This is a genomic window from Duganella sacchari, from assembly GCF_900143065.1.
GTDB lineage: Bacteria > Pseudomonadota > Gammaproteobacteria > Burkholderiales > Burkholderiaceae_D > Rugamonas > Rugamonas sacchari.
Window position 1 is genome coordinate 55077 of sequence record NZ_FRCX01000014.1, and the last position, 115343, is coordinate 170419.

Here is a 115343-nt window from a genome sequence, read left to right on the forward strand (position 1 = left end):
GACACACGGGCGGCGTTCGATCATTTACGGCGTCATGGCCGGCTGCGCAAAGCCGCCCTCGGCATCGATATGGCCAGGGCTCGCCTGACACGCATCGCGGACGGTTGCGAGAGGTGATGACGCCTATTTCAGCAGGCCGGCCAGTTCGACGGCGGTTTTGACCTGCATCTTGTCGAAGATGTGGGCGCGGTGGACTTCCACCGTCCGCATGCTGATGCCAAGCTGGTCGGCGACGACCTTGTTCATTTTGCCGGCCAGGATCAGGTCCAGTACTTCACGCTCGCGCACCGACAGCGTTGCCAGGCGCGCGTGGACGGCGGCGCTCTCGCTGGCGCGGCGCGAGTTGGCCAGCGCTTCCTGCACGCGGTCCATGAGCTGGTTGTCGTTGAAGGGTTTCTCGAAGAAGTCGAAAGCGCCGCGTTTCAGCGTGTCCACCGCCATTGGCACATCGCCATGGCCGGTCAGGAAGATGACAGGCATGCGCTGCACCAGGCCGCGCGTGAGTAGCTGGTCGAACACGGCAACGCCGTTCATGTCGGGCATGCGCACGTCAAGCAGCACGCAGTCGCCGTTGACGTCGAACTCACTGCCGATCTGCGCCAGAAATTGTAAGCCCGATTCATAAGCGCGTGCCGGGATTGCCCGCGACGTGGCCAGCCAGCTCAGCGCGTCGCGTACGACCGCTTCATCATCGACGATATGCAGCATTCTTTTATGTCTCCTGTTCCGTTACCGCCAGCACGGCTGGCAGCACGAACGTAAATATGGTCCCGCCCTGCGGGTTGGCGCGGAAGGACAGTGCGCCGCCGTGGAATTCTATCGCAGTCCGGCAGATATTGAGTCCCATGCCCATGCCTTCGGCCTTGGTGGAGAAGAACGGCGAGAACAGGCGCTGCGCGACTTCCTCCGGAATCCCGTGGCCCTGGTCGATCACGGCCACGCTGACTTGGCCGCTGTCCTTGTCATATTCCGCCACTACGCGCAGTACGCGCTGCGCTGGCGGCACGTGCTGCATGGCTTCGATGGCGTTGCGGGTCAGGTTGAGCAGCACCTGCTCGATCATCACGCGGTCCGCGCGCACGGACGGCAGATCGTCCGGCAGCTCCGTACGGAAGGCAACGTAGCTCTGGCGCGCCTGCAGCTCGATCAGTGCGCGTATGCCGTCCAGCAGCGAGGGGATGGCGACTTCCTGCCGCAGCGGCTCGCGCTTCTTCACAAATTCGTGCACGCTGCGGATGATCTGGCCCGCGCGCTGCGCCTGGGCGCTAGCCTGTTCCAGCGCCGGTTTCAGGATCGTGCAATCCACCTCGCCGCCACGGTCCAGTACATTCAGCGCACCGGTGGTGTAGCTGGAAATTGCCGCCAGTGGCTGATTCAGCTCGTGCGCCAGCATCGAGGCGATTTCGCCCATGGTGGCCAGGCGCGCCGACGCCTGCAGCTTTTCCTGTTGCTGGCGGTTCAGTTCTTCAATGCGCTTGCGGTCGGAAATGTCGAGGATGGAACCCATCCATCCGGTCTGCTTGCCGTGGTTGTCCACCAGCGGCGCTTCAAACACCAGTACCGGCACGCGCTCGCCGTTAGGTCGCTGGAAGATGGTTTCAAACTGCGGCGTCACCTTGCCGGCCAGGACGGACGCAAAGCGCGCTTCATATTCCGTCATCGCTTCCGGCGCCCAGTAGGGCATGGGCGGCAGCTTGCCAACGATTTCCTCGGCCGGATAGCCGACGATCTGGCAGAACGCCGGATTCACATAGGTGATGCGGCCTTCCAGGTCGCGCGCGCGCAGGCCGGTGACCAGCGAGTTTTCCATCGCCGTACGGAACGACATCTGCTGGCGCAGCGCGCCTTCTGCGGCCAGGCGCCGCGAGATGTGGCCCCACAGGGCCAGCAGGCTCCATAACAATCCCAGCGACAGCACGATCACCGAACCGACCAGCAGATTGGGCAGCAACTGCGGCTCGCTCTTGACGCTGTCCGTCACCAGCGTGACCGAGGCGCCCGGCAGATCCAGCGCGCGCTTGTGGGTGTAGACACCATGGCCCGGGCCGGCCGCCGCGCGGCGCGCCAGCACCTTGTCGTCGCGGTCCACCAGCGATACCTGGTTGTCCTGCGCGAACCACCACGGCACCATTTCATCGAGCAGCGCCGAGGTCTGATAGGTGGCCACCAGCGAGCCCAGATACTCGTCGCCCCGGAACAGCGGCACGTGATAGTCCATCAGCACGGCCGCTGGCGCGGCCGACTGGTTCGGCGTCTGCGCTTCCGGCTGGGTGTACATGGGCCGGCGGGTCTTGCGCGTGATGTCGGCGGTGGCTTTGGAGGACGGCGACAGTTCGACCGGCGTCGCCAGCGGATCGCTGCTGCCGGCCAGCTGGCCATCCGGCTTGAGCCACACCACGCGCAGCAGTTCATGGCCGTTTTTGAGCAGGCGCGCCATGCGCTCATGCAGCAGGGCGGGCGACAAATGGCCGGTGCTGATTTCCACGCCCATGCTGCGCAGGCTCTCCTCATCGCGGCCCAGCTGGAAGCGGATGGTCTGCTCGACCCACAGGGTATCGGCAATCAGCTGCTCCTGGCGCTCGTTGCTTTCCATCTGGCGCGCCTGCCAGGGCAGCCAGATCAGGATGGCCAGGAAAAACAACACCAGCACGATGGGCAGCAGCCAGCGCAGCGAGGTGCTGGGGTAGGGACGGCGACGTGAAACAGGCGCGGTAGAATGGGCAGAGGTCATGGGCGGTCAGCGTAGCGCGTCAGGATGATGCAGCCATTGTGGTTATCCACACTTGTCAGTGTTGCGGCAATTCATAAGAATCGTTCACAATAGAACAATAGTGTAACTTTAAACCCGTCAGGAGACTTCATGAAACTGAAATCCGTTCTGCTCGTCCTGAGCGCCGCCTTGAGCTTCAATGCGTACGCTCAAGCGCCTATCGTCATCAAATTCAGCCACGTGGTGGCAACCGACACGCCAAAAGGCCAGGCCGCAGAGCGTTTCAAACAGCTGGCCGAAAAGGCAACCAATGGCCGCGTAAAGGTCGAGGTGTATCCGAACAGCCAGCTGTACAAGGACAAGGAAGAACTGGAAGCGCTGCAGCTGGGCGCGGTACAGATGCTGGCGCCATCGCTGGCCAAATTCGGCCCGCTGGGCGTGAAAGAGTTCGAGGCGTTCGACCTGCCTTACATCTTCCCGTCGAAGACCGCGCTGTACAACGTGACCGAAGGAGAAATCGGCAAGTCGCTGATGAAAAAGCTGGAACCAAAAGGCATTACCGGCCTGGCGTTCTGGGATAACGGCTTCAAGGTGATGTCGGCCAACAAGCCGCTGCGCGCACCAGCCGATTTCAAAGGCCTGAAAATGCGTATCCAGTCGTCCAAAGTGCTGGACGCGCAGATGCGTGCACTGGGCGCCAACCCGCAGGTGCTGGCCTTCTCCGAGGTGTACCAGGCGCTGCAGACCGGCGTGGTGGACGGCACCGAGAATCCGCCATCGAATATGTACACCCAGAAGATGCATGAAGTGCAGAAGTATGTGACGGTGTCCAACCACGGCTATCTGGGCTATGCGGTGATCGTCAACAAGAAGTTCTGGGACGGCCTGCCGGCCGATATCCGCGTGGCGCTGGACAAGGCCATGAAAGAGGCGACCACCTTCGAGAAAGCCATCGCCCAGCGTGACAACGATATGGCGCTGGATGCGATCAAAAAAGCCGGCAAGACCGAAATCTACACGCTCAGCGTGAAAGAGCAGGCGGACTGGCGCAAGGCCCTGCTGCCGGTGCAGCAGCAGATGGAAAGCCGTATCGGCAAGGACCTGATCTCGGCGATCAACAAGGAAGCCGCCAAGTAAGCCAGGCTGCGGTACGCCAGGTTCTGCCTGGCGTATTATTTATTTTATAAGTGCTAATATTGCAACTCCATCTCAACCCGAAGGAGTTGCAGTATGCGGAAAATTTCCTCCGTCCTGGCCGTCGCGCTGGGACTGGTCTTCTCTCAGGCTGCCAGTGCGCAGTCCACTTCCTGCAGTGTCAATTGTTTCAGCAAACGCTGGGTGTATGTGCCCGTCAATTTGAGCGGCAAGGCGCTGACCGACAATCCAGACTACGTCAAAGTGCTCAAGGTGATCGAGGCTGCCAAGCTGAATGGCTATAACGGCATTGCGCTCGATTCCGGCGGCAGCGGCATCTTTGCCACCATGCTTACCAGCGCCGGGCCGTATCCCAACTTCTACACCAACTACCAGTCGGTGGTGCAAAAGGCGCAGGAAGCCGGCATTGAGCTGATCCCCGTAGGCGGCGGCCCGGAAGTGCCGGCCTTCCTCGATCCGTCGCAGATTGAGGCTTTGCCGGTACAGGATCTGCCGTTTGTGGTGAATGAGGGCGTGGCCAAAGCGGTGGGTACGTCGATTGTGACCGATAGCAGTTTCGAAAACCGGGATGTCCAGTGGGGCAGGGATACCGCCTCTGTCGATTACGACAACACGGTGGCACACAGCGGCTTGAACTCGATGAAGTTCGTTGAGAATGCAACCTCCAGCGGTAACAATCTGGCGCGGCTGATGCGCCGATTTGACGGCTTGCGGCCGCATACCTCGTATCGCATGTCGTTCTGGGTTAAAACGGATAACTATAGTTCGCCGCTGCGCATCCAGATTTATGATCCGCTGGTGAAATCGCCCATTTACGTCAACCGTACTGCCGGCGCGGGTTTCGGCTGGGGCACGGCCGCCAATGGCAACTGGAATGACAACCCCAACCTGATCGCCAAAACGCAGGACTGGACGCGCTACGATCTTGATTTCAACACGGCGAATTACTCGACAGTGCGGTTGTACATGGGAACGTGGGCCAATGGCTCCGCAGGCGGTAAAGCGTGGATTGATGATCTGGACATCCGCGAAATCGGCCTGGCCCACACCATCCGCCGCGCTTCACTGCCGGTGAAGGTGACGTCGGCGGATGGCAATACGGTCTACACCGAAAACGCCGACTATGTGATCAAGCCCGAAGCGCTGGGTATTCCTGGTGGCAGCCGCATCCAGCCGAACCAGCAGCTCAAGGTATCGTACTACCAGTCCGCCATGAACCTGACGGCGCGCTATGGCACGGCTGCGACGTCGTGCGGCAGCTACTTCTTCGATCAGCAGAAAGCCTTGTTTGACAAGATCAGCGCCTTATTCAAGCGGCCGACCAAGTACTTCCTGTATTACGATGAGATGCGGGTGCTGAACTGGGATCCCGCGTGCGCGCAGCAGACGGCTGGCGCCTACTTGTCCAACCAGATCTACACGCTGCAAAACACCTTGACCAGCGCCTATCCGAATCTGGAGCTGTACATCTGGCACGATATGTTTGACCCCAACGGCAACGCCACCAACCCGTACTACGCAGTCAATGGGGATCTCGCCGGTTCGTGGGAAGGCTTGAAGCCATCGACCGTCATCATGAACTGGACCGACACCACGGTAGCCGGGCGCACGACGTCGTTGAAGTTCTTTAGCGATAAGGCCTTCAGGCAGATGATCGCGGTCTACTACGACGATCCTTCGCTGAACAAAGTACATGAGTGGCTAAAAGCGCTGGACGATGCGCAGACGCAGAACGTGACCGGTGTGGACGGTTTCATGTACACCACGTGGACCGGCAACGATGACGACCTGGCCAAGGTGGCCAATCAAATCAGGGCGCACGCACCGGGGCGCTGGCCCCAATAAACCAACCCCGCCAGGCGGCGGGGTTGGTCCGGATTACATCAGGCCCATCGCTTTGGGCAGCCACAGCGACAGCCCTGGCCAGTAGGTCACGATCACCAGGAACACCAGCATCGTCAGCAGCCATGGCATCACCGCCACGGTCAGCTCGGAGATGCTCATTTTCGAGATGCCGCTGGCGACATACAGGTTCAGGCCCACCGGCGGGTGGCACAGGCCCACTTCCATGTTCGCATCGATCATGATGCCGAAGTGGACGGCGTCGATGCCCAGGCGGATTGCCGCCGGGTGCAGGATCGGCGCCATCACCAGGATGATGGACGACGGCTCCATCACGTTACCGGCCAACAGCAGCAGGATGTTGGTGAAGAACAGGAAGCCGGCCTGGCCCAGATCCTTGTTCAGGATCCAGTCCGCCATCGCCTGCGGGATGTTTTCGTGCGCCATCAGGAACGAGAACAGCACAGCGTTGGTGATAATGTACAGCAGCATGGCCGACAGCGCCGCCGATTTCTTCAGCACCTCGGGCGTTTTCGACAGCGGCATGTCACGGTAGACGAACACCGAAATCACGAACGCGTACACGGCGCTCATGGCTGCCGCTTCGGTCGGGGTGAAGATGCCTTTGGTGATGCCGCCAATGATAATCACCACCAGCATCAGGCCCCACACGCTCTTGCGGAACGCGGTCCAGCGCTGCGTCCAGCTGGCCTTGTGCATGCGCGGGTAGCCGTTTTTCTTGGCCAGCACCCAGGTGGTGCCGCACAACATCACGGTCAGCAGAATGCCCGGGAACAGGCCGGCCAGGAACAGCGCGCCGATCGAGGTGTTGGTGGAAATCGCGTAAATCACTTTCGGGATCGATGGCAGCATCAGGATGCCCAGCGAGCCGGCGGTAATGATCACGCCCGCGCCAAAGTGCTTGGGATAGCCCTGCTTGATCATGGCGGGCAGGATGATGGAGCCAATCGCCACCACGGTGGCCACCGACGAGCCGCACACCAGCGCAAACATGGCGCAGGCGATGATGCCGGCCAGCGCCAGGCCGCCGTGCCAGTGGCCGATCAGGCTGGTGGCAAAGGCGATCATGCGTTTGGCGACGCCGCCGTGGGTCAGGAAGTTACCGGCCAGGATGAACAGCGGAATGGCCATGATCTCGAACTTCTCGATGCCAGTGAACAGCTTGAGCGCCACCGCCTCGATCGGCACCTCGGTCAGCAGGTACATGAACATCAGCACCGTCAGGCCGAGCGCGATGGAGACGGGAATACCGGTCAGCATCAGCAGGATCAGCAGCGCAAACACGATGCCGACCTTGCCGCCCATGATGCACACGCCGAGCAGGATGCCGGCCAGGATGGCCAGGATGGTGCCGGCTTTCTTTTTGGTCCAGGGCTGGACGCCCTGCATGGCTGCAGCGCCGCTCATCGCGCACCTCCGTGGGCTGGCTGGGACGGGGCGGCGGCGAACAGTTCGTCATGGTCGTCGTCGCTCAGGCCATCGACGTGGGATTCGTCATGGCGCGGCAGTTCGCCGTGGCGCAGGAAGGTCCAGCTGACCTGCATGAAGCGGAAGCACATCAGGTAGGAGGCCCAGGGCACGGCGGAGTACACCAGCCAGGTTGGCCATTCGAGGTCGGGCGTGGTCGGGCCTTCCGGCACGTCGCTGGTGTCGCGGCCGAGCAGGGTGTAGACCGCGTGGTGCATGCCGTTTTCCCACACGAAGGTCAGGCCCAGCGTGCCGATGATGCCGGTGAACAGCATGCCGCAGACCAGGGCCAGCAGCACGGTGAAGCGGCGCCATTCGGGCGGCATGCGGTTGACCAGCACGTCGACGCCGACGTGGACGCCTTTGCGCACGCCGTAGGCCGCGCCGAACTTGGCCATCCAGACGAACATGATGATGGCCAGTTCCTGCGCCCATTCAAAGTGCAGCGACAGCAGGAAGTCCTGCACGCCAGGTATCGGCATGCCGGTGCCGTAGCGGTGGACGACGGAAAGGAAAATGATGAGAGTGGCTCCTCCCATCAGGAAGGTGATGATCCACTCTTCCAGATGATCGAGTATTTTGATGAACATATCGTGTCTCTAGGTTTTTATTGGCGCTGGGAAAATCCAGCATGGTAATAAATTATCTGCGGGTTGGAAATGTGGCAATGAGGGGTACTACTAAGTTGCGGGCACGGGGCATACCACAACTTTTTTCATTTGCGTCGATTTGTTTATATCTAAAATACTCAGCTGTGGCCGACTTAAAAAAGTTGAGAAAAAGCTTAAGGGATACGTTATGATGGCGTCGCTCTCAGGGATACGTGCATAACGATATGCGGCCCGGTAGCAAAGAATTGTAAGTGGGGAGTGTGTAGAGAAACGGTAATTAATACCGACAAGATATCGAGGAGACACACGTTTTACAGAATGTCGCTGTTATGAGCCCTGAAGGCCGCCACAAGTGTGCTACGGGGACAGGCAAGCGACCGGGAACGTGAAGCAGGATTTGAAAACGCACCGAAGGGTGCGTTTTTTTTTGCCCCGGCGATTTACAATGCCAGGCGATGTGGTTTTTTGGCTGTAGCGGGTATGCAACATAATGGTGCATGTGAGCAACTAGGTTATCAGTGAAGTACTTTTTCGGTGCATGCAACTGTGATGAAAATACAACAGGGTAGTGAGCTGTTTTCCGCTGTGGTGGCCTTGCCCTTCGGGAAACTGGGCATCCGCACGGCGCATGGGGTGATTGTCGAGATGAGTTATCTGCCGCCCCATTTTGATGCAAAAGCGCCGCAGGACGCGGTGGCCGAACTGGCCGCCTATCAGGTCGAGCAGTATTGCGCGGATGCGGATTACCAGTTCACGCTCCCGCTCAAGCGCGCCGGCACGGAATTCCAGCAGAAGGTGTGGGATGCGCTGTGTTCGATCCCACGCGGCAGCACGCGCACCTATGGCGAGCTGGCCCGGCACCTGGGCTCGGCGCCGCGCGCGGTAGGGCAGGCGTGTGGCGCCAACTGGTTCCCGGTCGTGGTGCCTTGCCACCGGGTGACGGCGTCCACGGGCCTGGGCGGCTTTTCCAATAGCGATGACCCGAATGGCTACCTGCTGGGCATCAAGCGCTGGTTGCTGGCGCATGAAGGATCGAGCGAATACGCATGGCAGCAGACAACCTTGCTCTGATCGACGAGTTCTGCGACGGCCTGTGGCTGGAGGACGGGCTGTCCAAGAACACGCTGGAAGCCTACCGGCGCGACATGCGCCTGTTTGCCACCTGGCTGGAGAAGAAGCGGCCGGATGTGGCCGGCCTGCTGGCCGTGGCGGCGCACGATATCGAAAGCTATATCGCCGCGCGCCATGCGCAGGGCAAGGCGACCTCGTCCAACCGGCGGCTGTCGGTGATCAAGCGCTTTTACCAGATGCTGCTGCGGCAGCGGCGCATCCATGACGATCCCAGCCTGAAACTGGTGTCGGCCAAGCAGCCGCAGCGCTTTGTGCATACGCTGAGCGAGGCGCAGGTGGAGGCGCTGCTGGCGGCGCCCGACGTCGCCACGCCGCTGGGCCTGCGTGACCGCACCATGCTGGAACTGATGTATGCGAGCGGCTTGCGCGTGTCCGAGCTGGTGGACCTCAAGCTGCTGGAGCTGAGCATGAATGACGGCGTGCTGCGCGTGACGGGCAAGGGCGCCAAGACGCGGCTGGTGCCGTTCGGCCAGCAGGCGCGGGTGTGGATTGCGCGCTATCTGAAGGAGGCGCGCGGCATCATCCTCAACGGCCAGCAGGACGATGCGCTGTTCGTCACGGGCCGTGGCTCGGCCATGACGCGGCAGATGTTCTGGGTCTTGATTAAAAAACATGCTTTAAAGGCTGGCATCACGGCGCCGCTGTCGCCGCACACCCTGCGCCACGCGTTTGCCACGCACTTGCTGAACCACGGCGCCGATTTGCGTGTTGTGCAATTGCTATTAGGTCATTCCGATATTTCAACGACGCAGATTTATACCCACGTGGCGCGCGAGCGCCTGAAGCATTTGCATGCGCAACATCATCCTCGCGGCTAGAAAACTTGGTTCATAATGATGACTACGCAGTGCAACCCTTTTAAAGAGGTGGCAAATGGCCAAGACGAATTTCGCGTACGAGAAGCGGCAGCGTGAACTGGAAAAGAAACGTAAGCAGGAAGAAAAAGCCCGACGCAAGGCCGACCTGAAAAACAATCCCGACCTCGCCGAGGAAGGCGAGGCCGATGTCGCGGAGGGCGAACCCTCCGGGCTGGAAGCCGCCGACGATTAAGCTACTTCGGCGGCGGGTTTTTTGACTTCGTGCAGGGCGGCTTCGTGCTCGTCTTCGTGGTTGCCCTTGAAGAAGCGCGCGCAGCGTTTACCCAGGTTATCCAGATAGGTATAGGCCACCGGCACCACGACCAGCGTCAGCAGGGTCGAGGTCAGCACACCACCGATCACCGCGCGGCCCATTGGCGCTTGCGTTTCGCCGCCGTCGCCCAGACCAATCGCCATCGGCAGCATGCCGAACACCATCGCCAGCGTGGTCATCAGGATAGGCCGCAGACGCACCTGGCCGGCGCGCATGATGGCGTCGTGCTGGTTCAGGCCTTCCTTCTGCGCGTGATTGGTGAAGTCCACCAGCAGGATCGCGTTCTTGGTCACCAGGCCCATCAGCATGATGAAGCCGATCACCGAGAAGATGTTGAGCGTGCTGCCCGTGACCAGCAGCGCCACCAGCACGCCGATCAGCGACAGCGGCAGCGACATCATGATGGCCACCGGCTGCAGGAAGCTGCCGAACTGCGAGGCCAGCACCAGGTAGATGAAGATGACCGCGATGCCCAGCGCGACCATCGCCGAGCCCATGCTTTCTTCCATGTCCTGCGCATTGCCGCCGACGTCGAAACGCACGCCGGGCGGCAGCTCGATTTCCTTCATGGCTTTCTTCACATCGCTATCGACGTCGCCGCCTGGACGGCCTTCGACACCGGCATACACCGCCACCCGGCGTTGCAGCGCCTGGCGTTTCAGCACTTGCGGGCTGAAGGCTGGAACGAATTCCACCACCTGGCGCAGCGGCACCATGAGCGGACGGCCATCCGGCCCCAGCTTGCTGGAGGCCAGCGACAGGTCGGCCAGGTCGGCCACTTTCTGGCGGCCGGATTTCGGCAGCTGCACGTTGACGTCATAGTTCTGACCATCCGACGCCAGGAAGTGCGAGGTGGTATCGCCGGCCACGAACGGCCGCAGGGCGGCGCCGATCTGCTGCGTGGTCAGCCCCAGGTCGCTGGCCAGCTCGTTGTTGATCTTGATGTTGGTCGACGGGTTGGCGCCTTCCTGGCTGTATTCCAGATCGGCGATGCCTTTAATCTTGCGCATCTTGTCCATGAGGCGGTGGGCGACGTCGTCCAGCTTGCCCTCGTCGGTGCCCAGGATGGCAATGAAGATCGGTTTGAAGCCCACCGTCAGCGTGATGCCGGCGATCTTGCCCAGGCGCGCGCGGATCGCGGTTTCCATGTCTTTCTGCGAGCGGCGCGCGTGCACTTTGCGGTCCTGCAGTTTCATGATGAGCTGCGAGGTGTTGCGGCCATCGTAGGTGCCGACCACTGCCACCACCGTATCGATTTCCGGGAACTCCTTGAGCGCCGCTTCCACCTGGCGTACCTTGTTGTCGCTGTATTCCAGGCTGGAGCCGACCGGGGTTTTCATGAGCAGGTTGATCTGGCCGATGTCCTGGTCTGGCATCATCTCGCCGCCGATCATCGGCACCAGCAGGATGCTGCCGCCGAACAGGGCGAAGGCGGAGATCAGCGTCAGTTTTTTCCAGCGCAGCGCGAAGTCCAGTACACGGCCATAGACCTTGTGCAGCCAGTCGACGCCGCCTTCCAGCCAGTGCATGAAGTTGCCCAGCCACGGCACGTACTTGAAGCGGTTCTTGACCGGGTCCGGCCACACCGAGGACAACATCGGGTCCAGCGTAAAGCTGACGAACAGCGAGACCAGCACCGCCACCGCCACCGTCACGCCGAACTGCAGGAAGAAGCGGCCGATGATGCCCTGCATGAAGGCCACCGGCACGAACACGGCGACAATCGCAAAGGTGGTAGCCATCACGGCCAGGCCGATTTCGTTGGTGCCGTCTTCGGCCGCCTTGAAGTGGTTCTTGCCCATGCCGAGGTGGCGCACGATGTTTTCGCGTACCACGATGGCATCGTCAATCAGCAGGCCGATACACAGCGACAGCGCCATCAGCGTCATGAAGTTGAGCGTGTAGCCAAAGGCTTTCATGGCAATGAAGCTGGCCATCACGGCGATCGGCAGCGTCAGGCCGGTGATGATGGTCGAGCGCCACGAGTGCAGGAAGAAGAACACGATGACCATGGTCAGCACCGCGCCTTCGATGATGGTTTCCTTGACGTTATCGAGCTGGCTTTGCACGCGCAGCGATTCGTCGTTGAGCACCTTGACGTGGATGTCGGCCGGCAGGGTCTTGCCCAGATCGGCCGCAGCCTTCTGGATGCGTTTGCCCACTTCCACCACATTGGCGTCCTGCATCTTGATGATGTCCAGCGTCACGGCGCGCTGGCCGTTGATGCGCGAGATCGACAGCTCTTCCTGCGCGCCATCCACCACCGTCGCTACCTGTTCCAGATAGACCGGGCCATTGGCGCGGCGCGCGACGATGATCTTGTTGAAGTCGCGCGGGTCTTTCATCTTGCCTTCCACGCGCACCAGACGCTCGCTGGCGCCCAGGGCGATGAAGCCGGCCGGCAGGTTGGTGTTGGTGTTCTGGATGGCGTTCATGACTTCATCGACGCCGACCGCCTGCGCGTTCAGATCGTTGGGCCGCAGCTGGATCAGGATCTGGCGCGAGGTCATGCCGTTGATGCGTACCTGGCCCACCCCGGCTACGCCCTGGAAGCGCTTGGCGATGAGCTGGTCGGCCATGGTGGACAGGTCGCGGATCGAGGTGTTGTCGGCGGTGATGCCGATTTGCGCCATCGGCCGCGCGTTCTCGCCCTCGAAGCGGATGATGAACGGGTCCTTGGCTTCACGCGGGAAGCGAGGCCGCACCTGGGCTACCTTGTCGCGCAGGTCCTGCATGGCGCGGTCCATATTGGTGGTCAGCTCGAATTCGATGTAGACGCCGGAACGGCCTTCCCACGAATTGGAGCGCAGCGTCTTGATGCCGCTGACGGAGTTGACCGCTTCCTCGATCGGCCGCGTGATGTCGTTCTCCACCGCCTCCGGCGAAGCGCCCGGATACTGCACCTCGATACCGGCGCCGGGGATGTCGATATTGGGCATGGCTTCCAGGCCCAGTCCCTTGTACGAGAACAGGCCCAGCACCATCAGCGCCACCATCACCATGGTGGCAAACACAGGATTGCGCAGGCTGACTTTAGTGATCCACATAATCAGCCTTTCGCCGGCTCTGCCGATTGGGCCTGCTTGGCGGCGGGCGCTTCACTCACGCCGGCCGGCAGTTTGACGGCGGTGCCGGGTTTCAGGCTGTCCAGGCGCGAGACGATGACGTTGGCGCCGGCGTCCAGGCCTTCCACCACTTCGGCATAGCCCTCGTCGTCATTGCGCAGGCCCAGTTTGACGGGCTGTGCGAGCAGCTTGCCCTGTTCGACTTTGTAGACCATCGGCTTGTCCTTGTCGCCACGCACGGCGGCCAGCGGCACGATAGGCGCGACGCTGGAACGGTCGGTGACGATGCTGCCCTTGGCGAACATGCCGGCGCGCAGCGCGCTGTCGTCGTTCTTGACGGCGATGTAGACCAGCATGTGGCGCGAGCCGGCTTCCGTCGCCGGATTGATGCGTGCCACGCTGCCATGGAAGTCGCGCTGGGCAAAGCCGTCCACGTGGAACTTGACGTCCTGGCCGACCTTGATGCGCGGGATTTCCGAGGCGGGGATCTGGGCTTCCAGGATCAGTTCGGACAGGTTGACGATGCTGTACACCGGCATGTCCAGCGCCAGCTTTTCGCCGGCCTGCACATGGCGTTTGCTGATGACGCCACTGATGGGCGCCTTGATGACGCCATCGTTGAGCGCAATGCGGGCGATGTCCACCATCGCGGCGGCCGACTTGACGGCGGCGCGCGCCAGATCGACCGTGTTCTGGGTCGAGTCGAAGGCGTTTTGCGAAATGTATTTTTGCTTGAGCAGGGCCTGGCTGTTGGTTTCGTTCTTGGTGGCCAGGGCCAGCTTGGCTTGCGCCTCGTCCAGCATGGCCTGCTGCTGTTGCAGGCGCGCGCGCAGGTCGGCCTGGTCGATGCGGGCCAGTACCTGGCCGGCCGTGACAGCCATGCCTTCCTGCAGCGTGGTGGCTTCCACCACGCCCGACACCTTGGACTTGATGGTGGCCGAACTCAGGGGCGTCAGCGAGCCGGATAAGGGCAAGCTGACCGCCAATGACCGTGAGGCGACTGCGGCGATATCGCCGGTCGACAATTCAAATATGTCTTTCTTTGCCTTGGCCGCAGCGGCAGGCGCGGCGGCGGGCGCCGCAGCTTGCTGGTTGTGCAACACGGTCCAGCCGCCGCCAGCGATGGCCACCACGACCAACGCCGCCAGTGGCAGGCGCCAGCGTTTGCTGCGCACAGTGGGTTGTGAGATTGGGGGCAAGGTTTCTAGTTTCATATCGTTCTTCTGGCCTGAGGTGGTTTGCGCATGGTGTCACTTTAGGAGTTTCCAAGTGCGACAGCCAGAAGAATGCGATGAGCGGTGCAAAAGCACGCCTGAAATGCAGAAAACGCGGATGGCAGCGATTCAGTGCTTGTCGTACAGACGCAACCGGACCAGCACCTGGCCATGGTCGGAGGCTTCTGGTTTTTCTTGCATCAAATGTTGGTTGAGGTAGCTCACTTCCAGCACTTCGCCCATGGCGTGGCGCGAGGCCGGATGGAATTCTTCCGACACCAGTACATGGTCGATGGTGGCGTAGCGGCCTTCGTGGGCGATGGTGTAGCCGCCGTCGCGGTGGCTTTCGCGGCCCGCCTGCAGCTGGCGGCTGTCGAACAATTGGCCGTGCAGCGCGTCGCCCGGCTCGCAGGTGGTGCCCGCGCCCATGACGATGGTGGTGGTGACCGCATCGACCGTGTCGTTGAAGTCGCCCAGCACCACACGCGGGCGGCGCTGCTGCTGGTCCATGGCGCTGATCAGGGCGCGCAGCGCCACCGCTTCGGTGCCGCGCCGTATCAGCGAGCGCAGGTTGGCCTGGGCATGCACCATGGGATCGTTGCCCAGGTCGCCGTTGCGGTAGTCGGGCCGTTTGGATTTGAGGTGGACCACGATGACGTCCACCATCCGTTCGTCCGGCAGCACCACTTGCGCATGCAGCGGCGCGCGCGCGAAGCGGTCGGCATCGCGGCTGCCGTCGGGCAGGGCGACACCCTCGGGGAACATGATGTAGGCCTGGGCCGGCCCCGCCAGCGGCAGGCGCGAGATCAGCGCCACCTCCGGCGTCAGGCGCGGTGCGCCGGTCAGCGGATCGGGGGGCGGTTCGAAGCCGGCCAGCGTGGCGTCGCGGTAGCGCGTGCTGTGCGCCATGACGTCGCGCAGCGCCGCCAGCGAGAAAATTTCCTGCAAGCCGATCACATCGGCATCAAGCTGGTCCAGCTGTTGCGCGGTCCACGCGACTTTCGCTTTGTATTCGGCCTCGGTCAGCGGCGTCAGATTGTCGTACAATTTCGCCCCAGGCTGGGAAAGATTGCAAACATTGAAAGTGGCAAAGCGAATTTCCTGCTGCATAATGGACAACTCCTCCCCGATCTCACCATGGCGAAAAAAGAGCATATTTCCGAAACCCCGGCCACCCAGATGCTGCGCAAGCACAAGGTGGCATTCTCCGAGCACCCGTATGACTACGAGGAGCACGGCGGCACCGGTGTGTCATCGCGCGAACTGGGCGTCGACGAGCATCATGTGGTCAAGACCCTGGTGATGCAGGACGACGCGGCCAAGCCTTTAATTGTGCTGATGCATGGCGATTGCAAGGTCTCGACCAAGAATCTCGCCCGCAACATCGGCTGCAAGTCCGTCGAACCATGCAAGCCGGAGGTCGCATCGCGCCACAGCGGCTACCTGATCGGCGGGACGTCGCCGTTCGGCACCAAAAAGACCATGCCGGTTTATGTAGAGGATAGCATCCTTGCGCTGGAAACGATTTATATCAATGGCGGAAGGCGCGGCTATCTGGTGGGCATCAAGCCGCAGGTGCTGACCGAGCTGCTCAACGCCAGGCCGGTGCACTGCGCTCTGGCCGAGTAAGGCGCGGCAGTGTATATTCGTTGGCTGCCTTTGACTTTGATGGCGATAACAAGATTTTGAGGAAAAGATGAATACAGTTTGGATGACCGTGGCCGCTTACCTGATCGGTTCGATCTCGTTTGCCGTTGTCAGCAGCAAGTTGTTCGGCCTGGCCGATCCCCGTACCTACGGCTCGAAAAACCCGGGCGCCACCAACGTGTTGCGCAGTGGTAACAAGGGCGCGGCGATTGCCACCTTGCTCGGCGACGCCGTCAAAGGCTGGTTTGCAGTCTGGCTGGCCATCCATTTCCAGTCGCAGCTGAATATTGGCGATGCGACCATTGCCCTGGTGGCCATTGCCGTGTTCCTGGGCCACCTGTGGCCGGTGTTTTTCCGCTTTGTCGGCGGCAAGGGCGTGGCGACGGCGGCTGGTGTACTGCTGGGGCTTGATATCTGGCTCGGCGTAGCCACCTTGGTGACCTGGCTGGCGGTGGCGTTTGCGTTCCGTTATTCGTCGCTGGCAGCCCTCGTGGCGGCGATCTTTGCGCCGTTCTATTATGGATTATTGTTTGGCGTGGATGCCCAGCTGTTTGCCGTGTTTGCCATGAGCGCGCTGTTGGTATTCCGTCATAGCAAAAACATCTCCAACCTGATCGCAGGTAAGGAGAGCCGCATCGGCAGCAAATCGAAAGGAAAATAATGGCCACTCCTGTCAAGATTGACTTTGTCTCGGACGTCTCGTGCCCGTGGTGCGCGATTGGCTTGAACTCGCTGGACAAGGCGCTGGCCGCCATTGGCGATGAAGCCGAGGTCCAGATCCACTTCCAGCCGTTCGAACTGAACGCCAAGATGCCGCCCGAAGGGCAGGACATCGGCGAACACCTGACCGAGAAATACGGCTCGACGGCGGAGCAGCAGGAACAGGCGCGCGAGATGATACGCGCGCGCGGCGCCGAAGTCGGCTTCGATTTCGCCATGGGCAAACGTAGCCGGATTTACAATACCTTTGACGCCCACCGCCTGCTGCACTGGGCTGGCCTGCAAGGCAAGCAGAAGGAACTCAAGCAGGCGCTGTTCAAGGCCTACTTCACGCAGGGCCTGGACCCGAGCGCGCACGAAGTGCTGATCTACGTGGCCGGCGAAGTGGGGCTGGACAAGGAAGCCGCGCGCCAGGTGCTGCATTCCGGCGAATATGGCGCGGACGTGCGCGAGGCCGAGGAGTTCTTCCACCGCCACGGCATCAACTCGGTGCCGGCCGTAATCATCAACGAACGCCACCTGATTTCCGGCGGCCAGCCGGCTGCCGTGTTTGAAAAAGCGCTGCGCGAAATCATGGCCAAGTCGACATAAAAAAGTGACTTCCGGGCGACAGGGTTTGCTCCTGTCGCTCTTGTTTTGCTATAAACTCACTGGGTAAAAAGATAAGAACGTCGTCACTACTCAGGGAGGCCCATGCTGGCTGCAGAAAACGTACATACGCTGGTCCCCACGCGTCCCCAGGCTGACCTGTTCCGGCTGGCTGCACTGCACCGCTACCACATCCTCGATACCCCCGCCTGCGAAGATTTCAGCTTCCTCACTGAGCTGGCCACCAAGGTCTGCGAAGTGCCGTATGCCTTCATCTCGCTGGTGGATGCGGACCGGGTGTGGATCAAATCCTGTTCCGGCATGCAGATGGGCGAACTGCCGCGCGGCGAAAGCTACTGCTCGCTGGCCGTGCTGGGCGACGCCGCCACGGAAATCCCCGACCTGACGCAGGACTACCGTACCGCCGGCATGGCGTTGACGGTCAACGCCCCGCATATGCGGATGTACAGCAGCGTGGCGCTGAAATCGTCGGACGGCCACGCCATCGGCACGCTGTGCGTGCTGGACACGCAGCCGGGCCGCCTCAGCGACGACAAGCGCGCCATGCTGGTCAAGCTGGCACGCCAGGTGATGGCGCTGATCGAACTGCGCGCCAACGAACGCACGCTGGAAGCCACCGTGCGCGAGCTGGAAATGCTGGCCACCACCGACGAGCTGACTGGCCTGCACAACCGCCGCTCGCTGCTGCAGCGCGTGAAATTTGAAGTGGCGCGCGCGCGCCGTTTCCGCTCGCCGCTGTCGGCGGTCATGATCGATCTCGATCATTTTAAAAAGATCAATGACGAATATGGTCACGCGGTGGGCGACCAGGTGCTGGCCGCTGTCGGCCGCCTGGTGCGCGAGAACGTGCGCGTGATCGACGTCCCCAGCCGCTACGGCGGCGAAGAGCTGTGCGTGCTGCTGCCGAATACGCCCGTGGAGGGCGCGTGCAAGTTCGCCGAATCGCTGCGTCTGAAGATCGAGGCGCTGGTGCATCCGCTGGGCGTGCGTCAATTGCACGTCACGGCCAGCCTGGGTGTGGGATCATTCAATCACATGGAAATTGATGACGTGGAAAGCCTGTTCAAGCAGGCCGACGCCGCGTTGTACCGCGCCAAACACGGTGGCCGCAACCGCGTCGCGTGCGGATCGGACTAAGGAGACAGGTATGCCTACCGCCAGCTGGAATGGCGTCGTCATCGCCCAGGCGAACGACGACCAAGTTGAAATCGTTGAAAACAATGTCTACTTCCCGCCGTCCAGCGTCAAGCGGGAATACCTGCAGCCGAGCAGCCATACCTCGCGCTGTCCATGGAAAGGCCTGGCCAGTTACTACACGCTTAACGTCAACGGCAAGGTCAACGAGAACGCGGCGTGGTACTACCCGGAGCCGTCCGAAAAGGCCGCGCAGATCAAGGACCATATCGCCTTCTGGCGCGGCGTTGAGGTGCAGCGCTAGTGGGATTGTTGGCCAAGCCGTATCTGCAAAGGATTACGGCGCTGTTTGGTGATGAGGTGGACTGGGAGCGCCATCCGTACCGCGTGCCGGCGGTGCGCGAACTGTCATCGCTGGATTTTCACGCGGACGTGACCTTCTTCATCGGCGAAAACGGCGCCGGCAAATCGACGCTGCTGGAAGCGATCGCGCTGGCATTGGGCTTCAGCATTGACGGCGGCAGCCGCAATATCAGCAACCTGAATACGGCGCGTGAGCGGGCGCCGTTGTTCGAATCGCTACGCCTGTCCAAAAGCTTCAAGACGCCGCGCGACCGCTACTTTTTCCGCGCCGAGAGCTTCCACAACGTTGCCACGCGTATGGACGAACTCTATGAACGCGATGCGTCGCGCTCCGAATCGCTGCATGCGCGCTCGCATGGCGAAGCGTTCATGTCGGTGCTGCTGAATACCTTCCGTGGACATGGCCTGTACCTGCTGGACGAGCCGGAGGCGGCGCTGTCGCCGAACCGCCAGATGGCGGCGCTGCGCGTGATCCATCAGCTGGTGCAGCAGGATTCGCAATTCATCATCGCCACCCACTCGCCGATTCTGCTGGCGTATCCCAACGCGAAGATCCTGCTGTTCGACGGCACCGGCATCAGCGAAATGGCGTACGAAGACACCGAGCACTACGCCATCACGCGCGACTTTCTCAATCATTACCCAAAGCGGCTGGAGCAGCTGCTGGACCCGGATGGATAACCTTACACATAGCATCATTGGATTTGGCGTTGGCGAACTGGTTCACCGTAGCCTGCCGGCGGAAGCAGACTCCCTTTCACAACGCGTGCGGCATCGCCTGCTGCTGGTGTCCTGCGCGCTGGCCAGCAACTTCCCTGATCTTGATTTATTCCTGACCAAGCTGCTGCCTGCGCCGCTGGGCTATCTGCTGAACCATCGCGGCCATACGCACACGGTGGCGTGGGCGCTGCCGCAGGCCTTGCTGCTGGCGTTCCTCCTGTGGCTATGCTGGCCGGGCGCGCGCGCCTTGCTGCGCACCAGCCGCAGCGCGCGGCTGGGATTCGCGCTCAGCGTCGGCATCGGCTTCGTGCTGCATCTGGCGATGGACTACACCAACTCCTACGGCGTGCACCCGTGGTATCCGATGAGTGGGCGCTGGTTCTATGGCGACATGGTATTCATCGTCGAGCCCCTGTTCTGGATGGCGATCGGCGTGCCGATGGCGCTCATCATGCGCTGGCGTACCTTGCGCGTCGCAGGACTGGCGGGCCTGCTGGCGGCGCTGCTGTTCTTTGTCATGCGCGGCTATCTTGGATGGATGTCGCTGGCGGCATTGCTGCTGATCGCGCTGTTGTGCGGGTACGCGCAATGGCGTGCCGGTCCGCAGGGACGGGGAGGTCTGCTGCTGGCGCTGGGCATCAGCCTGGGGTTCATCGCGGTGCAGGGCGTCACATCGCAGCAGGCGCGCGCGCAGCTGACTGCCGCCCTGGAAGCCAGGGACCCGCGTGCACGCGTCATCGACATCGCCATGACAGCGTTCCCGTCGCAGCCCCTGTGCTGGCGCTATGCCAGCATCGCAAGCGACGGCCAGCGCTACAGCGTGCAGGGCGGCGTGACCAGCCTGGCCGGTATGGTTTGTCCGGCAACGCTGGCGGTGCAATCCGACAGCGTCAGCTTCAGTGGCAGCCTACAGGAGCTGCGGACACTGAAAGCCAGCAACTGCCGGGCCGATGCCTGGCTGCGTTTTAGCCGCATCCCGTTGCTGGCCAATGGCGAGCTGTCCGACTATCGCTTCTCCACCACCCCGCGCGGCAACTTCACCACCATGCCGGTCACCCAGGCGTCCTCCTGCCCGCAAGGCGTCCCGGCATGGGACTACCCCCGCGCCGACCTCTTTTAAAACGGGGTCAGGTCCGTCATTTCTACACGAGCTCTGCCGTAATCACGCGACTACGGCAGAGCTCGTGTAGAAATGACGGACCTGACCCTGGATGGCTGTCAATGCGGCGAAATCAAGATACGGTGCGTGTGTGCACGGAAACAGTGCTTCGGGCGTTGTATCGTGTGGCTACTTCGCCACAAAAGCGCCTAGAATCAAGCTGTATAGGCGAGTTTCCGCCTGTTTGGTTGGCACAACAATTGCATTGCCCTCCAGAAAGGAACATGATCGATTACATGGAGGCTGTTATGAATACCGTAACTGAAAAAGATAATAAAACCGTGGTACACGAATCGCCGGCAGATGAACACCGTCTGCGCAGCGAGCGCATTGCTGCCCGTGGCATCAGCCTGGGCAAGGGGAAGGTCAAGTATCTGATCCCGCTGGTTGGCCTGGCTGTGCTGGCCGGCATGGCGTTCGCGCAGGGCTAAATCACCCGCAACTCGTCGAGCGGCCAGCGTGGCCGGACGTTGAACGAGTAGTCTTTCTTGGCCGCATCAGGGTTGATCATCAAGCGCATGGCGCCAGCGAAGGCGATCATGGCGCCGTTGTCGGTGCAAAATTCCAGTTCCGGGTAGTAGACCTTGAACTTTTTCTTGGCTGCCGCCGCGTTCAGTGACGCGCGCAGCTGCGCATTGGCGCCCACGCCCCCCGCAATCACCAGACGTTTCAGGCCCGTGTGTTTGAGGGCGGAAACGCATTTGGCGGTCAGCACGTCCACGATCGCATCAACGAAGCCGCGCGCGATGTTGGCCTTGTCCTGCTCGCAGATGTTGGCGATGATTTTTTCTTCGTGGTTTTTTACCACTGTCAGTACGGCGGTTTTCAGGCCGGAGAAGCTGAAGTTGAAGTCTTTGGTGTGCTTCATCGGGCGCGGCAGCTGGTAGGCGTCCGGGTCGCCAAACTCGGCCAGACGGGAGATCGCCGGCCCGCCTGGATAACCCAGGCCCAGCAGTTTGGCTGATTTGTCGAAGGCTTCGCCCGCCGCGTCGTCCAGCGTTTCGCCCAGCAGCGTGTACTGGCCGACGCCGTCCACGCGCATGAGCTGGGTGTGGCCGCCCGACACCAGCAGGGCGATGAACGGGAATTCCGGCGGCTCCGATGCCAGCAGCGGCGACAACAGGTGGCCTTCCAGGTGGTGCACGCCCAGCACGGGCTTGTCCAGCGACAGTCCCAGGCTGCAGGCGACCGACGAGCCGACCAGCAGCGCCCCGGCCAGACCCGGACCCTGGGTGTAGGCGATGGCGTCGATATCTTCGGGCTGCTTGCCGGCTTGTTCCAGCGTCTGCATCAGCAGCGGGATGGCGCGGCGGATGTGGTCGCGCGAGGCCAGCTCGGGCACGACACCACCATATTCCTCGTGCATGGCCACCTGCGAATGCAGGGCATGGGACAGCAGGCCGTGTTGTGTGTCGTACAACGCCAGGCCGGTTTCGTCGCAGGAGGATTCAACGCCAAGAACGATCATGGAAGCAGCAGCAATCAAAAGGGGAATCCGCCATTGTAATGGAAACCGCGTGCAAGCATGCACCAGCGCAGTCCGGCATCGCACCGGCCGGGTGCAGATTTTTGCCAAATGGCCAGATTTTCATGGCACCGCTTTTGCTTCAACCAAAGCGGGAGGGAGCGCCATGGACAGACACTGGAAGCTGATATGCAAACTAAAGGATGTGCCGCTGGACGGCGTGCGCCGGGTGCCGCGCGGGCTGGCCTGGCAGGAGTTGCCGGGCGTGGCGCTGTACCGCACCGGCGAGGCAAGCGTGCAGGCCGTGCTCGAATGCTGTGGCGTGGAAGCGCGCCTGAGTCATGCGCGGCGTTATTCGGTGAAGGTGGAGGGGACTAAGGTCTATCTGGACCTGGAAGAGCTGAGTGCGCCCGCCAGCATGGCCGAGGCGGCGCTGGCGGGGCAGGCGGGTCTGGCCACGAGTCTCGTGGCCTACTGCTATTAAGGACGGTTCAGCAGCTGCTGGTGGGCGTCGCGCAGCATCTTTTCGGTGGTGTCCCAGTCGATGCAGCCGTCGGTGACGGAACAGCCGTACACCAGCTGGCTCAGGTCCGCAGGAATCTTCTGGTTGCCGCCGACGATGTTGGACTCGATCATCACGCCGACCAGCGACTGGTTGCCCTGGACGATCTGGTGGATGACGTCGGCCATCACCAGCGGTTGCAGCTCCGGCTTCTTGTAGCTGTTGGCGTGCGAGCAGTCGACCACCAGGTTGGCCGGCAGCTTGGCCTTGGCCAGCGACTGTTCGGCAATCGCGATCGACACCGAGTCGTAGTTCGGCCGGCCATCGCCGCCGCGCAGCACGACGTGACCGTAGGCATTGCCGCGGGTCCGCACCACCGACACATTGCCCTGCGCATTGATGCCCAGGAAGGCGTGCGGATGCGCCGATGACAGGATCGCGTTGATCGCAATGCTGATGTCGCCATCGGTGCCGTTCTTGAAGCCAACCGGGGTCGACAGGCCGGACGACATTTCACGGTGGGTCTGCGATTCCGTGGTGCGGGCGCCGATCGCGGTCCAGGCGATCAGGTCACCCAGGTATTGCGGCGAGATCGGGTCCAGCGCTTCGGTCGCGGTTGGCAGGCCCAGTTCGCAGATATCCAGCAGGAACTGGCGGGCTTTTTCCATGCCGGCGTCAACGCGGAAAGAGTCGTCCATGTCCGGATCGTTGATATAGCCCTTCCAGCCGGTGGTGGTGCGCGGCTTTTCGAAATACACGCGCATCACCAGCAGCATGGTGTCGGCGACTTCCGCCTGCAGCGCCTTCAGGCGGCGCGCATAGTCCAGGCCGGCGACCGGGTCGTGGATCGAGCAGGGGCCGACCACCACGAACAGGCGCTTGTCCTTGCGGTCGATGATGTTGCGCAGCGCTTCGCGGCCTTGCATCACGGTCTCGGAAGCCAGATCGGTCAGCGGCAGCTTGCGGTGCAAGGCTTCCGGCGACGGCATCGGAGCAAACGAGGTGACGTTGACGTTTTCAATATCTGGGGAAATCATGCGAACTCTACTGTGTTTTCATTTCGGGAACCAGATAGTGTAGCCGAAATGCGGCGGACTGGTTTAAGCTTGCTGCCATGACTCTATCCCACGAACCCTTCCCAGCTGCGCGTTTCATCAAAGAAATAGGCCGCGGCAAGAATGGCGCGCGCAGCATGACCCGCGCAGACGCCCGTGATTTGTACCAGGCGATGCTTGACGGCCGCGTCTCCGATCTCGAGCTGGGCGGCATTTTGCTGTCCATGCGTATCAAGGGCGAATCGGTGGACGAAATCGCCGGTTTTCTCGAAGCGGCCGAGGCGGCGTTTGAGCCGTTCAACGCGCCGCCGGGCCAGTTTGCGCCGGTGGTCATCCCGACCTATAACGGCGCCCGCAAGATGGCTAACCTGACCGCGCTGCTGGCCACGCTGCTGGCGCGCGAGGGCGTGCCGGTGCTGGTGCATGGCGTGGCGGACGATGTGGGCCGTGTGGCGACGGCGGAAGTGCTGGCCGCGCTGGGCGTCACGGCCGCACGCCACCGGACCGAGGCGGAGGAGGCCATGTCGCAGGGCCGCGTGGCGTTCATCACCATTGATACCATGGCGCCGAAGCTGGCGCATCTGCTGTCGCTGCGCCGCATCCTCGGCGTGCGCAATTCGACGCACACACTGGTCAAGATCATGCAGCCGTTTGCCGGGCCGGCGCTGCGGCTGGTGTCGTACACGCACCCGGAGTATCTGGAGATGCTGGGCGACTACTTCACCACCGCGGCGCCGCATGACCGCGGCGATGCCTTCCTGATGCGCGGCACGGAAGGCGAGACGGTGGCCAACGCCAACAAGGCGCAGCAGATCGACTGGTTCCACGGCGGCCTGCGCACGACGCTGGTACCCAAGCAGACGCTGGTCGGCGAGCTGCCGCTGCTGCCGGAAAACAAGGATGCGGCGACCACGGCGGTGTGGATCCAGTCGGTGCTGGATGGCGCGGTGGCGGTGCCGCCGCCGATCGCCGAACAGGTGGCGCAATGCCTGCTGGTGGCGCGGACCGTGCACTCGCGCCAGCAGGTCAGCGAGCCGATCGAGTAAAATCTCGCCCCTTCACTGATTTGATCGGAACAACATGGCAAAGTTTGATGTAGCGGTAATCGGCGCTGGCGCAGCCGGGATGATGTGCGCAGCCACCGCAGCCCAGCGCGGCCTGCGCGTGGTGCTGATCGACCATGCTGCCAAGCTGGCCGAGAAGATCCGCATTTCCGGCGGCGGCCGCTGCAATTTCACCAACATCAACGCCGGCCCGGCCAACTTCCTGTCGGAGAATCCGCACTTCTGCAAGAGCGCCTTGTCGCGCTACACGCCGCAGGACTTCCTTGCACTCGTGAAGAAGCACCGCATCGGCCACCACGAAAAGCACAAGGGCCAGCTGTTCTGCGACGACTCGGCCGAGCAGATCATCGACATGCTCAAGGACGAATGCGCGGCGGGCGACGTGCACTGGCGCATGCCGTGCAAGGTCGACAGTCTGGAGCAGACCGCAGAAGGTTTCGTGCTGCACACCGATAGCGGCACGATTGAAGCGCCGAGCGTGGTGATTGCCACCGGCGGCCTGTCGATCCCGAAAATCGGCGCCACAGACTTTGGCTACCGCATTGCTGCGCAGTTCGGCCTGCGCATGGTCGAACCGCGTCCGGCGCTGGTGCCGCTGACCTTTGACGCCCAGCAGTGGGCGCCGTTTGTCGAAATGGCCGGCATCGCGCTGGAAGTCGATGTGGAAACCGGTTCGCGCAAGGGCCGCAACCCGAGCGGCGGGCGCTTCCGTGAAGACCTGCTGTTCACCCATCGCGGCCTGTCCGGCCCGGCCATCCTGCAGATTTCCTCGTACTGGCAGCCGGGTACGCCTATCGTCATCAATCTGCTGCCGGAACTGGACCTGGCGCAGACGCTGATCGAAGGCAAAAACACCATCAAGAAACAGCTGGGCAATGTGCTGGCCCAGTGGCTGCCGGCCCGTCTGGCGGACGGCTTGCTGCAGGCGCACGGCTTTGCGCCGGACGCGCGCCTGGCCGACATGCCGGACGCGCAGCTGCGCAAGCTGGGCGCCGCCATCAACCAGTGGACGCTGACGCCGAACGGCTCCGAAGGCTACAAAAAAGCCGAAGTGACGCGCGGCGGCATCGACACGCGCGAGCTGTCGCAGCAGACCATGATGGCCAACCAGGTGCCTGGCCTGTACTTCATCGGTGAAACCGTGGACGTCACCGGGTGGCTGGGCGGCTACAACTTCCAGTGGGCCTGGGCATCAGGTGTAGCGGCAGGGCAGGCGGTCTGATATACTGGCGGTCTGCACGTTGTTGTTTTTCCCATGAAAGCCGCATGACAGGCTGTTCCCGACAGCCCATGGCTTCCATTTTCCGGAAAAAGCTGCTATAGTCTCTGTCTCCCTATAACCTCCAACGGTTTGAATTTTTACATGACCACTATTCGCCTTAAAGAAAACGAGCCGTTCGAAGTCGCAATGCGTCGCTTCAAACGCACCATCGAAAAAACCGGTCTGCTGACCGAACTGCGCGCACGCGAGTTCTACGAAAAGCCAACCGCAGAGCGTAAGCGCAAGCTGGCCGCTGCTGTTAAGCGTCACTACAAGCGTATCCGCAGCCAACAGCTGCCGAAAAAACTCTTCTAAGATCGCTACGCAGAGCAACCTGGCCTTGCCGGTTGTGTTTAGCGGCATCTAAGAGAACACCCGCTCCGGCTTTTTAGCTGCAGCGGGTTTTCGCATTTTTACTCCACTATTTTCCGAGAGAAACGCCATGGGCTTGAAAGCACAGATTACCGAAGACATGAAAACCGCCATGCGCGCCAAAGAAGCTGGCCGTCTGGCCACCATCCGCCTGATCCTGGCGGACATCAAGCGCAAGGAAGTGGACGAGCAGATCGAAGTCAGCGATGAGCAGACTGTGGCCATCGTTGAAAAAATGATCAAGCAGCGCAAGGATTCGATCACCCAGTTTGAAGCCGGCGGCCGCGCCGACCTGGCCGACATCGAAAAAGCCGAACTGGCCGTGCTCAGCGCCTACATGCCAGCCGGCCTGTCGGACGAGGAGATCGCCGCCGAAGTGGCTGCCGCCGTGGCCGCCTCGGGCGCCGCCGGTCCGCAGGACATGGGCAAGGTCATGGGCATCGTCAAGCCCAAGCTGGCCGGCCGTGCCGACATGACCGTGGTGTCCGCCCTGGTGAAAAAAGCGCTGTCTCCAGCAGCCTAAGCAAGACCGCCGTAGCCGTTTGATCCGCGTCAAAGCGGAGCCGGCGGCTGCGGTATAGCCTGATTTACCACAAGACCGCTCAGCCCAGTGATTCCACAAACTTTTATCGCCGATTTGCTGAACCGCGTTGATATCGTCGACGTTGTCGGACGTTATGTGCAGCTGAAAAAAGGCGGCGCGAACTACATGGGCTTATGCCCGTTTCACAACGAAAAATCGCCCAGTTTTACGGTCAGCCCGACCAAGCAGTTCTACCACTGCTTTGGCTGCGGCGCCCACGGCACCTCGATCGGCTTCATGATCGAGTATTCCGGCATGGGCTTTGTCGATGCCGTCAAGGAGCTGGCGCAAAGCGTCGGCATGGTGGTGCCTGAGCAGGATGACAAGATTCCGCCGGCCCAGCGCGCGCAAATGCAGGCGCAGACCATGGCGCTGACCGACGCCATGACGCGCGCCAGCGACTTCTTCAAGCTGCAACTGCGCAGCGCGCCGACGGCGATTGCCTATCTGAAAAACCGCGGCCTGACCGGCGAGATCGCGGCCCGCTTCGGCCTCGGCTATGCGCCGCCCGGCTGGGACAATCTGCGTTCCGTGTTTCCGGACTATGAGGCGGTGGTGCTGGCCGAATCCGGCCTGGTCATCGACCGGGTGGACGAGGATGGCGGCAACAAAAAACGCTACGACCGCTTCCGCGAGCGCGTGATGTTCCCGATCAGAAACACCAAAGGCCAGGTCATCGCGTTTGGCGGCCGCGTGCTCGATCACGGTGAACCGAAGTACTTGAATTCCCCCGAAACGCCTTTATTTTCAAAGGGTCATGAGCTGTATGGCTTGTTTGAGGCGCGCCAGGCGATCCGCGATGCGGGTTATGTGCTGGTGACGGAAGGGTATATGGATGTGGTGGCGCTGGCGCAGATGGGTTTCCCGCAAGCCGTGGCCACCCTGGGCACCGCGTGTACCAGCAACCATGTGCAGAAACTGCTGCGTCAGACCGATACGGTGATCTTCAGTTTCGACGGCGACAAGGCCGGCCGCCGCGCCGCGCGGCGCGCGCTGGAAGCCTGCCTGCCGCACGTCACCGACAACAAGACCATCAAGTTCCTGTTCCTGCCTACCGAGCATGATCCGGACAGCTACGTCCGCGCCTACGGCAAGGAAGGGTTTGAGCAGGAAATACAGGAAGCCATGCCGCTGTCGCAGTTCCTCATCAAGGAGGCGGTGGGCGAGCATGATATGAGCAGCCCGGAAGGCCGCGCGCGCGCGCAGTTCGACGCCAAGCCCATGCTGCAGGCGATGACGCCGACCGCGCTGCGCCTGCAGATCGTCCATGCGCTGGCGCAGGTGACGATGACGTCGACTTACGAGATTGAATCGCTGTATGAACTGTCCAAGCCGGTGGCGCCGGCCAGGATCGCGCCGCCGCGCAGTCAGCGTACCCAGCCGATGGGCCTGGAGTTGCAGATCATGCGCGTGCTGGTGGCGCATCCGGCGCTGGGGCTGGAGATTGACGAGGCGGCGCTGAACGCGTTCCAGTACTTCGGCGCCGAGCCGGCGGAACGCCTGGCGCAGCTGGTGAGTGCGGCGCAGTCGCTGGGCGAGAGCGGCAATTTTGCCGCCTTTGCCCAGCATCTGAAGTCGCAGGGCGACGAGTTTGATGGCCTGATTGGCGACATCGTCAAGGAGCCGGAGTCGGAGCGCGATACCGAGCGCCTGGTGCTGCGGGCGGCGATCCGCCAGGTCAAGCACGATGCGCTCAAGCAGGAGTTGAGCCAGCTGTTTGCGGCCGGACTGTCGGCCGACCAGCTCGGCCTGCGCTACCGCGAGTTGACTGCGCAGCAAGACCAGCTGTTGCGCGAGGCGCAGGCAGAGCTGGCGAATCGCTGAGCTTGTCGTGGGTTTTGTGTTGTAATATTTCTGTCATTATTCCAGCAGGGCAGGCTACCGGTCTTCCCTCTGGAAATTGAAAAGTGACGTGCTATAATAAAACGCTAAGTGTTGTAATTTTTGGCATCGTTTTTCTGTTCAGAGTGTGTTTGTTTTCAGTGAGTTAGGCTCTTGATCGATGCGGATGGACGGGTGTCGGCGGCCAGAGCCAGCTACGGTTCAGCAAATAGTCTGTTTGCTATCTAACCGAGTCAAGGTTTCTTGCCCCCACGCACGTATCTGATGCAGTAGAATTCTTGCGAGTTCTATTTAGATACCGGTCGGCCTGACCCAGGTGTAAGTAAGTCGTAGTATTGTCGGACTTGAGTGGTTCGCAAGTCCGAAGACGTAGGGGTCCCAAAAGGATCGAAACTTTATCCGTAATCGAAAGCGCCTGTGCCAATCAAGAAACCTGAATCCAAAGCGGCTGAAAAGCCGACTAAAGTGAGCGCAAAATCCGCTAAGACGGCGGACAAGCCGGAGACGCGCGTAGCCAGTCAACCGCCTGCGGTCAGCCAGACCACGGACGCGGCAGCCTTGGCCGCGATTGATACCTCGGGTTACGTGCTGCCTTCGGTCAAAGTGCCGGGCCGGCGCGGGCGCAAACCGAAAGAATTCCAGCCTGAAAACGACGAAGTCGCCGCACTGAATGCGGTCGAGCGCGCCGAGCTCAAGGCGGTCGACAAGGCCAAGGCCAAGGACCGCAAGGCCAAGGAAAAGGCCCTGCTCAAGGACGCCTTCTCGTCGGATACGGAAGCGACCGAGGAAGAACTCGAGCGCCGCCGCCAGAAACTCAAGACCCTGATCAAGTTCGGCAAGGAACGCGGTTTCCTGACCTATGCCGAGATCAACGACCATCTGCCCGACAACATCGTCGATCCGGAAGCCATTGAAGGCATTATCGGTACCTTCAACGACATGGGCATTGCCGTGTACGAGCACGCGCCGGATGCCGAGACGCTGCTGCTGTCCGACAATGTCGCCACCGTCACCAGCGACGACGAGGCGGAAGCGGCGGCCGAAGCGGCGCTGTCCACGGTCGATTCCGACTTTGGCCGCACCACCGACCCGGTTCGCATGTATATGCGCGAAATGGGCTCGGTCGAGCTGTTGACCCGCGAAGGCGAAATTGAAATCGCCAAGCGCATCGAAGACGGCCTCAAAGACATGATCCAGGCGATTTCGGCCTGCCCGGTCACGATCGCCGAGATCATTGCCGCGTCCGACCGCATCCGCGCTGACGAAATCAAGATCGATGAAATCGTCGACGGCCTGGTCGACGAAAGCACCGACCAGGCGGCGCCTGCACCTGCACCGGCGGCCGCTTCCGACGAGGACGAGGAAGAAGAGGACGAGGAAGAAGAGGAAGAAGAGGAAGAGGAAGAAGCCAGTGCCTCCGGTGCGGCGGCGGGCTACTCGGCCGAACAGCTGGAAGCGTTGAAAGCCGCTTCGCTGGAAAAATTCGACGTCATCTCCCTGCAATTTGACAAGATGCGCCGCGCCTTCGAGAAGGAAGGCTACAACTCCAAGGCCTACGTGAAAGCGCAGGAAGCGATCTCGGCAGAACTGCTGGGCATCCGCTTTACCGCCAAGGTGGTCGAGAAGCTGTGCGACACGCTGCGCGGCCAGGTCGACGAAGTGCGTCACATCGAGAAACAGATTCTGGATGTGGCGGTGAACAAGTGCGGCATGCCGCGCGCCCACTTCATCAAAGTCTTCCCGGGCAATGAAACCAATCTGGACTGGGTGGATGGCGAAGTGGCTGCCGGTCACGCCTACAGCGCGATCCTGGGGCGCAATATTCCGACCATCAAAGAGCTGCAGCAGCGCCTGATCGACCTGCAAGCGCGCGTGGTGCTGCCGCTGCCGGACCTGCGCAACATCAACCGCCAGATGGCGGCCGGTGAAATGAAGGCGCGCAAGGCCAAGCGCGAAATGACCGAGGCCAACCTGCGTCTGGTGATTTCGATTGCGAAGAAATACACCAACCGCGGCCTGCAGTTCCTCGACCTGATCCAGGAAGGCAATATCGGCCTGATGAAGGCGGTGGACAAGTTTGAATACCGCCGGGGTTACAAGTTCTCGACCTATGCCACGTGGTGGATCCGTCAGGCCATCACGCGTTCGATCGCCGACCAGGCGCGCACCATCCGGATTCCGGTGCACATGATCGAAACCATCAACAAGATGAACCGTATCTCGCGCCAGATCCTGCAAGAGACGGGCGCCGAGCCCGACCCGGCAACGCTGGCCATCAAGATGGAGATGCCCGAGGATAAAATCCGCAAGATCATGAAGATCGCCAAAGAGCCGATTTCGATGGAGACGCCTATTGGCGACGACGACGATTCGCACCTGGGCGACTTCATCGAGGACAACAACACCCTGGCGCCATCGGATGCAGCGCTGCATGCGTCGATGCGTGGCGTGGTCAAGGACGTGCTCGATTCGCTGACCCCACGCGAAGCCAAAGTGCTGCGCATGCGTTTCGGTATCGAAATGTCGACCGACCACACGCTGGAAGAGGTGGGCAAACAGTTTGACGTGACGCGCGAGCGCATCCGCCAGATCGAAGCCAAAGCCTTGCGCAAGCTGCGTCACCCAAGCCGTTCCGACAAGCTCAAGAGCTTCCTGGAAGGTAACTAAGACTTGACTGGGGCCGGTGCTAACCCTTATGCTCGCGTGTTCGTTTTTCTAACGAACGCGCGTCACAGAGGCTAGGCAAGCTCCAGCGCAGCAACATCCCTTAGGGCCCTTAGCTCATGCTTGGTTAGAGCAGCGGACTCATAATCCGTTGGTGCCCAGTTCGACTCTGGGAGGGCCTACCAATACAAAAAAGGACTTAGGTGCAAACTTAAGTCCTTTTTTCTTACCTTGAATTTTCGTGTAGGCACTGTGTAGGTTTTACGGAGATTTTGATGGCAAATGTTATGGCTTTCATAGACGGGGAGAACTTAACGACCCGATATGAGGAAATGCTCAAGACAAGGGAGCCACGCTTGCCGGACGTAAGCGAGTGGCAAATCCGCGAAGCAGTGACTCACATTCCGGGAAAGTTTGCTTGGTCTAGGCACTCAATTCGCGACTTCGCGCTGGGTGATAATCTTACTCGCGCTTACTACTACACTACCTTTGTGGGCGCGCATGATGAGCTCGATGCATTCAGCGCTCAGGTCGGCGCGTGCGCGGCGGAAGCCACCGTGAAAATATCGGCCGGGAACCTTCCCGAGGTTCGACTAATTCCGCGTGTTTTCAAGAAAACGCAAAAAGGCACGAAGACTAAGTCAGTGGATATCAGTCTCTGCGTCGATGTGCTGGAATTGGTAAAAAACAATGCGCTTGATGCGGTCTACTTGATCTCGGGGGACGTTGATTATCGTCCTTTAATTGAGGCTGTAATGCGCGCCGGTAAGCGTGTGTATGTCGCATCCCTATCAAGCGGGCGCAGTCATGTCCTGCCAAACTTACCTGACGTGTTCGTGGATTTGGACCGAATTTACTTTAAATAAGAAAATTATGGCAAAACAGACTATTGCAATCGGGTAAGTGTCAGGCAGCTTTTTCTCTAACTCAATGGGCACTCAAGCCGTACATGCGCTTACCGCAATTCCAGGAGTAATCCATGCGGAAGTCGTGAGCGAGGACGATACCTCAGTTGTGGTCTCGTATGAATGGGTGGGCCATGAACAGTTCTTAGAAACTGCAACTCATCTAGTTAAATACGGACTCTTCCGTATCGACCAGGATATCAATTAAATCGGTTTCACTATTCCAAGAATGTTGGCGCGTGAAATTTCACCCGGGCTAACGCACTAACACTTTAACCGGCGGCGTACTTGGCGATGATTTCCGCGCGCTGTTCGGCCGTGGTCTTCGAAGGGCGGCCCAGCGTCTTGCCTTCGTTCTTTGCACGGGCCAAGCCTGCTTGCGTGCGCTCCACCAGCAAGTCACCCTCCATCTCCGCCACGGCGGCCAGCATGGTCAGCATTTTCTTGCCAACTGGTGAGGTCAGGTCCAGTTTGCCTAGTTGAAGCACGATGACTGCAATCTTGAGGATGGCCAGCAGCTTGACTGTGGCGCCGACGCCCGGCGCGTCGCGGCCCAGGCGGTCTAGCTTCGCACTAGAATGTCTCCATTTCGGATCTGACTGAGCAGCGCGGCGAAAACAGGTGCTGTGGCGAATTTTCCTCATAGAAAAATAGTAATGGTATTTTGATACTTCCATTGCTATTCTTGCCTCCTATCACTTCTATGATTTCAGCGGAAACGATATGCACAGCGTTTCAAAAATCATCGTAGCGGGCGTTATTGGCTCACTGCTGAGCGGATGCGCGCTTACGCCCGCAGAGTTTAGTGCCAAGCGATATGAAATCAGCGACATTCGCGTGTGCAAGACTTGGCGGGGTGCTTCCAACTCAGGGGATGCTGCTTTTTTGGGAGTAGCGTGGGATGAAGTAAGCCGACGTGGCCTTAACAAGGAAAAGTGACAGAAGCTGGAAACCGACCAAGACATTGCCATTGGCGCAGGCATTCTAATCGGCTTAGCCGCGTTGGCTGCCGCAAAAGGTGGGAGTGGTGCGAGTGGCGCCGTCGTCGGTGGAAGCGCTGGCTACGGCAGCAGCACTTATGACTATGACTGGGAATGGGATCAGTTTTACAACCAGTATAGAAACCTGGTATGGGCTTGTCGAGGTGTGCAAACCGGGCAATTTGCCGATCCAGCACATTGCGCTGGCAAACTTCTGACCGACTGGAAGTGGCCCTCGAAATAGGCGCGGTCTGGTAGTGCATGCGCGGTGCCATGGGAATATTCGACTCAGCTCGCCTATCAGGTCCGGCGGGGAATCTAGCACCGGGCTGGCAGATCATGCTGCTTGCCCTAGCCTAGCTTGTATCACCGGCGTATTCCTGAGCTCACAGCAGGCTCAAGAGGCATTCGATATGCAATCAATAGCCTCGGCACGATTGGCACAATAAATTGTGGAGCTTTTCAAGGTTGATATACTCACAAGCCTAATCTTTGTCGCCACGCGCCCCGTCTTCGCGCTTTCCGGTGACTTGAACTTCTCACCCCGCCCCGTGAGCGAATATCTGCTGATAGAGGTGAGAAGTAATGCAACCCCGAATGAACCACAAGCTGGCGGACACGCTAGAGCAGGCCGTCGTGATTGATGCGCTGAGTGGCGCTGCAACCGCCTGGGCTTTTCTGGAGGCGCATCATGTTCCGCGCGAGACGATTTTGCGCGTGCTGTCGACCGCATCGATGCGCCGCAGAAGTGATACGCCATCCGGATTCACCATCGAGCGGTGCCGTTCGACACCGCGCGTCGTGTAATCCGCCATCTGTTACGGTCTCGTGCGCTCGGCCACCAGCGCACGCGTCCGTTTCAGCGTTGAGAGCAGCGCGGTTTTATAGCCGCCGTCGCCACTCATCCAGGCCTGTTCCGCCTGCTCTTCCGGGCCGCCAGCTTGCTTGCCGCGCAGGCCGAGGTAGCAGTAGAAGCGCAACTGCAATGCGCCGCTGGCATCTTCAAACAGCTCGTTGATGATGACGCCTTCACGCGGCCCGCTGGCCTGGAAGAAGGATACTTTTGTGCCTTCCTCAAAGCTGATGATCTCGCGCAGGTCATCGCCTGCAATCGTGGCGACACGGACGATGTGGGTCGCGCTTTGTTCCACAACATCGCAGCGCGTGCACAGGCCAGGCGGCAGGAACTGGCGCGCATCGCGCGCCTTGAGTACCAGACCATCCCATACTTGTGCGCGCGTCAGCGGCGTTTCTCCTTCCGGGTTCACTGGCACCGTGGCAGTCGCATAGATCATGCTGTTGCTCCCTGGACGATTTCGGCGACGTAGTCGCGGTAGGTACGCAGTGGACGGCCCAGCATGGCGGTGAGGCGTTCGACATCGCCCGCTTCCGGCACCATGCCGTCGCTGATGAAACGGTCGGTCATCAGGCGCATGTCGTAAGCCATCCAGCCGGGTATGAAGTTGCGCAGCTTGTGTTCGAAGGCTGCGGTGTCGTCACCGGCGTAGCCAATCGCGCGGCCCAGCACTGCGGACCAGATGGCGGCCGCATCCGTGCCGGTCAGGGTGTCGGGACCGACGAGGTTGATGCGTTTGAGCGGCAGGGCGCCGCTGGCGTTGTGACGCTCAAGCAGCTCGATGGCGGCGATTTCCCCGATGTCGCGCGCATCAATCATGGCCAGGCCTTGGCTGCCAATCGGCATCGGGTAGACGCCGTATCCCTGCACTGCATCCTTGATGGTCAGCTCGTTGTTCATGAAGTAGGCCGGGCGCAGGATGGTGGCGCTAAAGCCCATCTGTTCAATCATGCGCTCGACGCCGAATTTGCCGGCAAAGTGCGGCACGTTGACATAGCGGTCGCTGTGGATGACGGACAGGTAGACGACGTGCTTGACACCCGCTTCTTTGGCAACATTCAGCGCGATCAGGGCCTGGGTGAATTCATCGGGCACCACGGCATTCAGCAGGAATAGCGTAGAGACACCGTGGAAGGCGCTGCGCAGAGAGTCGGGATCAAGCAGGTCACCCTGCACGACGCTCACGCTAGCCGGGAAATCGGCTTTGGCTGGGTCGCGAACCAGGGCGCGGACGTTGGCGCCGCGCTGGATCAGTTGGTTGATTACGTTGCGGCCGATATTGCCGTTTGCGCCGGTAACTAAGATGGTCATGTTGTGCTCCTCAGTGGTTGGTAGATGCTTCCCATATTAGGTATTCCACGCGTGGTCCGAAAGACGGTATATTTAGACAGACTGTCTCAATAGTGGAACATATGGATTTACTTGCACTGGTTGATTTCAACCTGGTTGCCCGGCATGGCGGGTTCGGACGCGCCGCGCGCGCCACCGGTCGTCCCAAGGCGACGTTGTCGCGCCGCGTGGCCGAACTGGAAAGCAGCCTGGGCTTGCGGCTGTTCGAGCGCGGCGCACGCATGCTGAAGCTCACGCAGGAGGGCAAGGCGCTGCATGAGCGAACCAGCGGTTTGCTCAATGAGATAGAGCAAACCGCTACGGCCATCGCCTCCGGCGGCGACAAGCCGCGTGGCCGCTTGCGGATCAGTGCGCCGATGCTGTTCTCGCAGGCGGCGATGGGCAAGCTGGCTGCCGGTTTCGCGCTCAAATATCCGGAGATCCGGCTGGAGGTGACAACCGAGGACCGACCCGTTGATATGGTCGAGGAGGGGTATGACCTGGTGATCCGTGTGAATCCCGATCCTGATGAAAGTCTGATCGGGCGTATTTTTTTACACGACCGCCTGGTGGTCGTGGCAAGTCCGGACCTGGCGCGGCCGGCCGACAACACAGCCGTGCCCGCTGTCGTGCGCGGGGACAGCGGCCAGCCCACCGTCTGGAAGATGACAGACAGCAGCGGAAAAACCAGCATCGCCGTTGAGCCAGTGCTTTACCTGTCGTCGCTGTTCATGGTGCGCGATGCGGTGCGCGCGGGCGTCGGGGCAGCACGCCTGCCGTTGTCGCTGGTCAGCCATGATCTGACCGACGGACGGCTGGTCAGCTGGGGCGATCTGGACGCCCCGCCAACGGCGCTATGGGCGCTCTATCCCTCACGCAGGCTGCTGAGCACGCGCGTATCGGCCTTCCTGGATTTTTTGAAGCAAGCCTTTCCCGATGGCGCGCCGGAGGAACTGGCTTCCTACATCAACAGCTAGGGATTACTTGTCCAGCACCTGCATCACTGCCGCGACAATGGCGGCGGGTTCTGTCTGCGGCACTTCGATGACCTTGATGTCGCCGAACGGTTTGCGCGCGGTGCGGAGCTGATTGGCGCTGGTTTCCAGGCTGTCCAGTTCGGACGCGTGAGCGCGCCAGTAGGTGGGCTTTAATACCTGGTTGGCCTGGGCGGCGGCAAGGGCCGGGCCGATTTCGCCGTTGATGCCGGTTGCTGGATAAGCGCAGACGGGATCTTTCTTGCCTTGTTCGGCGGCGCTCAGGCAGGCCAGGGCGGCGTCGAGTCTGGCGCTGCGGTCGGCGGGCAGGGCGTCTTCGTGCATGGCGTTGACCAGCACCAGGCCGGTGACGTTGTTACCGCGGCCGCGCAACGCAAAGTGCTGGGCGATCATGGCGCCGTAGCCCGTGCCAACCACCACGAACGGTCCGTCCACATGGCCATTCTTGAGCAGGAAGTTGAGGTCCTTGCTGGCGTTGGCTACCGTCGAGGCACGGATGATGGGATCGCTGGAACCCATGCCGCCACGGTCGTACACGCAGGCGCGCGTGCGTTTGCCGACTTCCGGCAATACCGCCGACCAGTCCCATCCCGCGCGTCCCAGGTCCGCTTCAAACACCACGGTCGGGGCGCCTTTGCCGGTGCAGTACAGATTGAGCTTGCGGCCGCCGACATCGACTTTGATTTGGGGGCCGGCCAGGGCGTCCTGTCCTGCCGGTGGTGCTGCGTAAACGCTGGCGCTGGCCAGCAACAAGGCCAAAGCCGAGAGCGTAAACTTGATCATGGTGTATAAGAATTGAATAGCGCTGGCGATATTACATCAATTCGCATTCACGCCGTACTTGCGCAAGATGCGCGCAGCGCTGCCGTCGGCGCGCAAGACTTCCATGGCGGCGCGCCATTTGCGGCCGTCTTCTTCGGTGAAGTCGAGCGAGCCGGCCAGCCACACTTCGTTTTGCTGGAACACGGGACTGAAGTCGAATTCGTTTTCTTTGTTGCCATCGAGATGGGTGGCGCTGCGCTGGGTATCTTCGGCGCCGTAGCTGGCGTCGGCAATGCCTTTCTTGACCATGCGCAGGCATTCGCGGACGGTGGTGCATTCGGAAACATCGGTGAAGCCAGCCTCCAGCAGTAGGCGTTTGTAGGGTGTGCCGCGCAGCACCGTCAGGCGCGCGCGCTTGAGTGCGGCGGTATCGGCGAGGTCATGGCTGCCGTGCAGGCCCACGAACACAAAGCGCTGCCTGACCAGCTTCACCAGCCAGCGATAGCGCGTCTCGCGCTCGTCGTTGCGGGTCACGGGCAGGATCAGGGTGCGCGGCTTGAGTGACGCGGTGGCCAGCGCGCGCGACCAGGGATAGAACTCCACGTCCATCGGTACGCCCATATGTTTGCCCAGCTCTTGCGTGAGCTCCACCAGCGCACCCGGTCCCGGCCCGCCGGCTGACATCGCATACGGCGCCATTTCGCCCACCACCAGTTTGAGCGGCGGCGCCGGATCGGCTGCGATGGCCGCCAGCGGCAGCAACGCGCAGCCTAGCGCCAACACGCGCCGTCTTGTTACGCGCATCCTGTCTCGTCTCCATGTAAGGGCAGGCGCAACAGGATGCACGTACCCTGGCCCGGCGTGCTCTCCAGCGACACCTGGCCTTTCATCAGATTGACCACCATGCCATGCACACTCGCCAGCCCGAGGCCCATGCCCGTCTGGCCAAGCTGGGTGGTGTAGAACGGATCGAACACGCTGGCGACGTGTTCCTCGGCGATGCCGCAGCCGTCGTCCTGCCAGCGTATCAGCACCGCGTCTTCCACCAGCTCGGCGGTGACGCTGATGAGGCCCTGGCTGCGGCCGGCAAATGCGTGCAGCAGGCAGTTGTCCAGCAGGTGCTGGAACACGATCTGGCAGGTGCCCGGATAGCCATACATCCACAGCGCGTCAGGCGCCGTCACGGTCATGGTGACGGCACGTGCGCGCATCGTGTGTTCCCAGTGCGTGCGGAAGAAGTGCAGGCGTTCGCTGAGGTCAAAGCGGCCGCCGCTTTCCTGCGCGGCATTCACGGACAGGCCTTTGAAGCGCTCAACCAGCTCGCCGATTTGCGACATGGCGCGTTCGACCAGCGTGCCGCCCTGGGTGACGCTGTCCAGCAGTCCGTCCAGCTGGCTGCGGCGCAGCGCGCCATCCTTCAGGCTTTGATGCAGTTCAGCGGCGCGTTCAGTGATCGCGCTGGCGGCCACGCGCGCATTGCCAAGTGGCGTGTTGAGTTCATGCGCCATGCCGACCACCAGGCGCGATAAGCCCAGCTGCTTTTCCTGCTGCATCAGCGATTGCAGCGCCCGCGCCAGTTCGGCGCTGCGCTCGCGCACTTTCTGCTCCAGCTCATCGTGGGCTTTTTGCAGCGCGGCTTCTGCGGCCTGGCGGACTTCCACTTCACGACTCAGTTCCTGATTGCGCTGCATGAGCGAGTTTTCCAGCACCGTACCGTGCTGCGCCAGCAGCGCGTTCTGGTACAGCAGCTGCGGGCGCTCCATCACGGCGCTCAGTGTCGCGCCGAGCGAATTGGTCAGCTCGCGTTTGTGCTCGCGCTCATTGGTCACCTGCGTCATGCAGGCTTCCAGCGCCTGCTCCAGATGACCCCAGCGGCGGCCGTAGCGGCGTATCGCCATCAGGCTGATTTCGCGCAGGCGCGAGGTGTTGAGCGGATCGCTTTTGATCCAGCCGTCATAGTCCAGCAAGGCCTGCCACGCGACAGCCGGTGCGCCTTCCACGCATTGGTTCAGCAGCTCGCACAGATGCAGCCAGGGTTCCCAGTAGCCGTCGTAGCCGAATTGCGCATGCAGCTGGCGCAGATAGTGGCGGCAGGCGTCCGGCATTTCGCGTGTGGCGCAGACGATGGAGAGATTGAGCAGCGCCAGGCATTCCTGCGAGCGCAGCTTGTGTTCGCGCGACATCTTGAGGACCTGCTCGCGGCGCGCGGAACAGGCCTGCCAGTGCGGCTCCGCTTCGGGCCGATCGATATTCTCCAGCGCCAGATAGTAGGACGACGAGGCCGAGTAATCGAGCAGCATGGTGTGGATGGCCGGCGTCAGCGTTTCCGGCCGCGACAGCATGTCGTCGCAGAACGCATGCAGCTCCTCGTGCATTTCAGCGCTGAGCATGACGCGACAGCGCGCCGCGCGCGTTTGCACCGCCAGTGCCGGCAGGGCGCAGCGTTCGTAGAGTTCGGCGGCCTTGGCCAGGCTGTCCAGCGCCGCATGATGCAGGCGCAGGCGCATCTGCACCCAATGCAGGGCGCGCAGCGCGGCGGCCTGGGCCAGTGGATATTGCGCCGTCTGCGCCTGCAGTTGTAGTTCTTTGGCAGCGATGAGGATGGCGTCGGCGGAGTGGTGCAGGTCAGCCGCCTTAGCCAGCAATTCGAAGGCTTGCAGCTCCAGCGCCTGCGAGGCGTTCAGCTTGAGGCTGCTTAGCTCCAGCAGCGTGGTGCGGAAATGCGTGAGCTCGTGCGCCATCAGGCATTCGCGCAGTATTTGCAACTGCGCCTCTGCATCGGCGGCAGCGCGCGCGGCGACCTGGGTTTGCTCTTCTGATTCTGTCATGAGACTGCCTCCACAAGCCCAGTATCCCATACGTCCTTGCATTTGAGCAGCTGACATTGCCGTCAATACGACAGTTGTTTCATTTCCGTGAGGTTTACGCCGCAATCAAATCGGCAACATTAACCATCTACTAAAATGCAGCACTGTCTTCGATGGCGCGCACGTCCTGCATGGCAGCCACCAGGTCGGTCAGGGTGAGCGTTTCCTTGAGCGGAAAGCCGTCTTCCAGCGCGACCACGGCGCCATCGGCAATGCTGCTGTCCGCCTTGTTGGGCGTATGCGGCATGTAGGCGAATTGCGGGAAGCGGGTCTGGCCGCGCTCGGCGATGTCATGCAAGGTGCGCGGTGCCGCGCGCAGCAGGCCGTTGCGGACGCGGCGCTGGCGTTCTTCGGCGCGCTGTTTCAGCTGTTCGGACAGTTGGGCGATTTCTTCGGTGAGGCGGTCGGACTCGGCCTGCTGGGCGTGGATTTCATCGTCGCTCAGCGCTTCTTCCCACTGCGTCAGCTTCAGCAGGCCGCGCTTGTGCATGGCCTGGCGCTGCAGGTCGATTTCCAGCGTCGAGTAGCGGGTCTTGTGGGCTTCCAGCGTCTGCTGAACGGCCGCATCGCCATTTGCGCGATGCCATTTGTCGTTGAAGTCGAACACCAGGCCGTCAAAGTAAAAATACATGGGCAGCGTGTGCGGGGTTTCCAGCACCTGTTGTGGCGTCATGTTCCAGCGCTGGGCCAGTTCGTCCAGCGTAAGAGTAAGAGGTTCTATTGTAGGCATGCCGCCATTCTCGCACGCCGATGCACTGCGATAAAGCGGCAGACAGTAAAATGCTGGTGTTGCTGTATCGGAGTATTTGACGATGATGTATTTAAAAGTACCGTTCGCGGAAAAAGAAGAAGCCAAGGCGCTGGGCGCGCGCTGGAACAATGAGCGCAAATCCTGGTATGTGCCGGAAGGGAAAGATGCGGCGGCGTTTGCGCGCTGGCTGCCGCCGGGCGGCGCCGACTTTGTGCCGGCGATTGCCGCGCCATCGCTGAAGTCGCGCCCGGTAATGACCGACTCGTATGCCGGCAAGCCGGTCATCGGCCGCCACTATACCGACCTCCAGCACGACTGCGATCCGTTCGAGGTGTGCCCGGTCTGCGCGCCCAAGCTGGCCAGTTCCGGCTGGCAGGCGGCGTATGACGATGTTGCGAAGATGCTAAAGGTGTTGCGGGCAGCGTAGTGTTCTATTTACAAAACAGGCGGGAAATGCAATCCTCGCCTGATGAACAGCACGACCCTGCAGCCCATTTTCCGCACTGAGAATCGCCCCACGACTGCGGTACAGCGCTTTCGCCAGCCGGCCGATATTTTTGAGGCGCTGTTCCAGAGCATCCAGGGCGGCGAAACGCACGCCCGCCCCACACTGGACTTGACGCCGGACTCTCCCTTCCTGCCCTTCCTTGAGATTGGTTATGCGCTGCGTGCCTGCCTGGAAAAGCCGGCGCGTCACGACTACCTGCTGCAACGCCTGCGTCCGCATCTGAGTGTCATGATCGGCTCGCTGCCGGCCAGCATTCTGCCCATGGGCATGTTGCCCAAGCTGGCGCCACTGCCCGGCTTCCGCAGGCTGGAAGACATCGGCGATGACGAAATCCACGACTGGCTGATCCAGGAGGGAGGGCTCATCTACGGCGAAATGCAGCGTTTTGAGCTGGAAAACTACTTTGATGCCGTCAAACCGTTTCTGCCGCCCGGTGGTGTGATGGTGGATCTCGGTAGCGGTCTGGGCAAGGTGGTGATGACAGCCGCGCTGACGTTGCCGTTTATCCGCTGCGTTGGCGTGGAGTTGCTGAATTATCGCCACCGTTTGGCGCAGGAACGCCTGGTCAGGCTGCTGACGCTGGCGCGCCAGGGACTGGATGCCTTGCCAGAACGCCTGACGCTGGATACGCCGCTGAAACTGCCATCGGGCGTCATGACCACGGGCCAGCACCTGCTGGAGCTGGGCGCGCGCATTGCGTTTATCGAAAACGATATGTTCAAGGTGGATGTGCGTGGCGCCAGCCTGGTGTTCTTGTACAGCACCTGCTTTGGCCCGCTCATGGACGCCATTAGCAACAAACTGGCGCGCGAGTTGCCCGAAGGCGCGCTGGTCAGCACCACCACCTATCCGATCAAGCATCCGGCATTCCGGTTGCTGCAAACGTATGCTCCGGGCACCTTGTCCTGGACTAGCGTCATGATTTATCAGCGCGTGGGGCCGCAAATGGCGCAGCCGGCTTCCGAAGCACGCTATTTGCACCAGCCGGACATCGACGCCTGGGAGGCCCGCGTGCGCGAAGAGCTGGTCGCCATGACGGGGGGCGTGTGATGCCGCTGGCAATTCTGATATCCGCGCTGCTGGCGATACTTGGCTCCACGTTGGGCGGAGATGCGCTGTGGTTACACTATATTTTCAAACCGCTCACAACCTTGCTGGTGTGGGCCATGGTGTGGCGTGCGACCGCAACTGCGGATCCGCTGTACCGCAAGGCGATTCTGGTGGCGCTGCTACTGTCGCTATGTGGCGATGTCTTCCTGATGTTGCCGATGAAGCTGGGCTTTGAGCTGGGACTGGCCAGTTTTCTGGTTGCGCATCTGTTCTTTTTGCGCGCGTTCACGCGCGATGTGCCCCTGTTCGGCAAGCGTTTGCCGCTGATACTGCTCTTATGCCTGAGTCTGGCAAATCTGCTGGTGCTGTGGCCGGGCGTGGGCAAGGGCTTGCAGATTCCGGTCGTGGCTTACATGCTGTGTCTGGTGGCGATGACGGCGCAGGCCGTGTCGCGCGGACTCAGCCTGGGTACCGCCAACGGCCGTCTGGCAGCCTGCGGCGGTGTGGCTTTCCTGATTTCCGACACCACGCTGGCGTACAACAAGTTTTATGCGCCTTTGCCCGCCTCTGCCTTGCTGGTACTGGGCACCTATTATGTAGCCCTGTACCTGATCGCGCTATCGGTCAAATCTGCATCAGCCACTTACGCGCGGTAGCGATCAGGCTATCCGACAAGGCCCGAGTGAACGGGGTCTGGATATCCCACATATGCCAGACCAGCGGCACGTCCAGCCACTTGCCGGGCGCCAGGTCAATCAGCGTGCCTTGCTTGAGCTGCCGTCCGCATTGCTGGATAGGCAACATACCATAGCCGAATCCTGCCTCCACAAAGCGCACAAAACCGTCTGAACTGGACAAGGTATGGTGCGGGTAGCGGCCCGTGTAGCCCGTGTGCTGGGCAATAAAGCGGGTTTGCAGCATGTCCTTACGGTCGAAATTCATGACCGGCGCATGCTGGACCGCTTCCGCCGTCATGCCATGCGGGAACCAGCGGGCGGCGAATGCCGGGTTGGCGACGCAAAAATAACGCATCACGCCCAGCGCGGTGACGGTGGTGCCAGCGACCTGGGCGGTTTCACTGGTCACGCAGCCGAAGACGCGGCCTTCGCGCAGCATGGTCAAAGTGTGGTCCTGATCGTCCAGCCGGATTTGCAGCATGCAGTCGCCATTGGCCATGAGCGGGGTGGCGGCTTCCTGCAGCCAGGTTGCGGCACTGTCGGCGTTGACCGCAATGGCAATTTCCGGCCGGGATTCGGCGTCACCGGGGCGCCTGGCCAGTGCCGATTCCAGCAGCCGCACCTGGCGGTAATGGGCGATCAAACGTTGTCCGGCTTCGGTCGGCGAGGGCGGTTGGCTGCGCACAATCAGCAACTCGCCAGCACTATTTTCCAGCATGCGGATGCGCTGGGAAACCGCCGATTGGGTGATCGACAGCGCGGCAGCGGCCTTGTCAAAGCTACCATAATCGATCACGGCATCCAGCGCGGCCAGTCCGCGGTAGTCTATCCGGCTCATTAGCTCACCTAATATTTGGCAAATAATATTAATTATACTTATCTTCTGAAGAACCGTAATCTGGCGTCTTTTTACAGCCGGGGAAGGCCATGGAAGTCACTGCTTTTTTAAAAGGCATCGGTTTGGGCGGGAGTTTGATCGTTGCCATTGGTTCACAAAACGCTTATTTACTCAGGCAGGCGTTGAAGCGTGAATTTGTATTTACTTGCATCGCCATTTGTATTGTCTGCGACGTGGTGTTAATTGCAGCAGGTGTTGCCGGCATGGGGCAGCTGATAACCGAGGCGCCATCGTTATTATTCTGGATAAAAATAGCCGGCGCCGCGTTTTTATTCTGGTATGGCTTGCGTGCAGCACGTTCTGCTTTAAATCCTTCTGCGATGTCGGCAACGGAAAATAATACAGCGCCAGATCGCCGTACGGTCATTGCCGCCATGCTGGCATTCAGCCTGTTAAATCCCCATGTTTATCTGGATACAGTAGTCTTATTAGGTTCGATAGGCGGGCAGCAGGCAGGCAACGGACGGCTATATTTTGCTCTGGGCGCAATGTTGGCATCGACCATATGGTTTAGCAGTCTGGGACTTGGCGCCCGATATTTGACGCCGATATTTTCCAGGCCCGGTGCCTGGCGGGTTTTGGACGGCATTATCGCGCTGGTGATGTGGGTGCTTGCCGTATCGCTGTTTCTCTAGGCTTCAAGCTCAAAACTGGCAAGTACATGCTAATTTTTAGCATAAAATACCCTGAAAAACGCAGTTGTGCCAATCGGCAACACTTGTGTTGCCAAGATGCCGCTTGCAGCTGAGTTCGGCTTACAATGGCGCTAGTCACCTTGAAACAGCGCCGTGCGGCGCCGCATGCCAATGAGCGCAGACCCTGGCTATCTCACAGCGATGGTGGTGGAATTTTCCGCCGATACCATATTAAGTGCATTACTGATTTTCCTTTGGCTCATGCAGCGCAAGGAAAAACATGCGCTATGCTGGGGTATAGGGCAATTGGCCATCATGGCCGGCGGCGTGTTATGGTTTTCCGGAACGAATATAATATCGCTGCCCTGGCGTATATATTTATGTGGGCTGTTTTTAACGCTGGCCATGGCCGGTTATTGGAGCGGCACCTTATTCTTTATCGGTAAATTACGCGCACCACATGTGCGCTGGATGGCGCCCGGCATATTGGTGCTAAGTGGTGCTTTTTATTTCCTGTGGAGTTCAAATACCGGCTGGCTAGCGCCTGGTAGCGCTGCGGCATTAGGCCTGGTCATGCTGTGGGCCGGTGCACAATTACTCAATATTCATCACCGCTATCGTTTATTGGGCCTGGCCTTGATATTGCGCGGCGGATTTAATCTGCTGAGCGCGGCCAGCCTGAACCCCGATTTGTATGTGGTGTGGTTTGTGGTCACCAGCCTGCTCAAACTGGTCGTCATGCTGGGCCTGATCTATGCCGTGCAAGATGAAATCCAGCAACGTTACGCGCGCACCATCGACAGCCTCAGCCATGGTTTTTTGATACGCGACCGGCGCGGCTACATCCACGTTGCCAATGAACGTTGTGCAAAGTTGCTGGGATTCAATAGCGCGCAGGAACTCATCGGTTTGCACGTTTGCGACCTGCTGCCCAACCTGACGCGCGACATGGCGGATCAGTATTTCCGTCTGTTTGAAACCGACGGCGTGCCGTATCCAGTTACCAATACCGCAACATTGAATTTGCGGAATGGCACCAGGCTGCCCGTCGAATTGCTGGGTTCGCCATACTTCGAGCGCGGCCGGTTGTATTGCCTGGTGCAATTGCTGGATATCAGTGAACGCAAAAAGAAGGACGATTTGCTGTACCAGGCGGCCCGCATCGATCCCGTCACCGGCTATTTCAACCGCCACGCTTTGTCGTCCGAGTTGACGCTTGCCTTGGAGAAAGCCGCCAGCGCGGGCCGCGAATGTGCGGTGCTGTTTATTGACCTGGACAAATTCAAGCGCGTTAATGATTCCTTTGGCCACGCGGCGGGCGACCAATTGTTGCTTACCGCCGCCCACCGGCTGCATCGGCTGCTGCGTCCGGTGGATGTGCTGTCCCGTTTTGGTGGAGATGAATTTATTGTCATCATCCCGGATCTGATGCCGGGCCGCGCCGAACAAATGGCCATCGATTGCGCGACCGAAATTATCGCCGCCATGGGCAAAGGCTTTGAAGTGTCTTACCACGCGATCAGCGTCACGGCCAGCATAGGCATCGCATGCTATCCGACTCACGGTAGCGATAGTGAAACCCTGATACGGAATGCCGACATTGCCATGTACGAGGCAAAAAAAGCGGGCCGTGGCGAGCTGCTGATTTTCAACGATGCCATGACCGCCGTGGCCAAGGACGGCCTGGTGATCGACGGCGCGTTGCGCGGCGCCATCGCCGCCAACGAGTTTTACCTGGTTTATCAGGCCATTACCAATGCCAATACAGGCAAGATGACCAAAGTAGAGGCGCTGCTGCGCTGGAACAGCTCGCTGCTGGGGCCGGTGCCGCCAGACCGCTTCATCCCGGTCGCGGAAGACAGCGGCATGATTATCGAGCTTGGCACCTGGGTGCTGGAGGAAGCGTGCCGCCAGATGGGGAGCTGGAAGCAAAGTGCGCTGCGCGAGGTGACCATCAGCATCAATGTCTCGGCCTGGCAGCTGGCTGACCCGCAATTTGTCACGCTGGTATCGCAGGCGCTGATGCGCAATGGCCTGTCGCCGCACCAGCTGGAACTGGAACTCACCGAGCGCGTGCTGATTGAGGACGCGGCCAATGTGCAGGCCGTGCTGGCCCAGCTGCGGGCGCTGGGCGTGAGCGTGTCGCTGGATGATTTTGGCACCGGCTATTCCTCGCTGAGCTACCTGACCCAGTTCCACCTCAACACGCTAAAGATCGACCGCGCGTTTGTGATGGATATTGAGCATAGCGAACGCAGCAACAGCCTGGTGCATGCCATCATCGCCATGGGCCACAGCCTGGGGCTGCAACTGGTGGCGGAAGGCGTGGAGACAGCGGGCCAGGCGGAGATCCTCGAAAAGATGGGCTGCCACTATCTGCAGGGCTATCACATCTCGCGGCCGGTGCCGCCGGATGAGCTGCTGCGCTTTGCCGGCAACCGCGTCAGCGCCGCGCCGCAGCCTTATTCGAACTTTGCTATTTAGTAGCCGCTGCGGCTTCGGCCGCAGTGAGCACTTTCTGCGCCGCTTCTTCCGGCGTCAGTATCCAGATGCGGTCGATATTGCCCATGCCATCCACCGTGTAGTTGACCACCAGGTCCTTGCCACGCAAGGCTGCAGGCATCTCGATCCTGTTGTCCTGGTTGAAGATGCGCGCGGCGGGCGACAGCTGGCGCGCCTTGCCATCCAGCGTGATGTCGGGGAAGTAGCCCGGCGTGAATTTGCCGCGCAGGATGTTGGAAGGGAAGGGCCGGTCGATGGCCAGCGCTGGCACGGTGACCAGCACGGCCAGCAGCAGTGCTATCAAGCGTCGCATCGGCCCTCCTGTGGAAAATGCCAGCTTACCCCAGTGTGGCAAACATCGCCAGCACCGCCAGCGCCATCACGCCCGTGCACAGCCAGCCCAGCACGCGCAGGCGGCGTGAAATCACGAACGCGCCCATGACCGCAGGCCGCACGGCCAGCAGCATGACCACCACCATCACCGGCACCGCAATCACGCCATTGACCACGGCGCTCCAGTACAGCGCCTGGATCGGATCGATCGAGGTGAAGCACATGGCGGTGCCGACCAGTGTGGCGCCAATGATGATGGCATAGAACTTCCTGGCGCCAGACAGTTGCAGCTCCAGGCTGTTTTTCCAGCGCATGGCGCCTGCGATGGCATACGCAGCCGAGCCAGCCAGCACCGGCACCGCCAGCAGGCCGGTGCCGATGATGCCCATGCTGAACAGCGCAAACGCAAAGTCGCCCGCAATCGGCCGCAGCGCTTCTGCCGCCTGGGCCGAGGATTCGATATGCGTGATGCCATGCGCGCCCAGCGTGGCCGCCGTGGTGAGCATGATGAACATGGCCACCAGGTTGGAGAAACCCATGCCGGTCATGGTGTCGATGTTGATGCGTTTGAGCTGGTCGCAGGCCTGTTCGGTGGCGTGCTTGAGTGGCTGCGCGTTGGGATCGGCGCGCAAGTCTTCCACTTCCTGCGAGGCCTGCCAGAAGAACAGATACGGGCTGATGGTGGTGCCGAAAATCGCCACCACGGTGGTGATGTAATCCTTGCTCCAGCTGATCGAGGGCAGCACTGCCGAGCGCACAATCTCCAGCCACGGCAGCTTGAGCGTGAGCGCCGTGGCCACATACGCCAGCAGCGCCAGCGTCAGCCATTTGAGCACGCGCACGTAGCGCTGGTAGGGCAGCATCACTTGCAGCACGGCCGACAGCACGCCGGCCGCTGCCGCATACCAGTGCGCGCCGCCGCCTACCACCAGGCTGGCGGCCTGGCCCATGGCCGCAATGTCGGCCGCGATGTTGATGGTGTTGGCGGCCAGCAGCAGCGCGACGATGCTGTACAGCAGCCAGGCCGGGAAGTGGCGGCGGATATTGGTCGCCAGGCCGTGTCCGCTGACGCGGCCGATGCGCGCGCTGATCGCCTGGATGCCCACCATGAGCGGATAGGTCAGCAGCAGCGTCCACAGCATGCCGTAGCCGAATTGCGCGCCAGCTTGCGAATAGGTGGCGATACCGCTGGGGTCGTCGTCGGCGGCGCCGGTGATCAGGCCGGGGCCGAGTTTGCTGAGCCAACTGGTATTGGTGCTGGCGCGGGCCTGCCCGGCGACCGGAGGCGCTGGCGGTGTAACGGTTTCTGTGTCCATGGTGTCTCCTGTCTGGCCCATGCTAGGGCGGCCAGTGCGACACTTCCGTGCGCAGACGTACTCAGACCGATACTGAGACTACGTGAATAAATGTTGCTCTGTCATCAATATGTCACACAGTGGTCATCCCCGCGTCATATGGGCTTCCTACAATCTTGCCAGTTAATTTATCACCAACCTAGCAAGAAAGAACAACAACCATGTCACAGCGCTTCCCTCTGAAACCTATGTGCCTGCTGGTCCTGCAAGCACTGGCTTGCCACGCTTACGCGGCTGATCCTGTTGACGCTGCTGCCGATGACAGCGCAGCTGTCGCCGCCATGGCCGGTCCGGTGCAAACGGTGGAAATCACCGGCCGCGGCCAGTCGCGCCAGGTACAGAACATCAACAAAGCCGACCTGGCCGAAGCGCTGCCAGGCACCAGCCCGCTGAAAGTCCTGGAAAAACTGCCAGGCGTGAACTTCCAGTCGTCCGATCCGTTTGGCGCCTACGAATGGTCGACCCGCTTCAGCATCCGCGGCTTCAACCAGAACCAGCTGGGCTTCACGCTGGACGGCATTCCGCTCGGCGATATGACCTATGGTAACAACAACGGCCTGCACATCAGCCGCGCGATTTCGTCGGAAAACATCGGCAACGTCTCGGTGTCGCAAGGCGCGGGCGCGCTGGGTACCGCGTCCTCTAGCAACCTGGGCGGTACCGTGCAGTTCTTCACGCTGGCGCCGAGCGATACGCGCGGCCTGACCTTCTCGCAGACCTTCGGCAGCGATTCCACCTCGCGCACCTTTGCCCGCGTCGACACCGGCCTGATCAACGGCGTGTTCAAGGCTTCGCTGAGCGGCACTCGCCAGCGCACCGACAAGACCAAGGGGTCGGGCGGCCAGGACCAGGATCAATGGAACTCGCGCTTCGTGTTCAACTTCGGCGAAAACAGCCTGACCGGTTTCCTGAACTACTCGGACCGCAAGGAAATCGACTACCAGGATATGTCGCTGGAAATGATCAAGCGCCTGGGCTACAACTGGGACAACTACCAGCCTGACTGGAACCGCGCCGTGAACGCCGCCAAAGGCATCTTCACCGGCGGCGTCAACAGCCTGGACGATGCCTACTACTCGGCCGGCGGCCTGCGCAAGGACACCCTGGGCGGCCTGACGCTGGACCTGCAGCTGACTTCCAGCCTGAACCTGAAAACCACCGTCTACCACCACGACAACAAAGGCCAGGGCCACTGGTACACGCCGTACGTCAAGACCGATGCCAACAACCCGATCTCGCTGCGCACCACCGAGTACAGCATCGGCCGTGACGGCGTCATCAGCGACGTGACCTGGGAAATGGGCAACAACACGCTGAGCGCCGGCCTGTGGGGCGAGCGTAACAACCACACCGCCAGCCGCAACTACTACGGCGTGACCGGTCCGGGCGACACCATGTACTACCTGAGCAACCCGTTCGCCACCGACTGGAAGCAGAACTTCATCACCACCACCTCGCAGTACTATGTGCAAGACACGCTGGCGCTCATGGATGGCAAGCTGAAGATCAACGCCGGCTTCAAATCGCTGGACGTGGACATCAAGGCCACCAACCTGGTCGGCACCCGCGCCGCCGGCACCCTGAATGCCGAGAAGAAGTTCCTGCCGCAAGCCGGCTTCAACTACGCGCTGTCCAGCGATGATGAAGTGTTCGGTTCGGCATCGAAAAACATGCGTGCCTTCCAGCCGGGCGTCACCGGTCCGTTCTCGCAGACCCAGGCCGCGTACAACGCTGGCGTCGGCACCCTGAAACCGGAAACCTCGGTCAATATCGACCTCGGCTACCGCTTCAAGCGCGACAACCTGCAAGGCTCGCTGGCCGTGTACAACGCGCGCTTTGACGACCGCCAGCTGAGCGTGGCGACCTGCGCCGGTATCGTCGGCTGCCCGTCGACCCTGGTCAACGTGGGTAAAGTGGACACCAAAGGTGTGGAAGCGATCGCCGTGTGGAAGTTCAACCGCGAAATCAGCTGGTTCAACTCGTACACCTTCAACGATTCCAAGTACAAGTCGAACTACATGGACGGCACCAACCTGGTGGCCGTCAGCGGCAAGACCGTGGCCGATGCACCGCGCCAGCTATTCAACACCGAAGTGTCGTATGAAACCGGCGCGTGGTTCGCGCGTGCAGGCGGCAAGTACACCGGCAAGCGCTACTACACCTACATGAACGACGCTGGCGTGCCATCGTTCTGGCTGGCCAACCTGTCGGCCGGCTACAAGATGAAATCGCTGGACTTCGTCAAGGATCTGACGCTGCAAGTCAACGTCACCAACCTGTTTGACAAGCAGTACGTGAGCACCATCGGTTCGAACGGCTTCCAGGCTACCGACCCGAACGGGACTGCACAGACCCTGCTGACCGGCGCGCCACGCCAGGTATTTATCACCCTGAGCGGCAAGCTGTAAGTATCAAAGCGTAACGCTGTTGCTTAGGATACACAGCAACAGCGTTACGCTGGCATGGCGCTGAACATAGTTGCATACTGGATGGCCCGCCAGCAGCTATGAGGAGACCGCCATGAAATGGTTTTACGATCTGAAAATAGCCACAAAACTGATCGTGTCGTTTGGTGCCGTGCTGTTGTTGACGCTGGTGCTCGGCCTCAGCAACATCTTCTCGATGAACCACGTCAACCAGGCCTCCAACGACCTGGCGGAAAACTGGATGCCCAGTGTGCGCGCGGTGATGCAGTTGCGCATCGACCTGGGCGAGCTGCGGCGCTGGGAACTGTCCCACATGCTCAACGACAAACCTGAACAGGTGAGCATGTATGAGAAGCGGCTCGAGGAATCGATCGCCACCATCAAACAGCACCGGCAGGACTACGAAAAACTCATCTCCAGCCCGGAAGAAAAAGCCACTGCCACGGAATTCGACAGCAACCTGGCGGCCTTCCTGATTGACCACGACAAAATGATCGCCCTGTCGCGCGACGGCAAAAAGCTGGAAGCGCGCGAGCTGGCGGCCAGTACCTCGGCCAAGTCGCTGGGACTGCTGACCGATAACGTCAACAAGCTGGTCAAGATTAATGTCGATGGCGGTGACAAGGCCAGCGACGACGCCACCGCTACGTTTCAGAATGCACGCATGACTTCCATCGTGCTGCTGGCGGCGAATATCGGCATTGGCATGGTGCTGGCGCTGTGGGTCGCGCGCATCGTCTCGGCGCCGTTGCAACAGGCGGTGTCGCTGGCGCGCGATGTGGCGGGCGGCGACCTGACCCGCTCCATCGATGTGACGAGTGCCTGCGAAACCGGGCAACTGATGCAAGCGCTCAAGGACATGACCGGTAATCTGCAAACCCTGGTCAGCCAGGTGCGCCATGGCACGGATACGATTGCGACGGCCTCGTCGGAAATCGCCAGCGGCAACCAGGACCTGTCCTCGCGCACCGAGGAGCAGGCCAGCTCGCTGGAAGAAACTGCCTCGTCCATGGAAGAGCTGACCAGCACCGTCAAACAGAACGCCGACAACGCGCGGCAGGCCAACCAGCTGGCGCAGTCGGCTTCGGGCATCGCACTCAAGGGCGGCGATGTGGTGGGGCAGGTGGTGGGCACCATGGCCTCGATCAATGAATCCTCGCGCAAGATTGTCGACATCATTTCGGTGATTGACGGCATTGCGTTCCAGACCAATATCCTGGCGCTCAACGCGGCGGTGGAAGCGGCGCGCGCAGGTGAGCAGGGCCGCGGCTTTGCGGTGGTGGCCAGCGAGGTGCGCAACCTGGCGCACCGTTCGGCCGCAGCCGCCAAGGACATCAAGCTGCTGATCAGTGATTCGGTGGAAAAGGTGGAAGCCGGGTCAGCGCTGGTCAACCAGGCCGGCGAGACCATGAGCGAGATCGTCACCAGCATCACGCGCGTGACCGACATCATGAGCGAGATCACCTCGGCCAGCGTGGAGCAGAGCGCCGGCATCGAGCAGGTCAACACCGCCATCGTGCAGATGGACCAGGTGACGCAGCAGAATGCGGCGCTGGTGGAGGAAGCAGCGGCAGCGGCGGAATCCATGCAGGAGCAGGCCGCGCGCCTGAGCGAAGTGGTCAGCGTGTTCAAGCTGCTGGCCTCGCAGACACCGCCGCCACGTGCGGCCGCGCCGCTCAAGCGCTCGGTGCCCGCAGCCGTGGTGGCCAGCGTCAAGGCGCCTGCGGTGGCGGCGCCCAAACCGGCCATCAAAAAGCCCGTCAAGGAAGTGGTGGGCGGCGATGAGTGGGAAGCGTTTTAACACCAGCGGCATTTGCGCAACCCGCACACCGCTGCGGCCAGGGTCTGACCCCGTCGGGGTCAGACCCTTTCGTTTTGGGGGATGTCGGGGTGGCGTTGCTGCCACGCCTTGAGGTCTTCGCGGTATTTGTCCAGCGCTTCCTGGTACAGGTCTTCCACGCAGTAGGTGCAGCCGCTGTGGCAGCAGTCGCCCGGGGCGGGCGATACCGGTGGTTCAGGTTTCGGGTCGTTCTGATCGTTCATTACTTTACTCACATCGGCGGCATGGCCAATAGCGCCATGTTGCGGCCTTTTTCTTTTGCACGGTACAGCGCCTGGTCGGCGGCATGCACCAGGTCTTGCGGCGAGGTGTCTTCGGTCGGCACCATGACGGCCACGCCGATACTGATGGTCATGATACCGAATGGCGACTGTTCGTGTGGCAATTGCCGGCGTACCAGCTCGGCGCAGATCTCTTCCGCCACGCCAAACGCATCGGTCGCATCGGTGGCGGCGGCCAGCAGCGCGAACTCTTCGCCGCCGTAGCGCGCCACGATATCGCTGGTGCGGCGGCCGTGGGTGGTGATGAGGTCCGCCACCGTGCGCAATACGGCGTCGCCGGCCAGGTGGCCGTAGTGGTCGTTGTACTTCTTGAAGTAATCGACGTCCAGCATCGACAGCGCCAGCGTCTGGCCGGTGCGCGCGGCGCGGCGCCATTCGGCTTCCAGCGCCAGGTCGAAGCCACGGCGGTTGCTGACGCCGGTCAGGCCATCGGTGGTGCTCAGCGCGGCCAGCTTGCGGTTGGATTCTTCCAGTTCGGCGGTGCGCGCGGCCACCGTTTGTTCCAGCTCGGTCTGGTGGCGTGTCAGGCGGTTGATGCGGGTCTTATACGCCAGCACCAGCGTGCCGACCACCAGCGCGGCAAAGCCGGAACGGAACCACCAGCGCTGCCAGAACGGCGGCGTGATGGTGATGTCGAGCGTGGCCGGCTCTTCGTTCCACACGCCCAGGTGGTTGGCGGCCTTGACGCGGAACACATACTTGCCTGGGTTCAGATTGGTATAGCTGGCCGTGCGGTGCGCGGCGTCGGTTTCCACCCAGTCGCGGTCAAAGCCTTGCAACTGGTAGGAATAGCGGTTGCCCGATGGTTCGGTGTAGTGCAGCGCGGCGAACTCCAGTGCAAACACTGAAGCCTGCGAGGACAAGGTCAGCGCGGTGGGCGCCGTCACCGGGCCTTCCGCCTTGACGTTCTCGGCCGGCTGGCCGTTTTGCAGCGAGTGGTTGAACACGGTGATGTCGGTAATGGCCACTTGCGGCGGCACCGAGCTGGTCTTCACCTTGCCCGGCACCACGGCGGTCATGCCGTGCACGCCGCCAAAGTACAAGGTGCCGTCGGCGCCAAACGCGGCCGAGTTGACGGTAAAGCCTTCGGTCAGGCCGTCGGACGCGGTGAACAGCGTGATCTTGCCGTTGTCGGGATCGAGCCGGTACAGGCCGGCGATGGTGCTGCACCAGATCTTGCCGTCGTTGTCGTGCTCGATCGACAGGATCTTGGCCGCGCGCATACCCACCGCATAGGATTTGAAACTGATGCTGCCATTGGGCTTGAACACCACCAGGTCCAGGCCCTTGCTGGTGCCGACCCAGATGCGGCCCTGCGCGTCCTCATGCAGGCTGGCGATGTTGTCGTCGCTGAGGCTGCTGGTGTCCTTGGCCGAATGGCGGAAGTGGCGGAACTTGCCGCTGGCCTGGTCCAGCAGGTCGAGGCCGCCGCCATTCCATTCCGAGCCGGCCCACACGCGGCCCTGGCGGTCTTCCAGTACGGCCGAGGTGCCGTTGACGCTGCGCGAATGCGGGTCTTGCGGATCGCTGTAGTAAATCTTGCGGGCGTCGGTCTTGATCTCGTAACGGATCAGGCTGTTACCGGTGGCCAGCCACAGTACGCCGCCCGCGCCTGGCGCAATGGCGTTGATGTAGTCGCTCGCGGTATTGCCGAAGTGGATCGCCTGGAACGGGCTGTCCGGCGTGTCGAGACGGTTCAGGCCGTTGGAGGTGCCCAGCCACAGCGGGCCTTTGCCGTCGTCATCCTGGTACATGCTGTAGACGATGGAATGCGACAGCTTGCCGGGCGTCTTGTCGTCGGCGCGGTAGCTGCGCACCACGGTGCTGGTGGCCGGATCGTACAAGCTCATGCCGACGTTACCGCCGAGCCAGATCTTGCCGCCCGGCGCCCGGGCCAGACTCAGCAGCGCATTGCTGGCGGGCGCCGAGCGGCTGTCGATGCGGAACGGCACGTGGCGCGTAAAGCCTTCGCTGCTCAGGTTGGCCAGCGAGATGCCGTCGGTGAACGAGGCGATCCACAGCATGCCGCCGCGGTCCTGCATCACCGCGCGCAGATTGTCGCCGGGCAGGCTGTAGGGATCGTCGGCCGCGTGCACGAACTGGTCGAACTCGTCGTTGGACTCGTTCCAGCGCAACAGGCCGGCCGACAGCGTGGTGGCCCACAGCACGCCCTTGTTGTCGATGCCGAAGTTGGTGATGCGGCTGTACGGCGAGGTGATTGCCTTGCGCGTATCCCAGTCGTTCTTGCCGTCCCAGCGGATGATGCCGGACTCGGTGCCGATCCACAGTGCGCCATGGTTGTCGAACTGCAGCGCCCGCACGATGTTGACGCGCGCATCCGGCTTGGCGGCAGGATCGACCTGGTGATGCTTGAACACCTTGGTACCTGGCGCCAGGTAGTCCATGCCGCCGGGCCAGGTGCCGATCCACAGGCCGCCCTTGGCGTCCAGCGCCAGCGCATTCAGGTCGTTGCTGGCCAGGCTGTCCGGATTATTGTCGTCATGGGCGTAAATGGCATCGAACTTGCCCGTATTCGGGTCGAAATGCTGCAAACCGCCCCAGGTGCCGATCCACAGGCCGTCCTTGCCGTCGGCAATGATGTTCTTGACGATGCGGTGGTTCTTGGGCGCCTTGTCGCCGGCGGCAAAGGTGGTGAAGTTGTTGGTTTCGGGATTGAAACGCGCCAGACCGTTTTGCGTGGCGGCCCAGATCCGGCCCTGCTTGTCTTCGAAAATCGACGACACGCGGTCGTGCGGCAGGCTGGCCGGGTCGCCCGGGTTATTGATGTATTTAACCGCCTGATAGCCGTTGTAACGATACAAACCGTTGGTATGCGTGCCGACCCAGATAAAGCCCTTTTTATCTTGCAATAGCGATAACATTGACGGTTCGTCCCCGCCCAGCGGCCCCAGCTTTTTAAAGCGCAAGGAGGGGGCCGGTGCGGCGTGGGCCTGGCTCAGTAACAGCAGTTGGGCGAGCAATAAGCAGAGGGAAATGACGCGGCGCAGGGCCGATAGGGGGGCTTGCATGGGGGGGCGGAAGTTAACCTGGTTTCTGATCAGGAAGGGTATTATACATGCCATTGATGCAATGGTTTCGTGATAAAAGCTGCTGGTTTTTAGCGCAGTTGCCAGAAATTAGGGTATAGTTTACGGCGCTTCACCATCCGCCCACATTATGTCCGATACCGAGATCACCATCCCTTCCGCCCCCGAGCAGGCCGCCGCCGCCCCAGCCCCAGTCCGTTTTGCCGACTTCGGCCTGTCGCCGGATATCCAGCGCGCACTGGACGAGCAGGGCTATGAGCATCCCACGCCGATCCAGGCGCAAGCCATCCCGGTATTGCTGCAAGGCCGTGACGTCATGGGCGCCGCCCAGACCGGTACCGGCAAGACCGCCAGCTTCTCGCTGCCGATCATCCAGATGCTGCTGGCGCACGCCAATACCAGCACCTCGCCGGCGCGTCACCCGGTGCGCGCGCTGATCCTGGCGCCAACCCGCGAACTGGCCGTGCAGGTGGCAGAGAACGTCAAGGCCTACGCCAAACATACGGCAGTGCGTTCGACCGTGGTGTTCGGCGGCATGGACATGAAGCCGCAGACCGCCATCCTCAAGGGCGGCGTGGAAATCGTCATCGCCACCCCGGGCCGTCTGCTGGACCATATCGAACAAAAGAACATCAGCCTGAGCCAGGTGCAGATGCTGGTCATGGACGAAGCTGACCGCATGCTGGACATGGGCTTCCTGCCGGATCTGCAGCGCATCATCAACCTGCTGCCGAAGCAGCGCCAGAACCTGATGTTCTCGGCCACGTTCTCGCCTGAGATCAAGAAGCTGGCCAATACCTTCCTGAGCAACCCGATCACGATCGAGGTGGCGCGCAGCAACCAGACTGCCGACAAAGTCACGCAGGTGGTCTACAAGATCGCCGAGAACCAGAAGCACGCGCTGACCGCGCACCTGCTGCGCCAGCGCGAGCTGAAGCAGGTCATCATCTTCTCCAATACCAAGATCGGCGCCTCGCGCCTGGCGCGCGAGCTGGAACGTGAAGGCATGAAGGCGGTTGCCATCCACGGCGACAAGACCCAGCAGGAACGCATGGCCGCGCTGGACGCGTTCAAGAAAAACGAGATCGACATTCTGGTCGCCACCGACGTTGCGGCCCGCGGCCTCGACATCTCCGACCTGCCGTGCGTGATCAACTACGACCTGCCGTACAACGCCGAAGACTATGTGCACCGTATTGGCCGTACCGGCCGCGCGGGCGCCTCGGGCGACGCAATTTCGATTTATTCGGACAAGGACGAGCGCCTGCTGGTCGACATTGAAAAGCTCATCAAGCAAACCATCAAGCGCGCCGAGCCGGAAGGTTTCGTGCCGGGCGGCTTTGCCGACGAGCGCGGTGAACGCCGTCCACGCCGCAGCGAAGACCTGGGCCGTGGCCCGGCAGGCCGCTCGGCCGACCGCGCGCCGCGTACCATGGGCGCCGCGCCGCGCCGCGACAAGGTTGATCCATGGTTCCTCAAACCCTACGAACCAGCCAAGGCCGCCGCGCCGGTGGCTGCCGCGCCAGCCGGTGGCAGCGCCATCACCAAGGCCAAGCCTAAGCTGGCCTTCCTGCTGGGCGGTGCGCCCAAGCAGCCGACGCAGCAGTAACAGCCGTCCATAAAAAAACCGCCTTCCGGCGGTTTTTTTACGTTACAGCGCTTCGCGCAGCGCGCGGATCACGCGCTCCTGTTCCTCTTCCAGTCCCACCCACAGCGGCAGGCGCAGCAGGTTGTCGGACTGCTGGTTGGTGTGCTGCATGTCGCCGTGGTGGCGGCTGTTCTTGACGCCGTAGGGCGCGCTGTGCAGCGGCACATAGTGGAACACGCAGCTGACGCCCTGGCTCTTCATATTGGCCAGCACCCTGGTGCGCTGCTCCAGCGAGTCGAGCAGGATGTAGTACATATGGGCGTTGTGGGTGCAGCCTTCGGGCACCACGGGACGGCGCAGGCGGCCTTGCGCTTCCAGCGGCGCCAGCGCTTCGTGGTACTTGTCCCACAGCGCCAGCCGGCGCGCGGTGATGCTGTCGGCTTCTTCCATCTGGGCCCACAGGAAGGCGGCAATCACTTCGCCCGGCAGGTAGGACGAGCCGATATCGACCCAGGTGTATTTGTCCACCTGGCCACGGAAGAACTGGCTGCGGTTGGTGCCTTTTTCGCGGATGATTTCCGCGCGCTCGGCCAGTTGCGGATCGCTGACCAGCAGCGCGCCGCCTTCGCCGGCAATGATGTTCTTGGTTTCGTGGAAGGAATAGGCGCCCATGTGGCCGATGGTGCCCAGCGGCTTGCCCTTGTAGGTTGACATGATGCCCTGGGCCGCGTCTTCGATCACGATCAGATTATGGCGCTGGGCGATGTCCATGATGGTGTCCATCTCGCAGGCCACGCCGGCGTAGTGCACCGGCGCGATGACCTTGGTGCGCGGCGTAATCGCGGCCTCGATCTTGGTCTCGTCGATGTTCAGCGTGTCGGGACGGATGTCGACAAACACCGGCACCGCGCCGCGCATCACAAACGCGTTGGCGGTCGAGACAAAGGTGTAGGACGGCATGATGACTTCATCGCCGGGCTGCAGGTCGGCCAGCAGCGCCGCCATTTCCAGCGCCGCCGTGCACGAGTGGGTCAGCAGCGCGCGCTTGGCGCCGGTGCGCTGCTCCAGCCAGCCGTGGCACTTCTTGGTGAACTGGCCGTCGCCGGACAGGTGGCCATTGGTGTGGGCCTGGGCGATGTACCACAGCTCGCGGCCGGTCATGAAGGGTTTGTTGAACGGGATCGGGTTCATGCTAGCTCCTTAGCCTTGGGCCGCAACGACGGTGCCAATGCAGATTAACGCGACGCCGGCAATGCGGGTCACGGACAGGGGTTCGTTAAACATCCATGCGCTGAGCAGCAGCACGATGACGAAATTCAGTGCCATGAACGGGTAGGCGTGGCTGAGCTGGAACTTGGTCATGGCGCCCATCCACGAGACCGAGGCCAGGAAGGCGGCGGCAAACGCGGCGATGATCCACGGGTTCAGCAGCAGCTTGATGAGGAACCACAGCTTGTCGCCGGCATCGGCCGGCAGCGCGCCGGCCTTGGAGACTTGCATTTTGATGGCGAGCTGGCCAAATACGGTCAGCACGATGGTCATGACGATGTACAGATAATTCATGGGGTGCTCACTTGACGATACGGTGGTAGATGTCTTGCGGATGGCGGAACGAGAAGCCCTGCGTGGCATACAGGTTCAGCACCGCCAGATTGCTGGCCGAGATGGAGCTGGTGACGGTGTCGTGGCCGGCGTTGAGCAGTTCGACGATGACCTGGCGCCACCAGTACTTGGCCAGGCCGCGGCCACGGAACTCGGCCGCCACGGCGTGCAGCACCAGCGCATTGCCGTGGTAGCCGATGAAGCCGGCCAGCTGGTCTTGCGCGTACAGCGCCACCACCTGGTCCGCTGCCGCCAGCTGGCGCAGCCAGTTGTCGTAGCGCAGCGCGGCGGCGGCCGGATCGACCTGGAAGTCGCGGTGGAAGCGGCCATGGGCAAACGCGCCGTGGCAGATGGCCAGCATGGCGTCCAGGTCAAAGTCGCGGCGGATGCTGACGATCTTGGCCGCCACCGACATATTGTGGCCGTCCAGCGGTTTCAGCGCGCGCAGCTGCTCGCGCGTGGCCACGGTTTCCAGCAGCGTGTCGGCGTAGTAAAAGCCATGCTGATGCAGCAGGCCCTTGTCGGCCAGCGGGTCGAGCTTGACGGTCTGGTGGCCGGCCACCGCGTCTGCTGCAGCCAGCGCCGCTGCCGAGTATTCAGTGAGTTCCCAGGCCGGATAGCCCAGCGCCGCCACATCCCATGGCGCACTTTTCAGGAACGGGGAAACGGCGTCAGTCATCGGGCATCTCCGCAGCGTTGGGGGTCATGCGGCGCACGATGTACAGCGGCCGCTTCTTGGTTTCGTCAAAGGCCTTGCCCAGGTACACGCCCATGATGCCGAGGATGCCGATAATCAGGCCGCCAATGAAGTACAGCGAGACGATCAGGCTCGACCAGCCGGCAATCGGCGAGCGCTGGATGATCGAGGAAACCAGCAGGTACAGGCCAAACGCCAGCGACACGGCGGCCATGCTCATGCCCAGCCGCGCAGCCATGCGCAGTGGCTTGTCGGAGTAGGCGATGATGGTATCGGCCGCCAGTTTCCACAGCTTGGCAAAGGTGTAGGTGGACTTGCCTTCGGCGCGTTCGGCGTGCTGCACGCGGATGCCGGTGGTGGGGAACCCCATCCACTGCACGTGACCGCCAAAGAAGCGCAGCTGCTCGCGCATGCGGTTGAAGTTGTTGACCACGGCGCGCGACATGATGCGGAAGTTGCCGCTGTCGCCGTCGAAATCGATATCGGCCAGGTAGCTGAAGATGCGGTAGAACAGCCACGAGGTCAGGCGCTTGAGCGGCGGGTGCTGGCGCTCGCCGCGCAGCGCCAGCACCACGTCGTAGCCTTCCTGGGCCTTGGCGTACAGGCGCGGGATTTCTTCCGGCGCGTCCTGCAGGTCGCAGTCCATCACCACCACCCAGTCGCCGCGGCACTGGTCCATGCCGGCCGTGATGCCGTAGTGCTGGCCGAAGTTGCGCGAGAACTGCAGGCCCACCACGCGCGGGTCGGCTTTGGACAGGCGCTCGATGACGTCCCACGAGCGGTCGCCGCCGCAGTCTTCCACCAGCACGATTTCAAAGTTCGGGCTGATGGTTTCGATTGCATCGCGCAAGCGCGTGTATAACTCGTCGAGCATTTTCTCGGCCTTGTAGACCGGAACCACGACCGAGATCAGGGGGACTGCTTGCATTACGGTTTCTCCTGGGCTTGAGGGATGCGCACGACATCAATGCCGCTCAGCGCAAAGCGGCCACGGCCGCTGCTGAAGGCGCGGAACTCCACCATATCCAGCGTGTTGGGGGTGGTGAACTGCAGCGTGATGCGTTGTTTGCCGGCGGCTGCCACCGGCTGGCGTGCATGGACTTGGTGACCGGTCTGGGTGACCACGTCCACCATGCCGAAATCGCCCTGGCCGTCGCCGCTGGCGTCGAGATCGAAGCTGACGGCATAGCTGCCGGCCGCCAGCATGCGCATCGGGCCGAAATGCAGCGCGCCCGCTTCGCCGGGCTGGGCGGTGATGACGCCGTCGGCAATGGTGCCGCGCTCGTGCAGCGTGTTGGCGTCCATGCGGTAGTGCACCGGCTGGCGCACGGTGTTGTCCCAGTTCGGCAATACTGCAGCCAGGTTGCGCGGGTAGATCAGGATGGTGGCGTCCTGGTAGTGCAGCACGCGCGGCTGGCCGGCATAGCTGGCCAGCAGGGGCTGGTTCAGATACTGCAGTTCGTGGTCGCGCACCACGAGGAAGGTCGGGCCCTGCCAGGCTGCCGGCGTGTACCAGCGGTTCGAGCTCAGCTTGCGGGTCGGCAGTGGCAGGCCACGCTCCAGCGAGACCGGGCGCATGCGTACCGCGCCGCTGCTCAGTACCGTGCTCTTGCCGGCGATCCAGAACGTGCCGTAGCCGTATTGCAGGCCTTGCTGCTTGAGGAAGTCGGTCAGCTCCAGATCCGGCGTCTTCAGGATCAGGCCGCGGCGCGGCAGGTGGCTGAATTCGTTGAACGGGTACAGGTAGGAGCTTGGCGCGCTGGTGGCCAGCAGCGCGATGGCGGCCAGGCCGGCCGCGCGCGTCATCGGTTGTACGGCGCGGCGGTCCACCATCAGGCCGACGAAGATCAGCAGCATGTACAGCAGCGACGGCACCAGGTAGCGCACCGAGGCGTCCGGCGAGCTCATGTCCGCTACCGAGGTGGCCACCATCACGAACAGATTGGCGGCAAACGACACGGCGGCAAACACCACCACCAGCTGGCGCGGGCCACGGCGTGGCTGCAGCGCCTTGCACAGGCCCCACGGCAGCAGGCACACCAGCAGCAGTGCGCCGACCAGGCGCAGTGCCGCATAGGCGCCCTTCAGCGACGCCACCTTGCCGTCGGTGCGCGGGATGCCGTCGAACAGGCTGACAATGCCGTTCACCACGCCCAACAGGTTGTGCGCCATGCCGTCGAAATTCAGCCAGTGCATGTCGGTCAGGCCCTGGCTGCTGTTGACGCGGCTCAGTGTGTAGGCGCTCAGCAGCGTACCCGCCACCAGTCCCAGCAGCACCACGCCCATGGCTTGCGCCTGGCGCCATGCCACCGCGCGGCGCTCGTCGCGCGCGGCGCGCCACTCCAGCGCCTGTTGCACGGCGCCGCCGGCCAGCAGCGGCAGGCCATAGAACAGCAGCGCACGTTGCGGATTGGCCCAGAACACCAGCAGCGTCAGCACTGCGGTGGCGCCGGCCCACCACAGGCGCTTGCCGCCGCTGGCCTGGCTGAACGACCAGTAGGCATAGATCAGGAAGCAGGCCATGTAGTACATCGAGCCGTAAGCGGCCTGGCCGTAAATGTGCTCGGCCATGATCAGCGACATGCCGCCCGACACCACCAGCATGCCCAGCAGGCGCGCCAGACGGCTTTGCTCCAGCAGGCCGGTCAGCAGCCAGCTGCCGCACAGGATGAACGCGGCCGACACCAGATCGGACGCCACGTGCAGCAGATAGCCGTTATGGAAGAACGGCAGCAGCGGGATGATGAAGGTCTGGGTATAGAACACCCACAGGTCGTGGTTGACGTAGTTCCATTCGAGCGGGAAGTATTGGCCGGTCTCGTAGATTTCCTGCGCCAGCAAATTCTTGACGGCGGAGTCGGAGTGGTAGACCAACTGATAGTCCACCAGCAGATAAAACACCAGCAGCAGCAGATTGAGGCCGAGCAGTAATGGTAACCAGCGTCTGGTCAGCATCCCAGATTGAACCAGGCGTGGGAGCATAGGCGTGAGGTAAAAATAGGTAAAAGTATCCGCCAGTATAAAGCACCATTGCGAAATCGGCAATTTGACGGTGTCTCTGCGGAGCGCGGGGAAAACCGCGCAAACCCGCATGGTTGCTGGCTTTGCGCGGCGCAGCCCGGTTGCGGGCCGGGCGCTTAAATTGTGATAATTTGTAAGCCTAAGGCAATTTCACCGGAGCGCGGCGATACCACCGGCCATCCACCACGCAAGCCAGCAACTGCGCCGTGCTGGCGGCCCAGTCCAGGCGCGGCATGCCGCCCGAAGCGGGCGCCTGGCCCTGCGCGTGCAGCGCCAGCCAGTCGGTGAGCGCGGTGGCCAGTTGTGCGCCGTCGTCGGCGTGGAAATACCAGGCGTGCTGGCCGCCCACTTCGCGGAACACGGCCAGGTCGCGCGCCACCACGGGCAGGCCGTGCTGGGCCGCTTCGATCAGCGGCAAGCCATAACCCTCGCCCTGCGAGGCGGCCAGCAGGGCGCTGCTGTGCTGGTACAAATGCAGCAGCAATTCGTCGCTGGCGCGCTCCAGCCAGAACAGGCGGCGACCTTGTTCCGGGTGCGCGCGCAGGCGCTCCGCCAGCGCTTCCATGCGCCAGCCGGGCTTGCCGACGATGACCAGGTTCAGATCCTGTTCCTGCTGCCACAGCTGTTCGAACGCCTCCAGCACCTGGCCCTGCATCTTGCGCGGTTCCAGCGTGCCGACCATGAGCAGCGTCGGCCGCTGCGCCAGCAACGGCAGCAGTGCCGCCTCGCTGGTGCTGATGCCGCTACTGGGCAGCGTGGCAGCCAGGTCGGCGCCCAGTGCGGCGCAGCCGATCTGCAGCGCTTGCGCGCGCTGCGGCGGATGCTCGTCCAGCCACGCCAGCAGGTCGTCGGCGGTGGCGTAGGAATTGCAGATCAGGCCATCGGCCAGCGCGGCCACCGCGTGCAGCCAGTGGCCGAAGGCGATCGCCAGGCCGTCGACAAACCACGCCGGCTGGCGCACCGGCAGCAGGTCGTAGACCATGAAGTACAGGCGTACCCCATGCTGGCGCAAGCTGGCCAGCACGGCCTGGTTGCGCACCACGCTTTCGATGCTGAGGTCGATACCGACGAACAGGTCGCCTGGGCGCACCTGCAGCGGGGTGTCCGCACCGGCGGCGGCCGCCACATAGCGCGCCTGGCCGGCGTCATCGGTTTCGGTGCCGGCGTAGGCATAGTAGCCGCCGGCGTCGTACACCGCCCGCACCTGGTAGCCGGCCGGCGGCGCGGCCAGCAGGGTTTGCAGCATGCCGCGCACCACGCGCTGGATGCCGGAGCGGGCGTCATGCCGCACCAGCTCCGACAGGTCGACCAGCAATTGCGGCATTGCCTCAGTGTGCATCGGCAGTCCCTTCGGCGGCGGTGCTGACGGCGGTCGCGGCGGTCAGTGCGGCGTGCTCCGGCGGCAGCAGCGCCGCCAGGTCGGCTTGCGCCAGCACGGTGACGCCACGGTTGTGCAGCCATTGCGGCGGTGTCGCGCCGGCCAGCACCAGCAGGCTGTCACGCTGCTTGATGTCGGCGACGGCGTCATCCAGCACCATGTCGCTGCGGCCGATCAGCGCCAGCGTCTTGCTGCGCGCGTACTGGTAGTACTCGTCGATGCGCAGCACCGGTTCCACGCGGTAGCCGGCCGGCGCCGCCTGCAGCAGGGCCAGCAGCACAGCCTGGGCGGCGCTGTCGTGGTCGATATCGCTGATGTCCACCAGCAGCTGCGGCACGCCGGCGGTTGGCGTGTTGGCGGCCAGCGCGGTCACCACCTTGACGAAGTCGTGCTCGGTCGGGGTGGCGCTGACGCTGATCTCGCCCAGGCGGCGCATCAGCGTGTCGTACTGGGTACGCGGGCTGTGGCGGGCAAAGTGTTCGATGGCGTCGTGGTAGGCGGCGCCAATTGCGGCCGGGTGGTGCACACGCTGCATGTACTCGGCCGCGCGCTCGACCAGTGCGCGGGTGCGCTCCGGCGCATCGCGCAGCTGGATGATGGCGGCGCTGAGTTCCTCGTCGCTGAATTCGTCGGGCAGCTTGACCACCACGTGGTCCGGCATTTCGGCGGCCGAACCGTGGGCGTTGATGATGGTCGGCAGGCGGTAGGCCATGCTGTCAAGGATGGTGCCGGACGTCTCGCCGCGCGAGCGGCTGCGCAGCTGCACCGCGCAGTCGGCCGCCGCCAGGTAGGTGCGGAACATCTCCATTGAGACAAAGCCGGTGATCTGCACATTGTGCTGGCCCGCCATGCGCGCGGCCAGCGCGTCGCCGAACGGACCGACATTGTTTTCGCCGACGAACACCAGGCGGCTGTTGACGTCCTGCGCCAGCGTCGAGTTGAGCCAGGCTTCGAGGATTTTCTCGTTGCACTTGGTGATGGCGATGAGGCCGAAGGAACACACGAGGAAGTCGTCGTCGCTCAGGCCCAGCTGGGCGCGCGCGGCGGCGCGGTCGAGCGGACCGGGCAGGGCGCGCAGCAGCGGGATGTAGCGCCAGTCGGCCGCCGCATCGGCGCCATACCAGCGCGCCGCCAGTTGCTGCGAATAGCGCGAGTGGGTGATGATGCCGCGGGCGTGATCGAGCACCGCACGGTTGCACGGATAGTGGTAGAACGACGCTTCGCGGCCCTGTTCGAGTTCCTCGATCAGCGCCTGGTAGCCGTGCGACTCGTACAGCATGCGCGCGTAGGCGTTGAGCTCGTGCTTGAGCGAGGACAGGTAGTGCGCCGCACCGCTCAGGTAGAAATCGTGCAGCACCACCACGCCTGGGTGGCGTTGCAGCAGGCCGAACATGTGGGCGTGGAAACCGGAATTGCCAAAGTGGTACAGCACGCGGTCATAGCGGCTGGCATTGGCCTCGAACCAGTCGACGCTGCGCACCGGGAAGTTGGACAACAGCCAGCCGGCTTCCACTTCCTGCTGCTGCACCACCACTTCGATGTCGTAGTAGCGCGCCAGTTCCGGCAGCAGTTCGGCGCTCTGGTCGGCCACGCCGGTGCGCTCGGGCGGCAGCGGCGACACATAGGCCAGGCGCGGCCGTGGCGCCGAGACCGGCACCGCCGGCACTTGCACGCGGGCGGCGTCCTGGCGGCGCGCGTGCTGCTGTTCAAATGCGGCCAGGGTTTTCTGTGCGCTGGCGTCCCACGAGAATTGCTTGCATTGCTCCAGGCCGTGCGCGCGCAGCACGTTGGCAAAGTCCGGCTGCTGGATCACCTGCAGCATCTTGTCGCGGATTGCGGTGACCTTGGTCGGGTCGAACATGGCGTCGGCGCGGCCCAGCACTTCGGGAATGCTGCTGTTGTTGGAGCCGATCACGGGCACGCCGCAGGACATGGCTTCCAGCACCGGCAGGCCGAAGCCTTCCTGCAGCGACGGGAACACGAACAGGTCGGTCAGGTTGTACAGCGACACCAGGTCGTCGTCCGGCACAAAGCCGGTCAGCACCAGTTCGTCCGGTGCCAGGCGGAAGCTGGACGCCAGCGCCTGCAGGCGCAGACGGTCGTGGTCGGGCACATTACACACCACGGCCAGCTGGTGCGCCGCGCGCACCGGTCCCGGCAGCAGCGAGTAGGCCTCGATCAGGCCCTCGATATTCTTGCGGTAGTCGATGCCGCCCGTGTACATGATGTATTTGCGCTTGAGGCCGTAGCGCTCGCGCAGCGCCAGTTCGGCTTCGGCCGACAGGCGGCGCGGGACGAAGATGTCGTCCACCGCCGACGAGATATTCGCCACCTGGTGGTCGGGCAGCTGCAGCGCGTCCATGGCTTCCTGCTTGGAGTGGCCGGAAATGGCCAGCAGCAGTTCGGCGTTCTTCAGGCTTTGCAGCTTGCGGTAGTACCAGCTGGCCACCTGCGGGTCGGCCAGGTAAGGGCCTTTGCGGATCAGCGGAATCAGGTCGTACAGCGTGACGGCGGTATCGAAGCGGTTGCGGCTGTGCATGACCGAGACGCAGATGTCTTCGCCCACGCCTTCAAACAGGCTGGAGATGTGCACCACGTCCGGCTTCAGGCTGGCCAGAAAGTGTTCACGCAGCTGCTCGGCGGCGTGCAGGCGCCAGTGGTTCTGCGCCTGGTGCTCATAGATCGGCCCCGGCAGTTCGTAGGCGTGGATCTGCTCTTGCGGCATGAGTTCGCCCAGGGTCTGGCGCAGGCGCGTCACGCTGTCCGGGAAGCGGTTGTTGAGCACGATGTGCAGGTCGTGGCCGCCGGCGCGCTTGAGCATGGCTTGCAGCAGCGCCATGGAATAGCGGCCGATGCCGCGGTGTGTGCTGGAACCCTGGCAGGCTTGCAGGTCAATTACGATACGCATGGGAGGGACTCGCGAAGATCAGGAGTGAGGCGCGGCGCGGCGCAGGTCGGCAAACATGCGGCGCGCGGCGTCCGGAAGCTGGTTGAGGTCAGGCGGCAGGGCGACGTCTTCCGCCGGCGCGGTCTTGGCGCGCAGGTACAGCTTGATGGCCAGCGCACGCAGGAACGGCACGCGCATCAGCGCGCGGCGCAGGAAGAACGACAGGCGCGGACGCGCGAGCACATAACGCACCATGGCGCCCAGCAGCCGCTTGATCCGGCGCAGCACGCCATTGACCAGACGGCGCGGCAGGCGCCGCAGCCAGCCCGGGGCGCTGCTCAGCATCATGCTGCCCTGGCGCAGCGGACGCGTGATGCGCCACGACAGGCTGGCCAGCAGCGCTGCCTCGCGCGCTTCGACCGCTTGCACCAGCGCCTGTTCGTTGACGAGCCGCTGGTCCATGATGGCGCGCTGTTCCAGGTAGTGCTGGCGGTCGTGTTCAAGACGGCCGGCCTGTTCCTCGACCATGCCGCGTACCTGGTTCAGTTCGCGGGACAGCTCGTCGGCGCGCGCGCGCTGCTGTTCCAGCTGGCCGTATTTGTGCTTCCACTCGGCCACGTGGGCCTGGGCCCAGGTGCGCGAGGTAGCGGCTTCCGCTTCGGCCGCCGCAGTGCGTTGCTGCCACACGGTCAGCGGGAAGCTGTGGGGGTGGCCTTCGGCCAGGATGTAACCGTCGTCCGGATTTGGCGGCAGTTGCAGCGCGGCGGCCAGCGCCGCCTGTTGCGGCGCAACATAGTACTGCTTCCAGCCGTCCTGATAGGCCAGCGTGTAGCCGGCTGCCTGCAGTGCCGGCTGGGTGGCGCCGGCGCGCGCGCGCAGCACCACCAGCCATGGCTGCCAGCGCTGCAGGTCAAAGCCGGCCAGCGCGGCGGCCGGATCGGCCATGCCCAGGTGGACGAAATGCAGCGGGCCTTGCAGGTGCTCGGCGCATACCTGGTCCAGCGTGCGCAGCGCGGCCTGGCGCAGCACCACGTCCTGGCCCTGCGCGCGGTATGCCTCGGCCTGCACGGCGTCCAGCGTCGACAGCGGCGTGTTGGGCACTTCGTAGAAATCGGCCGTGCCTTCGGCCGCAGCGGCGGCCAGTTGCAGGTTGATGTCGGCCGGGCGCGCGATGCGCAACTGGCGCAGCGGCGTGTAGGCCGGTTCCAGATTGATGCCGTGCCAGCCGCGTTCATAGAACAGCTGCGTGGCCGAACCGGCCAGCGGGTCGCCGGCGCCGACGTCGAGGTACTGGCCGTGCGCGATCTGGCGCAGCGCGCGCCACAGCATCAGGTCTTCGAAATGGGCGGCGTAGGATATCAGGCGCATGGCGCGTCTCCGTGGTCGATCGCTATTTCCGGATCGAGCCAGGTGCAGCCCTCGAAATAGCTGTGTTTCAGGTTCATCACTTCAAACACCAGCGCCAGGTCGCGCCACTCGTAGTTGGCGGTCAGGTGGTTGTCGCTACTGTGCAGCGCGGTGGCCACCGAGTAGCTGCCTGGCCCCAGGTTGAGCGGGAAGCTGGCGCGCACCGTCAGGCGCTGGCCGGCGCGCAGGTTGGTCAGCGGCTTGAGCTTGTGGAAGGTGTTGGTGCCAAAGATGTTCTGTCCCAGGCGGTCCTTGATGCGGTAGCCCAGCGTCATTTCCGGCAGGTCGTCGTGGATCGCCACGCGCATTTCCAGCGTGACGTTGGTGCCGGTGCCGTGCACCTCGGCTGGTTCGCCGTCGTCCTTGAGCAGGGCGACGTGTTCCACCGTGGCCTGGCCGGTGCCGGAAATGGTCTGCACCTTGCCGCTGTCGAGCGTTTCCTGGCGCACGTTGTCGCCTTCGCGTTCGGCCAGCATGGCGTTGTACAGGTCCATGATTTCTTCGGGCGTGCCTTCCTTGCTGACGCGGCCGCGGTCGAGCAGGATGGCGCGGTCGCATACCGACTGGATCGCGCCTTTGTCGTGCGAGACGATCAGCAAGGTGGTGCCTTCGGCGCGGAAGCCGCGGATGCGCTCAAAGCTCTTGTGCTGGAAGTAGGCGTCGCCCACCGACAGCGCCTCATCGACGATGAGCACGTCGGGACGGCGCGCGGTGGCCACGCTGAACGCCAGGCGCATCTGCATGCCGCTCGAATACACGCGCACCGGCTGATCGATGTATTCGCCGATTTCGGCAAACGCTTCGATCTCGGGCATCAGGCGGTCCAGTTCGTCCACAGTCAGGCCCAGCAGCTGGCCGGCCATGTAGCAGTTCTGGCGGCCCGTGAAGTCGGGGTGAAAGCCCATGCCCAGTTCCAGCATGGCGGCCACGCGGCCATTGATGGTGACGCTGCCGGTGCTGGGCGCCACGGTGCCCGTGATCAGCTTGAGCAGCGTGCTCTTGCCGGCGCCGTTGATGCCGATGATGCCCAGCGCCTGGCCGGGTGCGACTGCAAAGCTGATGTCCTTGAGGACCCAGATGGTTTCGTGGCGCGGCCGCGACGGCATCAGCCATTCGAGCAGGCGGGCGCGGTGGCTGTGGTAGCGGCGGTAAGCCTTGCCCAGATGATTTACGCGGATGCTGCCGTTCACAGTTCGTCTACCATTTCTCCCGCGCGCTTGCGGAACAGTTGCATGCCCAGCAGGCACAGGATGACCGCCACGGCGGCCGGTTGCAGCAGGCTGGCCCAGTCAGGCGCGCGCTGGTGTACCAGGATGTCCTGGAATGCGGCGATGACCGGCACCATCGGGTTCCAGGCCAGCCAGGCGCGCACGCCTTCCGGTAGCACGTTGGCCGGGTAGACCACTGGCGTGAACCAGAACCAGAACTGCAGCGCGATCGAGAAGAACTGGCCGACGTCGCGGAAGAACACGTTGAGCACGGCCAGTATCATGCCCAGGCCAATCGCCAGCAGGATTTCCAGCAGCAGCACCGGCAGCATGGCGGCATACGGCCAGCCCGGGAAGTCGCCCGAGAACACCAGGAACAGCGTGAACAGCGTGAAGATGATGGCAAAGTTCAGCAGCGCATTGCTGACCACGATGATGGGCAGGCAGATGCGCGGGAAGTTGATCTTCTTGATGAGGCCGGCGTTTTCAATGAAGACGTTCTGCGCCTTGCTGGTGATTTCGGCAAACAGGTTCCAGGTCAGCACGCCGGCGCACAGGTAGATGCTGTAGCCGAACGCGGAGGTGCTGCCGGCCAGGCGGTTGTGCATCACCTGCGAGAAGATCACGGTGTAGACCACGATCATCGCCAGCGGATTGAGCACGGTCCAGGCGGCGCCGAGGATCGAGTTGCGGTATTTGGACTGGAATTCGCGCTGCACGCTGCCGAGGATGAAGCCGCGGTAGCTGGCGATGTTGCGCAGGCGGCCGAGAACGATCATGCTCGGACTCCCGGGGCGCGGTGGAAATGGGTGTGTGGTGTCATGGTTGGGGACAGTGGGGCGCCGCGCGGACTGCGTCGGCAAAAAAGCGCGCAATTATACATTGCGCTTCAGGGGCCTTCGACCAGCTTTTGCAGGCCTTGCGGATCGACGATGCGCAGTTCCTGATTAACCTTCTGGATGATGCCTTGCTGGACCAGCGCAGCCAGGGCACGGGTCACGGTTTCGCGGCTGGTGTTAATCATATTGGCGATGTCCTGGTGGGTCGGCAGGTTCTTCACCACCTCCGGATCGCCGGGCTGTTCGGGCGCGGTTTTCATCTGCACCAGGTAGGTGTAGATGCGGCGCGAGGTATTGTTGATGCTGAGCAGCGAGCGGAATTCCGAATCGCGCTGAATCTTGGCCGCCAGGTGGCGCAGCATCAGGTTGGCCACCGAAGGCGAGTGCGAAAACAGGTGCAACGCCGCCGGCGCCGGCAGGAACGCCACCAGCACCGAACTCATGGCCACCACCGAGGCGGTGCGCTGGGAACCGTTGATGACGGCGATCTCGCCAAAGAAGTCGCCCGGCGCCAGCATGCGCAGGCCGATCGCGCGGCCGTCTTCGGTGACGTCGATGACTTGCAGCTGGCCCGACAGCAGGAACAGCAGGCCGTCGCCGGCCGCGCCTTTCTGCAGCACGATGTCGCGCTTGTTGTACTGGCGGAAGCGCAGCTCGGGCTTGAGACGCTGCACTTCCTCATCGCTGAGCCCGGCCAGCAGCGGAATCCGGCGCAGGTGCACTTGCACATTCTGCGTCGTCGCTTCGTTGCCTTCGGCGGGGGCCGCGGCCAGCTGTTCGGTGTCGATTGCTTTTGTCATCAGTGTTGAACTCGTGGCGGCGACTGGCAAGCCGTACGCCTAAAACGTTACTTATACACAATTTCGCCGAAGAAGCGGCGAATTGTTGCAGTTTGTTGCAGCTGTCACAGGTTGGACCAGCGCCAGCTCAACTGGATCTGATGGGCATCGTACTGGAAGATCGGAATGTTCTCCCGGTTCCGGACCTCGCGCCATTCCAGCTGCAGGGTCTGGTTACGTTGCAGCGAATAGCTCAGCACACCGCGCAGTACGACATTGTTCTGTTTGCGTATCACGTCAATCACCGTGGGCGAATACACGCTGGCGCCGGTCCAGCGCTGGCCGCTCAGTTCCAGCTCCGCCTGCAAGGCATCCGTGACGACGCGCCGGCCGTACAGCCGTGCCGACCAGCCACTGCGGTCGCCGCCAGGACGCAGGTCGCTGCCGAGGTCACGCTGGTAGCCCAATGCGAGCTGGGCCTGGGTGGTGTCATTCCGGTAGCCCAGCATATTGCGCAGCTCGACGGTGGTGGCGTCGAAATGGGCCAGGGTTTTATAACTGGTGCGCGACACGCTGCCCAGCAGGCTGAAATCATAACCCTTCGGCAGTTTCCACGGCGGCGCGGCACGCAACTGCACTTGCGCCTGTTCCTGGTACAGCACGCCGCCCAGGGTCAGCGCGCCTAACAGGCCGGTGCTGCGCAGCTGCCAGCGGCCCGCCTGCCATGGATGCTCGGCGCCGACAAACAGCGACGCCGTATTATAGCTGGACTGCCGGTCGTACTGGCGCAGGTGTGCCTGGGCAAACGCCAGGTCGCCGTCGGGCGTGATCTCGCGCAGGTAGTCGCCCGACGCCACGCTGTAATGGTCGCTGTGCGGCTTGTATTCCGGCAAGAGTTCCAGTGGAATGCCGTTGCTGTCGGTGAAGTAAGGCGTGCTGGCGCCCTGATTGACATTGCTGTCGTAGCCACGCGCGCCCGTGACGTTCCACAGCGTCTGCGCTTTCCAGCGGTAGCAGCCCTGTTCGCGTTGCTGGGCGATGATGTCGCGGATGCCGGGCGGCGGCTGGAAATCGCGCTCGATGCGCGCGAACAGCGCTTCGGCGTCGGCGTCGTGGCCCAGCGCGCACTGAATCATTGCCAGGTCCAGCCATTCGCCGGCATGCTGCGGACCGCGCGCAATCAGCCGCTCCAGGATCAGGCTGGCGTCGGCGCGGCGGCCGTCGGCAATCGACTGCATGGCTGACAGGTACAAGTCCTCCTCCACCGGCGTTTCCTCAGCGCAGGCAATGGCGGCGAACAGTAATCCACCCAGCAGGGCAGGCAGGTATTTCTTCACAAAACTCCTTGTTGCAGCGCTGGCGCTGCCAGGGTATACAGAGTAGTCGGATGCTCCTTGCCGCGCAAAGTGAGCTCACCGATATGGCGCAGCCGGTGGCGCTGGCACAACGCCGCAGTGCCAGGGCCGATAATCACGTCGTGTGGCAGGTCGCGCGCGGCCGTCTCCAGCCGCGATGCCACGTTGACGCTGTCGCCGACCGCAGTATAAATGCTGCGTGCGGCCGAGCCGAAATCGCCGGCCATGGCGCGCCCGCTTTCAATGCCGATGCGGACCCGCACCGGCGCCAGACCTTGCCGTAGGCGCGCAGCGTTAAACTTGGCCATGCCGGCCTGGATGGCTTCGGCGGCGTCCAGCGCCTGGTCGGCGTGATCCGGCACCGGCAGCGGCGCGCCCCAGAACGCCACCAGGCCGTCACCGGTGAACTTGTCCAGCGTACCGCGCGCGGCCAGTACCGGGCCGGTCAGGCAATCGAGGAAGGCGCGCGTCAGTTCCGCGGCCTGTTCCAGCGGCAATGCGGCCACGTGGCTGGTATAGCCTTGCATGTCGGCAATCAGCGTGGTGACGTCGCAGTGGCTGGGTTTGAGCGGGTCCAGCAGATTGTTACGCAGTAATTCATCGACCACGGCGTCGGCCACGTACTGGCGCAAGGTATCGAGCAGGCGGCGCGACTGGCCCTGGGATTGCTGCCATGCAAATGGCACGCCCACGGCCAGCAGGAACAGATTGCCGAGCAGCGGGCCGCTGATGCCAAACACAGCGTCATGCGGCGCCATGTACCAGCACAGCACCAGCCACAGCGCCGACGCGCCGGCCAGCACGGCGACATTCACCAGTGCCGACTTGCGCGGCAGCGCCCAGACGCACAGCACAATCGTGGCGCCGGCAAACAGGACCGCAATCAGGCGCCCCGGCCAGGAGGCGGGCGCCTGGCCGGCGCGCACGTCGAGCTGGGCGGTGAGCGCGGCCGCGTGGACCAGCAATCCGCTGGTCGAGGCCGACAAGGGCGTTGCCACGCGGTCAGCCAGGCCCAGCGACGAGGAGCCGATCAGCACCAGCTTGTCCTTCAGCAAGTCCGCAGGCGCGCTCAGGTCGAGGATCATGCTGGCCGGGATCACCACGTAGGCGTCCCATTTGAGCCGGTAGGGCAGGCGGCGCAAGCCGTCGCCCTGCTGCATGCCGCCCGTGGGGCCGGAGGTCGCCAGCCTGGTCGCGCTGCAGCAGCCCAGCAGGGCCAGCGACAGCGTAGGGTAGGTGCGGCCATCAAACCAGGTCTGCATGGGCAGGCGGCGGATCACGCCGTCCGGGTCGGGCAAAAAGCCGATATTGCCGATATGGGCAGCTTGCGCCAGACCGGCATGATTGGCGATGTAGCCGCTGGCCGGCACGGCGTCGCCTGTCTTGGGGGCGGGCGTGCCGCCAGCCAGCTGGCCGACGCGCAGCGGCATATTGCCGTTGTAGTCAAATGCCTGGGGCAGCACCAGCGGACCGTGCTGGCTCAGCATGGCCAGCCGCGTGTCGCCGCCGGCGTCGGCCGGCTCCGGCATCACCAAGTCGAGGGCGACGCCGCGCGCGCCATAGGCGCCCAGCAGCTGCTCGATCATGCTGGCAATGCGCTCGCGCGGCCAGGGCCAGGGGCCGGCCGCCGCCAGACTGGTCTCGTCGATATCAATAACCGCGATGCGCTGCTCTTTCTGCGTGGAGGCCTGACGCAGGATCAACTGGTCGCGCAGCCACTCGTCGGCGCTGGTCCATGCCAGCCCGCTATGCTGCCATTGCCCACCGACGGCCAGCAACAGGGCCGCCAGCGCGATCAGCCGGCGCAGATTGGCGGCTGAAATAAAGGGTGGCAAAAAAGGCAACTTCATCGATGCAAACAGGTCATTCGGGGCAGGGTAGGGTGTTGGACTTATTGGCTAGTCAGCAAGTATAACTTGTTGCTAAGAAATGCGAGTGGCCACAAATGTGTAACAAATAGTGAAAAACAGTAACAGCGGTAGCTGGGGGCTTACTGACAGGCTACAGTGTAGCTTAGAGTAAAGGGTCTGCGTGCGAATGTGACGGGCATCACAGGATTTTTTTCACGCTGGCCGCAAAATGTGCCCAAAAGGAGTAATGAATATGTGGTCTCAACTTTCGCCGAATAATCTGCTGCGCCATTGGCAAGGCTTTGCGCTGGGCGCTGCCATGCTGGTGGGCGCCAACGCGTATGCGGGCGAGGCGGGCCGCATTGTTTTCGTTACTGGTGAAGTCTATGCCGACAGCCGCCGTGCCGCGCTCAACGACGCGGTCCAGGAAGGCCAGGAGCTGAGCACCGGCAAGGATGGCTATGTCTACCTGAAAACGGCGGACGATGGCCTGCTGATCCTGCGCCCGGCCAGCCGTGCGCGCATCGTGGCCTACCATGTGGACCGTCAAGTGCCGTCCAACACCCACGTCAAGCTGGAATTGCTGTCTGGCGTGGCGCGCAGCGTTTCCGGCACTGCCGTCAAGCAGGCGCGCCAGAATTTCCGTTTCAATACGCCAGTGGCTGCCATCGGCGTGCGCGGCACCGACTTTACCGTGTTTACCGACCAGGAAAGCTCCAGCGTGACCGTGCTGTCGGGCGCGATCGTGGTCAGCGGCTTTGGCGGCGCCTGCCTGCCAACCGGCGGCGGCCCATGCGAACACACGGCCAGCCGGGAGCTGGCGGCTGGTCAGACTGGCCAGATGCTGAAGGTGAAGCGTGGTGAAACCGCGCCGCAGTTGCTGAATAATAGTAGCTCGGCCCCCGATGCAGTTTCGCCACCCCGTACCGACGAACCCTCTGGCAAGAGCGGTAATGGCCAGGCGCTTAGCGAGCCTAGCCTGGATGCACAGAAAGCTGCACTGGTGTTGCAGCAAGTGCGTAATAGCATCACCAAGAACTCTAATAACACCAGTGAGCAGCCGACCGTAACAGTGCCTCCACCGGAAGTGGTGACGCCGCCAACGGTTGTTGTACCTACCGAACCGCCAAGTCAGTTAGTTTGGGGGCGATGGGCTGCAGTGGCTGATCAGGCGCCACTGATAGATTCTGCGGCCTTGCTGGCTGCTGGCGGCAAACGTGTGGCATATAACTCGTACTACACTATTATTCGGACCAAGGGCGCGGACTGGGAAGTACCCCAACAAGGTTCAATGGGCTTTGCGCTGCGCGCCAGCGATGCATTTGTGATGGATAGTGCCACCCAGACAGCGACCCCGGCCACATTGCAGAATGGCCAGTTGCAGGTAGATTTTGGCAAGCGCACTTTCAGTACTGGGTTTGACCTGCTGAACGCCGGTCAGACGTATAAGCTCCAATCTACTGGTTTCGTCGGTGGTACGGGTGAATTAAGTGGCAATATACAGTACGTCGGCGGCACTAATATGTCAGTCAGCGGTGCATTAGGTGCGGCCAATAACGCTGCTTATATATTCTCCTCGCGTCTGGACGAAAAGCGTGTCGCCAACGGGGTAACTTACTGGACCAAGTGAGTTAGTCAGTGAACAGAAAAATGCCGCGGTTTGCGGCATTTTTTTTGCACGCTTCATTTGAGCGCGCCGATATTCCTTTTTTAAATATACTAAAACCCTCATTAACCCGGTGGGAATGAATGTTGTATGTGCTAAAGCATTAAGCAGCCAGCACTATTGATTTCCCCATAAGCTTCTCCCATAATGCATCTCGCACTTTTTTATAGAAAAAACCTATAAAAATAAGAAGATTCCGCAGTTTCGTGTGATGGCTGTCACATAAAGCTGTGCGAGCTTCTGCCATTATGGCTGCCGTAGTACTGCAAGCTCATTGCTGCGAAGCAGAAAATTTATTAATCCTTAGGAGTTATTCAATGGCTACCGTTACCGCCGCATCCGCGACTGATATCCAAACCCTGTACGTAGCGTACTTCAACCGTCCAGCAGATCCACTGGGCTTGCAAGCTTGGCTGAACACCGGCGCATCGATGGCTACCATCGCTGCTGGTTTCTCGGCTTCGCAAGAATACAAAGACACCTACGGCGGCAAAACCCCGCTGGATCTGGTTGATTCGATCTACATGAACCTGTTCGGCCGTCACGCTGAAGCTGCTGGTCTGCTGTACTGGGCAGGCAAGCTGCAAGCTGGCACCGAAACTTTCGCTAGCATCGTTCTGACCATCGCTGGCGCTGCTCAAAACGACGACCTGACCGCGATCAACAACAAGGTATCGGCTGCTGCTACCTTCACCACCTCGCTGGACACCGCTGATGAAATCCGCGGCTACGATGGCGCTGCTGCTAACGCTGTTGCTAAACAGTGGCTGGCTACCATCACCACCGATGCAAGCCTGGCAACCGCCACCACCCCAGCTGCTCTGCAAGCTGTTGCTCAAGCTGCTGCTGACGCACACGCTGGCACCGTCAACAACCCACTGAACCTGGTTCTGACCACCGGCGTTGACACCATCGTTGGCGGCGCAGGTAACGACACCATCACCGCTTCGAACAGCGGCGCAACCAGCACCCTGACCGGTTTGGATTCGATCGACGGTGGCGCAGGTAAAGACACCCTGGTCATCTCCGACGTCGCTGGCGGCGTGGACCTGTCCCTGCTGGCATCGGTGAAAAACGTTGAAGTTACCACCGTTACCTCGACTGGCTCGCTGGCTAACAATGCTGCTGACGTTTCGGCTTGGGCTGGTCTGACCAATGCTAACTTCAGCCTGAAATCTGCTGCCGTACAAAGCATCACCGCTGCTGATACCACCGCTGTAACCGTATCGAACACGGCTGGTGTTACCGTTAAAGGCGGCTCGGCAATCACCGTTACCGCTGGTACCGGCGCTTCGGTTACCACCGCTCTGAACACTCTGTCGGCTGCCATCACCGCTGCTAGCACCGATGCAGATATCACCACTGCTCTGAACGCTGCTATTGCTGCTAACGCAATCACCGCCGGTCAGCGTACCGCACTGGAAACCGCTTACGGCTTCGGCGGCGGCGCTGCTAACCCAACCGGTGCTGAAGTCACCGCTGGTCAAGCTCTGATCACTGGCTACCTGGGCACCGTTGCTACCACCAACGCAGTAACCGCGACCTCGAATGGCGCCCTGGCTAGCGCTGCTATCAAAGGTGGTTCGACTGTGACTATCACCGACGGTTCGACCAACAGCGACCAACTGAAATCGGTATCGCTGGATGGCAATGCTGGTGCTGCGGCTCTGAGCGGCAAGGCCCTGACCTCGGTTAGTGTGGCTAACACCAATCAGAACGTTACCATCACCAACGGCACCGCTTCGCACACCGAAAGCGTGACCCTGAACAAAGTGACCGGCGGCACCATTCAAGATGCAGCTGCTACCACCCTGAACGTAATTACTTCCGGCACCAAGAGCTCGGGCGTAACGTTCTCGGCTGCTGCTGCAACCAAAGTGAATGTGGCTGCTGCTGTTGACCTGTCGGCTACCGTTACCGCTGCCGCTGCTACCAGCGTTGCAGTGTCGGGCGCAGGCAAAGTGACCATCGCTGGCGCAACCCTGGACGCAGCTGCTGTGATCGACGCATCGGCTAGCACCGGCGGCGTGACCGTAACCCCAACTCTGGCTGCTGGCCAGAACTTCATCGGTGGCGCAGGTAAAGACAGCATCACCATCGGCGCAACCACCAAGTCGATCAACCTGGGCGCTGGTGATGACACCGTCACCCTGACCGGCGCCCTGGGCACCAATGGTAAAGTGGACGGCGGCGCAGGTAACGACACCATCGCTGGTGCCGCTGCTGTAATGTCGGCCATCTCGGGTGCTGACGCTGCTAACCTGGTCAACTTCGAAACCTACAAAGTTACCGATGCACTGACCGCTTCGACCTTCGACGTTTCGCAAATCGCCGGTCTGGTGAACTTCGTTGCTGGTGCTGGTGTTGGTACCGGTCTGGCTGCTTCGGCAACTGGCCTGGGCGCTAATGCTAACGTAAGCGTTCTGGGCGCTATCGCCAATGACGGTTCCCTGAGCATCGCTCTGAAAACCGACACCGCCGCTGACGTTGTCAACCTGACCCTGAACCACGGCTGGACCACCAACGATGATGCAACCGTAACCAACACCAACGCTACGACCACCATCATCGCTGCTAACATCGAGACCCTGAACGTAGTTAGCACCGGTACCCCAACCGTAGCAACTGCAGATCTGTCGGCCGGTAGCAAAGCTGACACCCTGACCAACGTTCTGTCGCTGACCGACAACCAACTGGTAACCCTGAAAGTTTCGGGCGACCAACTGTTCTCGTTCACCGCAGCTGCTGGTCAGACCAAGCTGGCAACCATCGACGCATCGGCTAATACTGCTGGCGCAACCATCAACGCTGCTGCTGACACCATCGCTGTGACCATCAAAGGTACCGCGAAGGCCGACGTTATCACCAGCGGCACCCAAGGTGACACCATCACCGGCGGTGGCGGCAACGATCTGTTCAAGTTCGGCGCTGGTTCGTCGTCGATCGGTACCGGCAAGTTCGATACCATCACCGACTTCGTAGCTAACACCTACGGCAATGCCCAGTCGGGCGGCGTGGACACCGGCGGTGCTGGTACCGGCGCCAATGCTGCAACCGCCAAGTGGACCGGCGACGTTCTGTCGTTCGCTCACGCTGGCACCGGCGCGACCGCGTTCAAAGTTGACATCCTGACCTCGGCAGCTGACGCTACCACCTACCTGGCAAACAACAAAGATGCCAACGGTGTAGTTGCTGCTCTGGACTCGACCAACAACAACCTGTACGTTGACAACACCGGCGACGGCGTTGCTGACTTCTACATCCACCTGACCGGCGTGACCACCATCACCGCCGCTGCCTTCCAGATCGTTTAATCGATTCGGTAGCATGACCGGCACTCCAGTGCCGGTCTCGGGAGTAAAAGAGCTGGGCGTAAGCCTGGCTCTTTTTTTATTTACAACACTTGAAAAGCCGTTGCGGTGCAAGTGTATGATGGTCCTACCTGACAGTTTCCGTACCCTGCGGAGCAACAAACTGTAAAAAATGTGACGAGGATCACATTTTCTGAATGAATTGAGCGATAATGTCGCGGTTCGCCTATTTTTGGCAGAAATCCCTTTTTCTGCGCCGCCCCGCAGACCAACATTGCACAGTGATTCATCAATGAAAACATCTGATAAAAAACTCAACGAGATCCAAAAGGTCTTGCTCTCCTTTAAGCAAAGCTTCTGGACCGTCGGTACCTTCAGCGCCGTTAGCAATCTGCTGATGCTGGTACCGTCGCTGTATATGTTGCAGGTCTACGACCGCGTCATCCCGAGCCGCAGCGAATACACGCTGCTGATGCTGACGCTGATGATGCTGGGCGCCTACCTGTTCATGTCGGCACTGGAGCTGATACGCACTTTTGTGCTGGTACGCTTGGGCGCACGCTTCGACATGGAGTTGAACCGTCGGGTCTATACGGCTGCATTTGAGCAGAACCTGCGCCGTGTAGGCGGTAATGCGGGCCAGGCTCTGCAGGATCTGACCAACCTGCGCCAGTTCCTGACCGGTAACGCCCTGTTTGCTTTCTTCGATGCGCCATGGTTCCCGGTCTACCTGATCGTTATCTTCATTTTTGAGCCGGGTCTGGGGATCTTTGCGCTGTGCGGCACCTTGGTGCTGGTAGTGCTGGCTTACGTCAATGAGCGCGTCTCGCATCAGCCACTGGCGGAAGCCAACAGCATGGCAGTCGCCTCCAGCGCCATGGCCAGCAATAATCTGCGCAACGCCGAAGTGATTGAGTCGATGGGCATGCTGCCGAACCTGATGAACCGCTGGTTCAAGGTGCATGGCCGCTTCCTGCACCTGCAAGCCTCGGCCAGCCAGAAAGCTGGCATGGTGCAGTCAGTCACGAAGTTTGTGCAGGTGTCGCTGCAGTCGCTGGTACTGGGCTATGGTGCTTTGCTGGTGTTGGAGGGCAAAATCTCTTCCGGCATGATGATTGCCGCTTCTATTCTGGTTGGCCGTGCACTGCAGCCAGTGCAACAGGTGATTGGTGTGTGGAAGAGTTTTGCCAGCACCCGTAGTGCTTATGAGCGCCTGGTCGCGTTGCTGGAATCCAATCCAGTGCGTCCCGTCGGCATGGAATTGCCTAAGCCAACGGGAGCGGTAGCTGTTGAAGGCGTTACCGCAGCGCCGCCCGGCAGCAATGCGCCTGTGCTGAAGAGCCTGAGTTTTGCCGTCAATGCCGGCGATGTGGTGGGCGTGATCGGCCCTAGCGGCAGCGGCAAGTCAACGCTGGCGCGGCTGCTGGTCGGCGTCTGGCCGGCCATGGTCGGCAAGGTACGCCTGGATGGTGCGGATATCTACCAGTGGAACAAGGGCGAACTCGGTCCGAACATTGGCTATCTGCCGCAGGATATCGAACTGTTCAGCGGTACCGTGAATGAAAACATTGCCCGCTTCGGCGATGTGGACCCTGAACGTGTAGTGGCCGCTGCCAAGCGCGCCGGCGTGCACGATATGATTTTGCACCTGCCGCAAGGCTATGACACGGTGCTGGGCGAAGGTGGCGCCGGTTTGTCGGGCGGCCAGAAACAGCGTCTGGGTCTGGCCCGCGCCATGTACGGTGATCCGTCGCTGCTGGTGCTGGACGAACCCAACTCCAATCTGGACGATATCGGTGAACAGGCTTTGGTGCAAGCTGTTGCCGCGCTGCGCCAGCAAGGCAAGACGGTGGTGTTGATTACCCACCGCACCAATATCATCGGCGTGACCAATAAATTGTTGCTGTTACGCGAAGGCCAGTTGGCAATGTTTGGTCCAACCCAGGATGTGCTCAACGCGTTGAACGAAGCGAACCAGAAGCAAATTCAGGCGCAGCAACAGGCCCAGGCGCAAGCACAAGCTGCGCAGGCTGCCGCCGCCCAAGCTGCCGCGCAGGCACAAGCCAACGCTGCTACTGAACAGGAATAATCATGAGTAATCTGATCTCGAAGAAAAAAGATGTCGCGGATGTCATCTCGCATGACGTTACGCCTTTGACTGTGAATACCGATGCCTCGGCCTATGCCCGTATCGGCTGGATCATCGTGCTGGTCGGTGTGCTTGGCTTTATCATCTGGGCCTCGTTTGCACCGCTGAATAAAGGGGTGCCGATGCCAGGCACCGTGACCAAGGAAGGCAATCGCAAGTCGGTGCAGCATTTGACCGGCGGCACCGTGCAGGAAATTCTGGTCAAGGATGGCGATGTGGTGAAAGCCGGCCAAGTGCTAGTGCGTATCAACAGCACTGCTGCGAAGTCGCAGCTGGAAACCACCCGCGCCCAATATTTCACCGCCCGTCTGACGGAAGCGCGCCTGACTGCTGAACGTGACGGCGCCAAGTCGATGGCTTTCCCGGCGTCGTTGCAGGAATTCAAAAACGATCCGCGTGTTGTCGAAGGCTTTGCCCTGCAACAGCAACTGTTCTCCTCGCGCCGTATGTCGCTGGAAAACGAACTGGGCGGCATCGAGGAAAGTATCGCTGGCCTGAAGCTGCAAAATGCCGGTCTGGCGGAAGCGCGCGACAGCAAAAAAGCGCAAATCGCGATCATGAAAGAACAGACGGAAAACCTGCGTGACCTGGCCAAGGATGGCTACGTGGCGCGTTCCAAACTGCTGGACTCTGAGCGTATTTACGCGCAACTGAGCGGCGATCTGTCGCAGGATATCGGCAACCTGGGCCGTGGTCAGCGCCAGATCTCGGAGCTGCAGTTGCGCCGTATGCAGCGCCAGCAGGACTATCAGAAGGAAGTCCGTTCGCAGCTGTCGGATACGCAGCGCGAAGCTGAAGCATTGTCCAGCCGTGTCATTGGCCAGAACTACGATCTGGCTCAGACCGACGTGCGTGCGCCAGTGGATGGTACCGTAGTGGGGCAGGCTGTGTTCACCACTGGTGGCGTGGTCGGAGCCGGCATGAAACTGATGGAAATTGTACCGAGCGGCGATGCGCTGGTGGTGGAAGGTCAATTGCCAGTGAACTTGATCGACCGTGTGCATAACGGCATGCCTGCTGAACTGATGTTCTCGGCTTTCAACGTTAACCGTACGCCGCACATTCCAGGCGAAGTGATTCAGGTATCGGCTGACCGCACGGTGGATGAGCGCTCCGGCACCCCGTACTATAAAGTGCGAGCCCGCGTGACGCCGGAAGGCGCCAAGATGATCGCCCAGATGAAACTGGATATCCAGCCTGGCATGCCAGTGGAAATGTTCGTCAAGACGGGCGAACGTACGCTGATGAGCTATCTGTTGAAGCCAGTGTTTGACCGCGCCAAGACGTCGCTGTCGGAGGACTAAGCATGAACGCTCATTTCAAGCCGCGCCGTCTGGCACTGACGGCGGCACTGGCCAGTGCGCTCATGCAGATGGGTAGCGCGCAAGCGATGTCGCTGATGCAGGCTTACCAGGCAGCGCTGGCCAACGATGCGACCTACCAGCAGGCATTGCAGGATGCCGAAGCGGGTAAGGAATTCAAGACGATAGGCCGCTCCAATCTTTTGCCAAATGTGCAGGCTAACTACTCGTTTAGCCATAACCGCGCTGACCAGACGACGGATTACGGTCCGCCGCTTAACAAACGAACTGACCACCCTGAATATGTAAGTCGTTCGAGCAGCCTGAATCTGCGCCAGTCGATCTACAACCCTGATGGGTGGGCGCGCTATAAGCAAGGCCAGGCGCAAACGGCTTATGCCGCCGAAAATTTCGAAGGGCGTGCGCAAGAACTGATCGGTCGTGTTGTGGGTGCTTATATCGATGCGTTGTTTGCGGACGAGCAGGTACGCATTAACACCGCGCAGCGTGACATGTACAAAGAGCAGAAAGCTGTCAACGACCGCCTGTTTGAAAAAGGTGAGGGTACCAAGACCGATATGCTGGAAACCCAGTCACGGCTGGACTTGGCGGAAGCCCAGTTGATCGAGGCGCTGGATAACCAGCAAACCCAGTTGGCCATGCTGTCGACCATGGTGGGTGAAGAAGTCAAATCGTTGGACCGTCTGATGCCAGAGTTCCGTATTGGTCAGTCCCCAGAGAGTTTTGAGACCTGGCGTAAGATTGCCCTGGAAAACAATCCAGATATCAAGGCACAGGGTTTTGGTATCGAAGCGGCACGCCAGGAGGTGGCCAAGAGCCAGGCAGGTCACAAGCCGCGCCTGGACTTTGTTGCCAGCTATAGCAAGGCTACTGCAGAGACACTTAACACCAATAACCAGGACTCGACCAACCGCACCATCGGTATTCAGCTGACTGTGCCGCTGTACTCGGGCGGTGCCGTATCGGCAACGGCCCGGCAGTCGGTAGCGGGGCTGGAGAAAGCCAAGGCTGAACTGCAGCTACGCACTGATAAGGTGATGGTTGAGCTGCGCAAGCAGTACGCATCAGTGCTCAGCAGCGTTACCCGTATCCGTGCATTGGAAAAAGCGGTGAGCTCGGCGGACTTGCTGATCACCGCAACTGAGCAAAGCATCAAAGGTGGCGTGCGTATCAATCTCGACTTGCTGAATGCACGCCAGCAGCTGTACACCAGCCAGCGCGATCTGGCGCAGGCACGCTACACTTATCTGGTGGCGTTATTGAAACTGCGCACAGCAGCTGGTGTCGTCAGCGCTGACGATGTCCGCGAAATTGGCGCTTACTTCAAGTAGCCTGACGACGCGATAACGCATCACCCCAACGGCGGCCCAGTATGTGGCTGCCGTTTTCTATTGTACGGTGTACCGCGTACGCCAGCGCCAGTGTGCAGGGCAGGGTAATCAGCATCGCCACGCCATAGCGGCAGCCCTGGTCGATCAGGATCTTCAGCGCGCAGTAGCCGAACAGGGCGTGCACGCAGTACAGCGGATAGCTGATCGCGGCCAGGAAGTCCAGCACGCGCACGGGGCGGAAACGGTCGCGCAGCGCGTAGCACACGCCAAACACCAGATACGCACAGTAGTACCACACGGTCACCGCCGGGAACTGGCCCTGTTGCGGGCCCATCGACCAGCTCCAGCTGAAGGCGGCCACCGTCAGCAGCGAGCGCCACACCAGCGCGCGCGTGGAGATCAGTTGCGTGGCATGCTGGTAGAACAGGCAGCCGGTCATCATGAAAACGATATAGTTCAATTCCATCAGCAGCGGCGTGGCGATGGCAACGCCATGTTCGCCGTTCCACGTCAGCGCCAGTGCTGCCGCCAGAAAGCCCAGCAGCCATACCGGGGACGGCCGGAACAGCGCTGCCGCGCCCACTGCCATGAGCAGATAGAATTTGATTTCAATTGCCAGCGTCCAGTTGACCGCGTCCATCGACGGGAAGCCCAGCAGGTTGTGCACCAGCAGGGCGTTGGCCGCGAGCACCTTGGCGTCATAGGTGAACGCCTGGCCCCAGTAGCGCGCGCTCAGGTAGACCGCCAGCGTGCCCAGCGCGAGGCAGCAGGCATAGGTCGGGAAAATGCGCAGCGCACGGTTGACCAGGAAGCCGGGCAGGCTGGTCTTGCGCAGGCTGAACGGGATGACGAAACCGCTGATTAAAAAGAACAGCCCCACGCCAAACGGTCCCTGGTATTCCAGTTCAAAAAAATGCACCCAGCCGCCCTTGAACAGGTGCAGATTGGGCGAGAAGGTGCGGGCCGCCAGCAGATCCTGTTCGGCAAAGAAGGTGCCGAAGTAGTGGGTCATGACCACCAGCATGGCGGCGATGCCACGCAACTGGTTGGCGAAGATGAATTTTTTCATGGCGAACCGCAATACAGTTGAACGGGGTTTCAGATTGTTGCGCGCTATTATAGTGTGCAAGTTCTTCTTTGAAACGGGAGATGGCCAGCAGATGAAGTCACTGAACCTGCCTTATAGCGTACGGATCGACCAGTTGCGCTGGTTTGCCGCCACGCTGGTGTTCCTGTTTCACTTCGAGCTGAAGTGGCGCAACCTCGGCGGTGGCGGTATCGACAGCAAATGGGCCGGGCTCATCATTGAAGGCCACACCGGTGTGGCGTTGTTCTTCACCTTGTCCGGTTTCCTGTTCATGCGGATCGCCCAGTTCCAGCGGCAGATCGCTTACGCGCCGTTCGTGCGCAACCGCGTGCTGCGGATCGCGCCGCTCTATCTGACCATCTTCGTGCTGGCGCTGTCGCTTAACCGCGACAGCTTCCAGCCACAAGACCTGTTTTACCTGTTCACGGCCAACCTTGGCGACTCGCCCACCTCGCGCAACCTGATTACCGGCGCGGCCTGGTGCATTCCGCTGGAATTCATGTTTTACCTGCTGTTCCCGTGGCTGAGCCGTTTTGCCATGGAGCGCGGCATGCGCTATTTGCTGCAACTGCTGGCCATGATGCTGGTCTTCAAGCTCATGGCCTATCGCGAGAGCGTGCACAGTTCGCTGATGTACTTCAGCACCTTTGTCGGCCGCTTTGACCAGTTTGTGATGGGCATGCTGGCGGCCATGCTGTACCAGCGTTACCAGCTGTGGCTGCAGCGCTGGGCTGGCTGGTTGCTGTTGCCGGCGCTGTTGCTGGCGGCCGGTGCCAGCGCCTTGCAGGCGCACGTGGCGCCGTACAACGTGGCGCCGCACGCGCCGTTCTGGATCAGCTGGTCAATGATGGAAAGCCTGGTGTGGGCGGGTGTGATCCTGAGCTGGGTCAGCTGGCAGGGCCGTTTGCCCGGATGGCTGGAACGTGGACTGGCGCATGGCGGCAAGATCAGTTTTTCGTTTTACCTGCTGCACATGGGCGTGATCCAGATGCTGGCGCAGAAATTCGGCCTGCCGCACTGGACCGGCATTGCCTGGCTGGACGCGGGGCTGGTGCTGGGGACGGTGTACGGTCTGGTGTGGGCGGTGGCCACGCTGAGCTATCACACCATCGAAGAACCGTTCCTGCGTTTGCGGGGAAGCTATGGTGCGGTGCGCTTATAATTCTGCCTCACGGTTTTCAGGAGGGCAGGCATGGATGATGAATTGGAAGTGACGGTCGATGGCATCAGCTACAAGGTGAGTGAGCTGAGCCAGGAAGCGCAGGAGCAGGTGGCCAATCTGCAGTTTGTCGATGCCCAGATGGCGCAGCTGACTTCGCAACTGGCCGTGTATCAGACCGCGCGTAACGCCTATCAGGCGGCGCTGCAGCAGCTGGTGCCGCGCGCGCGCCAATAAGCTGCTGCTTACTGCTTACGCTTACTGCTTGCCGTAGCAGTGCGGGCAGGATTTTTCGTAGACGTATTCCGGCGCCAGCTGCTGGCGTGGCGTGACCACGGCGCGGCAGTTGAAGCATTGCACGGTCTCGGTCGGTTCCAGTTTCGGATTGAGCGCGGTGCGGTAGTCGAACACGAAGCAGTCGCCCGTGTAGTGCGCGCCGCCGACTTCCTCGAAGTACTTGAGGATGCCGCCTTCGAGCTGGTAGACGTTGTCGTAGCCGATGTTCTGCATGTGGATCGCGGCTTTTTCGCAGCGGATGCCGCCGGTGCAGAAGGTCACCACGGTCTTGCCTTCAAAGTCATCCTTGTGGGCGGCGATCACGTCCGGGAACTCGGTGAATTTCTTGATGCGGTAGTCCACCGTGTTGTCGAAGGTGCCCACGTCCACTTCAAAGTCGTTGCGGGTATCGACCATGACCACCGGCTTGCCGTGGTCGTCGACGCCGTTGTCGAGCCAGCGCTTGAGCGTGTGCGCTTCGACGAATGGCGCGCGGCCTTCTTCCGGCTTAATCAGCGGCATCCGCATGGTGATGATTTCTTTTTTGATCTTGACCAGCATGCGCTTGTGCGACTGTTCGGCCGACAGGCTTTCCTTGACTTCCAGATCGGCAAAGCGGGCGTCGCTGCGCACCCAGCGCAGGAATTCGTCGATGTTTCCGCGTGGACCAGACAGGAACATATTGATGCCTTCCGGGGTCAGCAGGATGGTGCCTTTCAGGTCCAGGCGGCTGCAGATGTCCTGGTACTGAGGGCGCATCGCTTCGGTGTTATCGAAGGTGACGAATTTGTAGGCGGCGATGTTGACGTGCTGAGCAGCGCCAGCATGCGCTTCAGCTTGTAAAGCAGTATTAGCTTGCATGATGGTGTGGGAACAAAAAAGGGAAAGGCGACATTATACGCGTGATTACCCGGCAAAGCTGAGATCTGCCCAAAAAATGAGCATCTCTTTGCTGCTTCGCAGGGTAGCAACGGATGCCGGGCCTCACGATATCAGTTTGGACCGTCACGCGTGATGTTAAATGGATATTGTTGATCGCTCCATGCGTCTCCAGACACGCCAACTGCAACACACTTTTCGTCTTGCTCGGAACTTCGGTGTGGCTGGCATGTCGAACAAAAAAAACGCTTGCAGCATTTCGTTGTGCTTTGTTGACGCATATTGCTGCGGCGCGCACTGTCATGCGGCGATTCGATGGATACTATCTCTCGGGTTGGGCATTGAACGAAGAGCAGTTGCAGTGCGTGCTTGAAACGGGCAGGCTTGGCGGGGCGAAATCATGAACACGGTATTTGAACGATACTCCAATTTAATCGAGTCATTCTTAAATCGAGAGCTGTCATCTCAGGCATTTAGCGACAGTTTTATCACCCTGTTCAAGAATGAAACGGGACCCATGGAGGAGTCAATCTTTCTGCTGCTGGATGAGCTTTTTGGCGATGCAGACGCTTTTACAAGCGACGCTGTATTGCTCGCTGAAGACCCTGCTTTTTATTTGAATGAGCGTGATCTTGAATCTAAGGTGCACAATATTCTGCATCGTATGAAAATCTGGCGCAGTCAGCAGGTCGCCGCATAAGGAGCAGCGTTAACGAATTTTATTGTTGTTGTTCGTTTGCCCACGGAGTTAACCCAATGCAGTCAAGCCTCTTTGCATGGTCCTGTGGGCTCATGCGCGGTAAAATAGGGGGTTATTGAACCTGTATTGAACCCGCCTATGAACATGGTAGCAAACGAACAAGCAATGGCTGGCACCGCCGTGGTGCCGGCGGGACCGTCCTTCGTCCATTTGCGGGTGCACTCCGAGTATTCCATCGTCGATGGTCTGGTGCGGATCGATGATCTGGTCAAGCAGGCGGCCAAGGATCAGCAGGGCGCGCTGGCGGTCACCGACCTGGCCAATATGTTCGGCATGGTCAAGTTCTACAAGTCCGCACGCGGCAAGGGCATCAAGCCGGTGGTTGGCGTCGACTGCTGGATCACCAACGATGAAAACCGCGAGAAGCCGTCGCGCCTGATGCTGTTTGCCAAGAACCGCATGGGTTATCTGCAGCTGTGCGAACTGCTGTCGCAAGCCTGGCTGACCAACCAGTACAAGGGCCGCGCGGAGATCCGCACCGAATGGCTGCAAGCGCTGACGTCGAAGACCTACGCGCTGCTGCCGGACGATTCCCCGGCCAACGGCCTGATCGCCCTGTCCGGCGCCCACTTTGGCGACATCGGCATGGCGATTGAAAACGGCAACCCGGCGCTGGCCGAAGCCAATGCGCAAAAGTGGGCCGGCATTTTCCCGGGCCATTTCTACATCGAGATCCAGCGCGCCGGCCAGGCCAACCAGGAGATGCAGGTGCGCCACTCGGTGGCGCTGGCGTCCAAGCTGGGCCTGCCGGTGGTGGCCACCCATCCGGTGCAGTTCCTGTCGCAGGACGAATTCATCGCACATGAAGCGCGGGTCTGTATCGCCGAAGGCGAGATGCTGGCCAACGCCAAGCGCGTGCGCAAGTTCAACGAGCAGATGCGATTCCTGACGCAGGCTGAGATGGGCCAGCTGTTCCGCGACCTGCCAGCCGCGCTGCAGAACTCGGTAGAAATCGCCAAGCGCTGCAACCTGACGCTGACCTTGGGTAAGCCGCAACTGCCGAACTTCCCAACCCCGGGCATGACGATCGACGAGTTCCTGCGCGCGGAAACCCGCAAGGGCCTGGAAGAGCGCCTGGAGCAGCTGTATCCGGACCCGGTCAAGCGCGAGCAGAACCGCGCCCGCTACGAGGAGCGCCTGGAGTTCGAGAACAACACCATCATCAACATGAAGTTCCCGGGCTACTTCCTGATCGTGGCGGAGTTTATCCAGTGGGGCAAGAACAATGATGTGCCAATTGGTCCGGGCCGGGGTTCGGGCGCGGGTTCGCTGGTGGCCTATGCGCTGAAAATCACCGACCTTGATCCGCTCAAATACAACCTGCTGTTCGAACGTTTCCTGAACCCTGAGCGGGTCTCGATGCCCGACTTCGATATTGACTTCTGCCAGGAGAAGCGCGAGCTGGTGATCCAGCACGTGAAGGATCTGTACGGCCGCGATGCGGTGTCGCAGATCGCCACCTTCGGTACCATGGCGGCCAAGGGCGCGATCCGCGACGTCGGCCGCGTGATGGACTTCGGCTACAACTTCTGCGACGGCGTCTCCAAGCTGATTCCGTTCAAGCCGGGCAAGCCGGTGTCGATTGCCGAGGCGATCGAAGAAGAGCCGATGCTCAAGGAGCGCCAGCAGAACGAGGAAGAAGTGGCGCAGCTGCTGGACCTGGCGCAGCAGGTGGAAGGCATCACGCGTAACATCGGCATGCACGCCGGTGGTGTGCTGATCGCGCCGGGCAAGCTGACCGACTTCTGCCCGCTGTACACGCAGGGCGGCGATGGCGGCGTGGTGTCGCAGTACGACAAGGACGACGTTGAAGCCGTCGGCCTGGTGAAGTTCGACTTTCTGGGGCTGACCACGCTGACCATCCTGGACCGCGCGGTCCGCTACATCAAGGCGCTCGATCCGGAAGAGAAAGACTTCGACCTGGCCAAGCTGCCGCTGAACGACCGTCCTTCCTACGATCTGCTGACCAAGGCGAAAACGGTCGCCGTGTTCCAGCTGGAGTCGCGCGGCATGCAGGGCATGCTGAAAGATGCGCGTCCCGACCGCTTCGAAGACATTATCGCGCTGGTGGCGTTGTATCGTCCGGGGCCGATGGACCTGATCCCGGACTTCTGCAAACGTAAGCACGGCGAGAAGTTCGACTATCCCGATCCGCGCACCGAATCGATTCTGTCCGAAACCTACGGCATCATGGTGTATCAGGAGCAGGTGATGCAGATGGCGCAGATTGTCGGCGGCTACTCGCTAGGCGGCGCCGACATGTTGCGCCGCGCGATGGGTAAGAAAAAAGCCGAGGAGATGGCCGAACACCGCGCCATCTTCCGCGCCGGTGCGGCCAAGGACGGCCTGACCGAAGCCAAGGCCGACGAGATCTTCGACTTGATGGAAAAGTTCGCGGGCTACGGCTTCAACAAGTCGCACGCTGCCGCCTACGCGCTGCTGTCCTACCACACGGCCTACCTGAAGGCCCACCATCCGGCCGCGTTCATGGCAGCCAATATGTCGCTGGCGATGGAGGATACCGAGAAGGTCAAGATCCTGGTCGAGGATGCGATCGATATCTGCGGCCTGACCATCCTGCCGCCGGATATCAACAAGTCCGACTTCCGCTTTGTGCCGGACGGCCCGCCGCCTTCGGTGAGCGGCAAGAAAGTCACACAGATCCGCTACGGCCTGGGCGCGTGCAAGGGCGCCGGCCAGAACGCCATCGAGGCCATCATTGCCGCGCGCAATGCCGACGGTCCGTTCACCAGCCTGTTCGATTTCTGCAAGCGCGTGGACAAGAAGCAGATCAACCGCCGTACCATCGAGTCGCTGATCCGCGCCGGCGCCTTTGACAGCTTTGGCGTCGACCGCGCCGTGCTGCTGGCCTCGGTCGGCTTTGCAATGGAGTATGCCGACCAGCAGGCCAAGTCGGCCAACCAGGTCAGCCTGTTTGGCGGCGACGACAGCGACCTCGAGCCGCCGCCGGACTACGTCAAGGCCGCGCCGTTCACCGACCGCCAGAAGCTGGCCGAAGAGAAGATCGCGCTAGGCTTCTACCTGTCCGGCCACATGTTCGATTCGTTCGCCGGCGAGGCGCGCCGTTTTGCGCGCACCAAGCTGGCGGACCTGGAGCCGTCGCGCGATCCGCGCATGCTGTGCGGCGTGATCACCGGCATCCGTCCGCAGATGACCCAGCGCGGCAAGCTGCTCATCGTCACGCTCGACGACAAGAGCGCGGTGGTGGAAGTTACCGTGTATGCCGAGGTGTTTGAAGAACACAAGCACATGTTCAAGGAAGACGAATTCCTGGCCGTGATCGGCAAGGTGTCGGAAGACCGCTTCAATGGCGGCCTGCGCATCTCGGCCGAGAAGGTGTTCGACATCATCAGCTCGCGCGTCAAGCACGGCAAGCAGCTGGGCATGGCGCTGCCGACCACGGTCGATGCGAAAAAGGTGGCGGAAGTGCTGGCGCCGTACCGCCAGGCCGATGGCTTGCCGATCTCTGCGCGCATCCAGCCGCAAGGCGTCAGCTGCGTGCTGCAGCTGGGTGAGGCGTGGCGCGTGGCGCCGTCGGACGAGCTGCAACTGGCGCTGCAGCAGGTGCTGGGCGCGCGCGACGTCGCGGTCGAATATTAAGCGTCACTCCCGCCTGCGCGGGAATGACGCTTAGAACTGCTGGCTGACGCCGGTAATGGCGTAGCCCTTGGCGCCGATCTGGGCCAGGGGATGCTCGATATGGTAGTGGGGGAGTTGGTCGTGGTCGTCGTCGACTTCCACATGCTGGGCTTCGGGGTGCCAGTCGGTGTTGGTGGCTTCCTGTGGGATCGGTTTACCCTCAGGAACCGCCAGATAGCTATGCTTGCCTTGTGCTTCATCTCGGCAATAAATATCCACACGCATGGTATTTCTCCTCGGACGAAAAGCCCATGGTACCGGATTTTCTTACGCTAGTGCGTACTCATCTCCATCGCGCGCGCCAGGCGCCAGCGTCACGTACTGCTGGCCCAGTGGCGTCGGTACCGCTTCGATGCGCGGTGCGTGCAGGCTGATCGCCATGGCCTGCGCCAGTTCGCACAGGGTTTCATGGCGCTTGCGCGCTTCCGAACGTTTCTTCGACGGGATGGCTGCCAGGTCCGGCGCGCAGATGGTTTCGCTGACCAGCTGGTAGTCGCCATCGGCACGTTGCACCGCGCCCAGTTCCTGCCACAGCGTGTCGTAGTCGGCGTGCACCTTGCCCTGGCGCGTGGCGCTGCGCACGGTACGGTTGTCATTGCCCACCAGGCGCAGCGCGACGCAGCCGTGGTCAGCCGCGAACTGGCTCAGCAGCTTGATCATCATGTTTTTCGGGCGCATGCCGTGCAGCTCGCGCGTGGCGTCCTTGATGCGCTGCAGGCCGCGTTCGTCCTTGGGCCCCTGCATGCAGCCGATGCCCAGCATCATGCCGGTTTCCCCCTGCATGAAGGAGAACGCGCAGCTGTAGACTAGGCCGCCGTCCTGCATCAGTTGCAGCACCAGTTCGCCTTCGCGTTCCATCGGTTCGATCGCGCGCAGGTGCAGCTGGTAGTGCAGGCCGCCTTTGCCTTCGATGTTGGCCAGCGTCACCGGGCCACGCGCCGCCTGCACCGCCAGCGGGCCGAGGCCAAGGCGGAACAGATGGCGATAATGCGTGCGCAGCAGCTCCAGGCGCTGCACGCAGTTCATGGTATCGGTGAGGTAAGGGCGATAGATTTTGTAGATCAGACGTGGACGGGCTTTGACCAGATCGACAAACAAGGGATGGGAGTTCAGCAGTTCCAGCCAGCCAAAGGTCGCGCGGCGCTGCAGGGCAGCGCGGGTCGACAGCTTCAGCGCTTCGCGCCACTGGGTCAAACCGACAAAGCCGGCAACACCTGAGAGGATGGTAATGGACTGCGACATCGTGAACTCTTCTAGAAAAGCCATAGGCGAGTCGCGAGTGTAAATCCTGTGTAACGTATTGTAAATTGGGGTAAAGAACTACGGTTTTCCCTTAATAATTGCTACTTAGATAGTTGAAGTGTTGTATAGAGGAGATGTTGGAATGCTAAGGGTTGCCCGTAGTTGCAAAAAGCAATGCAAGATGAAGATTGGCAACGCATAATGATACATTGCGATACACACCCGCCCGTATGACCGCAAGCTCTCCGACCCGCTATCTGGTATTCCCGGCGTTCATCGCCTTATACCTGCTATTCGACTGGGCAACTTATATTGATCCGCTGTATGGACTGAATATCACGCCCTGGAATCCTGACCCGGCGCTGGGCCTGGTGTTCTGGCTGATTTACGGCTGGCGTTCGGCGCTGCCGTGGTGGCTGGCGCTGGTGCTGGGCGAAGTGCTGGTGCGCGGCATGCCTGCCGGGCTGGTGCTAACCTTGCTGTTATCGTTGTGGCTGGTACTGGGCTATGGCCTGATTGGCGTCGTGTTAAAACGCCAATTCGGCAATAGCGGGGTGTTTGACAGCCGCAACAAGCTGTTCCAGTGGCTGCTCATCGTGGTGGGCGGCTGCCTGCTCAATGATGTGGTGTACATGTCGCTGCTGTCGCTGGCCGGGCTGATCCCGCCGGGGCAGTGGGCGGCCGTGGTGTTGCGCTTTGGCATAGGCGACATCGTCGGCGTGGTGGTGTCGATGCCGCTGGTGTGGATGTTGTCCAGCGCACCAGGACGGCAGCGTTTGCGTGATACGGTGTGGCGGTATGAAACGCTGGGCTACCTGACGCTGGCCATCTGCGTGCTGTTCCTGGTGTTTGGCACCATCGAGACGTCGGAGTTCAAGCATTTTTACTTCCTGTTCCTGCCCGTGATCTGGGCGGCGTCGCGGCAGGGCCTGTACGGCACGGCGCTCATGGTGTTTGTGCTGCAGCTCGGGATCGGCGGCCTGGTGAAGTGGAATAACGCCGTCAACATCGAGGTGCCGGAGTTGCAGATGCTGGATGCGATGCTGGCGCTGGTGGGGTTTTCGCTGGGGATCGTGGTCGATGAGCTGCGCCAGGTGTCCAACGACTTGAAGCAGTCGCTGCGGCTGGCGGCGGCAGGCGAGATGGCCGCCGCGCTGGCGCATGAGCTGAACCAGCCGCTGACCGCACTTGGCGCCTACGGCAAGGCCTGTGAATACCTGGTCGAACGCGGCGAGGGCGGCGACATGCTGAAAAGCGCGATCCAGCGCATGATGGCCGAGTCTTCGCGCGCGGCCGATGTGGTGCGCCGTCTGCGCGACTTCTTCCGCACCGGCGCCATGAAGCTGGAGCCGGTCGATGCGGCGCAGCTGGTGTCCAACGTCAGCCAGCAGTTTTTCGCGCTGCTGCGCGAGCACGGCGTGACGCTGCAGGTGGACGAGATGCCGGCGCTGTCGATGCTGGCCGACCGCCTGCAGATCGAGCTGGTGCTGCGCAACCTGCTGGACAACGCGCTGGACGCGGTGCGCGAGCAGCCCGACGGCGCGCGCAGCATCCGGGTCTCGGCGCAGCAGCTCGACAGCAAGCGTCTGGGCAAGGGCAGCTGCCTGCAGCTGACGGTGGAGGATAGCGGCAAGGGCGTGTCGACCGATCTGGCGGCGCGCCTGTTTGAACCTTTTGTATCGTCCAAGGCCAGTGGCCTGGGACTGGGCCTAGTGCTGAGCCGGGCCATCATGGAAGCGCACGGCGGCTCGCTCTGGGCCGAAGTGGGCGATCACGGTATTTTCAGATTGGCGCTGCCGTTGGCGCGCCGTGTAGTTGAAGGGCAGGAGAACTATGTTGCAGCATGATTTAACCGTATTCATCGTCGATGACGACCCTGCCGTGCGCGATGCGCTGGGCCTGCTGCTGGGGGTGCGCGGCTACCGGACCGCGGTATTTTCCAGCGCCGAAGCGTTTCTACAGGGCTGGCAGGCGGCCTGGAACGGCTGCCTGCTGGTGGATATCCGCATGTCCGGCATGGACGGGCTGACCTTGCAGCGCGAGCTGATCAATCGTGGCTGCCGCATGCCGGTGGTCATCATGAGCGGCCATGGCGATGTCAGCACGGCGCGCGCCGCGTTCAAGGCCGATGCCGTGGATTTCCTGGAAAAGCCGTTTGACGACGCCAAGCTGATTGCCGCGATTGATGAAGCGCTGGAGCGTGCACGCACCAATCACAGCGAGCAGCAGCGCCGCAGCCGCAGCGTCAACCTGCTCAGCGAGCTGACGCCGCGCGAGCGCGAAGTGATGCAACTGGTGGTGCTGGGCCGGCATAACCGCGATATCGGCCCGGCGCTGGGCATCAGCGTGCGGACGGTCGAGGTGCACAAGGCCCGCCTCATGAGCAAGCTGGGGGTCGACAACGTCGCCGACCTGGTCCGTATCAGCATGCTCGAACAGGACGAGTAAAACGCCTCAGGCCGCTGGCGCCAGCTGTTCGGCGCGCCAGCCCTGGATCACGGCCAGCACCTGCTGTGGCGTGATGGCCAGCATGCAGCTGCACTGGGCCGGATCGGCGCAGTGGCCGCAGGACGGCTCATTGACCAGATTGTGGGCGCGCTGGCCCAGCGCGGCCCAGCGCACCGGGTCGATCGGCTTGAGCGGCGGGAACAGGCCCACCACCGGGCGCCCCAGTGCGGCAGCCAGGTGCAGCGGCCCGGTGCCGCTGGCCACCAGGCCATCGCAGCCGCCGACCAGCGCGGTAAATGCCGCCAGGTCCAGACGGCCGCACAGATTTTCCACATTCGGCAGGGCCAGCAGCTCCGGCGCCTGCTGCGCCAGCAGTTCGCCCTCGGCCGGGCTGCCCGTGACCAGCACGCGCACACCATCCACCTTGCCCAGCAGGCGCGCCAGTTCGGTGTAATGGGCCAGCGGCCATTCGCGGCCATTGCCGTTCGATTTCGGATGCAGGATCACCTTGAAGCCGGGGCCGGCCAGCACGGCGTCGGCGTCCGGATGGCGCGGGATGTCGAGGCCATACAGTGTCCAGATCTGCTCGCGTTCGGGCACGTAGTCGATGCCCAGTGGCAGCAGCAGCTTGAAGCTGAGCTGGGCTTCGTGCAGGCGCACCCCCAGCGGGCTGGTCAGGTTGACCAGGCGGTTGCAGCTGAGCCAGTGATAAATGCGGCGGGTGCTGCCGATGCGGCGCGCAATGCCGGCGCGGCGCGCGGCCCAGGCCAGTTCGCGGCGCGGGAATGCAAACAGCACGGTGTCGCAGCCGGTCTGTTTCAGTCCGCGCGCCAGGTCCGGTCCGAGCTCTTCCAGCGTCAGCACGCGGTCGACGTGACGGCACTGGGCCACGACGGCGGCGGCGTAGCGGCGGCACAGGAACACGATTTCGGCCTGCGGGTACAGCTGTTTCAGGTAGCCGGCCAGCGGCAGCGTCAGCACCACGTCGCCGATATTGTCGGTGCGTGTGATGAGGATGCGGCGCGGCGTCGGCGCGCTGTGGCGCACCGCCAGGCACATGCCGATCAGGCTGCACACCATCATGACATAAAACACTTTTGGCATCATCAGCCAGAACATCACGTCGGTCAGGCCAAAGCCGATGAAGGCGGCCACCAGCACCACCCCAGCCAGCGCCAGCGGATGCTGGCCCTGGTCCTGGCGGCGCAGTTCGGCCCTGAAGTAGCGCAGCGGCGCGACATACATCATGAGCAGCAGGCTGGCGTCGAGGATGCCGCCGGTGGCCAGGTGGTGCAGCAGGTCGTTGTGGCTGCTGCTGTATTCAAGCGCCGGCGACTGCTGCAGGCGGCCGCTGGCGGCCAGCGCGTGCAGCGCGTTGTCAAAGCCGTCGCGGCCCACGCCCAGCAGCGGGTGTTCCATGAACATCATGACCGAGGCGCGCCACAGTTCCAGGCGGATGCCGACCGATGTGGTGGCGTCGCCCGTGTCGAGGTAGCGGCGCACTTCCATGAGCGCTAGCCAGACGCGGTCGGCAACGCCGGTGGCGGGAATGGCAAACGCCAGCGCCAGCAGGCCCAGCATCAGGGCGCACAGCAGCGGCAGCTTGTTGCCGTACATGCGCTTGCCATAGGTGAGCAGCGGGATCAGCACCAGCGGCAGCGCCAGCCAGCCGCCGCGCGAGCCGGACAGCACCGAGGCCAGCAGGCCGGCCACCAGCGCCAGGCCCGGCAGCCAGTTCAGGCGCACCAGGCGCGGATCGCGGAACGCCGCCAGGCCGCAGGCCGACATCAAACCGGACGCCAGCGCCAGGTCGCCAAAGGTGATCGCGTGGTGGGTGAAGCCGATCGCGCGTTCCATCTGGCCGCTCAGCACCTGGTAGGCCGCCACCGCCGCCGCCAGCAAGGTGGTGATGCACAGGCCCAGCCAGAAGTAGCGGATGCGCGGGCGCAGGTAGTACATGACGCCGATGCAGGACAGGCCAAACAGCAGCCGTGACGGCCCGTCCAGCGTGTGCAGCGGCTGGTGGTCGACCACCATGCGCACCAGCGAGACCAGGAAGTAGAGCAGGAATGCCAGCGTCACGCCCGACAGCTCGCCCCAGTGGCGCAGGTAGCCGCGCAAGACCGGGGTGAAGTGGCGGATAAAGATCAGCAGGATCACCAGTTGCACGGCGCCGAGGCCGGATTTACTGCTCAGCGCGAGGGCCGGCAGGGCAAACAGGAGCGTCGAGGAGGCCGGGCTGCCACTTTCGGTGAGCGGCCGCGAAGAGCTGACAGTATTCATTGGTGCGCGTTAGGGTGATCGACGACGATGATAAATAAAATGATTATAACAGTGGCGCCCGGGGCGGCGATGGCTTGTGGCGGGGGCGGCGATGGGCGATAATCGGCCGATCCGGGCTGCAGCCCTGACGACGAGAGAACGCGTGTCACCCGAAAAAACCGCCAGTGCCGGCGTTACGCCGCGCACGCTGATCATTTCCCCCAACTGGATAGGCGACGCCGTCATGGCGCAACCGCTGTTGCAGCTGCTGCGTGCCGCCCATCCGGAGCGGCCGATCGATGTGCTGGCGCCGCCGGCCGTGTCGCCCGTATGGCGCCAGGTGGCCGAAGTCGATGAGGTGCTGGAAACGCCGTTCCGCCATGGCGCGCTGCAATTGCGCCAGCGCTGGAAGTTCGCGCGCCTGCTGCGCCAGCGCGGCTACGCCGATGCTTACGTGCTGCCCAATACCATCAAGTACGCGCTGATCCCGTGGCTGGCCGGCATCCGCCAGCGCGTCGGCTACAAGGGCGAAAGCCGCTACGGCATGATTAATGTGATGCACCACGACGAACTGCCGCCGCGCCCGATGGTGCCGTTTTATGCGGCACTGGCCAGGCCGCCCGTGACGGTGCAGGGACCGGGCTTGCGCGCCGCGCTGCCGCGGCCGCGCCTGGTGGCCAGCGACGCCCAGATAGCGGCGGTATTCGAGCGCACCGGCCTCGATCCGGCGCGTCCGGTAGTGGCGATGGCGCCCGGCGCCGAGTTTGGCGGCGCCAAGCGCTGGCCGGCGCGCCATTTCGCCAGCCTGGCGCAAGCGGTGCTGGCGCGTGAACCGGCCACGCAGATTGCGCTGCTGGGTTCACCCAAGGACCACGAGGCTTGCGCCGAAGTGGCCGCCGCGCTGCCCGCTGCGGTCGTGTTCAACCTGGCCGGCGTCACCAGCCTGGGCGAAGCGATTGCGCTGCTGGCGCGCACGGCGGCCGTGGTGGCCAACGATTCCGGCCTGCTGCACATCGCCTCGGCGCTGAACCGGCCGGTGCTGGCGCTGTATGGCCCCACCGATCCCGGCCATGCGCCGCCGTTTTCCGATCTGGCGGCGTCGCTGTCGCTGCGGCTCGCGTGCGCCCCATGCAAGCAGCGTGAGTGCCCGCTGGGCCACCAGGACTGTATGGTGAAACTGACGCCGGAACTGGCCTGGCAGAGTCTGCGGCCCATGCTGGCAGCAGCTTGAGCGGCACAGCCACCCGATTTGCGGTATAAAGCAGAGATAGCAACGCTCTGCGTTTCAATATGTTCAAGCGCTATTCCATCACCTTCTGGGCCACTGTGTTTGTCACGGTGGTTTGCCTGTCACTGGTCGCCCTCGATGTGTGGCGCAGCATCGACGCGCGCAGCGGCCAGCTGCAGGAGATGGAACGCCTGAGCGCCAACGTGGCGCGCGCCATGGCGCAGCAGGCCGACGACACCATCAAGGCGGCCGATACCTCGCTGGCCGACATTGTCGAACGCATCGAGACCGAAGGCCAGGATGGCAAGGTGCTGGCGCGCGTGCAAAAGCAGATGGCGGTGCAGGTCGAGAATCTGCCGCAGCTGGTGGGCCTGTTTGTCTACGATGAGCGCGGCCGCTGGGTGGTCAATTCGCGTGGGGTGCTGAACCAGGCCTACAACAACGCCGACCGCGAATATTTCATTTATCACCGCAACCATGCCGACCGCGGCCCGCATGTGGGCAACCCGGTCATCAGCCGCTCCACCGGCAAGTGGATCATGCCGGTGTCGCGCCGCCTGAACCGGGCCGACGGCAGTTTTGGCGGCGTGGTGCTGGCCACGCTGGACATCGATTACTTCCGCCGTTTCTACCAGAGCTTTGACGTCGGCGCGCGCGGCGCAGTGGCGCTGGTGGCCAACACGGGTGTGCTGATGCTGCGCCAGCCGTTTGACAGTGAACGGGTGGGCGGCAGCATGCGCGACAGCGAATTGTTCCGCCACTATGCGGTGCTGAGCGGCGCCGCGCGCACCGGCAGCGCCTTCTTGCACTCTTTCCACGATGGCGAGGTGCGCCTCAACAGCTATCGCCCGCTGGAGCACTATCCGCTGTTCGTCTCGGCGGCGTTGTCGCGTGAAGAGATGCTGGAGCGCTGGCGGCGCGACACCTTCACGCGCTCGGTCGGCGTGGTGGTGCTGGCCGCGCTGATCGGTTTCTTTGGCAAGCGGCTGGTGGACCAGATCCGCCTGCGCGCGCAGACCGAGGCGGCATTGCGCGAGGCGCGCGACGCGCTGGAAAGCGCCAACCGCACGCTGGAGCGGCAGGCCATGCAGGACGGCCTGACCGGGCTGGCCAACCGGCGCCAGTTCGATGTCACGCTGGGCAATGAATTCAGCCGCGCCACGCGCCATGCGGATACGCTGGCCTTCATCATGATCGATGTCGATTACTTCAAGCAGTACAACGATGTCTATGGCCACAGCGCCGGCGACGAAGTGCTGCGCGCCGTGAGCAAGCTGATACGCGCGCTGACGCCCAAGCGCCCCGGCGACCTGACCGCGCGCTACGGCGGCGAGGAAATCGGCATCCTGCTGCCGAATACCGACATTGAGGGCGCGCAGGCGGTGGCCGAGCGCATCCGTCTCGCTGTCGAGCAGTTGCAGATGCCGCACAGCGGCAGTCCGCTGGGCCAGGTGACGCTGAGTTCCGGCGTGGCCACCATGTCGCCCAAGCGTGGCGTGCACGCGGCGTCGATGCTGGTGGAGGCAGCCGACAAGGCGCTGTATGTGGCCAAGTCGGCCGGGCGCAACCGCGTCTGCCTGGCGCCGCCGGTCGACGACTAGCGCGTCGCCAGCTGCTGCAGCGCGGCGCGCGCAACCGGCGGCGACACGATGTGGGCGCCGTCGAATTCCTGGTACTCGACCGCATAGCCTTCCTGCGCCAGCCGCTGGGCGATCGCCTGGCCGCGCTGTACCGGCAGCACCGGATCATCCTTGCCGTGGGCGACAAAGATGCGCGGCTGCCCCTGGCGCCGCAGCGGCGACATGAAGCCCGGCGAGAACGCCAGGATGTCGCTGAACAGATCGCCGTTCATGAGTCCCACGGACAGTGCGTAGGAGGCGCCGTCGGAAAAGCCGGCGATGGCCATGGCCTGTTGATCCACCTCGTAGCGCTGCATGGTCCACAGCAGCGTGCGGTCGAGGAAGGCCAGGTCAGGGCCGTAGCCGCCGCGCAGGAAGTCCCAGCTGGTCCCGGCCGACGCGGGCATCAGCAGCAGCCCGCCGTGGCGGACCGCATACGCCAGCGCGATGTGGTCGGCGCCGCCGTGCTGGCCACCGGCGCCGTGCAGCAGCACGAGCAGCGGCAGCAACTGGCCGTCGGCGTGCGGCGGCACGTGCAGGATGGCGCTGCGGCCGTCGGCAAACGACAGCTGGTGCGTGCCGGTTTCCAGCGGCGGCTGGCGCTGGTGGGCGATCTGCCGCAGGATATCGGGCCGCGCATGCAGGCAACCGTCGGCATAGGGCGCTGGCTGGTTCAGAATTCCTCCCACTCGTCGCCGCCGGCTTTGGTGGTGCTACGGGGCGCACGTGCTGCCGGTGCCGATGCAGCGGCCGGCGCTGTAGGTGCGGCAGGCGCGGACAATGCGGCAGCCTTGGCGCGTGCCGGCTGGGCTGGCGCCAGGCGCGGCGCGGCCGGGCTGGCCGGCGGCGCGCTGACCGCCGCCGCATAGCGCGTATCGAGCTTGAACACGCTGACCACATGGGCCTGGCTGGCCGCCTGCTCCTGCAGCGCGGCGGCTGCAGCGGCGGCCTGTTCGACCAGGGCGGCGTTCTGCTGCGTCACATTGTCCATCTGGCTGATGGCCTGGTTGATCTGCTCGATGCCGGCGATCTGCTCTTCGCTGGCCGAGGCAATGTCCTGCATGATGGTGGTGACGCGTTGCACGCTGCCGACGATTTCTTCCATCGTGATACCGGCCTGTTCGACCAGCTTGCTGCCGGCATCCACCTTGTCGACCGAATCCACAATCAGCGCCTTGATCTCCCTGGCCGCGGCCGCGGAACGCTGCGCCAGCGTGCGGACCTCGGAGGCCACCACCGCAAAGCCGCGTCCCTGTTCGCCGGCGCGCGCCGCCTCCACGGCCGCGTTGAGCGCCAGGATATTGGTCTGGAACGCGATGCCGTCGATGACCGAAATAATCTCGACGATGTTCTGCGACGAGGCGCTGATCGACTGCATGGTTTCCACCACCTGCGCCACCACCGCGCCGCCCTTGCTGGCCACTTCCGAGGCGGACGCCGCAAGCTGGTTGGCCTGGCGCGCATTGTCGGCGTTCTGCTTGACGGTGCCGGTCAGCTCTTCCATGGACGATGCGGTTTCCTCGAGCGAGCTGGCCTGCTGCTCGGTGCGCGTCGACAGGTCCTGGTTGCCGCGTGCGATTTCGCTGGTGGCAGTGGCAATCGTGTCGGTGCCGCGCCGTACTTCGCCCACGATGTTGAGCAGGCTCTGGTTCATATCGCCGAGCGCCTGCAGCATCTGGCCGGTCTCGTCTTGCGAGCGCGCCTCGATGTGGCTGCGGAGGTCACCGCTGGCCACGGTGCGTGCGATGCGGACGGCATCGCTGAGCGGGCCGACGATGCTGCGGCTCAGTATCCATGCCAGCGCGGTGGCCAGCACAATGGTCAGCAGGCCGCCAATGATGATGGTGTTGGCGGTCAGGCTTTGCAGCGAGGCGGCGTCGGCGGCGCGCTTGCCCAGCAGCGCCGCTTCCGCACCGCTGATCTCGTCGAGCAGCGCGCGCATGCTGTCCATGCCGGCGCGGCCGCGGCCTTCGCGTTCAAAGTTCAGCAGCGGATCGATGCTGGCGCCATCGTTGGCCTTGGCGCGCATGGCCAGCGCCGGTTCGATGGCGCTGGCATACCAGGCCTGCTGCGCCTGTGCCAGCTTTTGCAGGCGCTCCTGCTGGGTGGGATTGTCGGCGGTCAGCTTGCGCGCCTGCTGCAGGTGGGCCTCAAACGCGCTCTTGCCGGCGTTGAGCGGCGCCAGCGACGCCTGTTCGCCCGTGAGCGCGTAACCGCGTTCACCGGTTTCCATATTGATCAGACTGGCCAGGATGGACTGGGTTTCCGCCATCACTTCGTGCGTATGGTTGTTCCAGCCATTGGCCTGGACCAGGCGCTCGAAGTTGGTATAGGCGCTGCCCAGCAGCACCGCCAGAATCACGACCACCGCGCCAAAGCCCAGGTAGAGCTTGCGGGTGATGCCAAAGTCGGAGAATCGCATGGTGATACCTCCAGTGAATCGTTAATCCGTCACGGGGAAGCTCGCTTGGGTGACGGTGCCGTTAGGCGTGGTGATGGTGATATTCAGTACACCGCTGGTGTTGATGTTGCCGCAGGTGAGTGCGGTGGTTTGCGAGGCATCGCTGATCATGGCCACGGTGTAGACCCAGTTGCTGGAATCGGCGCCGTTGCCGTTGGCCACCACCACGTTGGACGGGCTTTGCAGCAGGCCATTGGAGGCGGTGAACGCAATGCGTGTCCCGGCCGGCAGCGGATTGCCGGGACGATCGGCCTGCCACAGCGCATCGCCAGCATGCTGCGCTCTGCGGTTGGTGGCAAACACGGTCGGGTTGTTGTCACGGATGGCGAAGTAGAAGGAATGCGTGTTGTTGGTGAAGGCGGTACCGTCGGTGCAATGGTCGAGCGCCAGCGTGTTGCTGCCGCTGCCGCCGCCATTGAGCAGCGTGATGGCGGGCGTGCTGTTGGACAGCACCATCACCAGCGACTGCCGCACATGCACGCTGTTGGCCGCGCCGCTGGCGGGGGCGGTTTGCAGCACGCCATTGTAGCGGCCATCGCCGCTCAGGTCCCAGCTGCCGTTGCCATTGGTGTCGATGTACTGCTCGCCGCTGGCGCGCGTGGTGTTGCCGGTGACGAAAGCGTCGTCGATGCCGTTGGCATTGGCGTCGGTGACGGCGCGGTCGTTGCGGAACGGTTCGCCGAGGTCGGTGTAGGCTTCGCCGGCGTCGTAGCGGTTGTTGCCGTTGGCGTCTACAAAGCTCTCTTCGCCGAGCGCGTAGGCCAGTACGGTGACGCGGCCATCGGCCGGGCGCGGATTGCCGGCGCAGAAGCGCACCGTGCATTCGCCCGGCGTGCCTTTCTGCGTGATGACGGTGCCGTCGGTCAGCGTGGTTTGCGTGAGGCCGGTCAGGCAGGAGGCGTCTATGCTGCCGCCTTCGGCCGTGAAGCTGACTGCGGTGCCGTCGGGCACCGGATTGTGGAAGTGGTCCGCCAGGCGCGCAGTGATGTTGGTGCCGGTGGGGGCGGTGCAGCCGTTGAACTGGCCGCCTTCCACATTCAGGATGGCGGCGCTCAGCGAGAAGCTGTTCTGTTCAGCCACGCCAGTGGAGACCACCAGCTGGTCGGACACGGTGCTGATGGTGCTGCCGCTCAGTGTCGCCGTCACGCGCACCGGCGTGTTGATGGTGCCGGAAGCGATGCTGGTGGTGACCAGGCCGGCCGGGCTGCTGACCGCGCTGGCCGGGGTCAGCGTCAGGCCGCCGACCGTGGTGTTGAGCGCGAAGTTGACCTGCTGGCCGCCCACCACATTGCTGCTGGTGTCCATGACCTTGAAGGTGACGGTCGCGGTTTCCTGGCGTCCGGCGCCGCCCGTGCCCTTGAGTGCGATGTTCTGCGGCAGCGCCGAGACGAACACCAGCTGGCTGGCGCTGGCGGCCGGCGCCGCGCTGATGCTGTAGTTGGCGCTGACCGTGAGCGGCGTCGACGCCACGCTGGCGCTGGCGGTGACCACATAGCCGCCGGCCGCGCTGGCGGCGCCGGGGCTGAGCTTGATGGTGGCCTTGCCGCTGCCGTCGGTGACGGTGGCGCCGCCGGCCGAGGAGAACACGGCGTTCTTGTCGGTGCTGGTGAAGGTGACGGTGGTATTGGGCACGGCGGCCGCGTTGGCGTCCTGGAGCACGGCCGTCAGCGTGGCGCTGCCGCCCGGCGCCAGCGTGGTGAGCGTAGCGCCGCTGGCGTCCAGCGCGGTCATGGTCAGCGTCGGCTTGCCGGCCGGCGTGGTGGGATTGCTGGTGCCGCAGCCCGGCAGCTTGGGGTCGCGGTTGGGATCGATGACGCTGCAGCCGCCGTTGCTGCCGCCACCGCCGCCGCAGGCGGCCAGCAGCAGCGTGTACATCAGGGCCAGCAGATAACGTGGGAGGCAGTCGATCCAGCGCAAAGTCATGGTTACTCCTGATGTGGTCTATCGGGTCTATCGGTCAATTGGTGCCGGCCATGGCGGGCAGCAGGTTGCGGTACAGGTTCAGCATCGCCGGCCCCAGCAGCACCACCAGCAGGCTCGGGAAGATGAAGAAGATCAGCGGGAACAGCAGCTTGAGCGAAATCTTGGCCGCGTGTTCCTCGGCGCGCTGGCGGCGCTTGGTGCGCAGCTGTTCGGACTGCACGCGCAGCGAGTCGGCAATACTGGTGCCGAAGCGGTCGGCCTGGATCAGCATGGTGACCAGCGCATCGACGTCTTCGACGCCGGTGCGCAGCGCCAGGTTGCGCAAGGCTTTGTCCTTGGCGCTGCCGGCGCGCAGCTCCAGCGTCACCAGCTGCATTTCCTCGGCCAGCACCACGCTTTTGAGGCCGATCTCGTTGGCCACGCGCGCCAGCGCCGCATCCATTGCCAGGCCCGCTTCCACGCACACGGTCATGAGGTCGAGCGCGTCGGGGAAGCTTTCAAAGATGTCGCGCTGGCGGGTCTTGACCACGTGGTTGAGCACGACGTTGGGCAGGTAGTAGCCGAGGCCGCCCGCGACCACCATCCACAGCATCTTGACGTTGCCGTCGGTGGCCACCGCCTTGCTGCTCAGGTAAAGGAATACGATCAGCGGCAGCAGCACGGCCAGCCCGGTTTTACCGGCAAAGAACAGCGCCGGCGTGGACGGCGTGCGCCAGCCGGCGTTGATGAAGCGCATGCGCACCGGCGAGTTTTCCCAGCCCTCGGTCGGCAGCGACAGGCGCGCCAGCGGCGCCGCCAGGTTGACGATGGCGTCGATCCACACGGCGCTCTTGCGCGTGACCTGGCTTTGTTCGCGCAGCGCTTCCAGCCGGTCCTTGACGGGATTGGCGGTGAACAGGCGCACCGCCAGCACCACGCCGCCAAACACGGCAATGAACACCACGAGCAGGAACATGAGCTGGACGATGGTCATGGCCGCCTCTCAGATCCGGATGGTGGTGATCTTGCGGATCGCCAGCATGCCAATCACCATCAGCGTGGCGGCCACGCCCAGCATCTTGCGCCCGCCTGGATCGGTGAACAGCACTTCGAGCGAACCGGGATTGACCACCGACACCAGGCCGCCCACTGCAAACGGCATCAGGCCCAGCACCCAGGCCGACATGCGGCCTTCGGCCGACATCACCTTCACCTGGCCCAGCAGCTTGAGGCGGTCGCGGATGATGGCGCTGATCGAGGCCAGCAGGTCGGTCAGGTTGCCGCCCGTCTCGCGCTGGATCAGCACGGCGATGACGAAGTAGCGCAGGTCGGTGCTGGGCACGCGCAGCGCCAGGTTCATGAGCGCGTCCGGCATCGACACGCCGAAGTTCACCTCATCAAACACGATGCGGAATTCGGCGCCCAGCGGGTCCGGGATTTCCTCGCCCACCATCTTGAGCGCGGTGGGGAAGGCGTGGCCGGCGCGCATCGCGCGGCCCATCATGTCAAGCGCGTCGGGCAGCAGCGATTCTATCCGCAGGATGCGCTTGCGCTTGGCGCGCATGGCTTCCAGCACCGGCAGCGCAGCCACCACGCCGCCCAGCGCCAGCATGCCGAACCACGGCAACCGCAGCGAGACGGCCAGGATAAAGCCGACCAGGAAGCAGCCGGTCATGAGCGCGCTGAGCTGGGCGGTGCTCATGCTGCGGCCGGTTTGCAGCAGCAGCCGGTCCAGCTTCTGGATGCCGGGGATGCGTGTCAGCAGCTGCTGGACGCCGGGATCGTGCGACAGCGTGCGCTCCTTGGTGATGGAGACCGCCAGTTCGCTGCCGCTGTCACCGATCGCATTGCGCAGGCGGCGCGCGATGCGTTCCGCCTCCGGGCCGCGCGTGCTGTTCCAGCCGACGTAAGCGCCCCACACCAGCAGCGCCACGGCGGCAAAGATCAGGATGATGAACAGCAGCAGCCGCAGGTCCATGGTCAATACCCCGACGGATCGAACGCGGTGGAGGCGATGTTGACGCCGAAGTTGCGCAGCCGTTCGATGAAGCGCGGGCGGATGCCGGTGGCCGTGTGGTGGCCCAGCACCTTGCCGTCGTCGGCCAGGCCGGTCTGCTTGAAGGCGAAGATTTCCTGCATGGTGATGATTTCGCCCTCCATGCCCGTCACTTCCTGGATCGACATGACCTTGCGCTTGCCGTCGGTGAGGCGCGAGACCTGGATCACCACGCCGACCGCAGAGCTGATCTGCTGGCGCATGGCCTTGGTGGGCAGGTTGGAGGCGGCCATCGACACCATGTTCTCGAGCCGCGTGAGGCCGTCGCGCGGGGTGTTGGCGTGGATGGTGGCCATCGAGCCTTCGTGGCCGGTGTTCATGGCGCCCAGCATGTCCAGCGCTTCGGCGCCGCGCACCTCGCCCAGGATGATGCGGTCGGGCCGCATGCGCAGCGCATTGCGCACCAGCGCGCGCTGCGTGACTTCGCCCTTGCCCTCGATGTTGGGCGGGCGGGTTTCCAGCCGCACCACGTGCGGCTGCTGCAGCTGCAGCTCGGCCGCGTCTTCGATCGTGACAATCCGTTCGTTCTGGCTGATGAAGCCGGAGATCACATTGAGCATGGTGGTCTTGCCGGAACCGGTGCCGCCCGAGATCACGATGTTGACCTTGGCCTTGCCCAGGCCTTGCAGCACTTCGGCCATGTCGGCCGTCATGCTGCCGTAGGCCACCAGGTCGGCCAGGCGCAGCGGGTCGGCGGAAAAGCGGCGGATCGACATGATCGGGCCATCGATCGCCAGCGGCGGGATGATGGCGTTGACGCGCGAGCCGTCCGGCAGGCGCGCGTCCACCATGGGGCTCGATTCGTCGATGCGGCGGCCCACGCGCGAGACGATCTTGTCGATAATCTTCATCAGGTGGGCGTCGTCGCTGAAGGTGACGTCGGTGAGTTCCAGCTTGCCGCGCCGCTCGACATAGATCTGGCGGTAGGTGTTGACCAGGATGTCGGACACGGTGGGGTCTTCCAGCAGTGGCTCGAGCGGGCCGAAGCCCAGCATCTCGTTCTGGATGTCGCGCGTCAGGTTTTTGCGCTCGGCATCGTTGATGACCACCGCGTCTTCTTCCAGCAGTTTCTCGACCAGGTTGCGCAGCTCGGAGCGGATCTGGTCCTGGGTCAGCCGTTGCAGGCTTTCCAGGTCCACGCGGTCGAGCAGCGCCGCATGCAGGCGCTGCTTGAGCTTCTGGTAGGCGCGGTTGTCGATGCCGCCCTGCACGCGCTGGCCGGAACCGCGGATGTCGGTATTTTCCAGCCGTTCGCGCAGGGAGACAGGTGTGGTGCTCATGATGCGTTCCTTTGCTTACTCATTTACGCAGGCCCAGCTTGCCCAGCCAGCCGCCGCCTTGCTGGGGCGGCGCCGCTTCGCCGCTGAGCTTGCGCGCGAGTTCGGCCAGCGACTGGCTCAGCGGCGCGTTGGGCGACAGCTGCAGCACCGGCACGCCCTGGTTGACCGAAGCGGCGGCGGCGTCGTAGTTGTTGGGCATGGTGAAGGAAATCTCGGCGTCAAACGCGCTCTCCAGGTCTTTCAGGCGGATCTCGCTGTTCTTGTCGTGGCGGTTGACGATGAGCTGGATCTTCTCCTTGCCGTATTCCAGCGAGCGGAACACATTGAGCAGGCGCTTGCTGTCGCGGATGTAGGGCAGCGTGGTTTGCAGGATGGGGAAGATCATGTCGGCATGGTCGAGCGCGCGGATGCTGACCGCGTCCAGGCTGCGGCCGACGTCGAGCAGCACGAAGTCGTACTGGCGGCGGGCCAGCTTGAGGATGGCGTCAATGTGGTCGGGCTTGACGTCGTTGGCGTGCGCCGGGTCGGACGGCGCCGCCAGCACGCCATAGTTGGACGTGATGCTGAGCATGGACGACGTCAGGAACGACGGGTCGAGCCGGTGGATTTGCTGCGCCACATCGCTGAGCGTGGCCAGCGGCTTGTGGTCGGAGACGAACAGCGAGGCGTCGCCGAATTGCAGGTTCATGTCGATGAGCGCGACCTTCTGCTTGCCGCTGGCGGCCAGCGCGTAGCCGAGGTTGGTGGCCAGGAAGGTGGCGCCGCTGCCGCCCTTGCACGAGATGAAGGCCAGCACCTTGCCCTGCGTCTGGCCGCGCCGCTCGAGTTTTTCGGCGATGCGTTCCATGGCCGGGTACAGCGCCGAACTGGTGACGGGCGAGGGCAGCACTTCGCGCACGCCGGCGCGCATGGCTTGCAGCAGGAATTGCGGGTCCTGGTCCGGCGTCAGCACCACGCAGGCGATGTTGGGATGCTGGGCCGAGAAGCGTTCCAGCTGTTCCATGTCGTCCTCGCCGGCTTGCGGGCGGTCGACGATGAGCACGTCGGGCAACTGCTCGTCGTTCAGCGCGGCGGTGCGGCCGACCGCGCCGGCCAGCTGGTCGATTTCATCGGACGCCGAGCGCGCGCGCAGCAGGCGCATGAGCTCGGCCAGGTGGCGTTCATCGCGGGATATGACGGTGATCTTCAAGTGAGGCGCTCCTTGCGTTGCTGCTTCAGCGCTTGCTGCCGACGCCGATGGTAAAGCCGTTGCCCTGGTCTTCCCGGTTGATGAAAGACTGCTGGTAGTTCTGGTAGGCCGCCGCTGCCGCCGGCGCATCGAGGCCGTTGACGGGGCGGCGGTCCTGGCCTGCCTGCGGGTTGATCGTCTGCTGTGCGCGCATCAGCCGCAGGCTGTCGCCGAACTGGCGGTCCAGACGCGGCGAGGTGCCGCAGGCGGTCAGCAGCATGGCGAGCAGGAGTAGGGGATATCGCATGGCGCCTCCTAGTGGTCGCCGCCGGATGGCGTGGTGGCCGGGGCCGCTGGCGCTGCCGGTGCGGGCGCCGGTGCGCTTGCCGGTGCAGCGGGTGCGCGGCCTTCCAGCTTACCGTTGAGGAAGAAGTCAAAGCGGTTGGGCGGCACATAGTCGTCGGTGGGCAGCTTGTGGTCGGGCGGCAGCGGCTGCGCCAGGTGCGGCGTGACGATGAACACGAGTTCGGTGCGGTCGTTCTGGAAGTCGCTGCTGCGGAACAGTGCGCCCAGGATCGGAATTTCACCGAGGCCGGGGAAGGCCTTGATGCTGCTGGTGACGTTGTTCTTGATCAGGCCGCCGATGGCAAAGCTCTGGCCGTCAAACAGCTGCACGGTGGTGCTGGCGCGGCGCGTGGTGAACGAGGGCAGCACGGCGGTGGCGGTGCTGCCGGTGGCGCTGATGCCGATGCCTTCGCGGTTGAGTTCAGACACTTCGGGCGTCACGCGCAGATTGATGCGGCCGTTGTCGAGCACGGTGGGGGTGAACTTGACGGCGATGCCATACTCTTTTTCTTCCAGCGTGACTTGCGGCGTGCCAGCCGTATTGTTCTGCGACACGGGAATGAAGATCTTGCCGCCCGCGAGGAAGCTGGCCTCCTGGCCGCTAATCGCCATCACGGTGGGTTCGGCCAGCACCTTGACCAGGCCGTCGTTCTTTTGCGCGTCCAGCGTAACGAACTTGCCGCTCTTGTTGTTGAAGGCGTCGATCTTGCTGGGATTGCCGCTGAGCAGATTGGACAGCATGGTGTAGGTCCAGCTGCCGCGCGTGCCGTTGAGGCCGACGCTGGCGCCGAGCTGGTCGACCAGGGTTTTGGACACCTCGGCAATTTTCACTTCCAGCATCACCTGCTGCGGCGCGGCGATGGCCAGCATATTGACCACGCGGCCGCTGCTGCTGCTGCTGCTGCCGCCCTGCGACAGGCCGGACATCGGGTCCATGGCGGCCTGGAAGGCGGCGCCGGCCGCTGCGCCGGAAGCGGCGGTAGGCGCGCCGCCGCCTGCTGCCGCCTGGGCTGCCTGCGCGGCCGCGTCGGGCGTGGCGGCATTGCCCTGGTTGCCGCTGCGCGCGTTGCGCTGCAAATAGGCGCTGGCCACGGTGACGATCTGCGACGCCCGCACCGCATCGGCCACGGTGCCGGACAGGATCAGCGAATTGCCGGAGACGGTGATGCGGATGTCGCGCTCATTCGGGAACAGCTCGGTGAACTGCTGGCGCAGCGCGGCGGTGTCGAGGCCGACGGTGATGTCGATGACGCTGGCCTGGTTGGCGCGGTTCCAGACGATGAGGTTGGTGGCGCCGGTGGTCTTGCCCAGCATGTAGATTTCGCTGGGATTGAGCAGGATGACGTCGGCAATCTTGGCGTCGCCGACGGCCACGCGCGCGGCGGGCGAGGGCAGGCGCATCAACGTAGACTTGCCGGCCGAGAGCGTGATCTCCTTGGCCAGTTCCATGCCGGGGGCGGCGGTGGCGGCGGGTGGGGCAGCGCCGGCCGCGCCTAACGCGGCCGGCGCTGCGGCGCCCAGCAGGGCGGCGAGGGCGACTTGGGCCACGAGGGCCGAGGCCCGCAGCGGCGTCGTGGGGAAAGGCGCAGAAGATACGTTGCTCAAGTCGCGTTCTCCGGTGGCTTAAAATTGTTGTGAACTGCGTTCCAGACCCTTGATGACTTCCACCTTGTCGCCGTCGCGCTGCACCTTGGGCAGGGCACGCGCAGCAGCTGGCGCGGCGGCCACCGGTGGCGGCGCCACAGGCGCGGGCACCTCGCGTACCGGTGCGGTGCTGACCGGCACGCCTTCCAGCAGGCTGCTCTTGGTGGCGCCGCCGGTGTTGGCGGAATTCGGATCGATCTGGTTGCGCAGCACCAGCGACAGCGTGCCCACGCTGCGCGCCAGGTCCAGCTTCTCGACCTGCTCCGGCGTAAGTTCCAGCGTGACGGCGTTGACGACTTTCGGCTTGGTATCGTCGCGGTTGGATTCCTGCGCAATCGCCAGCACCAGGATGCGCTCCAGCACGATCTTGGAGATCGCCTGTTCGCGCGTCAGGTTGTCGCCGCGGTTGTCGCTCGAGGTATTGACGAGGATGTCGACATAGTTGCCGGGCAGCGCAAAGCCGGCCACGCCCACCACATCGTTGACGCGCACGGTCATGGCGCGCTTGCCTTCCGCCACCACGGACGACAGGCCGCCTGCGGTGCCGGCCGGCGCCAGCTTGCCTTCGGTGATGGGCTCGCCGCGCTGGATGTTGGAGCGCGTGATGCGCCCTTCGAGCGACTTGGCATCGGTCATCGCGCCGGGCGGTACCGAGCTGGCGGGCCAGTCCACCATGTGCACCAGTTCCGGCGTGAGGCGCGCGCCCATGCTGATGTCCAGCATGGCGACCGCGACCCGGTTGCTGTTGCTGGCCGACTGCCCGGCGATCCATTGCGCTGCCACCACCACGGCTGCCAGCGCCAGAAACAGCGCCACACCGATCATGACCAAAGCCCGAGTATTTCTCATCCCGACCTTCCTTGATTAAGCGGATTGGATTGTTGTTCGCGTCGTTCGCGTTCCTTCTTCTGCTGTTCGGCGGCGACGCGTCGCGCGCCGGCGCCGGCAAAGTAGTTGTGCCAGGCCCAGTCCAGCGAGCGCTGGCTTAACGTGGGCGGCGTGCTTTCGTAGCGGGCCAGGTCGCGCACCTGGCGTATCAGGTCGCGCGGATAGCAGGCCAGCAACGGCGTCTCATCCTTGGCATGCAGACCGCTCAGCAGATAGTCGAAGGCGGCGGTGTCAAATGCAATGCCGTACTGCGCGCAGGCCTGGCGGAACAGCAGCTCATATTCCGCGGGCGATTGCGGCGGTACTTCGATCTTGTATCCCAGCCGGCGGAGGAAGGCGCCATCCGATAAACGTTCCGGCAGAAAGTTAGACGAGAATACCACGACCACATCGAAAGGCACTTGAAAAACCAGTCCGGTGTGCAAGGAAAGATAATCGACGCCACGGTCCATCGGCACGATCCAGCGGTTCATGAGTTCCAGCGGCGAACAGCGCTGGCGGCCCAGGTCGTCGATGATGAAGATGCCGTTGTTGGCTTTCAGATGAGGAGGCGCCTGATACAGCCGCGTGTTGGCGTCAAAGCGCAGGTCCAGCATTTCCAGCGTGAGCTCGCCGCCGGTCAATGCGGTGGGCCGTTGCAGGCCGCGCACCCAGCGCGCATCGAGCGTGCGCAGCAGGTCGCCGCTGTCGTCGGCTGGCGTCGCGCCATTGAGCGGACGGTGCTGCACCGGATCGTAGAAGGGCACGACTTCGCCATCGATCATGATGGCGTAGGGGACGGCGATGGCGCCATGCAGCAGGCCGCACAGGCGTTCCGCCAGATAGGTCTTGCCGCTGCCGGCCAGGCCGTAGATGAACATGGCGCGGCCCGAGTTCATGGCAGCGCCAAGCTGGTCCAGCACCTGCGGGCTGGCGACGACATCGTGGAAAGACGCTTGCACCGCTGCACGCGTGACGTGCAGATGGCGCACGCTTTGCGATTCCATCTGCGCCACATAGGCGGCCAGCGTGACAGGCGCGGGACCGGCGTAGGAGTTGCGGTTGAGGCAGGCGATGGCGCGCTGCATGCCGGCGTCGGTCAGGTGGTAGGTGAGGTCGGCATCGGTGCCGCTGCTGCCGCTGCGCGTGACCTCGCACAGTTTTTCGTTGCGTAAATGCGTCACCAGCGGCGTGATGACGCTGACACTGAGTTTTAAATGGCCAGCCAGTTCCGGCAATCGGACCTGGCCGCGCTGGAACAGCACCTTGCACAGCAGCTCGACCAGGAACAGAAAGGGCAAGCCCGTTTCGTCCGTGGTCCGGGGCGCGCGCGCCTCGGCGGGAGGCGGCAGCGTGGGAGAGTCTGTAGCCTGCTGGGTGTGCATGGTTCCCCTTAGAAGAACAGGCTGCGTCCGGTGCTGGCGCCGAAGATCAGGTAGGGCGCGGCGCCGGCGGCAATCGCTACGGCGTAGGGCAGGCGGCCGCTGGGCGTGGCCGGCGCGTCCATCTTGGGCACTTCGCCCGCGAGCGAGCGCAGCATGCTGTATTTGAGCAGGTGCCAGGTGTTGTACACCATGGGCTTGAGGCGGCCGTTAAAGCCAGCCACCACCAGCGCCAGCACGCCGCCCGCGAGCAGCGTCAACAGCCAGATGCCGGTTACCGCGCCGGGGCCGACAAACGCGCCGATCATGGCCAGCAGCTTGACGTCGCCCGCGCCCAGCGCGCGCATCGCGTACATGGGAAGCAGCAGCAGCAGGCCTACAGCCAGGCCAGCCAGCGCCTTGAGAAAACCGATGCCGCCAAAGACTTGTATGAACAGACCGTCGCCAGGTGGCAACGCCGTGTTCAGGATCAGGCCCAGCACGGCGCCGCCGAAGACCAGGGCATTGGGAATGCGGCGCGTCCGTAAATCGTTCCACACAGCGAGTGCCAGCAGTACACACAGGATAACCAGCGGCAAAAAGGTCATGAGTTCGCCTTATGAAAAGGGAGCAGACAATTGAGTGTATAGAAAATTTCCGGAACGGCGTACACCGTTCCGGAAATTTTTTGCAACTTGCATCTCAGGAGGATTGCCGCCGCTGCCGCTGTCGTTCGACGACAGGC

Annotated in this window: 96 protein-coding genes and 1 tRNA gene (1 of these 97 only partly in view); 46 read left to right on the forward strand and 51 right to left on the reverse strand. The window is 62.4% G+C overall.

Annotation, left to right across the window (positions count from 1 at the left end; all coding sequences use genetic code 11):
* Nucleotides 1-117: the 3' end of a hypothetical protein gene (locus BUA36_RS25130; protein ID WP_072788669.1), read on the forward strand. The gene continues 408 nt to the left of window position 1, outside the view; the window shows 117 of its 525 coding nt (coding positions 409-525); its start codon lies off the left edge, out of view; it ends in the stop codon at nucleotides 115-117.
* Nucleotides 118-123: 6 nt separating this feature from the next.
* Here the strand turns inward: BUA36_RS25130 and BUA36_RS25135 are convergent, their stop codons facing one another.
* Nucleotides 124-708 (reverse strand): response regulator transcription factor, encoded by a 585-nt coding sequence (locus tag BUA36_RS25135; protein WP_072788672.1) that lies wholly within the window; start codon nucleotides 706-708, stop codon nucleotides 124-126.
* Between the two features lie 4 nt (nucleotides 709-712).
* Nucleotides 713-2731 carry a two-component system sensor histidine kinase NtrB gene (locus BUA36_RS25140; protein WP_072788674.1) on the reverse strand — a complete coding sequence of 673 codons (2019 nt, stop codon included), beginning with the start codon at nucleotides 2729-2731 and terminating at the stop codon, nucleotides 713-715.
* 129 nt (nucleotides 2732-2860) lie between these two features.
* On the opposite strand from BUA36_RS25140, the gene BUA36_RS25145 reads away from it, so the two are divergent.
* Together BUA36_RS25145 and BUA36_RS25150 are read left to right on the forward strand one after the other, a co-directional pair.
* Nucleotides 2861-3847: a TRAP transporter substrate-binding protein gene (locus BUA36_RS25145; protein WP_072788676.1), complete on the forward strand. Its 987-nt coding sequence runs from the start codon at nucleotides 2861-2863 to the stop codon at nucleotides 3845-3847.
* 93 nt (nucleotides 3848-3940) lie between these two features.
* A complete protein-coding gene (locus BUA36_RS25150; RefSeq protein WP_072788678.1) occupies nucleotides 3941-5710 on the forward strand; it encodes a carbohydrate binding domain-containing protein in 1770 nt (589 codons plus the stop codon).
* Between the two features lie 33 nt (nucleotides 5711-5743).
* Here BUA36_RS25150 and BUA36_RS25155 read toward each other — a convergent pair whose 3' ends face one another.
* Together BUA36_RS25155 and BUA36_RS25160 are read right to left on the reverse strand one after the other, a co-directional pair.
* A complete protein-coding gene (locus BUA36_RS25155; protein WP_072788889.1) occupies nucleotides 5744-7033 on the reverse strand; it encodes a TRAP transporter large permease in 1290 nt (429 codons plus the stop codon).
* A 98-nt stretch (nucleotides 7034-7131) separates the two neighbouring features.
* Nucleotides 7132-7779: a TRAP transporter small permease gene (locus BUA36_RS25160; protein ID WP_208861931.1), complete on the reverse strand. Its 648-nt coding sequence runs from the start codon at nucleotides 7777-7779 to the stop codon at nucleotides 7132-7134.
* 576 nt (nucleotides 7780-8355) lie between these two features.
* Between BUA36_RS25160 and BUA36_RS25165 the strand changes: the two genes are divergently transcribed.
* Genes BUA36_RS25165 through BUA36_RS30840 form a run of 3 tightly spaced genes read left to right on the forward strand, consistent with a single transcriptional unit; the run spans nucleotide 8356 to nucleotide 9987 of the window.
* A complete protein-coding gene (locus tag BUA36_RS25165; protein ID WP_072788683.1) occupies nucleotides 8356-8877 on the forward strand; it encodes a methylated-DNA--[protein]-cysteine S-methyltransferase in 522 nt (173 codons plus the stop codon).
* Nucleotides 8853-9755, forward strand: coding sequence for a site-specific tyrosine recombinase XerD (gene xerD / locus BUA36_RS25170; RefSeq protein ID WP_072788685.1), 903 nt, complete (start codon nucleotides 8853-8855; stop codon nucleotides 9753-9755). The genes BUA36_RS25165 and xerD overlap by 25 nt, the downstream gene beginning before the upstream one ends.
* A 55-nt stretch (nucleotides 9756-9810) precedes the next feature.
* On the forward strand, nucleotides 9811-9987 hold the full coding sequence (locus BUA36_RS30840; RefSeq protein WP_167544333.1) for a hypothetical protein: 177 nt from the start codon (nucleotides 9811-9813) through the stop codon (nucleotides 9985-9987).
* Here BUA36_RS30840 and BUA36_RS25175 read toward each other — a convergent pair.
* The 3 genes from BUA36_RS25175 to BUA36_RS25185 all read right to left on the reverse strand — a co-directional run bounded on the left by BUA36_RS25175 (nucleotide 9984) and on the right by BUA36_RS25185 (nucleotide 15457).
* Nucleotides 9984-13115, reverse strand: coding sequence for an efflux RND transporter permease subunit (locus BUA36_RS25175; RefSeq protein WP_072788687.1), 3132 nt, complete (start codon nucleotides 13113-13115; stop codon nucleotides 9984-9986). The two genes, BUA36_RS30840 and BUA36_RS25175, sit on opposite strands and share 4 nt — an antisense overlap.
* 2 nt (nucleotides 13116-13117) lie before the next feature.
* A complete protein-coding gene (locus tag BUA36_RS25180; protein ID WP_072788689.1) occupies nucleotides 13118-14347 on the reverse strand; it encodes an efflux RND transporter periplasmic adaptor subunit in 1230 nt (409 codons plus the stop codon).
* Between the two features lie 129 nt (nucleotides 14348-14476).
* The gene (locus BUA36_RS25185) at nucleotides 14477-15457 is read right to left on the reverse strand and encodes an endonuclease/exonuclease/phosphatase family protein (protein WP_072788691.1); all 981 of its coding nucleotides are present in this window, start codon (nucleotides 15455-15457) and stop codon (nucleotides 14477-14479) included.
* Between the two features lie 27 nt (nucleotides 15458-15484).
* On the opposite strand from BUA36_RS25185, the gene ybaK reads away from it, so the two are divergent.
* The 8 genes from ybaK (at nucleotide 15485) to BUA36_RS25225 (ending at nucleotide 21130) form a co-directional block, all read left to right on the forward strand.
* Nucleotides 15485-15976, forward strand: a complete 492-nt coding sequence (ybaK, locus tag BUA36_RS25190; protein WP_072788694.1) for a Cys-tRNA(Pro) deacylase — start codon at nucleotides 15485-15487, stop codon at nucleotides 15974-15976.
* A gap of 67 nt (nucleotides 15977-16043) precedes the next feature.
* Complete coding sequence (gene plsY / locus BUA36_RS25195) at nucleotides 16044-16655, forward strand: glycerol-3-phosphate 1-O-acyltransferase PlsY (protein WP_072788696.1); 612 nt, start codon at nucleotides 16044-16046, stop codon at nucleotides 16653-16655.
* The gene (locus BUA36_RS25200; RefSeq protein ID WP_072788699.1) at nucleotides 16655-17305 is read left to right on the forward strand and encodes a DsbA family oxidoreductase; all 651 of its coding nucleotides are present in this window, start codon (nucleotides 16655-16657) and stop codon (nucleotides 17303-17305) included. The genes plsY and BUA36_RS25200 overlap by 1 nt, the downstream gene beginning before the upstream one ends.
* A 102-nt stretch (nucleotides 17306-17407) precedes the next feature.
* Nucleotides 17408-18460: a sensor domain-containing diguanylate cyclase gene (locus BUA36_RS25205; protein ID WP_072788701.1), complete on the forward strand. Its 1053-nt coding sequence runs from the start codon at nucleotides 17408-17410 to the stop codon at nucleotides 18458-18460.
* A gap of 10 nt (nucleotides 18461-18470) precedes the next feature.
* Complete coding sequence (locus BUA36_RS25210; protein WP_072788704.1) at nucleotides 18471-18761, forward strand: DUF427 domain-containing protein; 291 nt, start codon at nucleotides 18471-18473, stop codon at nucleotides 18759-18761.
* A complete protein-coding gene (locus tag BUA36_RS25215) occupies nucleotides 18761-19501 on the forward strand; it encodes an AAA family ATPase (RefSeq protein WP_072788705.1) in 741 nt (246 codons plus the stop codon). The genes BUA36_RS25210 and BUA36_RS25215 overlap by 1 nt, the downstream gene beginning before the upstream one ends.
* Nucleotides 19494-20660 (forward strand): metal-dependent hydrolase, encoded by a 1167-nt coding sequence (locus tag BUA36_RS25220; protein WP_072788707.1) that lies wholly within the window; start codon nucleotides 19494-19496, stop codon nucleotides 20658-20660. Before BUA36_RS25215 ends, BUA36_RS25220 begins: the two co-directional genes overlap by 8 nt.
* 287 nt (nucleotides 20661-20947) lie before the next feature.
* Entirely contained in the window at nucleotides 20948-21130 is a 183-nt protein-coding gene (locus tag BUA36_RS25225) for a hypothetical protein (protein ID WP_072788709.1), read from the forward strand.
* Here the strand turns inward: BUA36_RS25225 and tsaD are convergent.
* Nucleotides 21127-22167 carry a tRNA (adenosine(37)-N6)-threonylcarbamoyltransferase complex transferase subunit TsaD gene (gene tsaD / locus BUA36_RS25230; protein WP_072788712.1) on the reverse strand — a complete coding sequence of 347 codons (1041 nt, stop codon included), beginning with the start codon at nucleotides 22165-22167 and terminating at the stop codon, nucleotides 21127-21129. The two genes, BUA36_RS25225 and tsaD, sit on opposite strands and share 4 nt — an antisense overlap.
* Nucleotides 22168-22330: 163 nt before the next feature.
* Between tsaD and BUA36_RS25235 the strand changes: the two genes are divergently transcribed.
* A complete protein-coding gene (locus tag BUA36_RS25235; protein WP_072788891.1) occupies nucleotides 22331-22648 on the forward strand; it encodes a hypothetical protein in 318 nt (105 codons plus the stop codon).
* Here the strand turns inward: BUA36_RS25235 and BUA36_RS25240 are convergent.
* Nucleotides 22645-23703 (reverse strand): 3-deoxy-7-phosphoheptulonate synthase, encoded by a 1059-nt coding sequence (locus BUA36_RS25240; RefSeq protein ID WP_072788714.1) that lies wholly within the window; start codon nucleotides 23701-23703, stop codon nucleotides 22645-22647. The genes BUA36_RS25235 and BUA36_RS25240 overlap by 4 nt on opposite strands.
* Nucleotides 23704-23780: 77 nt before the next feature.
* On the opposite strand from BUA36_RS25240, the gene ybiB reads away from it, so the two are divergent.
* From ybiB to BUA36_RS25280, 8 genes are all read left to right on the forward strand, one after another.
* Nucleotides 23781-24767: a DNA-binding protein YbiB gene (gene ybiB, locus BUA36_RS25245; RefSeq protein WP_072788716.1), complete on the forward strand. Its 987-nt coding sequence runs from the start codon at nucleotides 23781-23783 to the stop codon at nucleotides 24765-24767.
* Between the two features lie 34 nt (nucleotides 24768-24801).
* Entirely contained in the window at nucleotides 24802-26007 is a 1206-nt protein-coding gene (locus tag BUA36_RS25250; RefSeq protein ID WP_072788718.1) for a BaiN/RdsA family NAD(P)/FAD-dependent oxidoreductase, read from the forward strand.
* A gap of 141 nt (nucleotides 26008-26148) precedes the next feature.
* Complete coding sequence (rpsU, locus tag BUA36_RS25255) at nucleotides 26149-26361, forward strand: 30S ribosomal protein S21 (RefSeq protein ID WP_008451879.1); 213 nt, start codon at nucleotides 26149-26151, stop codon at nucleotides 26359-26361.
* A 127-nt stretch (nucleotides 26362-26488) separates the two neighbouring features.
* Nucleotides 26489-26941, forward strand: a complete 453-nt coding sequence (locus tag BUA36_RS25260) for a GatB/YqeY domain-containing protein (protein WP_072788720.1) — start codon at nucleotides 26489-26491, stop codon at nucleotides 26939-26941.
* A gap of 87 nt (nucleotides 26942-27028) precedes the next feature.
* Nucleotides 27029-28825 carry a DNA primase gene (gene dnaG / locus BUA36_RS25265; RefSeq protein WP_072788722.1) on the forward strand — a complete coding sequence of 599 codons (1797 nt, stop codon included), beginning with the start codon at nucleotides 27029-27031 and terminating at the stop codon, nucleotides 28823-28825.
* A gap of 483 nt (nucleotides 28826-29308) precedes the next feature.
* Nucleotides 29309-31510, forward strand: a complete 2202-nt coding sequence (gene rpoD / locus BUA36_RS25270) for an RNA polymerase sigma factor RpoD (RefSeq protein WP_229255806.1) — start codon at nucleotides 29309-29311, stop codon at nucleotides 31508-31510.
* Nucleotides 31511-31613: 103 nt separating this feature from the next.
* Nucleotides 31614-31692 (forward strand) — tRNA-Ile (locus BUA36_RS25275).
* A gap of 90 nt (nucleotides 31693-31782) precedes the next feature.
* Complete coding sequence (locus BUA36_RS25280; RefSeq protein WP_084560333.1) at nucleotides 31783-32373, forward strand: NYN domain-containing protein; 591 nt, start codon at nucleotides 31783-31785, stop codon at nucleotides 32371-32373.
* A gap of 311 nt (nucleotides 32374-32684) precedes the next feature.
* Here BUA36_RS25280 and BUA36_RS25285 read toward each other — a convergent pair whose 3' ends face one another.
* Nucleotides 32685-33089: a recombinase family protein gene (locus BUA36_RS25285; protein WP_229255807.1), complete on the reverse strand. Its 405-nt coding sequence runs from the start codon at nucleotides 33087-33089 to the stop codon at nucleotides 32685-32687.
* A 900-nt stretch (nucleotides 33090-33989) separates the two neighbouring features.
* Here BUA36_RS25285 and BUA36_RS25290 point away from each other — a divergent pair.
* Nucleotides 33990-34199 (forward strand): hypothetical protein, encoded by a 210-nt coding sequence (locus BUA36_RS25290; protein WP_072788727.1) that lies wholly within the window; start codon nucleotides 33990-33992, stop codon nucleotides 34197-34199.
* Nucleotides 34200-34210: 11 nt separating this feature from the next.
* On the opposite strand, the gene BUA36_RS25295 is transcribed toward BUA36_RS25290, so the two are convergent.
* Together BUA36_RS25295 and BUA36_RS25300 are read right to left on the reverse strand one after the other, a co-directional pair.
* The gene (locus BUA36_RS25295) at nucleotides 34211-34687 is read right to left on the reverse strand and encodes an AtaL-like protein (protein ID WP_072788729.1); all 477 of its coding nucleotides are present in this window, start codon (nucleotides 34685-34687) and stop codon (nucleotides 34211-34213) included.
* Nucleotides 34684-35559 (reverse strand): SDR family oxidoreductase, encoded by an 876-nt coding sequence (locus tag BUA36_RS25300; protein WP_072788731.1) that lies wholly within the window; start codon nucleotides 35557-35559, stop codon nucleotides 34684-34686. The genes BUA36_RS25295 and BUA36_RS25300 overlap by 4 nt, the downstream gene beginning before the upstream one ends.
* A gap of 101 nt (nucleotides 35560-35660) precedes the next feature.
* On the opposite strand from BUA36_RS25300, the gene BUA36_RS25305 reads away from it, so the two are divergent.
* Nucleotides 35661-36554, forward strand: coding sequence for a LysR family transcriptional regulator (locus tag BUA36_RS25305; RefSeq protein WP_072788733.1), 894 nt, complete (start codon nucleotides 35661-35663; stop codon nucleotides 36552-36554).
* Nucleotides 36555-36557: 3 nt separating this feature from the next.
* Here the strand turns inward: BUA36_RS25305 and BUA36_RS25310 are convergent, their stop codons facing one another.
* From BUA36_RS25310 to BUA36_RS25325, 4 genes are all read right to left on the reverse strand, one after another.
* Nucleotides 36558-37355: an alpha/beta fold hydrolase gene (locus BUA36_RS25310; protein WP_072788736.1), complete on the reverse strand. Its 798-nt coding sequence runs from the start codon at nucleotides 37353-37355 to the stop codon at nucleotides 36558-36560.
* A 36-nt stretch (nucleotides 37356-37391) separates the two neighbouring features.
* The gene (locus BUA36_RS25315) at nucleotides 37392-38138 is read right to left on the reverse strand and encodes a substrate-binding periplasmic protein (RefSeq protein ID WP_084560334.1); all 747 of its coding nucleotides are present in this window, start codon (nucleotides 38136-38138) and stop codon (nucleotides 37392-37394) included.
* The gene (locus BUA36_RS25320) at nucleotides 38129-40162 is read right to left on the reverse strand and encodes a sensor histidine kinase (RefSeq protein ID WP_072788741.1); all 2034 of its coding nucleotides are present in this window, start codon (nucleotides 40160-40162) and stop codon (nucleotides 38129-38131) included. The genes BUA36_RS25315 and BUA36_RS25320 overlap by 10 nt, the downstream gene beginning before the upstream one ends.
* Nucleotides 40163-40292: 130 nt before the next feature.
* Nucleotides 40293-40931, reverse strand: a complete 639-nt coding sequence (locus tag BUA36_RS25325; protein ID WP_072788743.1) for a sigma-70 family RNA polymerase sigma factor — start codon at nucleotides 40929-40931, stop codon at nucleotides 40293-40295.
* Between the two features lie 82 nt (nucleotides 40932-41013).
* On the opposite strand from BUA36_RS25325, the gene BUA36_RS25330 reads away from it, so the two are divergent.
* The 3 genes from BUA36_RS25330 to BUA36_RS25340 are packed head-to-tail and all read left to right on the forward strand — an operon-like array spanning nucleotide 41014 to nucleotide 43166.
* Nucleotides 41014-41379 carry a DUF5710 domain-containing protein gene (locus tag BUA36_RS25330; protein WP_072788745.1) on the forward strand — a complete coding sequence of 122 codons (366 nt, stop codon included), beginning with the start codon at nucleotides 41014-41016 and terminating at the stop codon, nucleotides 41377-41379.
* Between the two features lie 42 nt (nucleotides 41380-41421).
* A complete protein-coding gene (locus BUA36_RS25335; RefSeq protein WP_084560335.1) occupies nucleotides 41422-42510 on the forward strand; it encodes a class I SAM-dependent methyltransferase in 1089 nt (362 codons plus the stop codon).
* Nucleotides 42510-43166, forward strand: coding sequence for a lysoplasmalogenase (locus tag BUA36_RS25340; RefSeq protein WP_072788747.1), 657 nt, complete (start codon nucleotides 42510-42512; stop codon nucleotides 43164-43166). Before BUA36_RS25335 ends, BUA36_RS25340 begins: the two co-directional genes overlap by 1 nt.
* Here BUA36_RS25340 and BUA36_RS25345 read toward each other — a convergent pair.
* Nucleotides 43135-44025 carry a LysR family transcriptional regulator ArgP gene (locus tag BUA36_RS25345; protein WP_072788749.1) on the reverse strand — a complete coding sequence of 297 codons (891 nt, stop codon included), beginning with the start codon at nucleotides 44023-44025 and terminating at the stop codon, nucleotides 43135-43137. The genes BUA36_RS25340 and BUA36_RS25345 overlap by 32 nt on opposite strands.
* A gap of 89 nt (nucleotides 44026-44114) precedes the next feature.
* Here BUA36_RS25345 and BUA36_RS25350 point away from each other — a divergent pair, with 89 nt between their 5' ends.
* Together BUA36_RS25350 and BUA36_RS25355 are read left to right on the forward strand one after the other, a co-directional pair.
* Complete coding sequence (locus tag BUA36_RS25350; protein ID WP_072788775.1) at nucleotides 44115-44720, forward strand: LysE/ArgO family amino acid transporter; 606 nt, start codon at nucleotides 44115-44117, stop codon at nucleotides 44718-44720.
* A 405-nt stretch (nucleotides 44721-45125) separates the two neighbouring features.
* Nucleotides 45126-47204, forward strand: coding sequence for a putative bifunctional diguanylate cyclase/phosphodiesterase (locus BUA36_RS25355; RefSeq protein WP_229255808.1), 2079 nt, complete (start codon nucleotides 45126-45128; stop codon nucleotides 47202-47204).
* Here BUA36_RS25355 and BUA36_RS25360 read toward each other — a convergent pair.
* Entirely contained in the window at nucleotides 47197-47535 is a 339-nt protein-coding gene (locus BUA36_RS25360) for a hypothetical protein (RefSeq protein WP_072788777.1), read from the reverse strand. The two genes, BUA36_RS25355 and BUA36_RS25360, sit on opposite strands and share 8 nt — an antisense overlap.
* Nucleotides 47536-47560: 25 nt before the next feature.
* Nucleotides 47561-48871 carry an NRAMP family divalent metal transporter gene (locus tag BUA36_RS25365; protein ID WP_072788779.1) on the reverse strand — a complete coding sequence of 437 codons (1311 nt, stop codon included), beginning with the start codon at nucleotides 48869-48871 and terminating at the stop codon, nucleotides 47561-47563.
* 200 nt (nucleotides 48872-49071) lie between these two features.
* On the opposite strand from BUA36_RS25365, the gene BUA36_RS25370 reads away from it, so the two are divergent.
* Both BUA36_RS25370 and BUA36_RS25375 read left to right on the forward strand, forming a co-directional pair.
* The gene (locus BUA36_RS25370) at nucleotides 49072-51318 is read left to right on the forward strand and encodes a TonB-dependent receptor (protein WP_229255809.1); all 2247 of its coding nucleotides are present in this window, start codon (nucleotides 49072-49074) and stop codon (nucleotides 51316-51318) included.
* 112 nt (nucleotides 51319-51430) lie between these two features.
* On the forward strand, nucleotides 51431-53137 hold the full coding sequence (locus BUA36_RS25375; protein WP_072788784.1) for a methyl-accepting chemotaxis protein: 1707 nt from the start codon (nucleotides 51431-51433) through the stop codon (nucleotides 53135-53137).
* Nucleotides 53138-53196: 59 nt separating this feature from the next.
* On the opposite strand, the gene BUA36_RS25380 is transcribed toward BUA36_RS25375, so the two are convergent.
* Nucleotides 53197-53379, reverse strand: a complete 183-nt coding sequence (locus BUA36_RS25380) for an oxidoreductase-like domain-containing protein (RefSeq protein WP_072788786.1) — start codon at nucleotides 53377-53379, stop codon at nucleotides 53197-53199.
* An 8-nt stretch (nucleotides 53380-53387) separates the two neighbouring features.
* Nucleotides 53388-56339 carry a diguanylate cyclase gene (locus BUA36_RS25385; protein WP_229255810.1) on the reverse strand — a complete coding sequence of 984 codons (2952 nt, stop codon included), beginning with the start codon at nucleotides 56337-56339 and terminating at the stop codon, nucleotides 53388-53390.
* A gap of 295 nt (nucleotides 56340-56634) precedes the next feature.
* Here BUA36_RS25385 and BUA36_RS25390 point away from each other — a divergent pair, with 295 nt between their 5' ends.
* A complete protein-coding gene (locus tag BUA36_RS25390) occupies nucleotides 56635-58113 on the forward strand; it encodes a DEAD/DEAH box helicase (RefSeq protein ID WP_072788791.1) in 1479 nt (492 codons plus the stop codon).
* A gap of 42 nt (nucleotides 58114-58155) precedes the next feature.
* On the opposite strand, the gene rffA is transcribed toward BUA36_RS25390, so the two are convergent.
* The 13 genes from rffA to BUA36_RS25455 form a co-directional block, all read right to left on the reverse strand.
* The gene (rffA, locus tag BUA36_RS25395; protein WP_072788794.1) at nucleotides 58156-59283 is read right to left on the reverse strand and encodes a dTDP-4-amino-4,6-dideoxygalactose transaminase; all 1128 of its coding nucleotides are present in this window, start codon (nucleotides 59281-59283) and stop codon (nucleotides 58156-58158) included.
* Between the two features lie 9 nt (nucleotides 59284-59292).
* Nucleotides 59293-59655, reverse strand: coding sequence for a DMT family transporter (locus BUA36_RS25400; protein WP_072788796.1), 363 nt, complete (start codon nucleotides 59653-59655; stop codon nucleotides 59293-59295).
* A gap of 7 nt (nucleotides 59656-59662) precedes the next feature.
* Complete coding sequence (locus BUA36_RS25405) at nucleotides 59663-60373, reverse strand: GNAT family N-acetyltransferase (protein ID WP_072788798.1); 711 nt, start codon at nucleotides 60371-60373, stop codon at nucleotides 59663-59665.
* Nucleotides 60366-61319 (reverse strand): glycosyltransferase family 2 protein, encoded by a 954-nt coding sequence (locus BUA36_RS25410; protein ID WP_072788800.1) that lies wholly within the window; start codon nucleotides 61317-61319, stop codon nucleotides 60366-60368. The genes BUA36_RS25405 and BUA36_RS25410 overlap by 8 nt, the downstream gene beginning before the upstream one ends.
* Entirely contained in the window at nucleotides 61319-63346 is a 2028-nt protein-coding gene (locus BUA36_RS25415; RefSeq protein ID WP_072788802.1) for a hypothetical protein, read from the reverse strand. The genes BUA36_RS25410 and BUA36_RS25415 overlap by 1 nt, the downstream gene beginning before the upstream one ends.
* A gap of 205 nt (nucleotides 63347-63551) precedes the next feature.
* Nucleotides 63552-64751 (reverse strand): glycosyltransferase family 4 protein, encoded by a 1200-nt coding sequence (locus BUA36_RS25420; protein WP_084560336.1) that lies wholly within the window; start codon nucleotides 64749-64751, stop codon nucleotides 63552-63554.
* Nucleotides 64741-67698 (reverse strand): glycosyltransferase, encoded by a 2958-nt coding sequence (locus tag BUA36_RS25425; protein WP_072788806.1) that lies wholly within the window; start codon nucleotides 67696-67698, stop codon nucleotides 64741-64743. Before BUA36_RS25425 ends, BUA36_RS25420 begins: the two co-directional genes overlap by 11 nt.
* A gap of 18 nt (nucleotides 67699-67716) precedes the next feature.
* Nucleotides 67717-69045, reverse strand: a complete 1329-nt coding sequence (locus BUA36_RS25430; RefSeq protein WP_072788808.1) for an FkbM family methyltransferase — start codon at nucleotides 69043-69045, stop codon at nucleotides 67717-67719.
* Nucleotides 69036-70274 (reverse strand): ABC transporter ATP-binding protein, encoded by a 1239-nt coding sequence (locus BUA36_RS25435; protein WP_072788810.1) that lies wholly within the window; start codon nucleotides 70272-70274, stop codon nucleotides 69036-69038. Before BUA36_RS25435 ends, BUA36_RS25430 begins: the two co-directional genes overlap by 10 nt.
* A complete protein-coding gene (locus BUA36_RS25440) occupies nucleotides 70271-71071 on the reverse strand; it encodes an ABC transporter permease (RefSeq protein ID WP_072788812.1) in 801 nt (266 codons plus the stop codon). The genes BUA36_RS25435 and BUA36_RS25440 overlap by 4 nt, the downstream gene beginning before the upstream one ends.
* Before the next feature lie 110 nt (nucleotides 71072-71181).
* Entirely contained in the window at nucleotides 71182-71931 is a 750-nt protein-coding gene (locus tag BUA36_RS25445) for a Crp/Fnr family transcriptional regulator (RefSeq protein ID WP_084560337.1), read from the reverse strand.
* Between the two features lie 104 nt (nucleotides 71932-72035).
* A complete protein-coding gene (locus BUA36_RS25450; RefSeq protein WP_084560338.1) occupies nucleotides 72036-73247 on the reverse strand; it encodes a tetratricopeptide repeat protein in 1212 nt (403 codons plus the stop codon).
* Complete coding sequence (locus BUA36_RS25455) at nucleotides 73244-75115, reverse strand: CHASE2 domain-containing protein (RefSeq protein WP_072788814.1); 1872 nt, start codon at nucleotides 75113-75115, stop codon at nucleotides 73244-73246. The genes BUA36_RS25450 and BUA36_RS25455 overlap by 4 nt, the downstream gene beginning before the upstream one ends.
* Nucleotides 75116-75368: 253 nt before the next feature.
* Between BUA36_RS25455 and BUA36_RS25460 the strand changes: the two genes are divergently transcribed.
* From BUA36_RS25460 to BUA36_RS25480, 5 genes are all read left to right on the forward strand, one after another.
* The gene (locus tag BUA36_RS25460) at nucleotides 75369-76745 is read left to right on the forward strand and encodes a FecR family protein (protein ID WP_229255811.1); all 1377 of its coding nucleotides are present in this window, start codon (nucleotides 75369-75371) and stop codon (nucleotides 76743-76745) included.
* Between the two features lie 353 nt (nucleotides 76746-77098).
* Nucleotides 77099-80095: a DUF4214 domain-containing protein gene (locus tag BUA36_RS25465; protein ID WP_072788816.1), complete on the forward strand. Its 2997-nt coding sequence runs from the start codon at nucleotides 77099-77101 to the stop codon at nucleotides 80093-80095.
* A 289-nt stretch (nucleotides 80096-80384) separates the two neighbouring features.
* Nucleotides 80385-82181, forward strand: a complete 1797-nt coding sequence (locus BUA36_RS25470; protein ID WP_072788818.1) for a type I secretion system permease/ATPase — start codon at nucleotides 80385-80387, stop codon at nucleotides 82179-82181.
* A 2-nt stretch (nucleotides 82182-82183) separates the two neighbouring features.
* The gene (locus tag BUA36_RS25475; protein ID WP_072788820.1) at nucleotides 82184-83545 is read left to right on the forward strand and encodes an HlyD family type I secretion periplasmic adaptor subunit; all 1362 of its coding nucleotides are present in this window, start codon (nucleotides 82184-82186) and stop codon (nucleotides 83543-83545) included.
* A gap of 2 nt (nucleotides 83546-83547) precedes the next feature.
* Nucleotides 83548-84894 carry a TolC family outer membrane protein gene (locus BUA36_RS25480; RefSeq protein WP_084560340.1) on the forward strand — a complete coding sequence of 449 codons (1347 nt, stop codon included), beginning with the start codon at nucleotides 83548-83550 and terminating at the stop codon, nucleotides 84892-84894.
* Here the strand turns inward: BUA36_RS25480 and BUA36_RS25485 are convergent.
* Entirely contained in the window at nucleotides 84887-85963 is a 1077-nt protein-coding gene (locus BUA36_RS25485; protein WP_072788822.1) for an acyltransferase family protein, read from the reverse strand. The two genes, BUA36_RS25480 and BUA36_RS25485, sit on opposite strands and share 8 nt — an antisense overlap.
* A gap of 91 nt (nucleotides 85964-86054) precedes the next feature.
* Here BUA36_RS25485 and BUA36_RS25490 point away from each other — a divergent pair, with 91 nt between their 5' ends.
* Nucleotides 86055-87143: an acyltransferase family protein gene (locus BUA36_RS25490; protein ID WP_072788824.1), complete on the forward strand. Its 1089-nt coding sequence runs from the start codon at nucleotides 86055-86057 to the stop codon at nucleotides 87141-87143.
* A gap of 30 nt (nucleotides 87144-87173) precedes the next feature.
* The gene (locus BUA36_RS25495) at nucleotides 87174-87377 is read left to right on the forward strand and encodes a DUF6447 family protein (RefSeq protein WP_072788826.1); all 204 of its coding nucleotides are present in this window, start codon (nucleotides 87174-87176) and stop codon (nucleotides 87375-87377) included.
* Between the two features lie 21 nt (nucleotides 87378-87398).
* Here BUA36_RS25495 and BUA36_RS25500 read toward each other — a convergent pair whose 3' ends face one another.
* The gene (locus BUA36_RS25500) at nucleotides 87399-88277 is read right to left on the reverse strand and encodes a sulfurtransferase (protein ID WP_072788828.1); all 879 of its coding nucleotides are present in this window, start codon (nucleotides 88275-88277) and stop codon (nucleotides 87399-87401) included.
* A gap of 418 nt (nucleotides 88278-88695) precedes the next feature.
* Between BUA36_RS25500 and BUA36_RS25505 the strand changes: the two genes are divergently transcribed.
* Together BUA36_RS25505 and dnaE are read left to right on the forward strand one after the other, a co-directional pair.
* A complete protein-coding gene (locus tag BUA36_RS25505) occupies nucleotides 88696-88995 on the forward strand; it encodes a colicin immunity domain-containing protein (protein ID WP_072788830.1) in 300 nt (99 codons plus the stop codon).
* Between the two features lie 138 nt (nucleotides 88996-89133).
* Complete coding sequence (gene dnaE / locus BUA36_RS25510) at nucleotides 89134-92676, forward strand: DNA polymerase III subunit alpha (protein WP_072788831.1); 3543 nt, start codon at nucleotides 89134-89136, stop codon at nucleotides 92674-92676.
* Nucleotides 92677-92706: 30 nt separating this feature from the next.
* Here the strand turns inward: dnaE and BUA36_RS25515 are convergent, their stop codons facing one another.
* Together BUA36_RS25515 and BUA36_RS25520 are read right to left on the reverse strand one after the other, a co-directional pair.
* Complete coding sequence (locus BUA36_RS25515; protein ID WP_072788832.1) at nucleotides 92707-92940, reverse strand: DUF6139 family protein; 234 nt, start codon at nucleotides 92938-92940, stop codon at nucleotides 92707-92709.
* Between the two features lie 42 nt (nucleotides 92941-92982).
* Nucleotides 92983-93957, reverse strand: a complete 975-nt coding sequence (locus tag BUA36_RS25520; protein ID WP_072788833.1) for a VirK/YbjX family protein — start codon at nucleotides 93955-93957, stop codon at nucleotides 92983-92985.
* Between the two features lie 230 nt (nucleotides 93958-94187).
* On the opposite strand from BUA36_RS25520, the gene BUA36_RS25525 reads away from it, so the two are divergent.
* Together BUA36_RS25525 and BUA36_RS25530 are read left to right on the forward strand one after the other, a co-directional pair.
* Nucleotides 94188-95804 carry an ATP-binding protein gene (locus tag BUA36_RS25525; RefSeq protein ID WP_072788834.1) on the forward strand — a complete coding sequence of 539 codons (1617 nt, stop codon included), beginning with the start codon at nucleotides 94188-94190 and terminating at the stop codon, nucleotides 95802-95804.
* Entirely contained in the window at nucleotides 95791-96405 is a 615-nt protein-coding gene (locus tag BUA36_RS25530; protein WP_072788835.1) for a response regulator transcription factor, read from the forward strand. Before BUA36_RS25525 ends, BUA36_RS25530 begins: the two co-directional genes overlap by 14 nt.
* A gap of 6 nt (nucleotides 96406-96411) precedes the next feature.
* Here the strand turns inward: BUA36_RS25530 and BUA36_RS25535 are convergent, their stop codons facing one another.
* Nucleotides 96412-98688 carry a glycosyltransferase family 9 protein gene (locus BUA36_RS25535; RefSeq protein ID WP_072788836.1) on the reverse strand — a complete coding sequence of 759 codons (2277 nt, stop codon included), beginning with the start codon at nucleotides 98686-98688 and terminating at the stop codon, nucleotides 96412-96414.
* A gap of 142 nt (nucleotides 98689-98830) precedes the next feature.
* Here BUA36_RS25535 and waaF point away from each other — a divergent pair, with 142 nt between their 5' ends.
* Both waaF and BUA36_RS25545 read left to right on the forward strand, forming a co-directional pair.
* On the forward strand, nucleotides 98831-99898 hold the full coding sequence (gene waaF / locus BUA36_RS25540; protein WP_267875123.1) for a lipopolysaccharide heptosyltransferase II: 1068 nt from the start codon (nucleotides 98831-98833) through the stop codon (nucleotides 99896-99898).
* 59 nt (nucleotides 99899-99957) lie between these two features.
* Entirely contained in the window at nucleotides 99958-101496 is a 1539-nt protein-coding gene (locus tag BUA36_RS25545) for a sensor domain-containing diguanylate cyclase (protein ID WP_072788838.1), read from the forward strand.
* On the opposite strand, the gene BUA36_RS25550 is transcribed toward BUA36_RS25545, so the two are convergent.
* The 12 genes from BUA36_RS25550 to BUA36_RS25605 are packed head-to-tail and all read right to left on the reverse strand — an operon-like array spanning nucleotide 101493 to nucleotide 115206.
* Entirely contained in the window at nucleotides 101493-102203 is a 711-nt protein-coding gene (locus BUA36_RS25550) for an alpha/beta hydrolase (protein ID WP_084560342.1), read from the reverse strand. The genes BUA36_RS25545 and BUA36_RS25550 overlap by 4 nt on opposite strands.
* Nucleotides 102188-103936, reverse strand: coding sequence for a methyl-accepting chemotaxis protein (locus tag BUA36_RS25555; protein WP_072788840.1), 1749 nt, complete (start codon nucleotides 103934-103936; stop codon nucleotides 102188-102190). The genes BUA36_RS25550 and BUA36_RS25555 overlap by 16 nt, the downstream gene beginning before the upstream one ends.
* Nucleotides 103937-103957: 21 nt before the next feature.
* Complete coding sequence (locus BUA36_RS25560; RefSeq protein ID WP_072788842.1) at nucleotides 103958-105898, reverse strand: Ig-like domain-containing protein; 1941 nt, start codon at nucleotides 105896-105898, stop codon at nucleotides 103958-103960.
* 34 nt (nucleotides 105899-105932) lie between these two features.
* The gene (locus tag BUA36_RS25565; RefSeq protein WP_072788844.1) at nucleotides 105933-106871 is read right to left on the reverse strand and encodes a type II secretion system F family protein; all 939 of its coding nucleotides are present in this window, start codon (nucleotides 106869-106871) and stop codon (nucleotides 105933-105935) included.
* 9 nt (nucleotides 106872-106880) lie between these two features.
* Nucleotides 106881-107855 carry a type II secretion system F family protein gene (locus BUA36_RS25570; RefSeq protein ID WP_072788846.1) on the reverse strand — a complete coding sequence of 325 codons (975 nt, stop codon included), beginning with the start codon at nucleotides 107853-107855 and terminating at the stop codon, nucleotides 106881-106883.
* Nucleotides 107856-107857: 2 nt separating this feature from the next.
* On the reverse strand, nucleotides 107858-109213 hold the full coding sequence (locus tag BUA36_RS25575; RefSeq protein WP_084560343.1) for a TadA family conjugal transfer-associated ATPase: 1356 nt from the start codon (nucleotides 109211-109213) through the stop codon (nucleotides 107858-107860).
* A gap of 19 nt (nucleotides 109214-109232) precedes the next feature.
* Complete coding sequence (locus BUA36_RS25580; RefSeq protein ID WP_072788848.1) at nucleotides 109233-110402, reverse strand: CpaE/TadZ family protein; 1170 nt, start codon at nucleotides 110400-110402, stop codon at nucleotides 109233-109235.
* Nucleotides 110403-110427: 25 nt separating this feature from the next.
* Nucleotides 110428-110688: a hypothetical protein gene (locus BUA36_RS25585; RefSeq protein ID WP_072788851.1), complete on the reverse strand. Its 261-nt coding sequence runs from the start codon at nucleotides 110686-110688 to the stop codon at nucleotides 110428-110430.
* Between the two features lie 8 nt (nucleotides 110689-110696).
* Nucleotides 110697-112331 (reverse strand): type II and III secretion system protein family protein, encoded by a 1635-nt coding sequence (locus BUA36_RS25590; RefSeq protein WP_072788853.1) that lies wholly within the window; start codon nucleotides 112329-112331, stop codon nucleotides 110697-110699.
* A gap of 18 nt (nucleotides 112332-112349) precedes the next feature.
* Complete coding sequence (gene cpaB / locus BUA36_RS25595; RefSeq protein ID WP_072788854.1) at nucleotides 112350-113219, reverse strand: Flp pilus assembly protein CpaB; 870 nt, start codon at nucleotides 113217-113219, stop codon at nucleotides 112350-112352.
* Nucleotides 113216-114622 carry an ATP-binding protein gene (locus BUA36_RS25600; protein ID WP_072788857.1) on the reverse strand — a complete coding sequence of 469 codons (1407 nt, stop codon included), beginning with the start codon at nucleotides 114620-114622 and terminating at the stop codon, nucleotides 113216-113218. Before BUA36_RS25600 ends, cpaB begins: the two co-directional genes overlap by 4 nt.
* An 8-nt stretch (nucleotides 114623-114630) precedes the next feature.
* The gene (locus BUA36_RS25605) at nucleotides 114631-115206 is read right to left on the reverse strand and encodes an A24 family peptidase (protein ID WP_072788859.1); all 576 of its coding nucleotides are present in this window, start codon (nucleotides 115204-115206) and stop codon (nucleotides 114631-114633) included.
* Nucleotides 115207-115343: the final 137 nt, after the last annotated feature.

Excerpts from the sequence above, each read along its gene's own strand:
- BUA36_RS25135 (WP_072788672.1), bottom strand. The coding sequence starts at position 708 with ATGCTGCATATCGTCGATGATGAAGCGGTCGTACGCGACGCGCTGAGC.
- BUA36_RS25140 (WP_072788674.1), bottom strand. The coding sequence starts at position 2,731 with ATGACCTCTGCCCATTCTACCGCGCCTGTTTCACGTCGCCGTCCCTAC.
- BUA36_RS25145 (WP_072788676.1), top strand. The coding sequence starts at position 2,861 with ATGAAACTGAAATCCGTTCTGCTCGTCCTGAGCGCCGCCTTGAGCTTC.
- BUA36_RS25150 (WP_072788678.1), top strand. The coding sequence starts at position 3,941 with ATGCGGAAAATTTCCTCCGTCCTGGCCGTCGCGCTGGGACTGGTCTTC.
- BUA36_RS25155 (WP_072788889.1), bottom strand. The coding sequence starts at position 7,033 with ATGGGCGGCAAGGTCGGCATCGTGTTTGCGCTGCTGATCCTGCTGATG.
- BUA36_RS25165 (WP_072788683.1), top strand. The coding sequence starts at position 8,356 with ATGAAAATACAACAGGGTAGTGAGCTGTTTTCCGCTGTGGTGGCCTTG.
- xerD (WP_072788685.1), top strand. The coding sequence starts at position 8,853 with ATGGCAGCAGACAACCTTGCTCTGATCGACGAGTTCTGCGACGGCCTG.
- BUA36_RS30840 (WP_167544333.1), top strand. The coding sequence starts at position 9,811 with ATGGCCAAGACGAATTTCGCGTACGAGAAGCGGCAGCGTGAACTGGAA.
- BUA36_RS25175 (WP_072788687.1), bottom strand. The coding sequence starts at position 13,115 with ATGTGGATCACTAAAGTCAGCCTGCGCAATCCTGTGTTTGCCACCATG.
- BUA36_RS25180 (WP_072788689.1), bottom strand. The coding sequence starts at position 14,347 with ATGAAACTAGAAACCTTGCCCCCAATCTCACAACCCACTGTGCGCAGC.
- BUA36_RS25185 (WP_072788691.1), bottom strand. The coding sequence starts at position 15,457 with ATGCAGCAGGAAATTCGCTTTGCCACTTTCAATGTTTGCAATCTTTCC.
- ybaK (WP_072788694.1), top strand. The coding sequence starts at position 15,485 with ATGGCGAAAAAAGAGCATATTTCCGAAACCCCGGCCACCCAGATGCTG.
- plsY (WP_072788696.1), top strand. The coding sequence starts at position 16,044 with ATGAATACAGTTTGGATGACCGTGGCCGCTTACCTGATCGGTTCGATC.
- BUA36_RS25200 (WP_072788699.1), top strand. The coding sequence starts at position 16,655 with ATGGCCACTCCTGTCAAGATTGACTTTGTCTCGGACGTCTCGTGCCCG.
- BUA36_RS25205 (WP_072788701.1), top strand. The coding sequence starts at position 17,408 with ATGCTGGCTGCAGAAAACGTACATACGCTGGTCCCCACGCGTCCCCAG.
- BUA36_RS25210 (WP_072788704.1), top strand. The coding sequence starts at position 18,471 with ATGCCTACCGCCAGCTGGAATGGCGTCGTCATCGCCCAGGCGAACGAC.
- BUA36_RS25220 (WP_072788707.1), top strand. The coding sequence starts at position 19,494 with ATGGATAACCTTACACATAGCATCATTGGATTTGGCGTTGGCGAACTG.
- BUA36_RS25225 (WP_072788709.1), top strand. The coding sequence starts at position 20,948 with ATGAATACCGTAACTGAAAAAGATAATAAAACCGTGGTACACGAATCG.
- tsaD (WP_072788712.1), bottom strand. The coding sequence starts at position 22,167 with ATGATCGTTCTTGGCGTTGAATCCTCCTGCGACGAAACCGGCCTGGCG.
- BUA36_RS25235 (WP_072788891.1), top strand. The coding sequence starts at position 22,331 with ATGGACAGACACTGGAAGCTGATATGCAAACTAAAGGATGTGCCGCTG.
- BUA36_RS25240 (WP_072788714.1), bottom strand. The coding sequence starts at position 23,703 with ATGATTTCCCCAGATATTGAAAACGTCAACGTCACCTCGTTTGCTCCG.
- ybiB (WP_072788716.1), top strand. The coding sequence starts at position 23,781 with ATGACTCTATCCCACGAACCCTTCCCAGCTGCGCGTTTCATCAAAGAA.
- BUA36_RS25250 (WP_072788718.1), top strand. The coding sequence starts at position 24,802 with ATGGCAAAGTTTGATGTAGCGGTAATCGGCGCTGGCGCAGCCGGGATG.
- rpsU (WP_008451879.1), top strand. The coding sequence starts at position 26,149 with ATGACCACTATTCGCCTTAAAGAAAACGAGCCGTTCGAAGTCGCAATG.
- BUA36_RS25260 (WP_072788720.1), top strand. The coding sequence starts at position 26,489 with ATGGGCTTGAAAGCACAGATTACCGAAGACATGAAAACCGCCATGCGC.
- BUA36_RS25280 (WP_084560333.1), top strand. The coding sequence starts at position 31,783 with ATGGCAAATGTTATGGCTTTCATAGACGGGGAGAACTTAACGACCCGA.
- BUA36_RS25285 (WP_229255807.1), bottom strand. The coding sequence starts at position 33,089 with ATGGAAGTATCAAAATACCATTACTATTTTTCTATGAGGAAAATTCGC.
- BUA36_RS25290 (WP_072788727.1), top strand. The coding sequence starts at position 33,990 with ATGAACCACAAGCTGGCGGACACGCTAGAGCAGGCCGTCGTGATTGAT.
- BUA36_RS25295 (WP_072788729.1), bottom strand. The coding sequence starts at position 34,687 with ATGATCTATGCGACTGCCACGGTGCCAGTGAACCCGGAAGGAGAAACG.
- BUA36_RS25300 (WP_072788731.1), bottom strand. The coding sequence starts at position 35,559 with ATGACCATCTTAGTTACCGGCGCAAACGGCAATATCGGCCGCAACGTA.
- BUA36_RS25305 (WP_072788733.1), top strand. The coding sequence starts at position 35,661 with ATGGATTTACTTGCACTGGTTGATTTCAACCTGGTTGCCCGGCATGGC.
- BUA36_RS25310 (WP_072788736.1), bottom strand. The coding sequence starts at position 37,355 with ATGATCAAGTTTACGCTCTCGGCTTTGGCCTTGTTGCTGGCCAGCGCC.
- BUA36_RS25315 (WP_084560334.1), bottom strand. The coding sequence starts at position 38,138 with ATGCGCGTAACAAGACGGCGCGTGTTGGCGCTAGGCTGCGCGTTGCTG.
- BUA36_RS25320 (WP_072788741.1), bottom strand. The coding sequence starts at position 40,162 with ATGACAGAATCAGAAGAGCAAACCCAGGTCGCCGCGCGCGCTGCCGCC.
- BUA36_RS25325 (WP_072788743.1), bottom strand. The coding sequence starts at position 40,931 with ATGCCTACAATAGAACCTCTTACTCTTACGCTGGACGAACTGGCCCAG.
- BUA36_RS25330 (WP_072788745.1), top strand. The coding sequence starts at position 41,014 with ATGATGTATTTAAAAGTACCGTTCGCGGAAAAAGAAGAAGCCAAGGCG.
- BUA36_RS25335 (WP_084560335.1), top strand. The coding sequence starts at position 41,422 with ATGAACAGCACGACCCTGCAGCCCATTTTCCGCACTGAGAATCGCCCC.
- BUA36_RS25340 (WP_072788747.1), top strand. The coding sequence starts at position 42,510 with ATGCCGCTGGCAATTCTGATATCCGCGCTGCTGGCGATACTTGGCTCC.
- BUA36_RS25345 (WP_072788749.1), bottom strand. The coding sequence starts at position 44,025 with ATGAGCCGGATAGACTACCGCGGACTGGCCGCGCTGGATGCCGTGATC.
- BUA36_RS25350 (WP_072788775.1), top strand. The coding sequence starts at position 44,115 with ATGGAAGTCACTGCTTTTTTAAAAGGCATCGGTTTGGGCGGGAGTTTG.
- BUA36_RS25355 (WP_229255808.1), top strand. The coding sequence starts at position 45,126 with ATGGCCGGTTATTGGAGCGGCACCTTATTCTTTATCGGTAAATTACGC.
- BUA36_RS25360 (WP_072788777.1), bottom strand. The coding sequence starts at position 47,535 with ATGCGACGCTTGATAGCACTGCTGCTGGCCGTGCTGGTCACCGTGCCA.
- BUA36_RS25365 (WP_072788779.1), bottom strand. The coding sequence starts at position 48,871 with ATGGACACAGAAACCGTTACACCGCCAGCGCCTCCGGTCGCCGGGCAG.
- BUA36_RS25370 (WP_229255809.1), top strand. The coding sequence starts at position 49,072 with ATGTCACAGCGCTTCCCTCTGAAACCTATGTGCCTGCTGGTCCTGCAA.
- BUA36_RS25375 (WP_072788784.1), top strand. The coding sequence starts at position 51,431 with ATGAAATGGTTTTACGATCTGAAAATAGCCACAAAACTGATCGTGTCG.
- BUA36_RS25380 (WP_072788786.1), bottom strand. The coding sequence starts at position 53,379 with ATGAACGATCAGAACGACCCGAAACCTGAACCACCGGTATCGCCCGCC.
- BUA36_RS25385 (WP_229255810.1), bottom strand. The coding sequence starts at position 56,339 with ATGTTATCGCTATTGCAAGATAAAAAGGGCTTTATCTGGGTCGGCACG.
- BUA36_RS25390 (WP_072788791.1), top strand. The coding sequence starts at position 56,635 with ATGTCCGATACCGAGATCACCATCCCTTCCGCCCCCGAGCAGGCCGCC.
- rffA (WP_072788794.1), bottom strand. The coding sequence starts at position 59,283 with ATGAACCCGATCCCGTTCAACAAACCCTTCATGACCGGCCGCGAGCTG.
- BUA36_RS25400 (WP_072788796.1), bottom strand. The coding sequence starts at position 59,655 with ATGAATTATCTGTACATCGTCATGACCATCGTGCTGACCGTATTTGGC.
- BUA36_RS25405 (WP_072788798.1), bottom strand. The coding sequence starts at position 60,373 with ATGACTGACGCCGTTTCCCCGTTCCTGAAAAGTGCGCCATGGGATGTG.
- BUA36_RS25410 (WP_072788800.1), bottom strand. The coding sequence starts at position 61,319 with ATGCAAGCAGTCCCCCTGATCTCGGTCGTGGTTCCGGTCTACAAGGCC.
- BUA36_RS25415 (WP_072788802.1), bottom strand. The coding sequence starts at position 63,346 with ATGCTGACCAGACGCTGGTTACCATTACTGCTCGGCCTCAATCTGCTG.
- BUA36_RS25420 (WP_084560336.1), bottom strand. The coding sequence starts at position 64,751 with ATGCACACTGAGGCAATGCCGCAATTGCTGGTCGACCTGTCGGAGCTG.
- BUA36_RS25425 (WP_072788806.1), bottom strand. The coding sequence starts at position 67,698 with ATGCGTATCGTAATTGACCTGCAAGCCTGCCAGGGTTCCAGCACACAC.
- BUA36_RS25430 (WP_072788808.1), bottom strand. The coding sequence starts at position 69,045 with ATGCGCCTGATATCCTACGCCGCCCATTTCGAAGACCTGATGCTGTGG.
- BUA36_RS25440 (WP_072788812.1), bottom strand. The coding sequence starts at position 71,071 with ATGATCGTTCTCGGCCGCCTGCGCAACATCGCCAGCTACCGCGGCTTC.
- BUA36_RS25445 (WP_084560337.1), bottom strand. The coding sequence starts at position 71,931 with ATGACAAAAGCAATCGACACCGAACAGCTGGCCGCGGCCCCCGCCGAA.
- BUA36_RS25455 (WP_072788814.1), bottom strand. The coding sequence starts at position 75,115 with ATGAAGTTGCCTTTTTTGCCACCCTTTATTTCAGCCGCCAATCTGCGC.
- BUA36_RS25460 (WP_229255811.1), top strand. The coding sequence starts at position 75,369 with ATGTGGTCTCAACTTTCGCCGAATAATCTGCTGCGCCATTGGCAAGGC.
- BUA36_RS25465 (WP_072788816.1), top strand. The coding sequence starts at position 77,099 with ATGGCTACCGTTACCGCCGCATCCGCGACTGATATCCAAACCCTGTAC.
- BUA36_RS25470 (WP_072788818.1), top strand. The coding sequence starts at position 80,385 with ATGAAAACATCTGATAAAAAACTCAACGAGATCCAAAAGGTCTTGCTC.
- BUA36_RS25475 (WP_072788820.1), top strand. The coding sequence starts at position 82,184 with ATGAGTAATCTGATCTCGAAGAAAAAAGATGTCGCGGATGTCATCTCG.
- BUA36_RS25480 (WP_084560340.1), top strand. The coding sequence starts at position 83,548 with ATGAACGCTCATTTCAAGCCGCGCCGTCTGGCACTGACGGCGGCACTG.
- BUA36_RS25485 (WP_072788822.1), bottom strand. The coding sequence starts at position 85,963 with ATGAAAAAATTCATCTTCGCCAACCAGTTGCGTGGCATCGCCGCCATG.
- BUA36_RS25490 (WP_072788824.1), top strand. The coding sequence starts at position 86,055 with ATGAAGTCACTGAACCTGCCTTATAGCGTACGGATCGACCAGTTGCGC.
- BUA36_RS25495 (WP_072788826.1), top strand. The coding sequence starts at position 87,174 with ATGGATGATGAATTGGAAGTGACGGTCGATGGCATCAGCTACAAGGTG.
- BUA36_RS25500 (WP_072788828.1), bottom strand. The coding sequence starts at position 88,277 with ATGCAAGCTAATACTGCTTTACAAGCTGAAGCGCATGCTGGCGCTGCT.
- BUA36_RS25505 (WP_072788830.1), top strand. The coding sequence starts at position 88,696 with ATGAACACGGTATTTGAACGATACTCCAATTTAATCGAGTCATTCTTA.
- dnaE (WP_072788831.1), top strand. The coding sequence starts at position 89,134 with ATGAACATGGTAGCAAACGAACAAGCAATGGCTGGCACCGCCGTGGTG.
- BUA36_RS25515 (WP_072788832.1), bottom strand. The coding sequence starts at position 92,940 with ATGCGTGTGGATATTTATTGCCGAGATGAAGCACAAGGCAAGCATAGC.
- BUA36_RS25520 (WP_072788833.1), bottom strand. The coding sequence starts at position 93,957 with ATGTCGCAGTCCATTACCATCCTCTCAGGTGTTGCCGGCTTTGTCGGT.
- BUA36_RS25525 (WP_072788834.1), top strand. The coding sequence starts at position 94,188 with ATGACCGCAAGCTCTCCGACCCGCTATCTGGTATTCCCGGCGTTCATC.
- BUA36_RS25530 (WP_072788835.1), top strand. The coding sequence starts at position 95,791 with ATGTTGCAGCATGATTTAACCGTATTCATCGTCGATGACGACCCTGCC.
- BUA36_RS25535 (WP_072788836.1), bottom strand. The coding sequence starts at position 98,688 with ATGAATACTGTCAGCTCTTCGCGGCCGCTCACCGAAAGTGGCAGCCCG.
- BUA36_RS25545 (WP_072788838.1), top strand. The coding sequence starts at position 99,958 with ATGTTCAAGCGCTATTCCATCACCTTCTGGGCCACTGTGTTTGTCACG.
- BUA36_RS25555 (WP_072788840.1), bottom strand. The coding sequence starts at position 103,936 with ATGCGATTCTCCGACTTTGGCATCACCCGCAAGCTCTACCTGGGCTTT.
- BUA36_RS25560 (WP_072788842.1), bottom strand. The coding sequence starts at position 105,898 with ATGACTTTGCGCTGGATCGACTGCCTCCCACGTTATCTGCTGGCCCTG.
- BUA36_RS25565 (WP_072788844.1), bottom strand. The coding sequence starts at position 106,871 with ATGACCATCGTCCAGCTCATGTTCCTGCTCGTGGTGTTCATTGCCGTG.
- BUA36_RS25570 (WP_072788846.1), bottom strand. The coding sequence starts at position 107,855 with ATGGACCTGCGGCTGCTGCTGTTCATCATCCTGATCTTTGCCGCCGTG.
- BUA36_RS25575 (WP_084560343.1), bottom strand. The coding sequence starts at position 109,213 with ATGAGCACCACACCTGTCTCCCTGCGCGAACGGCTGGAAAATACCGAC.
- BUA36_RS25585 (WP_072788851.1), bottom strand. The coding sequence starts at position 110,688 with ATGCGATATCCCCTACTCCTGCTCGCCATGCTGCTGACCGCCTGCGGC.
- cpaB (WP_072788854.1), bottom strand. The coding sequence starts at position 113,219 with ATGAGAAATACTCGGGCTTTGGTCATGATCGGTGTGGCGCTGTTTCTG.
- BUA36_RS25600 (WP_072788857.1), bottom strand. The coding sequence starts at position 114,622 with ATGCACACCCAGCAGGCTACAGACTCTCCCACGCTGCCGCCTCCCGCC.
- BUA36_RS25605 (WP_072788859.1), bottom strand. The coding sequence starts at position 115,206 with ATGACCTTTTTGCCGCTGGTTATCCTGTGTGTACTGCTGGCACTCGCT.